General features: G+C 54.8%; 111 protein-coding genes, 7 tRNA genes and 1 other RNA gene (2 of these 119 only partly in view). 38 read left to right on the forward strand and 81 right to left on the reverse strand.

Features of this window, described 5'->3' with window-relative positions; translation table 11 throughout:
- The 14 genes from nuoN to lrhA all read right to left on the reverse strand — a co-directional run.
- Nucleotides 1–990 carry the 5' portion of an NADH-quinone oxidoreductase subunit NuoN gene (gene nuoN, locus OOJ60_RS09250; protein ID WP_042290665.1) on the reverse strand. Its footprint begins 468 nt before the window's first position, so the window shows 990 of its 1458 coding nt (coding positions 1–990); the start codon lies at nt 988–990; its stop codon lies off the left edge, out of view.
- Nucleotides 991–996: 6 nt separating this feature from the next.
- Nucleotides 997–2526: an NADH-quinone oxidoreductase subunit M gene (gene nuoM / locus OOJ60_RS09255; RefSeq protein ID WP_042290666.1), complete on the reverse strand. Its 1530-nt coding sequence runs from the start codon at nt 2524–2526 to the stop codon at nt 997–999.
- A gap of 291 nt (nt 2527–2817) precedes the next feature.
- On the reverse strand, nt 2818–4659 hold the full coding sequence (gene nuoL / locus OOJ60_RS09260; protein WP_205612456.1) for an NADH-quinone oxidoreductase subunit L: 1842 nt from the start codon (nt 4657–4659) through the stop codon (nt 2818–2820).
- Nucleotides 4656–4958 (reverse strand): NADH-quinone oxidoreductase subunit NuoK, encoded by a 303-nt coding sequence (gene nuoK / locus OOJ60_RS09265; RefSeq protein WP_000612644.1) that lies wholly within the window; start codon nt 4956–4958, stop codon nt 4656–4658. Before nuoK ends, nuoL begins: the two co-directional genes overlap by 4 nt.
- Nucleotides 4955–5509 carry an NADH-quinone oxidoreductase subunit J gene (gene nuoJ / locus OOJ60_RS09270; protein WP_042290671.1) on the reverse strand — a complete coding sequence of 185 codons (555 nt, stop codon included), beginning with the start codon at nt 5507–5509 and terminating at the stop codon, nt 4955–4957. The genes nuoK and nuoJ overlap by 4 nt, the downstream gene beginning before the upstream one ends.
- Nucleotides 5510–5520: 11 nt before the next feature.
- On the reverse strand, nt 5521–6063 hold the full coding sequence (gene nuoI, locus OOJ60_RS09275; protein WP_042290673.1) for an NADH-quinone oxidoreductase subunit NuoI: 543 nt from the start codon (nt 6061–6063) through the stop codon (nt 5521–5523).
- Nucleotides 6064–6077: 14 nt separating this feature from the next.
- Nucleotides 6078–7055, reverse strand: coding sequence for an NADH-quinone oxidoreductase subunit NuoH (gene nuoH / locus OOJ60_RS09280; RefSeq protein WP_042290675.1), 978 nt, complete (start codon nt 7053–7055; stop codon nt 6078–6080).
- Nucleotides 7052–9778: an NADH-quinone oxidoreductase subunit NuoG gene (nuoG, locus tag OOJ60_RS09285; protein WP_205612457.1), complete on the reverse strand. Its 2727-nt coding sequence runs from the start codon at nt 9776–9778 to the stop codon at nt 7052–7054. Before nuoG ends, nuoH begins: the two co-directional genes overlap by 4 nt.
- 29 nt (nt 9779–9807) lie before the next feature.
- Nucleotides 9808–11145, reverse strand: coding sequence for an NADH-quinone oxidoreductase subunit NuoF (nuoF, locus tag OOJ60_RS09290; RefSeq protein WP_042290680.1), 1338 nt, complete (start codon nt 11143–11145; stop codon nt 9808–9810).
- Nucleotides 11142–11642 carry an NADH-quinone oxidoreductase subunit NuoE gene (gene nuoE / locus OOJ60_RS09295; protein ID WP_012131493.1) on the reverse strand — a complete coding sequence of 167 codons (501 nt, stop codon included), beginning with the start codon at nt 11640–11642 and terminating at the stop codon, nt 11142–11144. Before nuoE ends, nuoF begins: the two co-directional genes overlap by 4 nt.
- A 2-nt stretch (nt 11643–11644) precedes the next feature.
- Complete coding sequence (nuoC, locus tag OOJ60_RS09300) at nt 11645–13447, reverse strand: NADH-quinone oxidoreductase subunit C/D (RefSeq protein ID WP_082636826.1); 1803 nt, start codon at nt 13445–13447, stop codon at nt 11645–11647.
- Nucleotides 13448–13573: 126 nt separating this feature from the next.
- A complete protein-coding gene (nuoB, locus tag OOJ60_RS09305) occupies nt 13574–14236 on the reverse strand; it encodes an NADH-quinone oxidoreductase subunit NuoB (protein ID WP_003028075.1) in 663 nt (220 codons plus the stop codon).
- A 15-nt stretch (nt 14237–14251) separates the two neighbouring features.
- On the reverse strand, nt 14252–14695 hold the full coding sequence (gene nuoA / locus OOJ60_RS09310) for an NADH-quinone oxidoreductase subunit NuoA (RefSeq protein WP_042317806.1): 444 nt from the start codon (nt 14693–14695) through the stop codon (nt 14252–14254).
- Nucleotides 14696–15322: 627 nt separating this feature from the next.
- On the reverse strand, nt 15323–16261 hold the full coding sequence (gene lrhA / locus OOJ60_RS09315; RefSeq protein WP_042290686.1) for a transcriptional regulator LrhA: 939 nt from the start codon (nt 16259–16261) through the stop codon (nt 15323–15325).
- Nucleotides 16262–17188: 927 nt separating this feature from the next.
- Between lrhA and alaA the strand changes: the two genes are divergently transcribed.
- A complete protein-coding gene (gene alaA, locus OOJ60_RS09320; protein WP_042290688.1) occupies nt 17189–18406 on the forward strand; it encodes an alanine transaminase AlaA in 1218 nt (405 codons plus the stop codon).
- Nucleotides 18407–18507: 101 nt separating this feature from the next.
- The gene (yfbR, locus tag OOJ60_RS09325; protein WP_205612458.1) at nt 18508–19107 is read left to right on the forward strand and encodes a 5'-deoxynucleotidase; all 600 of its coding nucleotides are present in this window, start codon (nt 18508–18510) and stop codon (nt 19105–19107) included.
- Nucleotides 19108–19160: 53 nt separating this feature from the next.
- On the opposite strand, the gene OOJ60_RS09330 is transcribed toward yfbR, so the two are convergent.
- The 4 genes from OOJ60_RS09330 to yfbV form a co-directional block, all read right to left on the reverse strand.
- Complete coding sequence (locus tag OOJ60_RS09330; RefSeq protein ID WP_205612459.1) at nt 19161–20993, reverse strand: SLC13 family permease; 1833 nt, start codon at nt 20991–20993, stop codon at nt 19161–19163.
- A gap of 76 nt (nt 20994–21069) precedes the next feature.
- Nucleotides 21070–21729 carry a sugar phosphatase gene (locus tag OOJ60_RS09335; protein ID WP_042290696.1) on the reverse strand — a complete coding sequence of 220 codons (660 nt, stop codon included), beginning with the start codon at nt 21727–21729 and terminating at the stop codon, nt 21070–21072.
- 10 nt (nt 21730–21739) lie between these two features.
- Nucleotides 21740–22234, reverse strand: a complete 495-nt coding sequence (locus OOJ60_RS09340; protein WP_042290698.1) for a YfbU family protein — start codon at nt 22232–22234, stop codon at nt 21740–21742.
- Nucleotides 22235–22326: 92 nt separating this feature from the next.
- On the reverse strand, nt 22327–22782 hold the full coding sequence (yfbV, locus tag OOJ60_RS09345) for a terminus macrodomain insulation protein YfbV (RefSeq protein WP_042290699.1): 456 nt from the start codon (nt 22780–22782) through the stop codon (nt 22327–22329).
- A gap of 339 nt (nt 22783–23121) precedes the next feature.
- On the opposite strand from yfbV, the gene ackA reads away from it, so the two are divergent.
- The 3 genes from ackA to yfcC all read left to right on the forward strand — a co-directional run bounded on the left by ackA (nt 23122) and on the right by yfcC (nt 28274).
- Complete coding sequence (ackA, locus tag OOJ60_RS09350) at nt 23122–24324, forward strand: acetate kinase (protein ID WP_042290701.1); 1203 nt, start codon at nt 23122–23124, stop codon at nt 24322–24324.
- A 78-nt stretch (nt 24325–24402) separates the two neighbouring features.
- A complete protein-coding gene (gene pta / locus OOJ60_RS09355; protein WP_042290703.1) occupies nt 24403–26544 on the forward strand; it encodes a phosphate acetyltransferase in 2142 nt (713 codons plus the stop codon).
- A gap of 203 nt (nt 26545–26747) precedes the next feature.
- On the forward strand, nt 26748–28274 hold the full coding sequence (yfcC, locus tag OOJ60_RS09360) for a putative basic amino acid antiporter YfcC (RefSeq protein WP_060570106.1): 1527 nt from the start codon (nt 26748–26750) through the stop codon (nt 28272–28274).
- A gap of 49 nt (nt 28275–28323) precedes the next feature.
- Here the strand turns inward: yfcC and OOJ60_RS09365 are convergent, their stop codons facing one another.
- The 5 genes from OOJ60_RS09365 to OOJ60_RS09385 form a co-directional block, all read right to left on the reverse strand.
- The gene (locus tag OOJ60_RS09365) at nt 28324–29277 is read right to left on the reverse strand and encodes a transketolase family protein (protein WP_205612460.1); all 954 of its coding nucleotides are present in this window, start codon (nt 29275–29277) and stop codon (nt 28324–28326) included.
- Nucleotides 29270–30100: a transketolase gene (locus tag OOJ60_RS09370; RefSeq protein ID WP_060570104.1), complete on the reverse strand. Its 831-nt coding sequence runs from the start codon at nt 30098–30100 to the stop codon at nt 29270–29272. Before OOJ60_RS09370 ends, OOJ60_RS09365 begins: the two co-directional genes overlap by 8 nt.
- Entirely contained in the window at nt 30097–31488 is a 1392-nt protein-coding gene (locus tag OOJ60_RS09375; RefSeq protein ID WP_042290708.1) for a PTS ascorbate transporter subunit IIC, read from the reverse strand. Before OOJ60_RS09375 ends, OOJ60_RS09370 begins: the two co-directional genes overlap by 4 nt.
- 68 nt (nt 31489–31556) lie before the next feature.
- Nucleotides 31557–31829: a PTS sugar transporter subunit IIB gene (locus tag OOJ60_RS09380; protein WP_042290710.1), complete on the reverse strand. Its 273-nt coding sequence runs from the start codon at nt 31827–31829 to the stop codon at nt 31557–31559.
- A gap of 80 nt (nt 31830–31909) precedes the next feature.
- Nucleotides 31910–32353 (reverse strand): PTS sugar transporter subunit IIA, encoded by a 444-nt coding sequence (locus tag OOJ60_RS09385; protein ID WP_042290711.1) that lies wholly within the window; start codon nt 32351–32353, stop codon nt 31910–31912.
- 249 nt (nt 32354–32602) lie between these two features.
- Here OOJ60_RS09385 and OOJ60_RS09390 point away from each other — a divergent pair, with 249 nt between their 5' ends.
- Entirely contained in the window at nt 32603–33622 is a 1020-nt protein-coding gene (locus OOJ60_RS09390; protein ID WP_181822824.1) for a LacI family DNA-binding transcriptional regulator, read from the forward strand.
- 4 nt (nt 33623–33626) lie between these two features.
- Here OOJ60_RS09390 and yfcD read toward each other — a convergent pair whose 3' ends face one another.
- Genes yfcD through yfcF form a run of 3 tightly spaced genes read right to left on the reverse strand, consistent with a single transcriptional unit; the run spans nt 33627 to nt 35514 of the window.
- Entirely contained in the window at nt 33627–34205 is a 579-nt protein-coding gene (gene yfcD, locus OOJ60_RS09395; protein ID WP_042290714.1) for an NUDIX hydrolase YfcD, read from the reverse strand.
- A 56-nt stretch (nt 34206–34261) separates the two neighbouring features.
- A complete protein-coding gene (yfcE, locus tag OOJ60_RS09400) occupies nt 34262–34813 on the reverse strand; it encodes a phosphodiesterase (RefSeq protein WP_042290716.1) in 552 nt (183 codons plus the stop codon).
- 56 nt (nt 34814–34869) lie between these two features.
- Nucleotides 34870–35514, reverse strand: coding sequence for a glutathione transferase (yfcF, locus tag OOJ60_RS09405; protein WP_205612461.1), 645 nt, complete (start codon nt 35512–35514; stop codon nt 34870–34872).
- 140 nt (nt 35515–35654) lie between these two features.
- Here yfcF and yfcG point away from each other — a divergent pair, with 140 nt between their 5' ends.
- The 4 genes from yfcG to OOJ60_RS09425 all read left to right on the forward strand — a co-directional run bounded on the left by yfcG (nt 35655) and on the right by OOJ60_RS09425 (nt 38206).
- Entirely contained in the window at nt 35655–36302 is a 648-nt protein-coding gene (gene yfcG, locus OOJ60_RS09410) for a GSH-dependent disulfide bond oxidoreductase (RefSeq protein WP_181822823.1), read from the forward strand.
- A gap of 53 nt (nt 36303–36355) precedes the next feature.
- Nucleotides 36356–36718: a dihydroneopterin triphosphate 2'-epimerase gene (gene folX / locus OOJ60_RS09415; RefSeq protein WP_042290722.1), complete on the forward strand. Its 363-nt coding sequence runs from the start codon at nt 36356–36358 to the stop codon at nt 36716–36718.
- 20 nt (nt 36719–36738) lie between these two features.
- Nucleotides 36739–37632, forward strand: coding sequence for a TIGR01777 family oxidoreductase (locus tag OOJ60_RS09420; RefSeq protein WP_181822822.1), 894 nt, complete (start codon nt 36739–36741; stop codon nt 37630–37632).
- Nucleotides 37633–37702: 70 nt separating this feature from the next.
- Complete coding sequence (locus OOJ60_RS09425) at nt 37703–38206, forward strand: GNAT family N-acetyltransferase (protein WP_205612462.1); 504 nt, start codon at nt 37703–37705, stop codon at nt 38204–38206.
- A 59-nt stretch (nt 38207–38265) separates the two neighbouring features.
- Here the strand turns inward: OOJ60_RS09425 and hisP are convergent, their stop codons facing one another.
- From hisP to pdxB, 15 genes are all read right to left on the reverse strand, one after another.
- Nucleotides 38266–39039: a histidine ABC transporter ATP-binding protein HisP gene (gene hisP / locus OOJ60_RS09430; protein WP_042290727.1), complete on the reverse strand. Its 774-nt coding sequence runs from the start codon at nt 39037–39039 to the stop codon at nt 38266–38268.
- A gap of 13 nt (nt 39040–39052) precedes the next feature.
- Nucleotides 39053–39760, reverse strand: a complete 708-nt coding sequence (hisM, locus tag OOJ60_RS09435) for a histidine ABC transporter permease HisM (RefSeq protein ID WP_042290728.1) — start codon at nt 39758–39760, stop codon at nt 39053–39055.
- Nucleotides 39757–40443, reverse strand: a complete 687-nt coding sequence (locus OOJ60_RS09440) for a histidine ABC transporter permease HisQ (RefSeq protein ID WP_060570100.1) — start codon at nt 40441–40443, stop codon at nt 39757–39759. The genes hisM and OOJ60_RS09440 overlap by 4 nt, the downstream gene beginning before the upstream one ends.
- A gap of 184 nt (nt 40444–40627) precedes the next feature.
- Nucleotides 40628–41410: a histidine ABC transporter substrate-binding protein HisJ gene (hisJ, locus tag OOJ60_RS09445; RefSeq protein ID WP_042290731.1), complete on the reverse strand. Its 783-nt coding sequence runs from the start codon at nt 41408–41410 to the stop codon at nt 40628–40630.
- Between the two features lie 246 nt (nt 41411–41656).
- Nucleotides 41657–42439 (reverse strand): lysine/arginine/ornithine ABC transporter substrate-binding protein ArgT, encoded by a 783-nt coding sequence (gene argT / locus OOJ60_RS09450; protein WP_205612463.1) that lies wholly within the window; start codon nt 42437–42439, stop codon nt 41657–41659.
- A gap of 287 nt (nt 42440–42726) precedes the next feature.
- Nucleotides 42727–43296 carry a flavin prenyltransferase UbiX gene (ubiX, locus tag OOJ60_RS09455; RefSeq protein ID WP_205612464.1) on the reverse strand — a complete coding sequence of 190 codons (570 nt, stop codon included), beginning with the start codon at nt 43294–43296 and terminating at the stop codon, nt 42727–42729.
- A gap of 94 nt (nt 43297–43390) precedes the next feature.
- On the reverse strand, nt 43391–44908 hold the full coding sequence (purF, locus tag OOJ60_RS09460; RefSeq protein ID WP_042290735.1) for an amidophosphoribosyltransferase: 1518 nt from the start codon (nt 44906–44908) through the stop codon (nt 43391–43393).
- A gap of 37 nt (nt 44909–44945) precedes the next feature.
- A complete protein-coding gene (cvpA, locus tag OOJ60_RS09465) occupies nt 44946–45434 on the reverse strand; it encodes a colicin V production protein (protein WP_042290946.1) in 489 nt (162 codons plus the stop codon).
- Between the two features lie 220 nt (nt 45435–45654).
- Nucleotides 45655–46329, reverse strand: a complete 675-nt coding sequence (gene dedD / locus OOJ60_RS09470; protein ID WP_181822818.1) for a cell division protein DedD — start codon at nt 46327–46329, stop codon at nt 45655–45657.
- Entirely contained in the window at nt 46319–47587 is a 1269-nt protein-coding gene (gene folC, locus OOJ60_RS09475; protein ID WP_205612465.1) for a bifunctional tetrahydrofolate synthase/dihydrofolate synthase, read from the reverse strand. The genes dedD and folC overlap by 11 nt, the downstream gene beginning before the upstream one ends.
- Before the next feature lie 192 nt (nt 47588–47779).
- Complete coding sequence (gene accD, locus OOJ60_RS09480; RefSeq protein ID WP_042290740.1) at nt 47780–48694, reverse strand: acetyl-CoA carboxylase, carboxyltransferase subunit beta; 915 nt, start codon at nt 48692–48694, stop codon at nt 47780–47782.
- A gap of 149 nt (nt 48695–48843) precedes the next feature.
- Nucleotides 48844–49503, reverse strand: coding sequence for a DedA family protein (locus OOJ60_RS09485; RefSeq protein ID WP_042290742.1), 660 nt, complete (start codon nt 49501–49503; stop codon nt 48844–48846).
- A 23-nt stretch (nt 49504–49526) separates the two neighbouring features.
- The gene (gene truA, locus OOJ60_RS09490) at nt 49527–50339 is read right to left on the reverse strand and encodes a tRNA pseudouridine(38-40) synthase TruA (protein ID WP_205612466.1); all 813 of its coding nucleotides are present in this window, start codon (nt 50337–50339) and stop codon (nt 49527–49529) included.
- Complete coding sequence (locus tag OOJ60_RS09495) at nt 50339–51352, reverse strand: aspartate-semialdehyde dehydrogenase (RefSeq protein WP_042290745.1); 1014 nt, start codon at nt 51350–51352, stop codon at nt 50339–50341. The genes truA and OOJ60_RS09495 overlap by 1 nt, the downstream gene beginning before the upstream one ends.
- Before the next feature lie 61 nt (nt 51353–51413).
- The gene (pdxB, locus tag OOJ60_RS09500; protein WP_205612467.1) at nt 51414–52550 is read right to left on the reverse strand and encodes a 4-phosphoerythronate dehydrogenase PdxB; all 1137 of its coding nucleotides are present in this window, start codon (nt 52548–52550) and stop codon (nt 51414–51416) included.
- Between the two features lie 103 nt (nt 52551–52653).
- Between pdxB and flk the strand changes: the two genes are divergently transcribed.
- On the forward strand, nt 52654–53655 hold the full coding sequence (flk, locus tag OOJ60_RS09505; RefSeq protein WP_205612531.1) for a flagella biosynthesis regulator Flk: 1002 nt from the start codon (nt 52654–52656) through the stop codon (nt 53653–53655).
- Here the strand turns inward: flk and OOJ60_RS09510 are convergent.
- Both OOJ60_RS09510 and fabB read right to left on the reverse strand, forming a co-directional pair.
- A complete protein-coding gene (locus tag OOJ60_RS09510) occupies nt 53652–54830 on the reverse strand; it encodes an MFS transporter (RefSeq protein ID WP_205612468.1) in 1179 nt (392 codons plus the stop codon). The two genes, flk and OOJ60_RS09510, sit on opposite strands and share 4 nt — an antisense overlap.
- A gap of 103 nt (nt 54831–54933) precedes the next feature.
- Nucleotides 54934–56151, reverse strand: a complete 1218-nt coding sequence (gene fabB / locus OOJ60_RS09515; protein ID WP_060570095.1) for a beta-ketoacyl-ACP synthase I — start codon at nt 56149–56151, stop codon at nt 54934–54936.
- 158 nt (nt 56152–56309) lie between these two features.
- On the opposite strand from fabB, the gene mnmC reads away from it, so the two are divergent.
- Complete coding sequence (gene mnmC, locus OOJ60_RS09520; protein WP_205612469.1) at nt 56310–58310, forward strand: bifunctional tRNA (5-methylaminomethyl-2-thiouridine)(34)-methyltransferase MnmD/FAD-dependent 5-carboxymethylaminomethyl-2-thiouridine(34) oxidoreductase MnmC; 2001 nt, start codon at nt 56310–56312, stop codon at nt 58308–58310.
- Nucleotides 58311–58352: 42 nt separating this feature from the next.
- Here mnmC and OOJ60_RS09525 read toward each other — a convergent pair whose 3' ends face one another.
- Genes OOJ60_RS09525 through prmB form a run of 6 tightly spaced genes read right to left on the reverse strand, consistent with a single transcriptional unit; the run spans nt 58353 to nt 62893 of the window.
- Nucleotides 58353–58631 (reverse strand): YfcL family protein, encoded by a 279-nt coding sequence (locus OOJ60_RS09525; RefSeq protein ID WP_042290754.1) that lies wholly within the window; start codon nt 58629–58631, stop codon nt 58353–58355.
- 32 nt (nt 58632–58663) lie between these two features.
- Entirely contained in the window at nt 58664–59212 is a 549-nt protein-coding gene (locus OOJ60_RS09530; protein ID WP_205612470.1) for an elongation factor P hydroxylase, read from the reverse strand.
- On the reverse strand, nt 59212–60021 hold the full coding sequence (locus OOJ60_RS09535) for a sulfite exporter TauE/SafE family protein (RefSeq protein ID WP_205612471.1): 810 nt from the start codon (nt 60019–60021) through the stop codon (nt 59212–59214). The genes OOJ60_RS09530 and OOJ60_RS09535 overlap by 1 nt, the downstream gene beginning before the upstream one ends.
- Complete coding sequence (gene mepA, locus OOJ60_RS09540; protein WP_205612472.1) at nt 60021–60845, reverse strand: penicillin-insensitive murein endopeptidase; 825 nt, start codon at nt 60843–60845, stop codon at nt 60021–60023. Before mepA ends, OOJ60_RS09535 begins: the two co-directional genes overlap by 1 nt.
- Before the next feature lie 3 nt (nt 60846–60848).
- Nucleotides 60849–61934 carry a chorismate synthase gene (gene aroC / locus OOJ60_RS09545; protein ID WP_205612473.1) on the reverse strand — a complete coding sequence of 362 codons (1086 nt, stop codon included), beginning with the start codon at nt 61932–61934 and terminating at the stop codon, nt 60849–60851.
- 26 nt (nt 61935–61960) lie between these two features.
- A complete protein-coding gene (gene prmB, locus OOJ60_RS09550) occupies nt 61961–62893 on the reverse strand; it encodes a 50S ribosomal protein L3 N(5)-glutamine methyltransferase (RefSeq protein ID WP_042290764.1) in 933 nt (310 codons plus the stop codon).
- Between the two features lie 165 nt (nt 62894–63058).
- Between prmB and smrB the strand changes: the two genes are divergently transcribed.
- Complete coding sequence (smrB, locus tag OOJ60_RS09555; protein WP_042290766.1) at nt 63059–63610, forward strand: endonuclease SmrB; 552 nt, start codon at nt 63059–63061, stop codon at nt 63608–63610.
- A gap of 101 nt (nt 63611–63711) precedes the next feature.
- On the opposite strand, the gene sixA is transcribed toward smrB, so the two are convergent.
- The 4 genes from sixA to OOJ60_RS09575 all read right to left on the reverse strand — a co-directional run bounded on the left by sixA (nt 63712) and on the right by OOJ60_RS09575 (nt 68323).
- Nucleotides 63712–64197 carry a phosphohistidine phosphatase SixA gene (gene sixA, locus OOJ60_RS09560; RefSeq protein WP_042290767.1) on the reverse strand — a complete coding sequence of 162 codons (486 nt, stop codon included), beginning with the start codon at nt 64195–64197 and terminating at the stop codon, nt 63712–63714.
- A gap of 194 nt (nt 64198–64391) precedes the next feature.
- Nucleotides 64392–66551, reverse strand: a complete 2160-nt coding sequence (gene fadJ, locus OOJ60_RS09565; protein ID WP_205612474.1) for a fatty acid oxidation complex subunit alpha FadJ — start codon at nt 66549–66551, stop codon at nt 64392–64394.
- Nucleotides 66551–67861 (reverse strand): acetyl-CoA C-acyltransferase FadI, encoded by a 1311-nt coding sequence (gene fadI / locus OOJ60_RS09570; RefSeq protein WP_060570090.1) that lies wholly within the window; start codon nt 67859–67861, stop codon nt 66551–66553. Before fadI ends, fadJ begins: the two co-directional genes overlap by 1 nt.
- 177 nt (nt 67862–68038) lie before the next feature.
- Nucleotides 68039–68323 carry a YfcZ/YiiS family protein gene (locus OOJ60_RS09575; protein WP_024132813.1) on the reverse strand — a complete coding sequence of 95 codons (285 nt, stop codon included), beginning with the start codon at nt 68321–68323 and terminating at the stop codon, nt 68039–68041.
- 371 nt (nt 68324–68694) lie between these two features.
- On the opposite strand from OOJ60_RS09575, the gene fadL reads away from it, so the two are divergent.
- Nucleotides 68695–70026 carry a long-chain fatty acid transporter FadL gene (gene fadL, locus OOJ60_RS09580; protein ID WP_042290772.1) on the forward strand — a complete coding sequence of 444 codons (1332 nt, stop codon included), beginning with the start codon at nt 68695–68697 and terminating at the stop codon, nt 70024–70026.
- Between the two features lie 126 nt (nt 70027–70152).
- Here the strand turns inward: fadL and mlaA are convergent, their stop codons facing one another.
- The gene (gene mlaA / locus OOJ60_RS09585; protein ID WP_042290774.1) at nt 70153–70908 is read right to left on the reverse strand and encodes a phospholipid-binding lipoprotein MlaA; all 756 of its coding nucleotides are present in this window, start codon (nt 70906–70908) and stop codon (nt 70153–70155) included.
- Nucleotides 70909–71197: 289 nt separating this feature from the next.
- Between mlaA and OOJ60_RS09590 the strand changes: the two genes are divergently transcribed.
- Together OOJ60_RS09590 and OOJ60_RS09595 are read left to right on the forward strand one after the other, a co-directional pair.
- Nucleotides 71198–72139, forward strand: a complete 942-nt coding sequence (locus OOJ60_RS09590) for a formate/nitrite transporter family protein (RefSeq protein WP_042290775.1) — start codon at nt 71198–71200, stop codon at nt 72137–72139.
- A gap of 75 nt (nt 72140–72214) precedes the next feature.
- A tRNA-Arg gene (locus tag OOJ60_RS09595) sits at nt 72215–72286 on the forward strand.
- Nucleotides 72287–72474: 188 nt separating this feature from the next.
- Here the strand turns inward: OOJ60_RS09595 and OOJ60_RS09600 are convergent.
- The 4 genes from OOJ60_RS09600 to OOJ60_RS09615 all read right to left on the reverse strand — a co-directional run bounded on the left by OOJ60_RS09600 (nt 72475) and on the right by OOJ60_RS09615 (nt 75440).
- On the reverse strand, nt 72475–73197 hold the full coding sequence (locus OOJ60_RS09600; RefSeq protein ID WP_200034686.1) for an amino acid ABC transporter ATP-binding protein: 723 nt from the start codon (nt 73195–73197) through the stop codon (nt 72475–72477).
- Nucleotides 73184–73948 (reverse strand): amino acid ABC transporter permease, encoded by a 765-nt coding sequence (locus OOJ60_RS09605; protein ID WP_042290784.1) that lies wholly within the window; start codon nt 73946–73948, stop codon nt 73184–73186. The genes OOJ60_RS09600 and OOJ60_RS09605 overlap by 14 nt, the downstream gene beginning before the upstream one ends.
- A 66-nt stretch (nt 73949–74014) precedes the next feature.
- The gene (locus OOJ60_RS09610) at nt 74015–74782 is read right to left on the reverse strand and encodes a basic amino acid ABC transporter substrate-binding protein (RefSeq protein WP_042290786.1); all 768 of its coding nucleotides are present in this window, start codon (nt 74780–74782) and stop codon (nt 74015–74017) included.
- A gap of 415 nt (nt 74783–75197) precedes the next feature.
- Entirely contained in the window at nt 75198–75440 is a 243-nt protein-coding gene (locus OOJ60_RS09615) for a YfdY family protein (RefSeq protein WP_060570087.1), read from the reverse strand.
- Nucleotides 75441–75861: 421 nt separating this feature from the next.
- Here OOJ60_RS09615 and lpxP point away from each other — a divergent pair, with 421 nt between their 5' ends.
- Both lpxP and ypdK read left to right on the forward strand, forming a co-directional pair.
- The gene (gene lpxP, locus OOJ60_RS09620; RefSeq protein ID WP_042290789.1) at nt 75862–76782 is read left to right on the forward strand and encodes a kdo(2)-lipid IV(A) palmitoleoyltransferase; all 921 of its coding nucleotides are present in this window, start codon (nt 75862–75864) and stop codon (nt 76780–76782) included.
- 367 nt (nt 76783–77149) lie between these two features.
- Nucleotides 77150–77221, forward strand: a complete 72-nt coding sequence (gene ypdK, locus OOJ60_RS09625; RefSeq protein WP_010723117.1) for a membrane protein YpdK — start codon at nt 77150–77152, stop codon at nt 77219–77221.
- Nucleotides 77222–77377: 156 nt separating this feature from the next.
- Here ypdK and alaC read toward each other — a convergent pair whose 3' ends face one another.
- Entirely contained in the window at nt 77378–78616 is a 1239-nt protein-coding gene (gene alaC, locus OOJ60_RS09630) for an alanine transaminase (RefSeq protein WP_042290790.1), read from the reverse strand.
- A gap of 386 nt (nt 78617–79002) precedes the next feature.
- Here alaC and ypdA point away from each other — a divergent pair, with 386 nt between their 5' ends.
- Nucleotides 79003–80697 carry a two-component system sensor histidine kinase YpdA gene (ypdA, locus tag OOJ60_RS09635; protein WP_120714890.1) on the forward strand — a complete coding sequence of 565 codons (1695 nt, stop codon included), beginning with the start codon at nt 79003–79005 and terminating at the stop codon, nt 80695–80697.
- A gap of 14 nt (nt 80698–80711) precedes the next feature.
- Nucleotides 80712–81446, forward strand: coding sequence for a LytR/AlgR family response regulator transcription factor (locus OOJ60_RS09640; protein ID WP_042290791.1), 735 nt, complete (start codon nt 80712–80714; stop codon nt 81444–81446).
- 42 nt (nt 81447–81488) lie between these two features.
- On the opposite strand, the gene OOJ60_RS09645 is transcribed toward OOJ60_RS09640, so the two are convergent.
- The 7 genes from OOJ60_RS09645 to glk all read right to left on the reverse strand — a co-directional run bounded on the left by OOJ60_RS09645 (nt 81489) and on the right by glk (nt 86263).
- Entirely contained in the window at nt 81489–81971 is a 483-nt protein-coding gene (locus OOJ60_RS09645) for a cold-shock protein (protein ID WP_042290793.1), read from the reverse strand.
- Nucleotides 81972–82047: 76 nt separating this feature from the next.
- Nucleotides 82048–82587, reverse strand: a complete 540-nt coding sequence (locus tag OOJ60_RS09650) for a DUF2058 domain-containing protein (protein WP_205612475.1) — start codon at nt 82585–82587, stop codon at nt 82048–82050.
- A 163-nt stretch (nt 82588–82750) separates the two neighbouring features.
- A complete protein-coding gene (gene arsC, locus OOJ60_RS09655) occupies nt 82751–83176 on the reverse strand; it encodes a glutaredoxin-dependent arsenate reductase (RefSeq protein WP_181822806.1) in 426 nt (141 codons plus the stop codon).
- A 12-nt stretch (nt 83177–83188) separates the two neighbouring features.
- Entirely contained in the window at nt 83189–84478 is a 1290-nt protein-coding gene (locus OOJ60_RS09660; RefSeq protein WP_205612532.1) for an arsenic transporter, read from the reverse strand.
- 41 nt (nt 84479–84519) lie between these two features.
- Nucleotides 84520–84840 carry a metalloregulator ArsR/SmtB family transcription factor gene (locus tag OOJ60_RS09665; protein WP_205612476.1) on the reverse strand — a complete coding sequence of 107 codons (321 nt, stop codon included), beginning with the start codon at nt 84838–84840 and terminating at the stop codon, nt 84520–84522.
- Between the two features lie 113 nt (nt 84841–84953).
- On the reverse strand, nt 84954–85229 hold the full coding sequence (locus tag OOJ60_RS09670; protein ID WP_205612477.1) for a hypothetical protein: 276 nt from the start codon (nt 85227–85229) through the stop codon (nt 84954–84956).
- A gap of 68 nt (nt 85230–85297) precedes the next feature.
- Complete coding sequence (gene glk / locus OOJ60_RS09675; protein WP_205612478.1) at nt 85298–86263, reverse strand: glucokinase; 966 nt, start codon at nt 86261–86263, stop codon at nt 85298–85300.
- A gap of 204 nt (nt 86264–86467) precedes the next feature.
- On the opposite strand from glk, the gene OOJ60_RS09680 reads away from it, so the two are divergent.
- On the forward strand, nt 86468–87703 hold the full coding sequence (locus OOJ60_RS09680) for an ion channel protein (protein ID WP_200034707.1): 1236 nt from the start codon (nt 86468–86470) through the stop codon (nt 87701–87703).
- On the opposite strand, the gene OOJ60_RS09685 is transcribed toward OOJ60_RS09680, so the two are convergent.
- Nucleotides 87704–89359, reverse strand: coding sequence for an alpha-keto acid decarboxylase family protein (locus tag OOJ60_RS09685; protein ID WP_205612479.1), 1656 nt, complete (start codon nt 89357–89359; stop codon nt 87704–87706).
- Between the two features lie 182 nt (nt 89360–89541).
- Here OOJ60_RS09685 and mgrA point away from each other — a divergent pair, with 182 nt between their 5' ends.
- Nucleotides 89542–90540 carry an L-glyceraldehyde 3-phosphate reductase gene (gene mgrA, locus OOJ60_RS09690; RefSeq protein WP_200034709.1) on the forward strand — a complete coding sequence of 333 codons (999 nt, stop codon included), beginning with the start codon at nt 89542–89544 and terminating at the stop codon, nt 90538–90540.
- A 127-nt stretch (nt 90541–90667) separates the two neighbouring features.
- Nucleotides 90668–91000 carry a DUF2502 domain-containing protein YpeC gene (ypeC, locus tag OOJ60_RS09695; RefSeq protein WP_042290806.1) on the forward strand — a complete coding sequence of 111 codons (333 nt, stop codon included), beginning with the start codon at nt 90668–90670 and terminating at the stop codon, nt 90998–91000.
- A 46-nt stretch (nt 91001–91046) separates the two neighbouring features.
- On the opposite strand, the gene OOJ60_RS09700 is transcribed toward ypeC, so the two are convergent.
- Both OOJ60_RS09700 and OOJ60_RS24840 read right to left on the reverse strand, forming a co-directional pair.
- Complete coding sequence (locus OOJ60_RS09700) at nt 91047–92285, reverse strand: Nramp family divalent metal transporter (protein ID WP_060570077.1); 1239 nt, start codon at nt 92283–92285, stop codon at nt 91047–91049.
- Complete coding sequence (locus OOJ60_RS24840; protein WP_442781074.1) at nt 92266–92430, reverse strand: hypothetical protein; 165 nt, start codon at nt 92428–92430, stop codon at nt 92266–92268. The genes OOJ60_RS09700 and OOJ60_RS24840 overlap by 20 nt, the downstream gene beginning before the upstream one ends.
- Before the next feature lie 198 nt (nt 92431–92628).
- On the opposite strand from OOJ60_RS24840, the gene nupC reads away from it, so the two are divergent.
- Nucleotides 92629–93831 (forward strand): nucleoside permease NupC, encoded by a 1203-nt coding sequence (gene nupC, locus OOJ60_RS09705; RefSeq protein WP_042290810.1) that lies wholly within the window; start codon nt 92629–92631, stop codon nt 93829–93831.
- A gap of 45 nt (nt 93832–93876) precedes the next feature.
- Here nupC and OOJ60_RS09710 read toward each other — a convergent pair whose 3' ends face one another.
- The 3 genes from OOJ60_RS09710 to OOJ60_RS09720 all read right to left on the reverse strand — a co-directional run bounded on the left by OOJ60_RS09710 (nt 93877) and on the right by OOJ60_RS09720 (nt 96463).
- A complete protein-coding gene (locus tag OOJ60_RS09710) occupies nt 93877–96075 on the reverse strand; it encodes a bifunctional diguanylate cyclase/phosphodiesterase (protein WP_199956622.1) in 2199 nt (732 codons plus the stop codon).
- A 197-nt stretch (nt 96076–96272) separates the two neighbouring features.
- Nucleotides 96273–96348, reverse strand: a tRNA-Ala gene (locus OOJ60_RS09715).
- A 39-nt stretch (nt 96349–96387) separates the two neighbouring features.
- A tRNA-Ala gene (locus OOJ60_RS09720) sits at nt 96388–96463 on the reverse strand.
- A 221-nt stretch (nt 96464–96684) separates the two neighbouring features.
- Here OOJ60_RS09720 and OOJ60_RS09725 point away from each other — a divergent pair.
- Nucleotides 96685–97047, forward strand: coding sequence for a YfeC-like transcriptional regulator (locus OOJ60_RS09725; protein WP_060570075.1), 363 nt, complete (start codon nt 96685–96687; stop codon nt 97045–97047).
- A 2-nt stretch (nt 97048–97049) separates the two neighbouring features.
- Entirely contained in the window at nt 97050–97448 is a 399-nt protein-coding gene (locus tag OOJ60_RS09730) for a MerR family transcriptional regulator (protein WP_060570074.1), read from the forward strand.
- 66 nt (nt 97449–97514) lie between these two features.
- Here the strand turns inward: OOJ60_RS09730 and gltX are convergent, their stop codons facing one another.
- Nucleotides 97515–98930 carry a glutamate--tRNA ligase gene (gene gltX, locus OOJ60_RS09735; RefSeq protein WP_205612480.1) on the reverse strand — a complete coding sequence of 472 codons (1416 nt, stop codon included), beginning with the start codon at nt 98928–98930 and terminating at the stop codon, nt 97515–97517.
- A 257-nt stretch (nt 98931–99187) separates the two neighbouring features.
- Here gltX and OOJ60_RS09740 point away from each other — a divergent pair.
- From OOJ60_RS09740 to OOJ60_RS09760, 5 genes are all read left to right on the forward strand, one after another.
- A tRNA-Val gene (locus tag OOJ60_RS09740) sits at nt 99188–99263 on the forward strand.
- A gap of 45 nt (nt 99264–99308) precedes the next feature.
- Nucleotides 99309–99384: transfer RNA gene (locus OOJ60_RS09745), tRNA-Val, on the forward strand.
- A 41-nt stretch (nt 99385–99425) separates the two neighbouring features.
- Nucleotides 99426–99501: transfer RNA gene (locus OOJ60_RS09750), tRNA-Val, on the forward strand.
- A 4-nt stretch (nt 99502–99505) separates the two neighbouring features.
- Nucleotides 99506–99581 (forward strand) — tRNA-Lys (locus OOJ60_RS09755).
- Nucleotides 99582–99614: 33 nt separating this feature from the next.
- Nucleotides 99615–99738: non-coding RNA, RtT sRNA (locus OOJ60_RS09760), on the forward strand.
- A 117-nt stretch (nt 99739–99855) separates the two neighbouring features.
- Here OOJ60_RS09760 and OOJ60_RS09765 read toward each other — a convergent pair.
- The 3 genes from OOJ60_RS09765 to xapA form a co-directional block, all read right to left on the reverse strand.
- Nucleotides 99856–100740, reverse strand: coding sequence for a LysR family transcriptional regulator (locus OOJ60_RS09765; RefSeq protein WP_205612481.1), 885 nt, complete (start codon nt 100738–100740; stop codon nt 99856–99858).
- A gap of 96 nt (nt 100741–100836) precedes the next feature.
- A complete protein-coding gene (locus OOJ60_RS09770) occupies nt 100837–102093 on the reverse strand; it encodes a nucleoside permease (protein ID WP_205612482.1) in 1257 nt (418 codons plus the stop codon).
- 60 nt (nt 102094–102153) lie between these two features.
- Nucleotides 102154–102987 carry a xanthosine phosphorylase gene (xapA, locus tag OOJ60_RS09775; RefSeq protein WP_205612483.1) on the reverse strand — a complete coding sequence of 278 codons (834 nt, stop codon included), beginning with the start codon at nt 102985–102987 and terminating at the stop codon, nt 102154–102156.
- A 271-nt stretch (nt 102988–103258) separates the two neighbouring features.
- Between xapA and OOJ60_RS09780 the strand changes: the two genes are divergently transcribed.
- Both OOJ60_RS09780 and OOJ60_RS09785 read left to right on the forward strand, forming a co-directional pair.
- Nucleotides 103259–104032: a nucleoside-specific channel-forming Tsx family protein gene (locus OOJ60_RS09780; RefSeq protein ID WP_407057101.1), complete on the forward strand. Its 774-nt coding sequence runs from the start codon at nt 103259–103261 to the stop codon at nt 104030–104032.
- 385 nt (nt 104033–104417) lie between these two features.
- A complete protein-coding gene (locus tag OOJ60_RS09785; RefSeq protein ID WP_042290823.1) occupies nt 104418–105416 on the forward strand; it encodes a bile acid:sodium symporter family protein in 999 nt (332 codons plus the stop codon).
- Here the strand turns inward: OOJ60_RS09785 and OOJ60_RS09790 are convergent.
- The 3 genes from OOJ60_RS09790 to zipA form a co-directional block, all read right to left on the reverse strand.
- On the reverse strand, nt 105413–105631 hold the full coding sequence (locus OOJ60_RS09790) for a DUF3820 family protein (RefSeq protein WP_060570586.1): 219 nt from the start codon (nt 105629–105631) through the stop codon (nt 105413–105415). The two genes, OOJ60_RS09785 and OOJ60_RS09790, sit on opposite strands and share 4 nt — an antisense overlap.
- 1 nt (nt 105632) lies before the next feature.
- Nucleotides 105633–107648 carry an NAD-dependent DNA ligase LigA gene (ligA, locus tag OOJ60_RS09795; RefSeq protein ID WP_181822793.1) on the reverse strand — a complete coding sequence of 672 codons (2016 nt, stop codon included), beginning with the start codon at nt 107646–107648 and terminating at the stop codon, nt 105633–105635.
- A 72-nt stretch (nt 107649–107720) separates the two neighbouring features.
- Nucleotides 107721–108743 carry a cell division protein ZipA gene (gene zipA / locus OOJ60_RS09800; protein WP_060570580.1) on the reverse strand — a complete coding sequence of 341 codons (1023 nt, stop codon included), beginning with the start codon at nt 108741–108743 and terminating at the stop codon, nt 107721–107723.
- A 230-nt stretch (nt 108744–108973) separates the two neighbouring features.
- Here zipA and cysZ point away from each other — a divergent pair, with 230 nt between their 5' ends.
- The 5 genes from cysZ to crr all read left to right on the forward strand — a co-directional run bounded on the left by cysZ (nt 108974) and on the right by crr (nt 113834).
- Complete coding sequence (cysZ, locus tag OOJ60_RS09805; protein ID WP_205612485.1) at nt 108974–109735, forward strand: sulfate transporter CysZ; 762 nt, start codon at nt 108974–108976, stop codon at nt 109733–109735.
- Nucleotides 109736–109898: 163 nt separating this feature from the next.
- On the forward strand, nt 109899–110870 hold the full coding sequence (cysK, locus tag OOJ60_RS09810) for a cysteine synthase A (protein ID WP_042290830.1): 972 nt from the start codon (nt 109899–109901) through the stop codon (nt 110868–110870).
- Between the two features lie 382 nt (nt 110871–111252).
- A complete protein-coding gene (gene ptsH / locus OOJ60_RS09815) occupies nt 111253–111510 on the forward strand; it encodes a phosphocarrier protein Hpr (RefSeq protein ID WP_000487600.1) in 258 nt (85 codons plus the stop codon).
- A 46-nt stretch (nt 111511–111556) separates the two neighbouring features.
- On the forward strand, nt 111557–113284 hold the full coding sequence (gene ptsI / locus OOJ60_RS09820) for a phosphoenolpyruvate-protein phosphotransferase PtsI (RefSeq protein ID WP_042290832.1): 1728 nt from the start codon (nt 111557–111559) through the stop codon (nt 113282–113284).
- A 40-nt stretch (nt 113285–113324) separates the two neighbouring features.
- On the forward strand, nt 113325–113834 hold the full coding sequence (crr, locus tag OOJ60_RS09825) for a PTS glucose transporter subunit IIA (RefSeq protein WP_042290834.1): 510 nt from the start codon (nt 113325–113327) through the stop codon (nt 113832–113834).
- A 61-nt stretch (nt 113835–113895) separates the two neighbouring features.
- On the opposite strand, the gene OOJ60_RS09830 is transcribed toward crr, so the two are convergent.
- Both OOJ60_RS09830 and pdxK read right to left on the reverse strand, forming a co-directional pair.
- Nucleotides 113896–114138: a cytoplasmic protein gene (locus OOJ60_RS09830; RefSeq protein ID WP_205612486.1), complete on the reverse strand. Its 243-nt coding sequence runs from the start codon at nt 114136–114138 to the stop codon at nt 113896–113898.
- A protein-coding gene (gene pdxK, locus OOJ60_RS09835; protein WP_205612487.1) for a pyridoxine/pyridoxal/pyridoxamine kinase crosses the window boundary here: on the reverse strand, nt 114135–114247 show its end. 754 nt of this gene lie beyond the right edge of the window; only the last 113 of its 867 coding nucleotides appear in the window; its start codon lies off the right edge, out of view; it ends in the stop codon at nt 114135–114137. The genes OOJ60_RS09830 and pdxK overlap by 4 nt, the downstream gene beginning before the upstream one ends.

Genomic DNA, 114247 nt, shown 5'->3' on the forward strand with positions numbered 1-114247 from the left:
CAGGTAGACGCCTACCGCTTCCATCGACATCTCGCCGCTCTGCAGGGCAATCAGCGCCACCAGCAGATAGCCGAGGTGAGAGATGGAGGAGTAACCGAGCAGACGCTTAATGTTGGTCTGGCTCAGCGCCATCAGGTTACCGAAGATGATAGAGGCAAAGGCGATAATGCCCAGCACCACGCGTACCGCTTCGCTGTCGCCTACTGGCGCATAGAGGAACAAACGCATCACCACACCGAAGATAGCGATTTTGCTCGCCGTCGCCAGGAAGGTCGATACCGGCGCAGGCGCGCCCTGATAGACGTCAGGCGTCCACAGGTGGAACGGCACCAGAGACAATTTAAAGCCGAGGCCGACAATCATCATCCCGAAGCCCGCCAGCAACAGCGGTTCGCTCAGCATACCGTCGCCGAGGCTCTTGCCGAGGGCCACGAACGACAGGTTGCCGGACTGTGCGTACACCAGCGCCATACCAAACAGCAGGAAGGAAGACGCGGCGGCGGACAGGATAGTGTATTTGATACTGGCTTCCAGCGAGCGCTTCTGGCGGAAGGCATAGCCTACCAGACCAAACAGCGGCAGGGAGATCAGTTCGATACCGAGGAACAGCGCGGCCAGATGGTTAGCGTTCGCCAGCAGGATCCCGCCCAGAGCGGCAATCAGCACCAGCAGGTAGAACTCTTCCCGGTTGTCGTCATAGCCTTCCAGCCACGGGTAGGCAAACGTACAGGTCGCCAGGCTCGCCAGCAGAACCAGCCCGGTGTAGAGCATGGCGAAACCGTCAACCCGCATCAGCGGCGTGACGTCCATGGCGCCCGCCTGGCCAACAAACCAGAGCGAAACCAGCGCAGCGTTAAGCCCAATGACCGACAGCGTGGCATTGAGAAAGTGATTGCGTCGCCACGCAATGGAGAGCATCACAACCACCACCGTCAAGCCGACGATCAGCAGCGGTAGCAGCGCAATCAGGTGTTGTGGAGTTATTGTCATGGCGATTTACGGCCTTGTAGTAGAAACGGAATTAACAAACCACTGCTGGATGTTGCTCATCGCGGAATGCGACGTATCCAGAATCGGCTGCGGATAGAAGCCAAGCAGTACCAGAAGCACGACCAGCAACAGGATGATAAACAGCTCGCGCAGCGACATCCCTGCCAGTTCCTGATTCGCAATCTGGCTTTTGGCTTTACCGAAGTAAGCACGATGCAGCATCGCCAGCGAGTAAACAGAGGCAAACACCAGACCAAAGGTGGAGATGACGGTGATCACCGGAACAACCTGGTAGCTGCCGAACAGGATCATAAATTCACCGACGAAGTTACCGGTGCCAGGCATACCGAGCGTTGCCACTGCGAAGAACATCGACAGCGCAGGCAGCCACTTCATTTTGCCCCACAGGCCGCCCATCATACGCATATCACGCGTATGCAGACGTTCGTACAACTGGCCGCAAAGGATAAACAGACCCGCCGCGGACAGACCGTGCGCGATCATCTGGATCACCGCCCCCTGGTACGCCAGCTGGCTGCCGGTGTAGATAGCAATCAGCACGAAGCCCATATGGGAGACGGAGGTGTAGGCAATCAGACGCTTGATGTCGTACTGGGTAAACGCCATCCACGCACCGTAGAAGATGCCGATCACACCCAGCCACATGGCAATCGGCGCGAACTCCGCAGAGGCGTTCGGAAACAGCGGCAGAGAGAAACGCAGCAGACCGTAGGCCGCGGTTTTCAGCAGAATCCCCGCAAGGTCAACGGAACCGGCGGTCGGCGCCTGAGAGTGCGCATCCGGCAGCCAGCCGTGCAGCGGAACCACCGGCATTTTCACCGCGAAGGCGATGAAGAAGCCCAGCATCAGCAAGTATTCGACGCCGTGGGACATCGGGGTATTCAGCAACGCTTCATAGTTGAAGGTCCAGACGCCGGTTGCATTGTAATGCACGAACACCAGCGCCAGGATCGCAATCAGCATCACCAGACCGCTCGCCTGGGTGTAAATGAAGAATTTGGTTGCCGCCGTGATACGCGTTTTACCGTCGGACGCCTTATGGCCCCACAGCGCGATCAGGAAGTACATCGGCACCAGCATCATTTCCCAGAAGAAGAAGAACAGGAACATGTCGATGGCGAGGAACACGCCGATCACACCGCCCAGGATCCACATCAGGTTCAGGTGGAAGAAGCCCTGGTATTTTTCGATTTCTCGCCAGGAGCAAAGTACCGCCAGAACGCCGAGCAGGCCGGTCAGCACCACCATCAGCAGCGACAGACCGTCGATAGCCAGATGAATAGAGATGCCAAAGCGCGGGATCCACGGCAGGACAAATTCAGACTGCCACTGCGGAATGCCAGCGGATTGCGTCAGTGAATAGCCGCCCTGCAACCACAGCTGCAGGCCAAGCGCAAGCGTCAGTCCCATGGTGATCAGCGCGATCCAGCGCGGCACCTTCACGCCAAAGCGTTCGGTCTGCCAGCACAGAAACCCACCAATGAAGGGAATAAGTATTAGCCAGGGTAATAACATGGCAGTATTTGTTCCTTGTTTAAGTCCGGTTCAGGCTATCTTGCTCGTCATAGCGACCCCGGCTGTGCTCGCAATCCTCACGTACTTAAGTACGCTTCGGTTGCTGTGCGCAGGCGGTGTCCACTCTGACTTCGCCGATAACGCCTGTCCTGTCGGACCTGATTTTCAACGAATTTCAACAAATTCACGTTTGAGTGCGGTTTGTTGTGTCGGGTGGCGCTTTGCTTACCCGACCTACGGTCTTGTAGGCCCGGTAAGCGCAGCGCCACCGGGCAAAACCGCGATCTCAAATCAACGTAAAACCATCAACAACGCCAGCACCACAACCGCACCGATGCTCATGGATGCCACATACCAGCGCAGATAGCCGTTCTCGCTGAACAGCAGGCCTTTACCTGCAAAGCGGGAAAGGATTGCCGGTACGTTCATCAGCGCATTCAGCGGATCGCGCTTCAGCAGCCAGGCCACGCCAAGGAACGGCTTCACGAACACTTTGTCGTACAGCCAGTCAAAGCCCCAGGCGTTGTACCACCAGGTGCCCAGCAGACGGCCCGGCGCACTGTTGGCGATGGACGTCACCAGCGTGCGTTTGCCCAGCCACAGCCATGCGGCAATCAGGATGCCCGCGATCGCCACGACACCAGAGGTAATTTCCAGCGTCATTACGCGGCCATGTTCAAGTTCGGTAGTCTGCGGCAGAACCCCCTGCAGCGGGGGCACAATCAGCGCGCCGACAAAGGTGGACAGCACCATCAGGACAATCAGCGGCAGATGGTGGGTGATCCCCTTCCCTGCGTGTGCGTGAATTTGTTCTTTACCGTGGAATACGATGAAAATCATTCGGAAGGTATACAGAGAGGTCATGAATGCACCGACCAGACCTGCCACCATCAGATTGATATGACCGTTCGCCATCGCGCCAGCAAGAATCTCATCCTTACTGAAGAAGCCTGCGGTCACCAGCGGCAGCGCCGACAGCGCCGCGCCGCCCACCAGGAAGCAGAGATACACCAGCGGAATGGACTTACGCAGGCCGCCCATCTTGAAGATGTTCTGTTCATGATGGCAGGCCAGGATAACGGAGCCAGACGCCAGGAACAGCAGCGCTTTAAAGAAGGCATGCGCCATCAGGTGGAAAATCGCCGCATCCCACGCCTGCACGCCGAGCGCCAGGAACATGTAGCCAATCTGACTCATGGTGGAGTATGCCAGCACACGTTTGATGTCGGTTTGCACCAGCGCGGCGAAACCGGCCATCACCAGCGTGATTGCGCCCACAATCCCAACCAGATGCAGGATTTCCGGGGTCATCAGGAACAGGCCGTGCGTACGTGCGATCAGATAGACGCCGGCGGTGACCATGGTCGCGGCGTGGATCAGCGCGGAGACAGGCGTCGGACCAGCCATCGCGTCGGCAAGCCAGGTCTGCAACGGCAGCTGTGCGGATTTCCCTACCGCTCCCCCCAGCAACATCAGCGTCGCCCAGGTCAGCATGTTGTTGCCCGCGTCGAAATGCGCTGGCGCCAGTTCAACCATTTCGCGGAAGTTCAGGGTACCCAGCTCGTTGTAGAGGATGAACAGCGCGAAGGCGAGGAATACGTCACCCACGCGGGTCACGACGAACGCTTTCATCGCCGCGGCGCCATTCTTCGGATCGCTGTAATAGAAGCCGATCAGTAAGTAAGAGCACAGGCCCACGCCTTCCCAGCCGAGGTACATCAACAACAGGTTATCGGACAGCACCAGAACAACCATGCTGGCGATAAACAGGTTGGTGTAGGCGAAGAAGCGAGAGTAACCCTCTTCGCCGCGCATGTACCAGGAAGCGAACATGTGGATCAGGAAACCCACGCCGGTAACCACGGAAAGCATGGTCAGCGACAGGCCGTCCAGCACCAGGTTGAAGCCGATATTGAAATCACCGACCGACATCCACGTCCACAGCGGCTGGCTGTACGCCTGCTTGCCGTTCGCGAAGAAGTCCATACCGACAAATGCGGTCACCAGCGCCGCCAGACCGATGGAGCCAACGCCCACGGTCGCGGAGAGATTTTCCGACCAGCGTCCGCGAGAGAACGCCAGCAGTACAAAGCCAATCAATGGCAGAATAATGGTTAAGGCAAGCATGTTCATCCACGCATCTCACTTACTGAATCGATGTTCAGGTTCTGGCGACGGCGATGAAGTTGCAGCAGCAGCGCAAGGCCGATGCTCGCTTCAGCCGCCGCAAGGCTGATGGCGAGAATGTACATCACCTGACCATCGGTCTGGCCCCAGTAGCTTCCGGCGACCACAAAAGCCAGCGCGGAAGCGTTGATCATGATCTCCAGCCCAATCAGCATAAACAGCAGATTGCGGCGGATAACCAGACCGGTTAAGCCCAGAACAAATAAGATTGCCGCGAGGATCAGTCCGTGTTGTAAGGGGATCATGCGTGCTCCTCCGTTTTTCTTTTCGCGCTGTCGTCCTTACGGTTGCTCAGCACTTCCCCGGCGCGTTCTTCACGCCCCACGTGGAAAGCGACAACCAGACCGGCCAGCAGCAGCATAGACGCCAGCTCCACCGCCAGAACGTAAGGTCCGAACAGGGTGATACCGACGGCTTTCGCGCTAATCGGCTCACCGTCAATGCCCTGGTCGTTAACGCCAAGAATGGCGTAGACAATCACCACCAGCATGATGGCCGACAGAACCGCCGGGCCAATCCACACCTGCGGCTTCAGCCATTGGCGTTCCTGTTCAATTTCAGACCCGCCCAGGTTGAGCATCATCACCACGAACACGAACAGCACCATGATGGCGCCCGCGTAGACGATGATTTCCAGCGCACCGGCGAAGTAAGCGCCCAGCGAGAAGAACACCCCGGAAATCGCCAGCAGCGAAATAATCAGGTACAGCAGCGCATGCACCGGATTGGTGTGGGTGATCACTCGCAAGGTTGCGAGAATGGCTATCAGGCCACAGATATAAAAAGCGAACTCCATTGCCCCTCTCCTTACGGTAACAGGCTCTTGACGTCGATAGGCTTAGCTTCGTTTTCCGCTTCGCCCTTATCTTTGCCGTCGATTGCCATACCTGCCATCCGGTAGAAGTTATATTCCGGATATTTACCCGGACCGGAGATCAGCAGATCCTCTTTCTCGAAAACCAGATCCTGGCGCTTATACTCACCCAGTTCAAAGTCCGGGGTAAGCTGGATCGCCGTTGTCGGACAGGCTTCCTCGCACAGACCGCAGAAGATGCAGCGTGAGAAGTTGATGCGGAAAAACTCCGGATACCAGCGACCGTCTTTGGTCTCCGCTTTTTGCAGAGAAATACAGCCTACCGGGCACGCTACCGCACACAGGTTACAGGCAACGCAGCGCTCTTCGCCGTCCGGGTCGCGCGTCAGGACGATACGACCACGAAAACGGGGCGGCAGGTAGACCGGCTCTTCCGGATACATCTTTGTTTCGCGTTTTGCGAACGCATGCAGGCCGATCATCCAGATACTGCGTACCTGGGTGCCGAAACCTACTAACAACTCTTTTAAGGTCATGGTCTTAGTGCCCCTTATTGCGCCTGCCAGAGAATGACAGCCGCCGTTACCAGCAAGTTGATGAGCGTCAGCGGCAGGCAGATTTTCCAGCCGAAGGACATTACCTGGTCATAACGCGGACGCGGTAACGACGCACGAATCAAAATGAACATCATCATGAAGAACGCGGTTTTCAGCGCGAACCAGATGAATGGCGGTAAGAACGGGCCTTGCCAGCCGCCGAAGAACAGGGTAACCATCAGCGCGGAAATGGTGACGATACCGATGTACTCCCCCACAAAGAACAGACCGAATTTCATACCGGAATATTCAATGTGGTAACCGTCGGCCAGTTCCTGTTCGGCTTCCGGCTGGTCAAACGGGTGACGGTGACACACTGCCACGCCCGCGATAGCGAAGGTGACAAAACCAAAGAACTGCGGGATAACGTTCCAGATGTCAGCCTGGTTGTTCACAATGTCGGTCATGTTGAACGATCCGGCCTGCGCCACCACGCCCATCAGGGACAGTCCGAGGAACACTTCATAGCTCAGCGTTTGCGCAGAGGCGCGCATCGCGCCGAGCAGCGAGTATTTGTTATTGCTCGACCAACCGGCGAACAACACCGCATACACCGCCAGACCCGCCATCATCAGGAAAAACAGGATGCCGATGTTCAGGTCCGCAACCACCCAACCCGGGCTAACCGGCACAATCGCAAAGGCCAGCAGCAGCGAGGTAAAGGCGATCATTGGCGCCAGCGTAAAGATGACGCGATCCGAGAATTTCGGGATCCAGTCCTCTTTAAAGAACATCTTGATCATGTCCGCCACCAGCTGGAGCGAACCGCCCCAGCCGACGCGGTTTGGTCCATAACGGTTCTGGAACAGACCCAGCAGGCGACGTTCGCCAAAGCTCATGAAGGCCCCGCAGGTCACCACGACCAGCAGGATCACCACCGCTTTGAGGATCGTCAGCAGGATATCGATCAGATCCGGTGTAATCCAACTCATTGTTGTGCCTCCTGCAGATCCTCAAGATGCGCACCGGCCAGCACTGGCGCAATGCCTGGCATACCCATCGGCAGACCGACCTGCCCTGCCGTTAACCCTTCCGCGATTTCAACCGGCAGCGTTACCGTATTGCCATCGTAGCTAAAGGAGACGCGGGTACCGGCATTGACGCCCAGCTTCGCGGCATCGGCCGGGTTGAGCTTGATGTACGGCTGCGGCATCCGGCTCTGGAACACCGGCGCACGCTGGGACAGCTCGTCGCTACCAAACAGATGGTAGTACGGCGCGATACGCCACTGACCGTCCTGCGGCTGGAAGCTCGCCGGAACGGTGGTGAAATAATCCAGCCCCCCTTCGGACGCTTCAATCAAACGCACGCCCGGATCGCCGTGACGCAGTTTACCGCCCACTTCATCCTGGAACTTGTTCCACGCCTGTGGCGAGTTCCAGCCTGGCGCCCAGGCAAACGGAATCTGTGAACGCGGCGCCGACGGCTGGTTGTTCCCTTCCATTGAGAAGGCGAACATGGTGTCTTTGTCCTGCGGCTGACGTGGCTCATGCACGCTGATATTGGCGCGCATCGCGGTACGGCCGCTATAGCGGTGCGGTTCACGGGCCAGTTTCTGACCGCGAATGCGGAAAGAAGCATCCGGCGCGGCGTCTTTAATACCGGCCAGCTCTGGCATCGCGGCCACGACGGCGTCAATGACGTGGTCAAGCTGCGTCCAGTCGACCTGGCGGTTCTGCACGGTGCTGTGCAGCGAGTGCAGCCAGCGCCAGCTTTCCAGCATCACGGCGTTGCTGTCATAGTACGCCGGGTCATAAACCTGGAAGAAACGCTGTGCGCGGCCTTCGTTGTTAATGACCGTACCGTCGCTTTCAGCAAAGCTGGCGGCGGAAAGGACCAGATGGGCGTTTTCCATGATCGCGGTGCGTTGATGGTCAACCACCAGCACCAGCGGCGCTTTTGCCAGCGCAGCGTTAACGCGGGTGGCGGAAGCATGACGATGCAGATCGTTTTCCAGCACCACGACAGCGTCAGCACGCCCGGTTTCCAGCTCGGTCAGCGCGTCGTCAAGCGAACCCCCGCCCATAATGCCGAGACCCATACTGTTTACGGAACGGGCAATCATGGTGATACCGACATCCGCGCCGCGACCTTTCAGCGCTTTCGCGACGTTAGCCGCCGCCTGGATCACGTCACTGCTCCCGGCGTTGGTGCCAGAGATAATCAGTGGTTTTTTCGCGCCAGCCAGAGCCTGAACAATCACGTCGATTTTGCTTTTCAGGTCGCTGCTCAGACCGTCCACCGCAGGCGCGGCGGCGTCGAGCGCATGGGCGATGGCAAAGCCCAAACGCGCCTGGTCTTCTACCGGCGCGCGGTAGGTCCATGCGGCAATATCGTCCAGACGAGTGTTGTCGACGTTGGTGACGAACAGCGGATGTTTAGCGCGCTGGCCAATGTTAAGGATTGCCGCAATCTGCCAGTCAGCCACTTTCTGCGCCGCCGCCATTTCGCGCGCTTTCCCTTTCACCGCCTGACGAACCGCCAGCGCAACGCGCGCGCCGGTCTGGGTGATGTCTTCACCGAGCACCAGCACGGCGTCGTAAGATTCGATATCGCGCAGCGCAGGGGTATGAACGCCGCTTTCACGCAGCACTTGTAGCGCCAGTTGCAGACGTTCTTGTTCCGACTGCGCGATTCCGGTGTAGAAGTTTTCCGCACCAACCAACTCACGCAGCGCAAAGTTGCTTTCCACGCTGGCGCGCGGAGACCCGATCCCAATGACTTTCTTCGACTGACGTAGAATATCCGCCGCGCCCTGCATGGCCTGTTCGGCATTGAGGGTAATCAGATCGTTTCCACGACGCTGTACCGGCTGACGCGGACGATCTTTCAGATTGACGTAGCCATAGCCGAAACGACCGCGGTCGCAGAGGAAATAGTGGTTCACGGTACCGTTGTAACGGTTTTCGATACGGCGGAGTTCGCCGTAGCGTTCACCCGGGCTGGTGTTACAACCAATAGAGCACTGCTGGCAGATGCTCGGGGCAAACTGCATATCCCATTTACGGTTATAACGCTCGGAGTGCGTTTTATCGGTAAAGACGCCGGTCGGACAGATTTCCACCAGGTTACCGGAGAACTCGCTTTCCAGTACGCCATCTTCCGGGCGACCAAAGTAGACGTTGTCGTGCGCGCCATACACGCCCAGATCCGTACCGTCCGCATAGTCTTTGTAGTAACGAACACAGCGATAGCAGGCGATGCAGCGGTTCATTTCGTGAGAGATGAACGGCCCCAGATCCTGGTTACGGTGCGTACGTTTAGTGAAACGGTAACGACGGAAGCTGTGGCCGGTCATCACGGTCATATCCTGAAGGTGGCAGTTCCCCCCTTCCTCACAGACCGGACAGTCGTGCGGGTGGTTGGTCATTAACCACTCCACCACGCTTTCGCGGAACTGTTTCGCTTCTTCGTCGTCAATAGAAATAAAGGTGCCGTCGGAGGCCGGTGTCATACAGGACATGACCAGGCGACCACGCGTGTCTTCCGCGTTCTGGTATTGCTTCACCGCACACTGGCGGCAAGCACCGACGCTTCCCAGCGCCGGGTGCCAGCAAAAGTACGGAATATCAAGGCCGAGAGACAGACACGCTTCAAGCAGGTTGTCCGCTCCGTTCACCTCATATTCTTTGCCGTCTACATGAATCGTAGCCATTAGCATGCTTCCAAATTAAAAAATTTAACTCACCAGCGCTCTTTCAGCAGGTTCGGCTGAATACCACCAATTCCGTGGGTATTGCTGAACGGCTGCTTGATGCCAGCTTCGAATTCTTCGCGGAAATATTTAATTGCGCTCTGCAGCGGTTCCACCGCGCCCGGTGCGTGTGCACAGAAGGTTTTACCCGGGCCCAGGAACCGACACAGTTGCTCAAGCGTCTCGATATCCCCCGGCTGGCCTTCGCCACGCTCCAGTGCGCGCAGAATTTTTACGCTCCACGGTAACCCATCGCGACACGGCGTACACCAGCCGCAGGACTCACGGGCAAAGAACTCTTCCAGGTTGCGCACCAGCGACACCATGCCAATTTCATGGTCCACCGCCATCGCCAGCGCCGTCCCCAGACGGCTGCCTGCTTTACCGATACTTTCGAACTCCATCGGCAGGTCGAGATGCGCTTCGGTCAGGAAGTCAGTTCCCGCGCCGCCAGGCTGCCAGGCTTTGAATTTCAGGCCATCGCGCATACCGCCCGCATAATCCTCAAGGATCTCACGCGCGGTAGTGCCAAACGGCAGTTCCCACAGGCCTGGATTTTTCACGCGACCGGAAAAGCCCATCAGCTTGGTGCCAGCGTCTTTGCTCTTCGAAATGTTCTGATACCACTCAACGCCGTTAGCGAGAATCGCCGGGACGTTACACAGCGTTTCAACGTTGTTCACGCAGGTCGGCTTGCCCCAGACGCCAGAGGTCGCCGGGAATGGCGGCTTGGAACGCGGGTTCGCGCGGCGGCCTTCGAGGGAGTTAATCAGCGCGGTCTCTTCACCGCAGATGTAGCGCCCTGCCCCGGTGTGCACAAACAGTTCGAAGTCAAAACCGGTGCCCATGATATTTTTGCCGAGCAGACCGGCTTCGGTTGCTTCGGCAATGGCGCGACGCAGGTGAACCGCCGCTTCAATATATTCACCGCGCAGGAAGATGTAGCCACGGTACGCTTTCAGCGCAAACGCGGAGATCAGCATGCCTTCCACCAACAGGTGCGGCAGTTGTTCCATCAGCAGACGGTCTTTATAGGTGCCCGGCTCCATTTCGTCAGCGTTACACAGCAGGTAACGGATGTTCATGGATTCGTCTTTCGGCATCAGGCTCCATTTCAGGCCGGTAGAAAAGCCTGCGCCGCCGCGCCCCTTCAGGCCAGCGTCTTTCACCTGGTTGACGATCTCGTCCGGAGACAGACCGGTCAGCGCCTTACGCGCGCCTTCGTAACCGTTTTTGCTACGGTATTCGTCCAGCCAAACCGGCTGTTTATCATCACGCAGACGCCAGGTCAGCGGATGCGTTTCGGGAGTACGGATAATGTTTTTCATTTATACCGCTCCAGCAGTTCTGGAATCGCTTCCGGGGTCAGATGGCTGTGAGTGTCCTCATCAATCATCATGTTCGGCCCTTTATCGCAGTTCCCCAGGCAACAGGTCGGCAGCAGGGTGAAGCGACCATCGAACGTGGTTTGCCCCGGCTTGATGTTGAGTTTTTTCTCCAGCGCCGCCTGGATCCCCTGGTAACCGGTAATGTGGCATACCACGCTGTCGCAATAGCGGATCACGTGTCGGCCAACCGGCTGGCGGAAGATCTGGCTGTAAAACGTCGCCACGCCTTCGACATCGCTCGCCGGGATCCCCAGTACGTCGGCGATCGCGTAGATCGCGCCGTCCGGCACCCAGCCACGCTGTTTCTGGACGATTTTCAGCGCTTCAATGGACGCCGCACGCGGGTCTTCGTAGTGGTGCTTTTCGTGCTCAATCGCCTCACGCTCTGCCGCACTCAGCTCAAAAGCCTCGGTTTGTGGTTGTTGATTCTCGTGCATAATTAGCGGTCCACATCTGACATAACAAAATCGATACTACCCAGATGGACGATCAGGTCGGACACCAGGCTGCCGCGTACCGCCACCGGGATCTGCTGCAGGTGCGCATAGCTCGGGGTACGGATACGGGTACGATAGCTCATGGTGCTGCCATCGCTGGTCAGGTAATAACTGTTAATACCTTTGGTCGCTTCGATCATCTGGAAAGATTCATTCGCTGGCATGACCGGCCCCCAGGACACCTGCAGGAAGTGGGTGATCAGGGTTTCGATATGCTGCAGCGTGCGCTCTTTCGGCGGCGGCGTTGTCAGCGGATGATCCGCTTTGAACGGGCCTTCCGGCATGTTATTGAGACACTGCTCAAGGATACGCAGGCTCTGGCGCAACTCTTCCACTTTCAGCATTACGCGGGTATAACAGTCGGAGACCCCGCCGCCCACCGGCACTTCAAAGTCGAAGTTTTCATAGCCAGAGTACGGACGCGCTTTACGCACATCGAAATCGATACCGGTGGCGCGCAGGGCAGCGCCCGTACAGCCCCAGTCCAGCGCCTCTTTCGCCCCATAGGCGGCAACGCCCTGGGAACGGCCTTTCAGAATGGTGTTACGCAGCGCGGCTTTTTCGTACGAGGCCAGGCGCTTCGGCATCCAGTCAAGGAATTCACGCAGCAGTTTTTCCCACCCGCGCGGCAGATCGTGCGCAACGCCGCCGATGCGGAACCACGCCGGATGCATGCGGTAACCGGTGATCGCTTCAACCACGTCATAGATTTTCTGACGATCGGTAAAGGCAAAGAAGACCGGCGTCATTGCGCCGACGTCCTGAATAAACGTCGAGATATACAGCAGATGGCTGTTAATGCGGAACAGCTCTGAGAGCATCACACGGATCACATTGACGCGATCCGGCACGGTGATGCCCGCCAGTTTTTCTACCGCCAGCACGTAAGGCATTTCGTTGACGCAGCCGCCGAGGTATTCGATACGGTCGGTATACGGAATGTAGCTGTGCCAGGACTGGCGTTCGCCCATTTTTTCAGCGCCACGGTGGTGGTAGCCGATGTCCGGCACGCAGTCGACGATCTCTTCACCGTCGAGTTGCAGAACGATACGGAAAGCACCGTGAGAAGACGGGTGGTTTGGACCGAGGTTGAGGAACATGAAGTCCTCGTTTTCGGTACCACGCTGCATGCCCCAGTCTTCCGGTTTGAAGGTCAGCGCTTCCATCTCCAGATCCTGTTTCGCTTTGGTCAGCTCAAACGGATCGAATTCGGTGGCGCGCGCCGGGTAATCTTTACGCAGCGGGTGCCCTTGCCAGGTCGGCGGCATCAGCAGACGTGTCAGGTGTGGGTGACCGTCAAACTCAATACCAAACATGTCCCAGGTTTCACGCTCGTACCAGTTCGCGTTCGGGAACACTTTGGTAAATGTCGGCACGTGCAGGTCGTTTTCAGACAAGGCCACCTTGAGCATGATGTCGCGGTTGCGTTCAATGGAAATCAGGTGGTAGAAAACGGAAAAATCCGCGGCGGGTAACCCTTCGCGGTGCGTGCGCAGACGTTCGTCCATGCCGTGTAAGTCAAACAGCATGACGTAAGGTTTCGGCAGTTTCTTTAAGAAATCGCCCACTTCCAGTAATTGTTCACGCTTGATCCAAACAACGGGTACCCCGGTGCGAGTCGCCTGAACGGTAAAGGCATCCGGCCCAAAACGGTTGCGCAGTTCGCCAATGACCGGGTCATCAAGGTGGTCCCGGGTCTGCCATACGGCGTCTTGCGCGGTTAAGTCGGTCATATTGTTCACCATTGCAAATGGTCCGTGGTGACTGTCGACAGAGCTTCGCGCGATTTATCCACTCATCTTTCAGACCTGAACGATTTTGTGTCTATCTAATAATTAGCGAAGTCATACGCTGCTGCCGACAGGCGCAAATTAAATCTCGTCTGGTGTACGCAGATTGGTTACTGCAATGCGTTCGCCGCGCTTACGCTCGCGCTCTGACTGCATGTTGGCGCGATAAACGCCCTGATCGCCCACCACCCAGGAGAGCGGACGGCGCTCTTTGCCGATCGAATCCTGTAACAGCATTAACGCCTGCATGTACGCTTCCGGACGAGGCGGGCAACCCGGGATGTAAACATCCACAGGGATAAATTTGTCGACCCCCTGCACAACCGAATAAATATCGTACATACCGCCGGAGTTAGCGCATGCGCCCATGGAGATCACCCATTTCGGCTCCAGCATCTGGTCATAAAGGCGCTGAATCACCGGCGCCATTTTGGTAAAGCAGGTGCCTGCCACTACCATCAGGTCAGCCTGACGCGGCGACGCACGCAATACTTCCGCGCCAAAACGCGCCACGTCATGCACGGCGGTAAACGAGGTCACCATTTCAACGTAGCAGCAGGAAAGGCCGAAGTTGTACGGCCAAATAGAGTTTTTACGCCCCCAGTTAACCATGTCATGCAGTTTGCCCATGAACACGTTTTTGTTGACTTCTTGCTCCAGGGGGTCGGTTACGATCTCCTGTTTTTGCAGGGGGTAACGGTCATTCTCACCGTTAGGATCTATGCGGGTGAGCGTATAATCCATCTTAATGCCTCGCGGTTAGCGTTGACGATTAGCGATACTGTTCGTTTCCGGGTTCATACGCTCGCGGCGTGAACGCGCGGGCGTCCAGTCCAGCGCGCCAATACGCACCAGATAAACCAGACCTGCCAGTAACACAAAAATAAAAATTGCGGCTTCCACAAAGCCAACCCAGCCGCTTTCGCGAATAGAAGTTGACCATGCGAACAGATACAGCGCTTCAACGTCGAAGATAACGAAGAACATGGCCACCAGATAAAACTTGGCGGACAGGCGTAAGCGGGCGGTGCCGACCGAGTCGATACCTGATTCAAACGGGGTGTTTTTTGACCTCGCGCGTGCGCGACCGCCTAAAAACCAACCGCCGATGAGCATCAGGCAGCACAGGCCAATGGCAACAATAAGAAAGATAGCGAATGCCCAGTGATGAGCGATGACTTCAGTGGATGTTGACATACTCATTGCTTACTCATCAAAAGTAGCGCCAAATTCTCTGCTCTTATCGGCAGATGAACGCCACATCGATTCATGGGGAGGAATAAAAAAAACCTTACAATCACTGTAGAAAATCGTTTTACACAGCCAATTGATGGGGTTTTTTACTCCTTTCTATAACCTTTTGTCAACTTTAACAAAAGTTTCCTCACATTAATTTACATGACCACAACAACCTTAACATTTAATGCGTTTTAGCGCCGTGTCGATCGACTCACTGCCTAAAATCGCGGTTGTTGAATCGTGTCCGTAGTGAGGTAAAGGAAAAAAGCGCGCCTATTTTGACAGGAATTAGGGCAAATGCCTTCCCCTAAAAGGGAGTATTTTCTTGATCTGTGACACGCTTTTGTTAATTCACCATAAAAAACAGCAACAATTTCTCGCTTTTTTTAACATGCAAAAACAGCGGTTCGGTTTTAGCGTGTTTTTTGCGCAATGGTTAAGCGTGATTTCTACTCGCTGATTTTTGAGGAATTTTGCCCTTTTTCTCCTGCCCGTTAACGATATTAGTACAAAAAAAGAACCACTGGATGTTTTTTCATCTTCAGTGGCTCTTTTTTACAAACACAATTTTTAACCGATGAACGCAAAGCGTTACTCGAAGTCCCCTTCGACCAGCACCGAGTCATCTCCCCCTTCCGGGGTAATCGAACTGTATTGCCAGGGATTTTGCCAGGAATCCATCGCCTGGAAGATAACCTGCGCCAGCTCATTCTGACTGGCCGGATCGCGACAGAGCAGATACTCGGTGTCGGGCAGCGGCGGTAAACCGTCCACGGCGCCAAGCACACGCAGATCCGGGCTCATCATTTCAACCGGACGCGCCGTTACGCCAAGACCGGCCTTCACCGCCGCGCGAACCGCCGGCAGCGTAGAGGCCACATAAGCCAGACGCCAGGGAATGTTCGCGGCGTTCAGGGTCTTTAACACCACGTCGCGAAAAGGGCTGGGATCGTCCAGTAGCACCAGCGGTACCGGTTCGCCTTTTTGCAACACATATTCCGCCGCGCAATACCAGTGGGTAGGTGAAGTGCGTAACGTCAGAAAGTCCACAGAAGTGGGACGATTGGTGGTCACGATCAGATCGACTTCCTGCGATTGCAGCATGTCGACGACATAGGCATTACGCTTCACCCTGACATCCAGCGCTAATTTCGGATAAACCGAACTAATGCGATTCAGAAGAAAAGGCAGAATGGTGTCGGCAGATTCATCAGAGGCGCCGATTGTTAATACCCCCTGAAGATTGCTGAACATCAAAGATGAGCACGCCTCATCGTTGAAACGTAAGATTTTCCGGGCATAACCCAGAAGCTGAATGCCGTGTTCCGTCAACAGTTTGTTACGACCGTGACGAGCGAAAAGTTCTTTCCCTACGAGTTGCTCAAGACGCTGCATCTGCTGGCTCACCGCCGACTGCGTACGACACACCGCAGCAGCTGCTGCTGCAAAAGTGTTCAGATCGGCAACAGCAACAAATGTTCTCAGCAGATCGAGGTCGAGGTTAATTATCGGACGATTTGCGTTTATCATAATTTTTCACTTACTGGCGGCTCATTTTGAGCTCGTTAATGCTGTGCATACAAAAACAAGCAATTCCGTTTGTAATGCGCTTCCTTAGCAGGATATCCCGATGTAACAGGGTGAAAGTAAATATGTATATCATGTGACGGGTGAAATGCTACTCCCTTTCTTCAGTAATAATACCTGACGCAATTTCTCAGGATATTTCATCAAGAACGGCCTCACCTATTAAGTGAACGCGGATTTCTACCCGAGCTGATGCCAAAATGGTAAGAACAAGAAAAGAGCCGAGCATACATCAACGAGAAATAAGCATATATGGCAGTAAGTTAGCCACATTTATCCGTCCTGAATATTAGCAAATAATGCGGACCGCACGTCATTCGTCCCTTGTATCTTAACCTAAAACCACTTTATTTATAAGCCTTAATGCGAATAATCTGATGCAAAGATTTGTTAGGTTCGGCAAACTACCTCATTAATAATAACGCGTTACGTAAAGCCTTTTTAAATATTAAATAATAATTAATATGAATTGGAGGCAATCATAAACCTTGCTTAACATTAGTTTTACAGCTAACGGTATCACCCGCTGGCCATAAACACGCTTCAGGATTAATCGTTCACTATTTACGAATTATGCAAATAACAGAGACGCAACGTTTTTCCTCTTCACGCCGTCGCGTTATTTTTCAAACAACAGAATCACCTCCATCACAGCCAAAAATTTAGCTTATAAAACCAAATACTAATAAAAATTCAGAATATAAAGCCACAAAAAACAGGTAATTCCAGTCATTGACAGCAGATTCTCACTTCACAATTTTGCAAAATCTTCTTCTGCAAAGCCTTCAAAACGCACCGCTGGGGGAGTACATTGTTTCAAGCTGACTTCCACGGCAGGGAGTGGCGATAACAGCTTAAAGGTCAAGATTCATGTCCCCCATAGAAAAATCCAGCAAATTAGATAATGTCTGTTACGACATCCGCGGTCCGGTTCTGAAAGAAGCGAAACGTCTTGAAGAAGAAGGCAATAAGGTTCTTAAACTGAACATTGGCAACCCCGCCCCTTTTGGTTTTGACGCGCCCGATGAAATTCTGGTCGACGTGATCCGCAATTTGCCTACCGCACAGGGCTATTCCGACTCGAAAGGCCTTTACTCCGCGCGTAAAGCCATCATGCAGCATTATCAGGCGCGCGGGATGCGTGACGTTACTGTTGAAGATATCTACATCGGTAACGGCGTCTCTGAATTGATTGTTCAGGCGATGCAGGCGCTGCTGAATAGCGGGGATGAAATGCTGGTGCCCGCGCCGGATTATCCGCTGTGGACGGCGGCGGTCGCGCTCTCCGGCGGTAACGCCGTGCATTATCTTTGTGATGAATCTTCTGACTGGTTCCCGGATCTTGACGACATCCGCGCGAAAATCACCCCGCGCACCCGAGGCATCGTCATCATTAACCCAAACAACCCCACCGGCGCTGTCTATTCGAAAGCGTTGTTGATGGAGATCGTCGAGATCGCCCGCCAGAACAACCTGATCATTTTTGCCGATGAGATCTACGACAAAATTCTCTATGACGATGCAGAGCATCACTCCATTGCCGCCATGGCGCCGGATCTGCTGACTGTCACCTTTAACGGCCTGTCCAAAACCTACCGCGTTGCCGGTTTCCGTCAGGGCTGGATGGTGCTCAACGGGCCGAAAAAGCACGCTAAAGGGTACATTGAAGGACTGGAAATGCTGGCCTCGATGCGTCTTTGCGCCAACGTTCCGGCCCAGCACGCCATTCAAACCGCGCTGGGCGGTTATCAGAGCATCAGCGAATTTATCATGCCCGGTGGTCGTCTTTATGAGCAGCGCAACCGCGCATGGGAACTGATCAACGACATCCCAGGCGTCTCCTGCGTGAAGCCGCGCGGCGCGCTGTACATGTTCCCGAAAATCGACGCAAAACGTTTCAATATTCATGACGACCAAAAAATGGTGCTCGATTTCCTGCTGCAGGAAAAAGTGCTCCTGGTGCAGGGGACCGCATTTAACTGGCCGTGGCCGGATCACGTGCGTATTGTCACCCTGCCGCGCATCGATGATATCGAAATGTCGCTAAATAAATTTGCCCGCTTCCTGTCAGGTTATCACCAGCTGTAATCTGCCCCGGGTCGGATGCAATGCCTCGTTGAAGAGTATTTGCATCCGCCCCCTTTCTCTGCACACAATGACGTTCAGGTTGTTAACTCGAAAAGGTCGCTATGAAGCAGAGTCATTTTTTTGCCCACCTCTCCCGCCTCAAACTTATTAACCGCTGGCCTTTGATGCGCAATGTGCGTACGGAAAACGTCTCTGAGCACAGTCTACAGGTCGCGATGGTGGCGCATGCGCTGGCGGCAATCAAAAATCGCAAATTTGCCGGTCAGGTGAATGCCGAACGTATTGCGCTGCTGGCGATGTACCATGATGCGTCAGAGGTACTCACTGGCGATCTGCCGACGCCGGTTAAATATTTCAACTCGCAGATTGCGCAGGAATATAAAGCCATTGAAAAAATTGCCCAGCAGAAACTGGTGGATATGGTGCCCGACGAATTGCGGGATATCTTCGCGCAGCTGATTGACGAACACGCTTACAGCGATGAAGAAAAATCGATAGTTAAGCAGGCCGACGCCCTTTGCGCCTACCTGAAATGTCTGGAAGAACTGTCGGCGGGAAATAATGAGTTTCTGCTGGCGAAAACGCGGCTGGAAAAAACGCTTGCGTCCCGTCGCAGCCCGGAAATGGATTATTTTATGGCGGTCTTCGTGCCGAGTTTCCATTTGTCGCTGGATGAGATCAGTCAGGATTCACCGTTGTAAGGTTTGCCGGATGGCGCGGTTATTGACCGCCATCCGGCATGACGGGCTTGCGGTTAAAACGGGAACAGCATGGGGATCATCACCACGCACACCGCCATAACGATAACGGTAAACGGTACGCCAAGCTTCACGAAATCGCTGAAGCTATAGTTCCCCGGTCCTAACACCAGCGTGTTGACCGGCGAAGAGACCGGCGTCATAAATGCCGCGGATGCCGCCATCGCCACCACCATCGCAAACGGATAGGGTGATACGCCCATTGATTTCGCCGCTGCCAGCGCGATAGGCGCCATCAGCACCGCGGTTGCCGTATTCGAGATAAACAGGCCAATGGTGGCGCACAGTACAAACAAGCAGCCCAACATCATATACGGCCCGTAGCCGCCGCCCACGTCCATCAATCCTTTCACCACCAGATCGACGCCGCCGGTTTTCTGCAGCGCCAGCGCGAAAGGCATCATGCCGACAATCAGGATAATGCTTGGCCAGTGTATCGCTTTATAGGCGCTTTCGGCGTCAATACAGCGAAATTTGCCCATCAGCAGACAGGCGATAATCGCCGCGATGGGGTTCGGGATTTCATCGGTCAGCATCAGTGCGACCATCAGCACCAGACAGAAAATAGCGTGCGGCGCCTGGCTGTGCGCGGGCGATGCTTCGCTCACCTCTTCCGGCAGGTTCAGCGCCACAAAGTCTCGTCCCTGCTTTGCCAGCATCCCGATCAGTTTCCAGTTACCGACCACCAGAATAATGTCGCCCATCAGCAGCGGTTCGTCGACCAGCGATCCTTCGATTGCCACGCCGTCACGCTTCAGGCCAACCACGTTCAGCCCATAGCGGGTTCGAAAGCCGATCTCTCGTACCGACTTGCCGATCAGCTCCGATTCTGGAATCAGCGAGATCTCCGCCATGCCAACATCCAGCGCCTGATCGGAGAAATATTCGCCGCGCAGCACCATCGGCTCCAGAAGTTGTTCACTACAGAACTCCCGCAGATCGACATCGGCGGCGGACATATCAATTAACAAAACGTCACGCGCACGAAATTCAGATACCCCATTGACGTTGACGATCACCCGGCGAAAACGCCGCCAACGCTCGACGCCAATCACGTTAGCGCCGTAGCGTTCGCGCAGTTTGAGATCGTCAAGGCGCTGACCAATCATCGGCGACCCGGGGCGGATCGCCAGCCGGCGCGCTCGCCCGGTCAGACGGTACTCTTTGATCAGATCGCGGAAGGTGCGGCGTTTCCAGCCATCACGCTGCTGCGCCTGTGGATCGCCTTTCAGCATGAAGCGCATCAGCAGCATATAGAAAATACCCAGCATCAGGACCACCAGCCCGATGGGGGTGACGCTGAAAAAACTGAATCCGCTAAACCCTTCACGCAGAAGTTCGCTGTTCACCACCAGGTTTGGCGGCGTCGCCACCAGCGTCATCATGCCGCTGATAAGCCCGGCAAAACTGAGCGGCATCATCAGGCGCGACGGCGAGGTTTGCATACGCATGGAGACGCTTAACACCACCGGGATAAAAATGGCAACCACTCCGGTGGAACTCATAAAGGCGCCCAGCCCGGCCACGGTCAGCATCAATAACACCAGCATTTTGATTTCGCTGCTGCCAGCCATTTTAACCAGCCAGGTGCCCATAACAGTGGCGACGCCGGTACGCACCAGCCCATCGCCGATAATAAACAGCGCGGCAATCAACACCACGTTCGGATCGCTAAAGCCAGAAAAGGCTTCGCTGAGGGTCAGCGTTCCACTCAGAACAAACGCCACGATGACCAGCAAAGCAACCGCGTCCATACGCACTCTGCCCGTCGCAAATAACACTACGGCAATAGCCAGTAATGAAAGAACCCAAATCAATTCACCGTTCACAACCTATCCTTGTCAGATGAGAAGATGGCATGATTCTGCCATAAAAAAGCCCCGACAAGCCGGGGCGAAATCATGATCAGGTATTGCTGAGTACAACCACATTACCCTTCGGCTGTTTCGTCACCGAAAGCTGCTCGAGGCTGGTCAGCGCAAAATCAACGTCCGCCAGACGTGGGGTGTCTGCCGGAGCATTAACGGCGATAACATGGCAGCCAGCCGCTAAGCCCGATAACACGCCCGCAGGCGCGTCTTCCACCACCGCACATTCATGGGGCGCCAGGCCCAACAGCTGCGCGCCCAGCAGATAGGCGTCCGGTTCCGGCTTGCCGCGTTTGACACGCTCGGCGGTCACAAAAACCTCCGGTGCGGGGAGCCCTGCCACCTGATGGCGGGCGCGGGCAACGGGCATAGAGCCAGAGGTGACAATCGCCCACGGGATCCCGGATTTATTCAGATGGTTGAGCAAGGCAATCGCCCCCGGCAGCGCAGTAATGCCGGCCGTTTCCGTGGCTTCAATTTGCTCCAGACGCGTAAACTCAGCGGCGATTTCCGCTTCAGGCTTACCTGCCATAAAATGACGCAGCGAGGTAATCGCCTGCTTGCCATGAATAAAACCGAGCACCTCATCGTGCGCCAGGCCAAAACGATCGGCCCAGTTACACCATGCTCGCTCGACGGCGGGGAGTGAATCGACCAGCGTTCCATCCAGATCAAACAGAAAGCCTTTACACTGCACGTGCACCTCCTCAGGCGTTGATAATTTGGTTAATTTCGTTGGCGCTCAGGTGGTATTGACGCGGGCAGGCGTGCCATGCGCTCAACATGCGCTGGTACTTCTCCCACATGGGGGTTTGCGCGTTGAAGCCGTGTGTGCCGGCGTCAAAATGGGTATAGCGTCCTTCAACATTGACCATAAAACGAACATAGCCGAGGTAACGCGCCTCTGTGGCGGCGTCGAAGCCGAGGAAGGTCACGCGACGTTCGTCGATGCTTTGCGCATCTTTCAGGTTAGCCCAGGAAACATGCAGCGCGTGGTACATCTCCATGATGTCGATCACCGTGCGGCAGGTCTCTTCTTTAAGCTCGCCAAACTCGCGATCCAGTTCGCGCATTTGCAGGCCATAGCCGCGTTCAATAATGGTTTGCAGGCGACGATAACGCTCGGCGTTGGTCGGGTCGAGCATGGTCATCATTTTGTACTGGTTAGACAAAATAAGACGTTGAGCGTTGGTCATTTCCATTTGGGACTCCTGTATCACTCTACTGCGGTGAAAAAAGTGAAAAAAAAGAAGGCATCAATATGCCTTCTTTTATATGCGTAATCCGGGGTCAATTACAAATCATCAAGGAAAGTTTTATCCAGTTGTTTGAAGGCGCGCTTAAGCGTGTCAGCCAGCGCCTGGTAGTCCGGCTTGCCTTCAACCGGGGCCAGCGCCTGTCCGGCTTCCTGTAATTTGCCCCTGACTTCGTAAAACCAGTTCAAAATTGTGGGCGGTAGCGGCGTAACGGAACGTTTACCCAGCCACCACAGCCCCTGCATGGGTAAACTGAGCGCGAACAGCGCGGTGGCGACGGCCGGTCCCAATTGACCGCCGAGGGCGATTTGCCAGCACAGGGTAAAGACGGCAATCGGCGGCATAAAGCGGATGGCGTAGCGGGTCATCCGAATAACGCGATTCTCCACAAAGACGGGCGCAAGGCGCTTTTCCATCGGCCACGTCTTCGAGTAGTGCTGCCCCCGGCGAAAAAGGCTGAAAAAATTTACGGAGCGGTGATCCGGCGTCGACATGGCTTACCTCAACTTCACATATAAAAATTCAAAAAATTGTGCAAAACAACAACTATGAGGGACAACGTTCAAAACATTTTGTCATTGCTACCCACTATCAGGTATCCTGTAGCGGCCTGTCATTGGCCTGTAGTCCAAAAGTATTGAGTCGTCAAATTGACATATAGTATGCCATTGGCTGAAAAATACGCAAAATGGCATAGACTCATAGGTATTTCTTCCATCATGCCAAAAAAGACAACTGCGCATGATGTTAATCATAAATGTCAGCGTCACACTGCGCTACGCTCTATGGCTCCCTGACGTTTTTTTAGCCACGTATCAATAATAGGTACTTCCATGTCGAGTAAGTTAGTACTGGTTCTGAACTGCGGTAGCTCCTCACTGAAATTTGCAATCATCGATGCAGTTAATGGTGAAGAATACCTTTCTGGTTTAGCCGAATGTTTCCATCTTCCAGAAGCCCGTATCAAATGGAAAATGGACGGCAGTAAACAAGAAGCGGCTTTAGGCGCAGGCGCCGCTCACAGTGAAGCGCTGAACTTTATCGTTAATACTATTCTGGCACAAAAACCAGAACTGTCTGCGCAGTTGACTGCAATCGGTCACCGTATCGTACACGGCGGCGAGAAGTACACCAGCTCCGTCGTTATTGATGACTCCGTGATTCAGGGTATCAAAGATTCCGCCTCTTTTGCACCGCTGCATAACCCGGCCCACCTGATCGGTATCGCCGAAGCACTGAAATCCTTCCCGCAGCTGAAAGACAAGAACGTCGCCGTGTTTGACACCGCGTTCCACCAAACGATGCCGGAAGAATCTTACCTGTATGCCCTGCCGTACAGCCTGTACAAAGAACACGGCGTTCGTCGTTATGGCGCACACGGCACCAGCCACTTCTTCGTGACTCAGGAAGCGGCAAAAATGCTGAACAAGCCGGTTGAAGAACTGAACATCATCACCTGCCACCTGGGCAACGGCGGTTCCGTTTCCGCTATCCGTAACGGCAAGTGCGTTGATACCTCTATGGGTCTGACTCCGCTGGAAGGTCTGGTGATGGGTACCCGTTCCGGCGATATCGATCCGGCGATTATCTTCCACCTGCACGACACCCTGGGCATGAGCGTTGACCAGATCAACAAGATGCTGACCAAAGAGTCCGGCCTGCTGGGTCTGACCGAAGTGACCAGCGATTGCCGTTATGTCGAAGACAACTACGCGACCAAAGAAGACGCCAAGCGCGCGATGGACGTTTACTGCCACCGCCTGGCGAAATACATCGGCTCCTACACCGCGCTGATGGAAGGTCGTCTGGACGCTGTCGTGTTCACCGGGGGCATTGGTGAAAACGCCGCGATGGTTCGCGAACTGTCTCTGGGCAAACTGGGCGTGCTGGGCTTTGAAGTCGATCACGAACGTAACCTGGCCGCACGCTTCGGTAAATCTGGCTTCATCAACAAAGAAGGCACCCGTCCTGCAGTGGTGATCCCAACCAACGAAGAACTGGTTATCGCGCAAGACGCGAGCCGTCTGACTGCCTGATACCACACCGCCAGCCACCATGCTGGCGGTGCTGTTTTGTCACCCGCCGATGTCGGCGGTAACGAAAGAGGATAAATCGTGTCCCGAATTATTATGCTGATCCCTACCGGAACCAGCGTCGGCCTGACCAGCGTCAGCCTCGGCGTCATCCGTGCTATGGAACGCAAAGGCGTTCGTCTGAGCGTCTTTAAGCCCATCGCTCAGCCGCGTGCTGGCGGCGATGCGCCAGACCAGACCACCACTATCGTTCGCGCGAACTCCAATCTGCCAGCGGCTGAACCGTTGAAGATGAGCCACGTTGAATCTCTGCTTTCCAGCAATCAGAAAGATGTGCTGATGGAAGAGATCATCGCGAACTACCACGCGAACACCAAAGACGCGGAAGTCGTGCTGGTTGAAGGTCTGGTTCCGACCCGTAAACACCAGTTCGCGCAGTCTCTGAACTACGAAATCGCAAAAACGCTGAACGCGGAAATCGTTTTCGTCATGTCTCAGGGTACCGACACCCCGGAACAGCTGAACGAGCGTATCGAACTGACGCGCAGCAGCTTCGGCGGCGCTAAAAACACCAACATCACGGGCGTTATCGTTAATAAACTGAACGCGCCGGTGGATGAACAGGGCCGTACCCGTCCGGACCTGTCCGAGATTTTTGACGACTCTTCCAAAGCGCAGGTGATCAAAGTTGATCCGGCTAAACTGCAAGAATCCAGCCCGCTGCCGGTTCTGGGCGCGGTGCCGTGGAGCTTTGATCTGATCGCCACCCGTGCGATCGACATGGCCCGTCACCTGAACGCGACAATCGTTAACGAAGGCGATATCAACACCCGTCGCGTGAAATCTGTGACCTTCTGCGCGCGCAGCATTCCGCACATGCTGGAGCACTTCCGCGCCGGTTCTCTGCTGGTCACATCCGCAGACCGTCCTGACGTGCTGGTTGCCGCCTGCCTTGCCGCGATGAACGGCGTGGAAATCGGCGCCCTGCTGCTGACCGGCGGCTACGAAATGGACGCGCGCATTTCTAAACTGTGCGAGCGCGCATTTGCGACCGGCCTGCCGGTATTCATGGTGAACACCAACACCTGGCAGACCTCCCTGAGCCTGCAGAGCTTCAACCTGGAAGTGCCGGTTGACGATCACGAGCGCATCGAGAAAGTTCAGGAGTACGTGGCTAACTACATCAACGCTGACTGGATTGACTCTCTGACCGCGACTTCCGAGCGTAGCCGCCGTCTGTCTCCGCCGGCGTTCCGCTATCAGCTGACCGAACTGGCGCGTAAAGCCGGTAAGCGTGTGGTCCTGCCGGAAGGCGACGAGCCGCGTACCGTGAAAGCGGCGGCGATCTGCGCTGAACGCGGTATCGCAACCTGCGTACTGTTAGGTAACCCGGATGAAATCAACCGCGTTGCCGCTTCTCAGGGCGTTGAGCTGGGTGCCGGCATTGAAATCGTTGACCCGGAAGTGGTTCGCGAAAGCTATGTCGCTCGTCTGGTCGAACTGCGTAAGAGCAAAGGCATGACCGAAACCGTTGCCCGCGAACAGCTGGAAGACAACGTGGTGCTCGGTACGCTGATGCTGGAGCAGGATGAAGTTGACGGTCTGGTGTCCGGTGCGGTTCACACCACCGCGAACACTATCCGTCCGCCTCTGCAGCTGATCAAAACCGCACCGGGTAGCTCCCTGGTTTCTTCCGTGTTCTTTATGCTGCTGCCGGAACAGGTATATGTTTACGGCGACTGCGCAATCAACCCGGATCCGACCGCTGAGCAACTGGCTGAGATCGCCATTCAGTCCGCTGAATCGGCAATTGCTTTCGGTATCGAACCGCGCGTGGCGATGCTCTCCTACTCTACCGGTACCTCTGGTGCAGGTAGCGACGTAGAGAAAGTCCGTGAAGCGACCCGCATTGCGCAGGAAAAACGTCCTGACCTGATGATCGACGGTCCGCTGCAGTACGACGCGGCGGTAATGGCTGACGTGGCGAAATCCAAAGCGCCGAACTCCCCGGTTGCCGGTCGCGCTACCGTGTTTATCTTCCCGGATCTGAACACGGGTAACACCACCTACAAAGCGGTACAGCGTTCTGCCGACCTGATCTCCATCGGGCCGATGCTGCAGGGTATGCGCAAGCCGGTGAACGACCTGTCTCGTGGCGCGCTGGTAGACGATATCGTCTACACTATCGCACTGACCGCGATTCAGTCTTCCCAGCAGGGCTAATCGTTTTCCCCCTCTCGCCACTTAAGCGAGTAAGGGGGTTAATACCGTCCGGATGTGCAAGCATCCGGATTTTTTTTGCCTAAAAATCCCCCACTGTGCGGTAGCAAATTCTGAAACCGGCATAAAAAACGCGCTTACAAATTGCATTTATATTCATCAAAATGCATACTTATTCCATTAAAACGCTACATGGAAGGTATGCTATGTCCTCGGTTTCATCCTCTCACCCCACGCAACGCAGAAAATTCGCTATGCCCGATACGCTGGTGATCATTTTTTTCGTGGCGATTTTTACCAGCCTCCTGACATGGCTGATCCCTGCCGGGCAATTTGACACACAGAAAATTCACTATCAGGTGGAAGGCGTTGAGAAAAGCCGCCAGGTTGTTGATCCTGCGTCGTTTCGCATCGTGACCGACGCGTCAGGTGAAGCGCAGTATAACCGGGTGCAGTTCTTCTCGACCGGCGACGCCGGAGCGGGACTCATGAACTTTCCCTTTGAAGGGCTCACGGCTGGCGATAAATACGGTTCCGCCATTGGTATTATCATGTTTATGCTGGTGATTGGCGGCGCTTTTGGCATCGTCATGCGCACAGGCACCATCGATAACGGTATCCTCGCGCTAATTAACCGGACCAAAGGCAATGAAATCCTGTTCATACCGGTGCTGTTTATGCTCTTTTCTCTCGGTGGCGCAGTGTTCGGTATGGGAGAAGAGGCGGTCGCCTTCGCTATTATCATCGCCCCGCTGATGGTTTGCTTAGGGTATGACAGTATTACCACGGTACTGGTGACCTATGTCGCAACCCAGGTCGGCTTCGCCACATCATGGATGAACCCGTTCAGCGTGGTCATTGCGCAGGGGATTGCCGGTGTTCCCGTACTTTCCGGCTCGGGGCTGCGCATTATCATCTGGCTGCTGGCGACACTGCTGGCGATGGCCTTCACGCTGCTTTACGCGTCACGGATCCGTAAATCGCCGGAGCGCTCTGCCTGCTGGCAGTCTGACCGTTTTTTCCGCGAACAGCAGCAGCAGATTACACAGCGCAAGCTGGGCGCGGGAGACTGGCTGGTATTAGCGATCCTAACCGCCGCTATCGGCTGGGTGATATGGGGCGTTATCGTCCACGCCTGGTTTATTCCTGAAATCGCCAGTCAGTTCTTCACGATGGGCATCGTTATCGGCCTGATCGGCGTGGTGTTTCGTCTCAACGGCATGACGCTAAACGATATGGCGAACGCCTTCACCGAAGGGGCGAAAATCATGATTGCCCCCGCGCTGCTGGTCGGCTTCGCCAAAGGCATTATGCTGTTGCTGGGTAACGGCGACGCCAGCACGCCGAGCGTGTTGAATACTCTCCTCAACGCCATCGCTGGCGGCATTGGCGAGCTGCACACCGCGGTCGCCGCCTGGTTTATGCTGCTGTTCCAGACGCTGTTCAACTTCTTCGTCACCTCGGGTTCAGGCCAGGCGGCGCTGACCATGCCGCTGATGGCCCCGCTCAGCGATCTGGTCGGCGTTAATCGCCAGGTGGCCGTGCTGGCGTTTCAGTTAGGCGACGGGTTCAGCAATATTATTTATCCTACCTCGGCATCGTTAATGGCGACGCTCGGCGTTTGCCGGGTCGATTTCCGCAGTTGGATTAAGCCCGCGCTGGCCCTGGCTGGTCTGCTGTTTGCCTTCTCCAGCGTGCTGGTGGTTGGCGCGCAGATCATGGGCTACCAGTAACGAAACATGCCGGATGGCGCTGTCGTCATCCGGCATCAACCTCACGCCATCACAGCAGTGATTTTGCGGCTTCGACAATCGCGGCGGCAGTCAGCCCGTATTCCTCCTGCAAAAAATCCTGCGTGCCAACCTGGCCGTAACGTTCTTTTACGCCGACCCGACGCATGGGCACCGGACAGGTTTCCACCAGCACTTCCGCCACCGCCGACCCCAGTCCGTTGTGAATACTGTGGTTCTCGCAGGTCACGATGCGTCCCGTTTTCTCGGCGTAGTTTTTCACCAGCATCCGATCGATAGGTTTCAGGGTGAACATGTCGATCACCGCGGCGCTGACCCCGTTTCTCTCCAGCTGCCGCGCCGCCTCCAGCGCTTCGGCCACCATGATTCCGTTAGCAATCAGGGTGATATCATTACCTTCCCGCAGCACGTTGCCTTTACCGATGGTAAACGTCGAGCCGGGCGCGTAGATACTCGGCGCCTGTTTACGAATGGTGCGGACCCAGTAGAATCCCTCAAGCTCGATAAGCTGGCGCAGGATATCCTCAAACATCACCGCATCCGTCACCTCCAGCACAATGGCGTGCGCCAGTCCACGCACGATCCCCATATCTTCAAACGACATGTGCGTACCGCCGTTATGACAGGCGGTGACGCCCGCATCCGAGGCGATCACTTTGACGTTATTTCGCTGGTAGTCCAGCGACATAAACAGCTGATCGAAACAGCGGCGGCTGGCAAACGCAGTGAAGGTATGCACGAACGGCTTGCGCCCGGTTAACGCCAATCCCGCGGCGGCGCCAATCACGTTGGCTTCCATAATGCCGCAGTTAATCACATGCTGCGGGTAATCACGGGCGACACCGTCCATCGCCATTGAACTCATCAGGTCTGCTTCCAGCGCGATGATCGGGCTGCCGTCTTTTATCTGCCGGGCCACGAATCCGGCGTACACCTTGCGCATCTCCACGCGATCTTTTTGTCCTGCGGGCGCGAGATTAATCATGCGTGACCTCCAGTTGGCGAATGGCGTTATTCAGGGTTTGCTTCATGTCCTCTGTCAGGCGCAGGTGATGAGAATTGCTCAACTGTTCAAGACATGGCACCCCTTGCCCTTTAATGCTGTCAAGAATGATTACCCGTGGGCGGGCCTGCGCCTCGGGAACAGGCTGGACGGCAGCCAGTAGCGCCGGTATATCATCGCCCTTCACCGTGATGGTATCGAAGCCAAACGCGCGGAATTTTGCATCAAGGCTGAACGGGCGAATAATTTCATCTAACTCGCCGTCCAGTTGCTGCTTATTCCAGTCAACAAACACCGTCAGGTTGTTGAGGCAATGATGAGCAATAAACTGAAACGCTTCCCAGCACTGTCCTTCGTTCAGCTCACCGTCGCCGACAATACAGAAGACCCGGTTCGGACGCTGCGCCAACTTATGCGAGAGCGCCATTCCGGCGGCGATGGAGATCCCCTGTCCCAGCGATCCCGTGGTCGCGTCCACGCCACGGGTTTTCAGCCGATCCGGATGACTGGGCAGCCGGGTGCCGTTCTGATTGAGCGTGTTCAACTCGTCGATCGGGAAATAGCCTTTGATCGCCAGCGTGCTGTAAAGCGCCGGTCCCGCGTGCCCTTTCGAGAGAACAAAGTTATCGCGTTCCGGCCAGTCCGGATCGGCCGGATCGATTTTCATTACCGCGCCGTACAGTACCGCGAGGGTTTCCACCACCGACATACTGCCGCCATAGTGGCCGAAGCCCAGATGGGTGAGTGATTTCAGGGTAGCAACGCGAATATCCCGCGCCAACTGCGTCACTTCTTTTACATTCATGGTTTGGCTCCGTTATTTTCCGCTGAGTGACCTGTCGCCGTCTTGTTCTTTGCGAACAGATTCCAGAGGACCAGTACAACAAACAGCCCGACCACCAGCCCGGTGATCGCCAGAGGCGACAGGTAGCGGGCCAGGTTACCGAGCACAATGCCAATCGCGCCAAAGTCGGCATCCGAGAAGGTGGTGTTGGCAAAGCCGATAGCGCCGAGTACCGGCAAGAGCAGCACCGGGAGGAAGGTAATCAACAGACCGTTGGCGAACGCGCCGAGCATAGCGCCACGACGGCCGCCGGTGGCATTACCGAACACCCCCGCCGTCGCTCCCGTGAAGAAGTGCGGCACGACGCCTGGCAATATCAGCACCAGCTTCATTTGCCCGAGCAGAAACAGCCCCACCAGCCCACCGAGGAAGCTAAACAAAAAGCCGATCAGCACAGCGTTGGGGGCATAGGGATACACCACCGGGCAATCCAGCGCCGGACGCGCGTTGGGCACCAGTTTTTCAGAGAAGCCGGTAAACGCCGGAACAATTTCCGCAAGGATGAGGCGAACCCCTTGCAGGATAATGAACACCCCGGCGGCAAAAGTAATCGCCATGATGATGGCGTAGACCAGATAGTTCTGCCCGCCGCTGAAGGTGCTTTCCACATACTCCCGACCGGCGCTAACCGCCATGATCAGATAGATGATCATCATGGTCAGCGAAATGGAGATCGAACTGTCGCGCAGGAAGCTTAAATTCTTCGGCAGATTCATTTCTTCGGTCGAACGGGAGCCTTTACCGCACACGCTGCCGATCCAGCCTGACAGCACATACCCCAGGGTACCGAAGTGACCAAAGGCAATGTCGTCGCTACCCGTGATGCGTTTCATGTAGCGTTGCGCCAATGCCGGGAAGAAGGCCATCACCAACCCGAGGATCAGCGAGCCGGTAAAGACCAGCCCCGCCCCCTCAAAACCGGCGACGGTCAGGATCACGCCGATCATACAGGCCATGTAAAAGGTGTGGTGCCCGGTTAAAAATATGTATTTCAGCCGCGTAAAGCGCGCGACAATAATATTCGCCACCATTCCGAACGCCATAATCAGTGCGGTAGCGGCACCGTATTTTTCCAGCGCAATTGAGACAATCGCTTCATTATTCGGAATAATCCCCTGGATAGTAAAAGCGTGTTCAAACATACCGCCTAACGGATTTAATGAGCCGACCAGAACGGTAGCCCCGCCGCCAAGAACAATAAACCCCAGGATTGTTTTAATGGTTCCCTTTACGACATCCGAAAAGGCTTTCTTTTGCGCCACCAGGCCAATAAGCGCAATTAAGCCGACCAGTACCGAAGGCACTTTAAGAATATCAACAACAAAATTCAGCGTTTCAAGGATAAACATAGCCACCTCGATGCATATTTGCGGTCACGCTGTGGTGAGACAGCGCGAAGGATTGGGTGCAGAAAGAATTATTGTTTATCGAACCATGCCCGTAGCTGTGTTTCGAGTTCATTGATATCGATAATGTTATTGATTACCACCAGTTGCGCCTCGGGCACGCTGGCGCTGGCGGCAATATCTTTCGCCATCACAAAGAGATCGGCGGCGCCCGGCGTCGCCGAGGAGAGATCGGAATGTTCCACCTCAGCGTCAATATTGAGTTTTTTGAGCACCTTTTTAATATTCATTTCGACCATAAAACTGCTGCCCAGGCCGGAGCCACAAATAGCCATAATTTTCATTGTTATTACCTTTTTTAAGTAGAGTTTGTTCGCATCACGCGCAGGCGTAATGTTTCATCAATACAGGGGCATGCGTAAAATTAATAACGTGAAATTATTTTTTTAATCTCCTCCAGGGTGGCTGCCTGATGTAATTTCGCCAGATCGTCATCGTTTGAAAATAATTCAGCCAGGGCCGAAATCATTTCGATATGGCTGTGTTTATCCGCTGCGGCTAATAAAATAATAATATCAACCGGATCATTTTCTCCTGCGCCAAACGACACGCCGTCCGTCAGCTTCAGTAGCGATAAGCCGATAGCCTTTGCGCCTTCCTCCGGGCGGGCATGCGGCATCGCCAGCCCGGGCGCCAGCACATAATACGGCCCCAGCTTCTGATGTTGTGCGACGATAGCGCTAACATAATCAGGCGTAATGACGCCCGCCTGCAGCAGCGGCCCGGCGCAAATCCCAAGCGCTTCCCGCCAGTCGCTCACCTGCTCGCGCAGTTGAATCGTGTTATCCGTTAACCAGGTTTCAAGCACGATCGTCCCTCTCTCTTGGCTTAACATGAGCAAACTTTATTCAACCCCAACCACCTTATCTGCGATCGCAATCACAAAGATAGCGCTATCAAACGCTATCGTTCAGATATGTGATAGCGCTATCAAAAACAGATTGCTGTGTGAAATCAGAGCAAACAAGGACAATTAAGGCGTATACTGCGCTAAACGTGACGCAAAGAACGATCATAAAAAAGCGTCTCAACTGGTTGTAATTGCGCAGGAATTTGTATGTCTCTAACCCGAAAACGGCGTAGTACCGGTAAAGTGACCATCGCCGATGTCGCACAGCTTGCGGGTGTCGGCACCATGACCGTCTCGCGTGCCTTGCGCACGCCGGAGCAGGTTTCCGATAAACTGCGGGAGAAAATCGACGCGGCTGTCCACGAGCTGGGATATATGCCGAATCTCGCCGCCAGCGCGCTGGCGTCAGCATCGTCACGTACCATTGCGATGGTGGTGCCAAATCTTGCCGAAGCAGGATGTTCAGAAATGTTTGCCGGATTGCAGCATGTTCTGCAACCCGCCGGATACCAGATCATGCTGGCGGAATCCCGTCACCGTCTTGAGCAGGAAGAAAAACTGCTGGAAACGCTGCTGGCTTCCAATATCGCCGCGGCGATATTGCTCAGCGTCGAGCACAGCGACACCGTCCGACACTGGCTAAAGAACGCGTCGATTCCGGTCATGGAGATTGGCGCGATCCGTACCGATCCCATTGATATGAATATCGGGATTGATAACGTGGCCGCCATGTTTGAGCTGACGGAGATGCTGATTCAACGTGGCTACCAGAACATTGGCCTGCTGTGTGCGAATCAGGAACAGTGGATCTTTCAACAGCATTTGCAGGGCTGGTATAAAGCGATGCTGCGCCATCATATGTCGCCCAACCGGGTGATTAACGCCGCCCTGCCGCCCAATTTTTCCACCGGGGCTTCGCAACTGCCGGAGTTTATCCTGGCGTGGCCGGAACTGGATGCGCTGGTCTGCGTGTCGGATGAACTGGCCTGCGGCGTCCTGTATGAATGCCAGCGCCGACGGATTAAAGTCCCTGACGACCTGGCGGTTGTGGGGTTTGGCGACAGCGACGTCAGCCGGGTCTGTCAGCCGCCGCTGACCACGATGGCGGTTCCGCACCGCAAAATCGGCCTTGAGGCCGGACGGGCCTTACTGGAAAGAATTCAGGATGGAAACTGGCGCGATCAACAGCCGATCGCCTCCAGTTTATGTCTGCGGGACAGTTGCTGAGGCGTTATTCCGCCTCTTCCTGTTTTTCTTGCTGTTCTTCTTGTTGCCGCTCACCTTTTGCAGACTCGTTTTTGGCGTTGCGGGTCATCCACAGCGCCAGCGCTTTTAGCGAGTCCGGGGTGAATTCGTCACAGCGGGCGGTAATTTCCTCCGGCGTCAGCCAGCATACTTCGCTGACCTCTTCCTCTTGCAAGGCGAAGGGGCCATGCGACACGCAGCTAAACAGCGCGCCCCAGACGCGGCAATGCTCATCTTCAAAGTAGAACTGACCGTGTTCAGCGAACGGAACGCCCGCAATGCCCAGTTCCTCCTCCGCTTCGCGGCGGGCAGAGTCTAACAGTTGTTCGTCTGCCTGAACGACGCCACCGGCCGTGGCGTCTAACATGCCAGGTAAAAAGTCCTTTGTCTCGGTACGACGCTGCACCAGAATTTTGCCCATCCCATCGTGTACCACGATATAGGTTGCACGATGACGCAGGCACTGCGCTCGCATCTGTTCCCGGCTGGATTGTGCGATGACTTCGTTGTCTTCATTCACAATATCCACCCATTCCGTACTTGCCAAACGACGCTGTTCCACCATCAGGAAACCTTCTTTTTCTTAGCACTCTGCGGCGCATTTACATATGTGGGGGTAAATTACGAATTAATCGCCACCTGCGCAATGATACTTTGATCATTGAGTGCGATTACGCTCAATACATTATCGTCCAGCATTCCGTAGCTAGCCGGATGGCCGCCCTTCGGTATGCTCACGGAGCCAGGATTGAAATGGTATATATCGCCCCGCTTTTCTGCCACCGGCAGATGAGTATGTCCGTACACCAGCACATCGTTGGACTGCAGCGCTGGCAGATTTTCCGCTCCAAAAAGATGACCGTGGGTCAAAAAGAGCCGCTGGTTTTCCAGTAACGCCTGCTGCCACGGCGCGGTGAGCGGAAAGTGGAGCAACATCTGATCCACTTCGCTGTCGCAGTTGCCGCGCACGGCGATAATCCGCGACGCATATTCGTTCAACCGCCCGGCGACCTCAGCAGGCGCGTAGCCTTCAGGTAAGGCGTTACGCGGCCCATGATTCAGTATATCACCCAGTATCACCAGCCATTGCGCGCCGCTGCGAGCAAACAGCGCCAGCACGCGCTCAGTGGCCGGTAAGGAACCGTGAATATCGGATGCAAACATCAGTTTCATCACGTCCTCCGCATCATAAAAAAACCGCACTATGATACTGGATTGTAGACCCTTTTTCAGCCCGTACGCTTAGCGGAAAGCGCAATATAACGCTGAACAGAAGCGCGCTGCCATTGAAACGCGGCATATTCCGCCAGCGGCGTCGGCACGTCGTCACCGTTAAGCGCCAGACGGTTGATCATCAGCGCCAGATCGGTGTCCGCCAGACACCATTCGCCGAACAGGTTCGGCGTCCCGTCAGCCAGCAAATGGCTCGCCGTGGCAAACAGCTTTTCCACGCTGGCTTTCCCGGCGTCGCTTAATGGCCCTTTCTTGACGCCGCCGAACACCACATCCGTCGGGCGCTCCTCGCGGACAGGCATCAGGTCGCTCCGGAGCCACGCCTGAATCTGCCGCGCCCGGGCGCGTTTCTCAAGATCGAGAGGATAGATGCGCTCCCATGTCGGCGGCGCAAAGCGATCTTCCAGATACTCCGCAATAGCTGACGACTCGCTAAGTTCGAACCCGTCAATCTCCAGCAGCGGTACCCGACGCGTCTGGGCGTAACCCTGCCAGCCAGGCGCGAGATGTTCACCGCGCTCCAAATCCACCGTTTTCAGGGTAAAAGGAAGCCCCTTTTCCTGGAGCGCGACGTAAGCAGACAGCACGTAAGGGGAGAAAAAATTGGCGTCTGACCAGAGGGTAATCACAGGTTTACTCATAGCTTCCTCGATGTTGATGGTTTTTTTTCTTTCAACATAAAGCGTCTTTCGTTCGCTGTCACCTGATGAAATCTCACACAACACGCCAGGCTTTCTATACTTGTGGTTGTCTCGTAGATAAAACGCTTGCTGGAGCTGAAATGATCGATCTCTATTACGCCCCTACGCCCAATGGACACAAGATTACGCTCTTTCTTGAAGAAGCCGAAATGGACTACCGACTGATCAAAGTCGATATCAGTAAGGGCAACCAGTTTCGTCCCGATTTCCTGGCGATATCGCCCAATAACAAAATTCCCGCGATTGTCGATCGCGCCCCTGCGGACGGCGGCGCGCCGCTTAGTCTTTTTGAGTCTGGCGAAATTTTGCTTTACCTGGCGGAAAAAAGCGGCATGTTACTGAGCGGCGAGCTGCGCGAGCGTCATATTACGCTGCAGTGGCTGTTCTGGCAGGTTGGCGGGCTTGGGCCAATGCTGGGGCAAAATCATCATTTCAATCATTTCGCGCCGCAGGCCATCCCGTATGCTATCGAGCGTTACCAGGTGGAAACTCAGCGGCTGTATAACGTGCTCAATAAACGTCTGGAAGCTTCTCCGTGGCTGGGCGGCGAGCATTACAGCATCGCGGATATTGCCTGCTGGCCGTGGGTCAATGCCCATCAGCGTCAACGCATCGATCTGGAAATGTACCCGGCGGTAAACAACTGGTTCCAGCGTATCCGCTCGCGTCCGGCCACCGAACGTGCGCTGATGCAGGCGCAACTTAATCCTGAGACGTTGAAAGGATAACGCGCGGCGGTTCTCGTGTATGATGCGAAGGTTCATATATGGAGAACTCTGCAATGTCTCAACCTGACGCTATTATTCGTATAAAAAACCTTCGCTTACGCACCTTTATCGGTATCAAAGAAGAAGAGATCACTAACCGCCAGGATATTGTGATCAACGTTGCGATTCATTATCCGGCAGAAAAAGCGCGGGTCAGCGAAGATATTAACGATGCGTTGAATTACCGTACCATCACGAAAAGCATTCTTCAGCACGTCGAAAACAACCGTTTTTCGTTGCTGGAAAAATTAACGCAGGATGTGCTCGACATCGCACGCGAACACCACTGGGTCACTTATGCTGAAGTGGAAATCGATAAGCTTCACGCGTTACGTTATGCCGATTCGGTATCTATGACCTTAAGCTGGCGGCGTTAGTCGCCTTTACGGGAGGCTGCATGAACATACTGGTTACCGGAGGAACAGGTCTTATCGGCGGACACCTTATCCCGCGTCTGTTGGCGCTCGGGCATCAGGTGACGGTTCTCACTCGCAGCCCCGAAAAAGCCCGGGATCGGCTCGACAGTCGGGTGGCGCTCTGGACCACCCTGGACGATAAAAAGCAGCTTGATGATGTCGACGCGGTGATCAATCTTGCGGGTGAGCCGATTGCCGACAAGCGCTGGTCGAGCGCACAAAAGGAGCGTCTTTGCCAGAGTCGCTGGCGCATCACGCAGAAACTGGCGGATCTGATTAATGCCAGCGAAACGCCGCCCTCGGTACTGATTTCCGGCTCCGCTACCGGCTATTACGGTGATTTGGGTGAAGTGGTGGTGACCGAGGAAGAGCCGCCGCATAATGAATTCACGCATAAGCTGTGCGCGCGCTGGGAACAAATCGCCTGCACCGCCCAAAGCGATCGCACCCGCGTTTGCCTGCTGCGTACCGGCGTCGTGCTGGCGCCCAAAGGCGGTATTCTCGGTAAAATGGTTCCGCCGTTCCGGCTGGGGCTGGGAGGACCGATTGGTAATGGCCGCCAGTATTTACCGTGGATCCACGTTGATGACATGGTGAACGGCATCCTTTGGCTGCTGGATAACGATCTGCGCGGCCCCTTCAATATGGTTTCGCCCTATCCCGTGCGTAACGAGCAGTTCGCCCATGCGCTTGGACATGCGCTACAGCGCCCTGCTTTCGTTCGCGTCCCGGCGACGGCGATTCGCCTGCTGATGGGCGAGTCCTCGGTGCTGGTATTGGGTGGCCAGCGCGCGCTGCCGAAGCGTCTGGAAGCCGCAGGCTTCGCCTTTCGCTGGTATGACCTCGAAGAAGCGCTGGAAGATGTGATTCGCTAACCCTCCGGCCTGTGCATGCTCGCCGTTCCGGTGGTAAGGTAATCAGGATGACTTCCGGAATGGCGATTTTATGGCTTTACTGACGACCCCGCGACTGACGCTCTCCCCTTTTCAGGCGACCGACTGGCCTTTCTTTCTCGCCCTGCGAGAGAACCCGGATATTATGCGGTATATGGGCGAACGCTGCCCGGAACGCGATATCCGTTTACTGTTCGCGCGTCGTCTGGTTTCGAAACATATGTTCGTTATTCGCCAGCATCATGACGCAACCCCGCTAGGGGACGTCGGTCTGCAAATCAGCCATCAGTTTCCCCAGGAAGCGGATATCGGCTATTGCCTGCTCCCTGATGTGCAGGGGCGCGGCTTTGCCAGCGAAGCCGTTCGCGCCGTGTGCGAGTATGGCTTTCGCGATGCAGGGCTACAGGCGATCAACGCCTGGGTGCTGGCTAAAAACCGGGGGTCCGTAAGATTGCTGGAAAAGCTCGGATTCGCGCGCACGCAGGTGCTGGAAAAAGCATTCACGATCAATGGCATTCGCTATGACGACTGGGGTTACCGGCTGGAAAGCGCCTGAAGGCGCGGCGCTGATCCAACCTGTAAGAAACGCGATTTGCCACCCGGCGAAACCGGTGACTATTTCAACGAACCTTTAAGAAACTGCTGCAATCGCGGGCTTTGCGGATTGCCAAACAGTTGCTCTGGCTCCCCTTCTTCTTCAATCTTCCCCTGATGCAGGAAAATCACGTGGCTTGACACATGGCGAGCAAAACCCATTTCGTGGGTCACCACTACCATGGTTTTGCCCTCTTCCGCCAGTTGCTGCATGATGCGCAACACTTCACCCACCAGTTCAGGATCCAGCGCAGAGGTCGGCTCATCAAACAACAGCACCTCCGGTTCCATCGCCAGCGCGCGGGCAATCGACACGCGCTGCTGCTGGCCGCCGGAAAGATGCACCGGATATTTTCCCTGGGCACGCTCATCAATGCCCACTTTCGCCAGATACTTGATCGCCCGTTCGCGGGCTTCCTGCTTGCTCAGGCCCAGTACCTGAACCGGCGCTTCCATGACGTTTTCCAGCACCGTCATGTGGCTCCACAGGTTAAAGTGCTGAAACACCATCGTCAGACGCGTGCGCAACAGGCGGAGCTGGGTTTTATCCGCCACCTTCAGTTGACCGTCTTTGTCGCGTACCAGCGTGATATTTTGGCCGCTGACCACAATCGATCCTTCGCTCGGCTTCTCAAGGAAGTTAATGCAGCGCAGAAAGGTACTTTTCCCCGAACCCGATGAGCCGATAATACTTATCACATCCCCGGCGTTGGCCTGCAGCGATACCCCTTTCAGCACTTCATGTTCGCCGTAGCGTTTGTGCAAATCGATAACGTTTAATTTATTCTCAGACATCGTGTTACTCGAATTATTTAGAGGAAACATGCTGCAACCAGCGCCTTTCCGCCCTGCGGAACAGACTGATCAGGACATACGAAATGATTAAATACAGCACGGCGGCAAGCCCGAAAGCGGTAAAGGGCTGATAGGTCGCTGAATTGATATCGCGAGCGATTTTAAGCAGATCCGGCACCGTCGCGGTAAAAGCCAGGGCCGTGGAATGCAGCATTAATATAACCTCGTTGCTGTACGCCGGAAGCGCAATACGCAGCGCCGAAGGCAAAATAATGCAGCGGTACATTTTAAACGAAGAAAAGCCATAGGCCCGCGCGGCCTCGATTTCACCATGCGGCACCGAGCGAATGGCGCCAGCAAAAATCTCGGTAGTATAGGCGCAGGTGTTAAGGGTTAACGCCAGAACGGTACAGTTCAGGCCGCTACGAAAGAAGGCGTTGAGGAAATCGGTGCCTTTGACGATTTCCAGGGTATACATCCCCGAATAGAACACCAGGAGTTGCACATACAGCGGCGTCCCGCGAAAGATATAGGTAAATAACCAGATGGGGAACTGGATAAACTTATTGCTGGACACGCGGCCAATCGCAAGGATCACCGCCAGGATGCCCCCCATCACCACTGATGAGATCAGCAGCCACAGGGTAATCGCCACGCCGGTAAAGCGATAGCCGTCAGTCCAGAGCAGGGATTTCCAGTACTCCTGAATAATGTCGATCACAGGTCAGCCCTCTTTACACCCACGGAGTAACGGCGCTCGAGGAACAGCAGCACACCATTAGACACAGTTGTAAATACCAGATAAATCAGCCCGCACACCACTGCGAAATAAAAGGGCTCCCAGGTGCTCTTACCGGCCAGTTGCGTGGCTTTTACCACATCCTCCAGACCGAGCAGCGAGACCAGCGCCGTGGCTTTCAGGATAACCTGCCAGTTGTTGCCAATGCCGGGCAGCGCATAGCGCATCATTGCTGGAAACATTATGCGGCGAAACGTCTGCGATGACGTAAAACCAAAGGCGGTCGCCGCTTCGATATGACCTCTCGGCACCGCCATGAACGCACCGCGGAAGGTTTCCGTGAAATAGGCGCCGTAAATAAAGCCGAGAGTAATAATACCGGCAACCATTGGATCAATATCGATTTGGCCGACCCCCAGCGCGTCGGTGACCGTATTCAGCGCAATCTGCAGACCGTAGAAGATCAGCAGCATCAGCACCAGATCCGGCACACCGCGAATCAGGGTGGTATACCCTTCGAAAATAAGCCCCGTCACCCGGTTTTGCGAGAGTTTAGCCCCCGCCCCGACGAGGCCGATCAGCACCGCCAGCACGACGGAACTGAGCGCCAGTTCCAGCGTGACGATCGCGCCCTGTAAAATAACACCTGAAAAGCCGTACAACATGCTGCCTGTCCTGTCGTGAGTGGTGAGTAAGCGCCTCTTTTGACGTCACGTCCTTCGTATGCCGGATGGCGGCACTGACCTTATCTGGCCTAAGACAACTGTCTGCAGGCCGGATAAACGTTGCGCCATCAGGTTGAAAAAAGGATCATCACGCCGTTTCGGGCTTTATCTGCACCGGCGGGAATTAACCGCCATAAACATCAAAATCAAAGTACTTTTTCGCCAGCTTTTCGTAAGTCCCGTCAGCGCGCATATCGGCAAACGCTTTATTAAGGGCTTCACGCAGTTCGTTGTCTTCTTTACGCAGACCCATTCCGGTCCCGACGCCGAACAGTTTCTCGTCTTTCACAGACGGGCCGCCGAATTTGTAATCTTTGCCAACGGGTTGCTTCAGAAAGCCTTCGCTTGCCGCGACTTCGTCCTGGAATGCCGCATCGATACGTCCCGCAGTCAGGTCAGAGTAGATGTTGTCCTGCCCCTGGTAAGAGACAATCTCAATGCCCTTCGGCGCCCAATGCTCGTTACCAAACGTCTCCTGAGTGGTGCCCTGAAGTACGCCGACGCGCTTGCCTTTCAGCGACTCGACGGTCGGCTGAATATCGGAATCTTTGGCCACCACCAGACGCGAATCAGCGGCATACAGTTTGTCAGTGAAAGCGATCTCCTGCTGGCGCTTTTCCGTGATGGAAAGCGAAGACATGATGGCATCGATTTTCTTCGCTTTTAACGACGGGATCAGCGCGTCCAGCGGGTTCTCAACGAAGGTGCATTGTGTATTGATACGTTTGCACAGCTCTTTCGCCAGATCGATATCAAAACCCACCAGTTCACCCTGCGCGTTTTTCGATTCAAAGGGGGCGTAAGTAGGATCGGTACCAATGCGAATTTTTTGCGGAATGGCGGCAAAAGCTGCGGTAGCGCTGGAGAAGGCCAGCACCAGGGAAAGAGATAACACCAGTTTTTTCATAGCTATCCTCAACAGACTGTCTTTATAGGGGATCTTTACAGGACCAGGTGCGGTTATCGTGCCATTAATCGGGTCGGCAAGGCAAAGCATTCTACCCAAATAGCCGGTTTATTTTGCATGAAAAGCGCTTAAGTATGCATATTTCCGCCAGCCGATCCAACCACTGCACTGTTATGGTGCATTTCTGCCTGACTGCACCGCGAAAGGTTACCCAAACGGTGCAGCCAGATCCCCTCACTGGCGCGATCAGTCGCCGTAGACGTTAAAGTCGAAGTACTTTTTCGCCATCTTGTCGTAAGTACCGTCCTTACGCAGATCGCCCAGCGCCTTGTCAAAGGCCGCTTTCAGCTCAGCGTCGTCCTTACGTAAACCGACGCCCGTCCCGTCGCCAAAGTACTTCTTGTCTTTCACGGAAGGACCGGCAAACGCATAGTCTTTACCGGCAGGTTGTTTCAGGAATCCTTCGCTGGCGGCCACTTCATCCTGCAGAGCAGCATCAAGGCGGCCCGCCGTCAGATCGGAGTAAATCAGATCCTGGTTGGCGTACGCCACCACATCTACACCTTTACTGCGCCAGTTATCATTGGCATACGCTTCCTGGGTGGACCCCTGCAGAACGCCGACGTGTTTGCCTTTCAGCGCATCCAGCGTCGGTTGGAGCGGCGAACCTTTCGCCGCAATCAGTCGTGAGTCAGCCGCGTAGAGTTTGTCAGAGAAGGCGATTTCCTGCTGACGCTTATCGGTGATGGAAAGCGAAGAGATGATGGCATCGATTTTCTTCGCCTTGAGCGACGGGATCAGCGCGTCGAAATCGCTGGCGACCCAGGTACATTTGACCTGCATACGCTTGCACATCTCATTGCCCAGATCGATATCAAAGCCGACAAAATCGCCTTTGGCGTCTTTCGAAGAGAATGGCGCGTAGGTGGTGTCCGTACCGATACGAACCGTTTCCGGTAACGCGGCATAGCTGGATGCGCCAACAGAAAGACCTATCAGTAATGACAGAGCGAGAACTGACTTCTTCATACATAACCCTCAAGTGGAATGACTTTATTATGTTTTGCGTTGTGTTGTGTGTTGCAGGCTTTTTCATGCAGGTCTTATGCCATTTTCGCGTCGATGAGGATATTCGACGTTAAATATGTTAATAAAACGTTGCAATATTGTCCTGATGTTGAAGATAGCAGGTCTGGCGGATGAACCGCAGCGTTTCGGTGGCTTTTAGCGAATTAAATGTCGAGGATATGATCGCGGTTACAAAATTGCCCTATAACAGGGCAACGGTTGCCAGAAGGCGCGCTAAGCAGGCAGCGCTATGCACCCTGCCAGCGGGCAAAGAGATCCTGCGGTAGCGCAATGTCAAACTGATCAAGAACGCGGTTAACGGTTTGATTTATCACATCATCCAGCGACTGCGGACGATGATAAAACGCCGGAACCGGCGGCATAATCACCGCGCCAATTTCCGCCGCCTGGGTCATTAATCGAAGATGCCCCAGATGCAGCGGTGTTTCCCGCACACAGAGCACCAGCGGACGGCGCTCTTTCAGCACCACGTCGGCGGCGCGGGTGAGCAGACCGTCGGTATAGCTGTGCACAATGCCGGACAGCGTTTTAATCGAGCATGGCAGGATGACCATTCCCGCGGTCTGAAAAGAGCCAGAGGAGACGCTGGCGGCAATGTCACGCGCGTCGTGGGTGACATCAGCAAGCGCCTGCACGTCGCGCAGCGATAAGTCTGTTTCCAGCGACAACGTCTGTCGGGCGGCCTGACTCATAATCAGGTGCGTTTCAACATCCGGCACATCGCGCAAAACCTGCAACATGCGCACGCCGTAAATGGCGCCGCTGGCGCCGCTAATTCCTACGATGAGTCGTTTCATGATATATCGCCCTGTCTGACTTCTGGGCTGACTTTGCAGGATTTCAGGGGGAGTTGCAAGCAGGGTGCGGAAACCGCACCCTGGGAGGAAGAGATTACCCTTCGTTGTGCATTTCGAGATTTTCCACTTCGTTCTGCCGCTGCACCGCTTTGGCGTCGTCATTGCGCAGGGAATCGAGAAAATCAAGATACTGCTGGTCAACGTCTTTCGTCACATACACGCCGTTAAAGACCGAGCATTCAAACTGTTGGATATCCGGGTTCTCGGCGCGTACGGCTTCGATCAGATCGTTCAGATCCTGGAAGATTAGGCCGTCTGCGCCGATAATCTGGCGGATCTCATCCACTTCACGCCCGTGGGCGATCAGTTCGTTAGCGGTAGGCATGTCAATGCCGTACACGTTCGGGAAACGAATTTCCGGCGCGGCTGACGCCAGATAGACCTTTTTCGCCCCGGCTTCACGCGCCATCTCAATGATCTGCTCAGAGGTGGTGCCGCGCACGATAGAGTCATCGACCAGCAGAACGTTTTTATCCCGGAACTCCGCGCGATTAGCGTTCAGCTTGCGGCGCACCGATTTACGGCGCAGCTGCTGACCCGGCATGATAAAGGTACGTCCCACGTAGCGGTTTTTCACAAACCCCTGGCGGTACGGCTTACCCAGAATACGGGCAATTTCCAGCGCGATATCGCAGGACGTTTCCGGGATCGGGATCACCACGTCGATATCCAGGTCTTCCCACTCACGGGCAATTTTTTCACCAAGCCTGGTCCCCATATTAACGCGGGCGCTGTAGACGGAAATTTTGTCAATGAAGGAGTCCGGACGCGCGAAGTAGACGTACTCAAACAGACACGGGTTGCTGACCGGGTTTTCCGCACACTGGCGGGTAAACAGCTGGCCTTTTTCCGTGATGTACACCGCCTCACCGGGCGCGACGTCACGGAGGAATTCGAAGCCCAGCGTATCAAGCGCCACGCTTTCTGAGGCCACCATGTACTCGGTACGGCCATCGCCAATATCGCGTTTGCCCAGCACCAGCGGACGGATCCCGTTCGGATCGCGAAAGGCGATCATCCCGTGGCCGATAATCATCGCCACGCAGGCATACGCCCCGCGAATCTGGCGGTTAGTCGCGGCGATAGCGGCAAAAATGTTATCGGCTTCCAGCGGATAGTGACGAAAGTTATCCAGCTCGCTGGCAAAGATATTCAGCAGGATCTCTGAATCGGAGGTGGTATTGATGTGGCGACGCTTTTCTTCGAACAGCTTTTTACGCAGCTCGTGGGCGTTGGTCAGATTGCCATTGTGGGCAAGCGTGATGCCATACGGTGAGTTGACGTAGAATGGCTGAGCCTCTGAGGCGCTGGAGCTGCCAGCCGTTGGGTAGCGCACATGACCGATACCCATGTTGCCCTGCATACGCTGCATGTGACGCGCTTCGAACACATCGCTCACCAGGCCGTTCGCTTTACGCAAGCGGAAGCAGTTGTTCGCATCAATGGTGATGATGCCTGCGGCATCCTGGCCACGATGCTGGAGCACCGTTAAGGCGTCATAAATCGACTGGTTGACCGGCATAACACCGGCGATACCGACAATACCGCACATACGTCTTTTTCCTCGTTAACCACATCTCAGAACCCAGTCAGGTTCTGGGCAAGAAACTTGACGAGCTTTGCAGATAGTCAAAAAACCATCTGATGATGAAACTGAACTCCGGGATAAGCCGTGACTGACTCCAGTCCTCACTTTTCGACAAACCGGTAAAGGTATCGAGAAAGAACAGAATGGCGGCAACAATCAGTACACCACGCAGAGCCCCAAAACAGATCCCCAGCACCCGGTCAGTACCGGACAACCCGGTTTTTTCGACCAGTTGCCCGATAACAAAGTTGACGACCGCGCCGACAATGAGCGTCGCGATAAACAGCACCGCGATGGCAATCCCGTTTCGAACCAGTTCGTCTTCAAAGCCCGAAAACCAGACAGACAGATAAGTGTAGTAATGGCTGGCGACAAAGAAAGCACAACCCCATGTCACCAACGATAACGCTTCACGTACAAAGCCACGGATCAGGCTAACCAGACAGGAAAAACCAATCACCGCGATAATGGCGTAATCAATCCAGACCATAAGTGTCCCACGATTTAACGCCCTGCCGTCCTGTTCGGGGCGCATTCTAACAGAAAAAGAAAACGTTTGCGTAGGGATTTCCTTCCCGCGCGTAAATAAAAATGGCGCTGAAAAAATATTCAACGCCATCATACTTTTTGGCCGTTTTTGGCCTTGCCGGATGGCGTCGTTAACGCCTTATCCGGCCTGAAAAACCGCGTCGCGCCTGGCGATAGGGGGCTTAGTTCGGACTGTATCCCATCACCACTCCGCTTAACCCGGAGAGCTGTTTCAGTTCACCAAGCGCGCTTTTCAGCTTGTCGCGAGACGCGTCCGGCCCGACCAGGATGCGGGTGATTTTTCCCTGCACTGGCGTCGACGGCACAGTATATACCCGGTAACCCGCGCCGCGAAGTTTACCCACAATCTCATTGACCTTGTCGGCGTTTTTCAACGCCCCTAACTGAACAACATAGGCTTTCCCGGTCGGTGCCGGTTTTTCTTCTGCCGCGGGCTTAGGCGCAGGCGCTGTCGGCTCTACCACCGGCTGTGGTTTCGGCTGCGGCTTCGGTTTTTCAACCGGTTTTGGTTTTGGCTTTTCAACCGGCGCTGGCGCCGGATCAATCGCCGGATTGTTGGTCGACGCATAGCGCGAAGGGTCCAGCGACGGTGCCGCCGCATCGCCTGCGCGCACTTCTTCCGCAGCGCCTTCCGGCGGCTGGGTCGGCAAAGCCTGCGTGGCGGCGGGCATCATATCAGGCTCATCGCGATCGCCCGGTTTCGGCACCAGCGGGATAGCGGCAAACTCATCCTGATAATGCTTTTTTTGCCCGTCGAGCAGGCCTGGAAGCACAATCACGCCCAGTGCGACCAGCACAATTGTGCCAACTAAACGATTCTGAAATTTACTCGCCACCGATTCTCCCCGCGTCCATCACTTCCATGACATGTGCCACCGTGTGGAATGATCCACATACCAGTACGGTATCTTCTGGTTTCGCCTCCGCCAGCGCCGCCTGCCATGCCTGCGCGACACTGTCATAGACAGTGCCCTGGCCCAGATGTTCCAGCAGTTGTTCCGCCGTCGCGCCGCGCGGCCCTTCCAGCGGAGCACAATACCAGTCGTCGACCACGCTTTTCAACCAGGCTAACGTTCCCGCAATATCCTTATCATGTAGCATACCGATAACCGCCAGCACGCGCCCTTGTTTCGGTAACCCTTTCAGTCGCCCGGTCAGGTATTCCGCCGCATGGGGATTATGCGCGACATCAAGAATGACCCGTGGGGACTCGCTCACAATCTGAAAACGTCCGGGTAGAATCGCCCCGGCAATACCGTCGCGGATCGCCTGCTCGCCGATCGTAAGCCCGCTTGCGCGCAGCGCCGCCAGCGCCGTCGCCGCGTTTGGCTGCGGCACCTGCGGCAACGGCAAACCGGTTAACGTACCGTTGGCGTCGGTAAAACGCCAGCTGTCGCCCGACACCGCATAATGCCAGTCTACGCCGCGTCGCTGGAGCAAAGCCCCTTTTTCCTGCGCGACGTCGGCGATGGTATACGGCATTTCCGGTTCGCCAACAATTGCCGGTTTTTCAGCGCGGAAGATCCCGGCTTTTTCCCGGCCAATGCTTTCGCGATCCGGTCCCAGCCAGTCGGTGTGGTCAAGCGCGATACTGGTGATCACCGCGACGTCAGCATCCACCATATTGGTGGCGTCCAGCCGACCGCCTAACCCCACCTCCAGAATAATGACATCAAGATTCGCCTGCTTAAACAGCCACAGCGCGGATAGCGTACCGTACTCAAAATAGGTCAGGGAAATCTCACCGCGCGCAGCTTCAATTTCCGCAAAAGAGGCGGTATGGGCCGATTCCGGCAGTTCTTTACCCGCAATGCGCACGCGCTCGGTGTAACGGACCAGATGCGGCGAACTGTAAACGCCCACGCTGTAGCCTGCCGCCGTCAATACGGACTCCAGCGTGCGGCAGGTTGTGCCTTTGCCGTTCGTTCCGGCGACGGTAAAGACAAATGGCGCGGGCTTTAACACGTCCAGTTTCGCTGCCACCTGACTTACGCGCTCAAGACCCATATCAATCGTTTTGGCGTGGAGATTTTCCAGATAAGAAAGCCACGAGGCCAGGGGCGACGCGGCTTGGGGAATGCGTTTGTTATCCATGATGCCCGTAAATTGGTTACATTGAGAAAAGCAAAAGGCAGCGCCAACTGGCCCTGCCCTTTTGTACTCGTCGTTTTTCAAGCTGCAGGCTTGTTGGCTGCTCTCGTTCACTCGAATCACTTGCCTGTGCAAGCTCATCGGGATGAACGCTCTTGCCGCCTACCTGCAACTCGAAATCCATAAAGTAAATTATCAGGCCTCGGGTTCCTGATCCGGTACCGGAGGTACCACCACGCCTTCACGTGGAGCATCCGGATTCGGCGCGGGTAAGTTCATTAGCTTCGCCAGAATGCTGGCCAGTTTCAGGCGCATTTCCGGACGGCGGACAATCATATCGATAGCGCCTTTTTCGATCAGAAACTCACTGCGCTGGAATCCCGGCGGCAATTTCTCACGGACGGTTTGCTCGATCACGCGCGGACCGGCGAAGCCAATCAACGCTTTCGGTTCAGCGATATTAAGATCGCCCAGCATCGCGAAGCTTGCGGATACGCCACCCATTGTCGGGTCAGTAAGCACCGAAATGTACGGCAGACCGCGTTCCTGCATTTTCGCCAGCGCAGCGGAAGTTTTCGCCATCTGCATCAACGACATCAGCGCTTCCTGCATACGCGCGCCGCCGGACGCGGAGAAGCAGATCAGCGGGCAGTTATCTTCCAGCGCCTGCTCAACGGCGCGGACGAAACGCGCACCGACAACAGATCCCATGGAACCGCCCATAAAGGCAAACTCAAACGCCGCCGCGACAACCGGCATGCCGTGAAGCGTACCTTTCATGACCACCAGCGCGTCTTTTTCGCCGGTTTCCTTCTGCGCAGAAGCCAGACGATCTTTATACTTCTTGGAGTCACGGAACTTCAGCACGTCTTTCGGCTCAAGTTCGCTACCCAGCTCCACAAGAGAACCTTCATCTAACAGGCTATGCAGGCGATTGCGCGCCGACATGCGCATGTGATGGTCACACTTCGGACAGACCTCAAGATTACGTTCCAGCTCAGCGCGATATAAAACCTGACCGCAGCTATCACATTTGGTCCACACCCCTTCAGGAATGCTTGCCTTGCGGGTTGGAGTAATGTTGCTTTTAATTCGTTCAATCCAGCTCATTGGTGACCTTTCTGCCTGAACCCTGGTTAGCTTTGTTATAAGGGGCGCATGATGCCATTTTTGCCCCCAACAGACCATGAATGTTGCACATTAAAACATAACAGCCCGTAACTTTGGATAAAAAAGTGGTCGAACCGCTGTGTTAGTTTCTATTTTGTTACACGCGACGCAGCACGTTTATGACGAATAATTTCGTAAACGCCGGGCAATATGGACACCACGATAATGCCGACGATCAACAGCTTCAGGTTATCCTGGATCATCGGGAGAGTGCCGAAGAAGTAGCCCGCGTAGGTAAACAGCAATACCCACAACAGCGCGCCAATCACGTTGTAAGCGGCAAAATGACGATAAGACATATGCCCCATTCCCGCCACGAACGGCGCGAACGTTCTGACGATCGGCACAAAGCGGGCGAGAATGATGGTTTTGCCGCCATGCTTCTCGTAAAACTGGTGGGTTTTGTCGAGGTAACTGCGGCGGAAAATTTTCGAGTCCGGGTTGCTGAAAAGCTTATCGCCGAACAGTCGGCCAATGGTGTAGTTAACCGCGTCGCCAACAATTGCGGCAATCAGCATTAATACCACCATCATATGGACGTTGAGATCGTTATTGGGCAGCGACGCCAGCGCCCCGGCAACGAACAGCAGGGAATCTCCCGGCAGGAACGGCGTGACGACCAGACCCGTTTCACAAAACAAAATCAGGAACAAAATGGCGTATACCCAGATGCCATATTCGGCAACCAGCTCTGCCAGATGCACATCGATGTGCAGGATGAAATCAATAAGAAAGTAAATCAGGTCCATAATTATGCCTTTTACGACGCGAATTAGTCCGCCAGGAACAGCGGGCCCATAGGCGGTTTCGGAAGATCAAACCGGTCCGGATAATCCACCGCGACCAGATACAGCCCTTCCGCTTTCGCCGTTGCCGCTGCAAGCGTTCTGTCCTTTGCCGCTAACAGCTCTGCTATCCAGCTCTCCGGCTGGTTGTTGGCGCCCACTTCCATCAGGCTGCCGACAATATTCCTGACCATATGATGTACAAAGGCATTGGCTTTGATATCGACCACCACATATGCGCCGTAACGCGACACGCTAATATGCATCACGTTACGCCACGGCGTGCGCGACTGGCACTGAACGGCGCGAAACGAGGTAAAATCGTTCTCGCCAATCAGACATTGCGCCGCGCGGTGCATCCGCTCGGCATCCAGCGGCTCATAGTAATGCGTGACGCCTTTGGCTAAAACCGCCGGACGCAGCCGATGATTGTAGATGATGTAACGATAACGACGAGCCGTGGCGCTAAAGCGGGCATGAAAATCGTCCGGTACAGCTTTCACCCAACGCACGGCAATGTCACTAGGTAAATTCGCATTTACGCCTAACGTCCACGCCGCGTCTTTTCGCTGTGCGGTCGTTTCGAAATGGACGACCTGCCCGGTGCCGTGAACGCCCGCATCGGTACGCCCGGCGCAGAAGACGGTAATCGGCTCATTGGCAACCTGGGAGAGTGCTTTTTCCAGCTTTTCCTGCACGCTGCGCACTTCGTTCTGACGCTGCCAGCCATAATATTTGCTGCCGTCATACTCAATGCCCAGCGCAATTTTATACACCGGCGGCTGTAGCAGGTCGGACATCAGTAGAGATACTCCTGCACCAGCTTCTCGGCAATTTTTACCGCCATCAGGGCGCCGCCAAAGCGAACGTTATCGGCCACCGACCAGAACTGTACTTGCTCCGGCATACCGTAGTCGTTACGCACACAGCCTACGGAAAGCTGCGCGTTGCCAGACGCATCGCCGACCTGAGTGGGGAAATCCGTCTCGTCGGACAGCATGATATCCTCGCCCTGGGCGAAGGCGTCACGGGCCTCTTCTGCCGCCAGCGGACGCAGAGCTTCAAACGCGACCATCTGCGCGTGGCCGTAAAACACCGGCGACCGCACGCAGCTTACGGAGATCATCAGCCCGTCATCCTGCATAATTTTGCGCACTTCATCGACGATACAGCGCTCTTCGCGCACGCTGCCTTCCCTGTCCGGCAACAGCGGTAACATGTTGAAGGCCAACTGGCGACCAAAGAAATCGTCCTCATCGATCGGGATCCCGTTCAGCAGCTTCGCGCTCTGCCCGGCGAGAGCATCGACCGCCTTTTTGCCCTGTGCGGAGGCCGAAAGCAGGCTGGTCACACTGATGCGGGACAAACCGCCCTGGTCGATCAGCGGCTTCAGCGACGCCAGCAGTTGGCTGGTCAGGCTGTTCGGGACGGCGATAACGTTACGATTACGGTAGTCCGCCAGCACGAACGGGTTCACTTCCGGCACCACCAGCGGCACGTCCGGCTCAAGAGCGAACAGACCGCTGGAGTCAATCACCAGGCATCCTGCGTTGGTGGCGTCGTCCACCCACGCCGCCGTAGCCTCTACGCCCGCGACAAAAAACGCCAGCTGCGCCTGCGTCCAGTCGAACTCTGCCGCGTCCTGCACCGTTACCGTTTTTCCGGCAAAACGCAGATGTTCACCCGCGCTTTCTGGCCGCGCCAGCGCATAGATCTCACCGACCGGGAACTGGCGTTCTGCCAGAGTTTCAAGCAACGCTTCGCCAACGGCGCCCGTCGCGCCGAGAACGGCAATATTCCAGCCTTCAGACATGGTGGTTTACTCCAGAAATAGCAAAGCTCCCCGCTGCAGGCAGGGAGCGACAAAAAGAATGTTAGCGAGCCGGATGATGAACGGCGTTAAACCCGAGCTGATGCAATAGCGCGGCGGCGCTGGCGTCGTCGCACATCACATACAGTGACGACCATTCGCGGCGCTCAAGGTAAGTCTTGCGCAGTTTATCGAATTCACCCGGTATCCCGGCGACGTGACGCAGCGGCGCATCGTCGCGGCGCACATCATACACCAAATGCGCCAGTCTTTTCAGCGTTGGCTGATCTAACGGGCCGTGGAGCGTGATACGGCCAAATTCCGGGGCGGGCAGCAGCGTATCAAGCGCGACATGCTGGGCGCGCCCGATAAACGCGCTGAACGCTTCAAAGACCTGGGTGGTTCCGCGCGCTTTGCCTTCCAGCGTATAGCCCGCAATATGCGGCGTACCGATATCCACTTTACTGAGCAGTTCTACGTTCAGGTCCGGCTCCCCTTCCCACACGTCCAGCACTACGCTCAACTGCTGTCCCGCGTTCAGGCGCGCCAGCAGCGCCGCGTTATCCACAACCGCGCCACGACAGGCGTTGATCAGGATCGTCCCTGGCTTCAGACGGGCGATCAGCGACTCATCCGCCAGATGCAAAGTCTTGTACGGACCGTCTTTAAACAGCGGCGTATGGAAGGTCAGGATATCCGCCTCCCGCACCAGCTCGTCAAGCGAGCGGAAATCGCCTTCGTCGCCCCGATCCGCCCGCGGCGGATCGCACAGCAGCGTACGCACGCCGAACGCTTCCAGCCGCGCCTGTAAACGGCGGCCAACGTTACCGACCCCCACAATACCTACGGTACGATCGCGCAGGGCAAAGCCGTCGCGTTCGGCCAGCATCAGCAGCGCGGAAAAGACGTACTCGACGACCGCAATCGCGTTACAGCCAGGCGCCGCCGAAAAACCAATACCGGCCTGCGCAAGCCAGCGGTCATCCACGTGATCGGTTCCCGCCGTTGCCGTGCCGACAAATTTCACCGGTTTCCCCGCCAGCAGCGCTTCATTCACTTTGGTGACCGAACGCACCATGAGGGCGTCCGCATCGTCCAGTTCAGCAACCGGGATTGGGCGGCCTGGAACCGCTTTTACCTCGCCCAGTCGGCTAAACAATTCGCGGGCATAAGGCATATTTTCATCAACGAGAATTTTCACGTCTTTCGTACCTGTTTGAGAACGAGTGTTAACCGGGCAAGTGTGCCATAATCTGGCCGCAAGGCATACTTTGCTAAGATTGATGGTTTAAGGATACGTGATGATGCAACCCATTTCCGGTACTCCCGCGCGCCCTCCGGGTGAAGGGCAACCCGCTTCTTCCGCTGCGGGCGAACAACCGCTCTCTACTCAACAGCGGACGGTACTGGAGCGACTGATAACCCGCCTGATTTCACTGACGCAACAGCAAAGTGCGGAAGTGTGGGCCGGAATGAAACACGATCTTGGCGTGAAAAGCGACACACCGTTGTTGTCCCGCCATTTCCCCGCCGCAGAGCACAATCTCAGCCAGAGACTGAGCGTCGCCCAGCAAAATCATGCCAACCGACAGGTGCTGTCGCAGCTAACAGAATTATTGAGCCAGGGGAATAACCGTCAGGCGGTGAGCGATTTTATTCGCCAGCAATATGGACAAACGGCGCTCAGCCAGCTCACGCCGGATCAGCTAAAGAATGTACTGACGCTGCTCCAGCAGGGACAATTGTCTATTCCGCAACCACAACAGCGCCCGGCAACCGATCGCCCGCTGTTGCCTGCGGAACACAACACCCTGAACCAGTTGGTCACCAAACTGGCCGCCGCGACGGGAGAGTCCGGTAAGCTTATCTGGCAATCCATGCTGGAACTGTCGGGCGTGAAAAGCGGCGAGTTGATCCCGGCGAAGCATTTTACCCATCTGGCGACCTGGCTTCAGGCGCGGCAAACGCTCAGTCTGCAACACGCCCCGACCCTGCAATCGCTGCAGGCGGCGTTGAAGCAACCACTGGAGCCGGCAGAACAGGCATCGCTGAAAGAGTATGCCCAGCACACCTGGCAGATCCAGCCGCAGACGGTGTTGACCACCGCCCAGGTTCAGGATCTGCTGAATCAGATTTTCCTGCGCCGCGTTGAGCGCGACAAAGCGCTCAGCGATCCGCTTCATATTCAGCCAATCTACAACCCGTTTACCCCGGTGATCGAAACCTTCAAAGCGGCCGCCGCCCGTCCCGGACTGCTGTTTCTCGCCCTGATGGTTGCGCTGCTGATTTTCTGGCTGGTGGTTTAACCCCGGCGAAACGACAGGATCGTCACCAGAATCCCTACCACGGCGGAAATCGCCCCCGCAAGGAAAACTGACGGATAGCCACAGGATGTGGCCAACACGCCCGCCAGCGGGCCCGTGATAGCGTAGGAGATATCCTGAAACGCGGCGTATCCCCCCAGCGCCGTCCCGCGTACCTGTGCCGGGACACGCTTGACCACCTCAACGCCCAGCGCGGGGAAAATAAGCGAGCAGCCCGCCCCGGTTAACGCCGCGCCAAGCAGAGCAATCCACGCCGTTGGCGCCAGCCATAGCAGCACCAGACCCACGGTCTCGACCAATAAAGAAGCGATAGCGACTTTAACACCGCCAAAGCGATCCGGCATCCAGCCAAACAGCACGCGTATGAGGACAAACGCACCGCCGAACGCGGTGAGGGTAAAACCCGCCATTGCCCAGCCGTGGCTGGCGAAATAGAGCGAAATAAAGGTGCCGATAACCGCAAAACCCACCCCCTGCAACGCAAGGCCGAGACCGGGTTTCCAGATAAGCCCGACCACGCTCCACAGAGAAGGTCGTTCTCCCGTCTGCGCGGGCACTTTACGTACCGTGCCGTTAAATGCCCATGCCAGCAGCGGCAGCGCCATGGTGGTTCCTGCCAGCGCGGCAAACCCAAAGTGACTGTGGATGAGTAAACCCAGCGGCGCCCCTGCCGCCAGCGCGCCGTAAATCGCCATCCCATTCCAGGACATCACTTTACCGGAACGCGTTGGCCCCACCAGACCCAGCCCCCAGGTCAGCGTACCGGTAAGCAACTGGCTTTCTCCAAAGCCGAGGATCAGGCGACCTGCGATCAGCAGCGCAAATTTCACCGGCGCAGAGACGGGCAACAGCGCCGCCAGCAGCCATGCCCCGCCCGCCAGCGCGCAGGCGAACATGCCCTGCAACGCCGAGCGCTTGGCGCCGTACTGATCGGCGAGCCGTCCGGCATAGCCGCGCGTTAACACGGTGGCGAGAAACTGGATCCCGACGGCGATCCCCACCATCGTATTGCCATAGCCCAGTTCATGGTGGACAAAAAGTGGAATCACGGGCAGCGGCAATCCAACCGTCATGTAGGTCAGGAACACCGCAAAGGCGATACGGAACAGTGAGAAATTGGCAGAAGATGTGGATTCTTTTTCAGCTACGACAGCCATGCATGACTCCAGGCAGCAGAACAAAAAAGGGAGCCTGAAAGCTCCCCTTTGAAATCATCAGGTTCTGCCGGATAGCGGCGATACGCCTTATCCGGCCTGTCACTTACGCTTTCAGCTTGCGCATAACCAGCGTGGCGTTGGTGCCGCCGAAACCAAAGCTGTTGGACATGACGGTGGTCAGTTCGCGCTCGGTGGTTTCTGTCACGATGTTCAGTCCGGCAGCCTGCTCGTCCATCTCTTCAATGTTAATGCTCGGCGCGATAAAACCGTGTTCCAGCATCAGCAGAGAATAAATCGCTTCCTGCACGCCAGCGGCGCCCAGAGAGTGACCGGTCATGGCTTTCGTCGCAGAAATAGCCGGGCTGTTATCGCCAAACACTTCACGAATGGCGCCCAGTTCTTTCACATCACCAACCGGCGTAGAGGTGCCGTGGGAGTTCAGGTAGTCGATAGGGGTGTCCACGCCGTGCATCGCCATCTGCATGCAGCGAACCGCGCCTTCACCGGACGGCGCGACCATGTCTGCGCCATCGGAGGTTGCGCCGTAGCCGACGATCTCCGCATAAATGCGTGCGCCACGGGCCAGCGCGTGCTCCAGTTCTTCAACCACAACCATCCCGCCGCCGCCAGCGATAACGAAACCGTCACGGTGCGCATCATAAGTCCGGGACGCCTTAGCGGGTTGATCGTTGTACTTAGTGGACAGCGCGCCCATCGCGTCGAACTCACAGGCCATTTCCCAGCCCAGCTCTTCGCCGCCGCCGGCAAACACGATGTCCTGTTTGCCCAGTTGGATCTGCTCTACCGCATTCCCAATGCAGTGCGCGGAGGTCGCACAGGCGGAGCTGATCGAATAGTTTACGCCGTGAATTTTAAACGGCGTCGCGAGGCAAGCGGAAACCGCAGAGCCCATCGCTTTGGTGACGACGTACGGACCCACCGCTTTCAGGCCGCGCGGGCTACGCATAGCGTCCGCACCGAATACCTGCGCTTTGGAGGAGCCGCCGGAACCGGCAATCAGACCCACGCGCGGGTTGTTCTGATACACCTCATCGCTCAGGCCCGCGTCAGCGATAGCCTGCTGCATGGAAAGAAAGGCATAAATAGAGGCATCGTTCATGAAACGAACCACTTTACGGTCGATCAAACCGGTTGTATCCAGCTTGACGTTACCCCATACGTGGCTACGCATTCCCGCATCTTTAAACTCTTCGGAGAAGGTGATCCCTGAACGTCCTTCACGCAGAGATGCCAGGACTTCCTGCTGGTTATTACCGATGCTGGAAACGATGCCCAAGCCAGTAATCACTGCACGTTTCATTCAATACCTCTGTAAGTCGCACTATAGTAAGTTTCGACTGGCACAATAGCGTACACTTGTACGCCGAACAAGTCCGATCAGCCATTTTGTCCGGAAATTTGCGCCGCCTGGCACACATCGCTAAGATCGTGGCACTGCCCGTCAGACGAGTAACTTACGTGAAACAAAATGCCATACAACCCGCCAACCTCGAATTCAACGCTGAGGGTACACCTGTTTCCCGAGATTTCGACGATGTGTACTTTTCTAATGATAATGGCCTTGAAGAGACACGTTACGTCTTTCTCGGCGGCAACCGGATCCCTGAGCGTTTTCCGGAACATTCCGACCCGCTTTTTGTGGTCGCAGAGAGCGGCTTCGGCACTGGCCTGAACTTTCTGACGCTCTGGCAGGCGTTTGCCGCGTTTCGCGCCACGCACCCTGAGGCTACGCTACAAAGATTACATTTTATCAGTTTTGAAAAATTTCCCCTGCACCACGACGATCTGGTCGCCGCGCACCAGCGCTGGCCTGAGCTGGCGGCGCTTGCAAAGCAACTCCACGCCCAGTGGCCGTTGCCGCTGGCGGGCTGTCATCGCCTGCTGCTGGCTGAAGGACGCGTCACGCTCGATCTGTGGTTTGGAGATATTAACGAACTTACCGACCAACTGGATGACAGTCTGCATCAGAAAGTGGATGCCTGGTTTCTCGACGGCTTCGCGCCCGCCAAAAACCCGGACATGTGGACCCCAGGACTGTTTAACGCTATGGCGCGACTGGCGCGCCCCGGCGGTACGCTGGCAACCTTTACCTCCGCGGGATTTGTGCGCCGGGGTTTACAGGAAGCCGGTTTTACCATGCAGAAATACAAAGGTTTTGGCCGCAAGCGTGAAATGCTGCGCGGGGCGATGCTTCAAAGGATTACGCCTGTCGCCAGAGCGCCGTGGTTTGCCCGCCTGGGCAGCCTTAAGCGTGAAACGGCTATTGTTGGCGGCGGTATCGCCAGCGCCCTGCTGTCCCTGGCGCTGCTGCGTCGCGGCTGGCGGGTCACGCTCTATTGCGCGGACGAAAAACCTGCCCAGGGCGCATCGGGAAACCGTCAGGGTGCGCTTTATCCCCTGCTCAGCAAGCACGATGCGGCGATAAATCTCTTTTTCCTCGCCGCCTTTACCTTTGCACGCCGTCAGTACGATGCTCTCCCGGTTGTTTTCGATCATGACTGGTGCGGCGTCACGCAGGCCGGCTGGGACGAAAAAAGCCAGCAGAAGATCGCGCAACTGTTGTCGCTGGAACTCCCCGACGCGCTGGCGCAGGCGGTAAAAAGTGGACACATGGAAGCATTAACCGGCGTTGATATCGACTGCGCTGGCATTTCCTATCCGCTGGGCGGCTGGCTGTGTCCGGCGCAATTGACTGCCGCAGTGCTGGCGCTGGCTGAACAACAGGGGCTACGTTGCCATTACCGTCATTCGGTCGACGCGCTAAGCGCGACGGCGCACGGCTGGTCCCTGCGCTTTGCCGACGGCACGCAGGCTGAACATGACGTCGTGGTGCTGGCGAACGGCCATGCGATTAACCACTTCACACAGACACAGCCGTTACCCGTTTACCCGGTCGGCGGTCAGGTCAGTCATATTCCCGCCACGCCTGCCCTTTCCGCGCTTCGCCAGGTGCTGTGCTATGACGGTTATCTTACCCCGGTAAATCCGGCTAACCAGCACCATTGTATTGGCGCCAGCTATCATCGCGGCAGTGACGCAACGGAATATCGTGAGGACGATCAGCAGCAGAACCGGCAGCGGTTAATTGACTGCTTCCCGACGGCGAAATGGGCGCAAGAGGTGGATATCAGCGGGAAAGAGGCGCGCTGCGGCGTGCGCTGCGCTACTCGCGACCATTTACCGATGGTCGGCAATGTACCGGATTACGCCGCCACGCTAACGCAGTACGCCAGTCTGGCCAGGGATCCTTCTTCAGCGGCAAACGCGCCCGTACATGAGGATCTCTTTATGCTCGGCGCGCTGGGATCACGCGGCTTGTGCTCCGCGCCTCTGTGTGCGGAAATCCTGGCGTCGCAAATGAGCAATGAACCCCTTCCGCTGGATGCGGGTACGCTGGCGGCGCTCAATCCGAATCGTTTATGGGTCAGGAAATTACGGAAAGGGAAAACGGTGAAATAATGGAATGATGCCGGATGGCGACGCCATCCGGCAAAGGCGCGATTATTGGCTGGTCGCCTTCTGGAACAACGCATCCCACATCTCTTTGACTAACGCCTGATCGCGTGGTGACAGTTCACCCGCACCGATCGCTTTCTCGAGACTGCTGGTGACGTTGGCGTAAACGGCGTCCGCGGAATGGTCATCACGCCCTTCCAGCTCCGCCACGGCTAACGTCAGGTGGCCACGCAAATACCCACTGGCAAACAGCTCATCGTCGCTGGCGTGTTCAACCATGTCGTCGATTAATGCCAGAATGCGTGCTTCAAACTCCGCGATCATCTTCTTTCCTCATTGTAAACGTGGCGCTGGCTTTAGTTTAGCGCTTCCGGCCACGGGAACTGTTCCGCCTTAAGGTCGGGCGTGTGATAATAATCTTGTAACGCTTTGATAAAGCGAGCCGGCCGTTCAGGAATGCCCTTTTCCAGATACTCCATCACCTGCGCATGAACCCGACGCTGAAACACCACGCGGTCCGGTTCGACGTTGCCTTCCAGGTTGTCGCAACTGACGTTGAACGGATACCCCGCCGCCACGCAAAACAACCAGTCAAACGCTTGCGGTTTCACTTCCACATCTTCGAACTTGCTTTGGGTCGCCGCGTCCCGTCCGTCCGGGCAGTACCAGTAACCAAAATCAACCTGTTCACGGCGCGCTTTCCCGGCAATACACCAGTGCGAAATCTCATGCAGGGCGCTGGCGTAAAAACCGTGAGCAAAGACGATCCGGTGATACGGCACCTCTGCATCAGCAGGAAGATAGATCGGTTCGTCATCGCCTTTAATCAGACGGGTATTAAAATCGTCAGCAAAGCAGTCGTTGAACAGGGTAATTAACTGTTCATAGTGGTGTGTACTGTTCATTAATTCATCCCCAGCCAGTGGAGAATCTCCTGTCCATGGTTATCATAAAGTAGTTTGGCACTCATCACCGCCGAGACGATGACGATCATAGGCCGAATCAGCTTTTGTCCCTTGCTCAGTACCAGGCGTGAGCCCATGCGCGCGCCGAGAAACTGCCCAATCAACATAACGAACCCGGTTGCCCAGATCACTTTTCCGCCAATCATAAACAGCAGCAGGCCGCCGATGTTCGACGTGGCGTTCAGCACTTTGGCGTGGGCGGTGGATTTGGCGAGGTTGTAGCCGCAAAGCGTGACAAACGCCAGCGCGTAAAACGACCCGGCGGCAGGGCCAAAGAAGCCGTCGTAAAACCCGACGCCCCCCCCCGCGACCAGCGCAAACGGCAAGCCGTACAGGCGACGCTGGCGATCATCTTCACCCAGCTTTGGCATCAGCAAAAAATAGAGACCGATGCAGATCACCAGCACCGGGAGGATCTGACGAAGCACGTCTGCCTGCACGTGCTGCACCAGCAGCGCGCCGCTCATCGAGCCAATAAAGGTCATCGCGATATTCAGTTTCTGATCGGCAAGATCCACCACCTTACGGCGAATAAAGTAGATAGAGGCGGAAATTGAGCCGCCGCAGGCCTGCAATTTATTGGTGGCCAGCGCCTGAGCGGGAGACATGCCTGCCGCCATCAGCGCGGGGATGGTCAGCAGTCCGCCGCCCCCCGCCAGTGAATCGATAAAACCAGCCAGCATCGCAACAAAAAACAGCACAACCAACAGCAGCGGGGAGACCATAAACAGGTCGGCGAAATTATCCATTAGAGTACATGCTCATCCAGTAGCGCCTGGCAGGAAGGCGGCAACGGTGGCGGTGTCTTCTTCTCAGGCTTTGTTGTTCCAGGTTTTGGGGGTTCAAACCAGCTTTGCAGTTCAGCGCCACAACCGTCGCCTGGCGGAGGCAAAGGTTGATCTTCGCACTCCAGGCTGTCAGCAGGGCACCGTAATCGTACATGCATATGCGCGCGATGCTGGAACCAGGGTCGCACTTTACGCAACCAGTCGCGATCGTTTCCTGCGTCCAGGCAAAGCTGTTGTTTGATCGCCGGATTCACGAAAATGCGGGTGACGTCATTATCTTCCGCCGCGAGCTTAATCAGGCTAAAGATTTCCGGCGTCCACAGTGAAGGCACAACGTGCTTTCCGTCGCGGGCCACCAAATCCAGCGCCTGCGGTCGCAGCAACTGCGCCTGAGTCCAGCGTGTCTTTGGTAATTGCAGGAAAATGTCCACATCCAGACCGCTCTGATGGCTGGCGTGGCCGCCGTTAAACCGGCCGCCGGCCGGCATGCCCATATCGCCAATCAGCACCGTTCCCAACCCCAGGTTATTCACCCGGGTGCTCAGACGCTGAATGAACAGCACCAGATCGGGGTGACCAAAATAACGGCGTTGGTCGGTACGCATGACCTGATAGTGTTCCGACTGGACGGGAAGCGTATCGGCGCCAACGATACAGCCGTTCGAAAAGCTGCCGATCGACTGCGCGCTGCCCGCTATGGGTTGGGTTATTTTCTGCCACGGCGTCGCCGCCTGGCTGACGCTGCCGGCAAGCAGTGCCAGCAGCGCAATCGCGGTTTTTTTCATCTCTTACCAGCGTGGAATATCTGTTTTGACATCCGCATTTTGCGCCCGCTGGCGCAGCAAGTGGTCCATGAGCACGATCGCCAGCATCGCCTCAGCGATCGGCACCGCGCGGATCCCGACACACGGATCGTGACGGCCTTTGGTGATCATCTCGACTTCTTCGCCAAAGCGATTAATGGTACGACCCGGAACGGTAATACTGGAGGTTGGCTTCAGCGCCATGTGGGCAATAATTTGCTGCCCACTGCTGATCCCACCCAAAATGCCGCCCGCATGGTTGCTCTGGAAGCCCTGCGTCGTTATTTCGTCACGGTTTTGGCTTCCGCGCAGCGCCACCACGTCAAAACCGTCGCCAATCTCAACGCCTTTCACGGCATTAATGCTCATCAGCGCATGGGCGATATCGGCGTCAAGACGATCAAATACCGGCTCGCCGAGACCGGCGGGAACGCCGCTGGCTACCACCGTTACCTTAGCGCCGATAGAATCACCCTCTTTTTTCAGCGCCCGCATCAGTTCGTCAAGGGCGTCGATTTTGTCCGGATCCGGGCAGAAAAAAGGGTTCTGTTCCACCTGCTCCCAGTCTTTGATCGCCAGCGGAATATCGCCCATCTGGGTCAGGCAGCCCTGGATGCGGATGCCGTATTTTGCCGCAAGGTATTTCTTGGCAATCGCGCCCGCCGCCACGCGCATCGCGGTCTCGCGTGCGGACGAACGCCCGCCGCCGCGGTAATCGCGCAGGCCATATTTCTGCTCGTAGGTGTAGTCGGCGTGTCCCGGACGAAACACGTCCTTGATGGCGCTGTAATCCTGCGAACGCTGATCGGTATTTTCGATCAGCAAACCGATGCTGGTGCCGGTGGTGACGCCTTCAAATACGCCAGACAAAATTTTCACCTGATCCGGCTCACGGCGCTGGGTCGTGTAGCGAGACGTGCCAGGACGCCGCCTGTCGAGATCGTGCTGCAGGTCAGCTTCGGTCAGAGGAATGCCCGGCGGCACCCCGTCAACAATGCAGCCCAGCGCCAGCCCGTGCGATTCGCCAAAGGTGGTTACCCGAAAGAGTTGTCCAATTGTATTTCCTGCCATTGCGATTCCGTTGTCGTCGTTGTGATTTAGTCTTTATAGAGGCTGAAATGCTCGCGAGCGGCCAGTAACTCGGCTTTGGTCAGCATAAAGACGCCATCGCCGCCGTTGTCGAATTCCAGCCAGGTAAACGGCACATCAGGATAGTGTTCCATCAGATGTACCATGCTGTTCCCGACTTCACAAATCAGAATACCGTTATCTGACAGGTAGTCCGGCGCGTTGCCCAGAATACGGCGGGTCAGTTTCAGGCCATCTGTCCCTGACGCCAGCCCCAGTTCAGGCTCGTGACGATACTCATTCGGCAGATCGGACATATCCTCCGCGTCCACATACGGCGGGTTAGTCACGATCAGATCGTACTGGACTTTTGGCAGGTCGCGGAACAGGTCCGAACGAATGGGGGTGACATGGTGCAGCAGGCCGTGCTCTTCAATATTGTGCTCAGTGACGGCCAGCGCGTCGGCGGAGATATCCACCGCGTCGACTTCCGCTTCCGGAAACGCGTAGGCGCAGGCAATAGCAATGCAACCGCTGCCGGTACACATGTCGAGAATATGCTGCGGCTGTTGGCGAATCAGCCCTTCAAAACGGTTGTTGATCAGCTCGCCAATCGGCGAGCGCGGCACCAGCACGCGTTCATCGACGTAAAACTCATGGCCGCAGAACCAGGCTTTATTCGTCAGATAGGCCACCGGAATACGCTCGTTCACCCGGCGGATCACCCGCTCAACAATGCGGTGGCGTTCGCTGGACGTCAGACGCGCGGTGCGCATGTCTTCGGGAATATCCAGTGGAAGATAAAGTGACGGCAGCACCAGTTGAACGGCTTCATCCCACGGGTTGTCGGTGCCGTGACCGTACCAGATATTCGCCGCGCTAAAACGGCTGACCGCCCAACGCAACATGTCCTGAATGGTATGCAGATCACTTACTGCTTCATCAACGAAAATTTTATCCACCTGTTCCTCCAGGGCATGTACGCAATAATTTCGGCGGCTAGTTTGCCACGAAGCCAGCGATAAATCAGCATTCACACAGGGGACAGGCGCGAAAATTGCGTTTTACGCATTCGCATCGCCGGTGAGTCGGGTAAACTAACGGAAAATGAAAAATGAGACAGCAGAATGAAAAAGAAAACATCGCTCAGCGAGGAGGACCAGGCGCTGTTCCGGCAACTGATGACCGGCACCCGGCAGATTAAGCAGGACACGATTGTCCATCGCCCGCAACGTAAAAAAATCAGCGACGTTCCCGTTAAGCGGCTTCTGTCGGAACAGGCGGACGCCAGCCACTATTTTTCGGACGAATTTCAGCCGCTGCTGAATACCGAAGGCCCGGTAAAATACGTACGTTCCGACGTCAGCCACTTCGAGCTGAAGAAAATGCGGCGCGGAGATTATTCACCGGAACTGTTTCTCGATCTTCACGGCCTGACGCAGCTGCAGGCGAAGCAGGAACTCGGCGCGCTGATTGCCGCCTGTCGCCGGGAGCACGTTTTTTGCGCCTGCGTCATGCACGGTCACGGTAAGCATGTACTGAAACAACAGACGCCGCTGTGGCTGGCGCAGCACCCACACGTGATGGCTTTTCATCAGGCCCCAAAAGAGTACGGCGGCGACGCCGCGTTGCTGGTGCTGATAGAGGTGGAAGAGTGGCAACCGCCCGAACTGCCATGATGTAAGGTTGCCGGTGGTTGGCGCAAGCGCTATATCTGGCCTACGAAACAGTCAGCACCGCCGTAGGCCGGATACGCGAAGCGCCATCAGGCAGCGGATGTTTACATCGCTTTTGCCATTTTGAGGTTGCACGGGCTCATCTGCCAGTTGAACACCCCTTTGCCGCTTTCGTCCAGCGTGACGCTGGCGATCGCTGATGTGGTAAACATAGGCGGCGTTTCTCCCGGGCACAATTCAGACACCAGGTAGCCGACTAACGGCAGGTGGGAGATCACCAGAACGCCGGAGACGCCTTCATTGGCCAGCGCCTGAAGATACGCGCTGACGAGACCGACATCGCCGCAGGGCGTCAACTCCGGCAGAACGTCAACGTTACCCGGCAGGTTCATGCACTCCCCTACCTCGTCCAACGTTTGCTCGGCTCGCAGGAACGGGCTCACCAGAACACGTTCGATATCCACTTTTTGACCTTTCAGCCAGTTCGCCATAAGGCGCGATTCGTCACAACCACAGACGGTTAAGGGACGAACCGAATCACTGGCGGCGTCGAGGGCCGCGTCGCCGTGACGCATGATAAAAACTTGCATATTGCACCGCTTTTGTTAACCAGAATCACCCGCATTCTTGCTGAAACCGTCTGAACGGTCGCCGAAATGCGGTGGCCGGCATTGTGCCTTATCCGTTCACCGAATGAAACGCTGTTTTTTACCTCAACGCTGTAAGTATAGTCAATCTGTGTTTACAATTTAACCAACTCACGGCCATTCGTTGCGGATTCACCCTACATTTGACCTTTAAAATTCAGGCCAGTTGCATCTGCTTTCCAGAAACTTTCACCCCGCTCCGCCATCTGCAATAACGCATCGCACGGCGTAAACCGTGGACCGTACTGCGAAGTCAGGCGTTGCAATACCGCAACCACTTCACCCGCGCCGAGAGAATCCATATAACGGAACGGACCACCGAGAAACGGCGGAAATCCAATGCCGAATACCGCGCCAATATCACCGTCGCGAGCGCTGCGGATCACCTGTTCATCGAAGCAACGCGCGGCCTCATTGAGCATCAGCATCACGCACCGTTCAGCCATTTGCCGGGCGGAAAGCCTGCTCTGCCCCTGAACGCCAATAAGCGTATAAATCGCAGGGTCGACCTGTTTTTTGCTTTTACGCCCTTTTGCACCATAAAGATAGAAACCGCGACCATTTTTTCTGCCTTTGCGATCGTCGTTCAAAATTGAGGAAACAACATTTGCAGGGGCGCTAAAACGCTCGCCATAAGCGGCTTCCAGAACAGGGATAATTTTCGTGCCGGTATCGATTCCCACTTCATCCAGCAGTTGAACAGGCCCCACCGGAAAACCAAATTTCACCAACGCGCTGTCGATAGCGTCGACCCGCTCACCCTCAGTCAGCATGCGTATGGCTTCGTTGATATAGGGGGCGAGAATACGGTTTACATAGAATCCGGCCTTGTCGCGCACCACGATAGGTGTTTTACCCTGTTTCTTCGCCAGCTTAACGGTGGTGGCGATGGTCTGCTCAGAGGTGGCGGCATGGGGAATGACCTCGACCAGGGGCATTTTTTCAACCGGGCTGAAAAAATGCAGACCAATCACCTGCCCCGGCCTGGCGGCATGGGCGGCGATGTCGCTAATCGGTAAAGATGAGGTGTTAGAGGCGAAAATGGTATGGGATGCGCAGTTTTGCTCAACTTCCGCCACCATCTGCTGTTTTAGCGCCAGATCTTCAAAGACAGCTTCTATAACCAGATCACGATGGGAAAATCCGCGATAGTCGGTGGCACCTGAAATCAACGCCAGCTGTTTATCCCGTTCGCTGGCTTTGATATGGCGACGACGTACCTTCGTTTCAAGCTGATCCCAACTGTACTTCAGCGCATGATTGATGCCGTGAACATTAATGTCTTTAATGCGAACCGGTAAGCCGCCTTTACAGGCCGTCACGTAGGCAATTCCCCCACCCATCAGCCCGCCCCCCAGCACGCCAACGCTGTTAAGCGGCCCCGGCGGGGCATCGCTACCGGGATCTTTTTTCACCTCGGTACTGGCAAAGAAGATATTGCGTAACGCCTGCGATTGCGGCGTCATCGCCAGCTCGCCAAAAGCGCGGGCTTCCGCGTCGTAACCACTGCTGCTGCCCTGCGCCAGGCCAGTTTCGATCACCTGAAGAATACGTTCTGTCGCCGGGTAGTTACCGCGTGTTTTCTGTTCGGTTTTTTTACTGACCATACGGAACAACAGTGCGCGCCCCAGCGGCCCCGCCAGAACGCGTTCGCGCACCGGCAGCGTTCGCGACGTTGACCGATCCTGTTTAGCCCGTTCAACCGCAGCCTCGAGCAGAATCGACAACGGAACCACATCGTCCACCAGCCCCATCTTTAACGCCTGCTTCGCACGCAGTTGTTTGCCGGTGAGGATCATCTCCAGCGCCGTACTGACTCCGACCAGCCGCGGCAAACGCTGTGTGCCGCCGGAACCCGGCAGCAGCCCCAGTTGTACTTCCGGCAGGCCCAATACCGTTTTGCTGTCATCGGTACAGATTCGCTCATGACAGGCCAGCGCCAGTTCCAGTCCGCCGCCCAGACAGGCGCCGTGAATAGCGGCGATGACGGGCACCGGAAGACCGTTGATTTCCGCCATCAGTTGTTGTCCCTGACGCGCCAGCGCCTCCGCTTCCTGCGCGCTTGCGCAGTTGCCAATCATGTTGATATCCGCGCCAGCAATAAAATTATCCGCTTTCGCGGAAATAAAAACGACGCCGCGCAGTTCCCTGTTTTCGCGAAGCTGTTTCAGGATCGCGCGTACCTGACTCGCAAACTCCGCTTTCAGGGTGTTCATCTTTTCACCGGGTACATCTATGGAGATAACCGCCACATTGTCCGGACGCAGATTAAGCGTAAAAGCCGATGTCATTTCCATTATTCTGCCTCCAGAACCATCGCCGCACCCAGACCGCCTGCCGCACAGGCAGTGACTAAACCGAAGCCGCCTCCCCGACGGCGCAATTCGTGCAGAGTCTGGGTGATCATCCGGGCGCCGGTGGCGGCAAACGGGTGCCCGTAAGCAATCGAACCACCGAGTACGTTGAACTTGCTGTCATCCACCTCACCGGTGGCATGGGCGCGTCCCAACACCTCGCGGGCAAAACGCTCACTGCCCAGCAGTTGCAGATTCGCCAGCGTCTGAGCGGCAAAGGCTTCGTGCATATCAATCAGCGTCAGATCGCTCAGGCTTAAGCCCGCCCGATCCAGCGCCAGCGGCGTTGACCAGGCCGGTCCCAGCAGCATGTCCTGCCAGACATCGATAGCGGTAAAGGCGTAGCTGCGTAAATAGCCGAGCGGAATCAGCCCCAGCTCTTTCGCGCGGGATTCGGTCATCAGGATCACCGCTGCCGCCCCGTCTGTCAGGGGCGTACTGTTGGCGGCGGTCACCGTGCCATGTTTACGGTCAAAGGCCGGACGCAGTCTGGCGTAATCCGCCAGCGTCGAGTTGCCGCGAATATTGTTATCTTCAGACAGCGGCGCCTTGAACGGCGGCGTCCAGGCGGTCATCACTTCATCGGCTAACTTTCCTTCCGCCCACGCCTGCGCCGCGCGCTGATGTGAACGGTGGGCCAGCGCATCCTGCTGCTCACGGGTGATTCCGTAGGTTTTCGCCATCTGTTCCGCCGTATCTCCCATCCGCAGGCCAGTCGAATATTCGGCGACGGCGGGCGGCACGGGCATCAGATCGCGTAAGCGCAGGCGGGAAAAAAGTTTCAGACGTTGCCCCATCGTCCTGGCTTTATTCACATCCACGAGGACTCGCGCCAGTTTTTTACTGACGCCAATGGGCAATACCGACGAGGAATCCGCGCCACCGGCAATCCCCGCGCGGATCGTACCCGCCATCAGGCTTTCCGCTACGTTAGCGACCGCCTGAAAGCTGGTCGCGCAGGCGCGGCTTACGCTGTAAGCGTCGGTATGCACACTCATACCGGTGCCGAGGACAATTTCACGGGCGATATTTGGCGCTTCCGGCATCTGGACAACCTGACCAAAGACCAGTTGCTCTATGACGTCTACGGGGATCTCACTGCGGGCCAGCAGTTCGCCCACCACCATTTTGCCAAGATCGACAGCGGGAATACCATGAAAGGCGGTAGCCTGGCGGGCAAAAGGGGTACGTAACCCGCTCACAATGGCAATGCGATCGCCCTGGCGGGTGACCAGCGGTATAGCCTGACTCATAACACTCCCCTGTAAAAATAAAATAAGTGGTCTGACCTGATCATAGTCTTAACCAATTTTTTACATTTAGCCAAGCAGGGGCGGATGAAAGTGAGAGCTGTGACACAGTGAATAATGACGGGATGAAACGAAAAAGCCCCGACAAAAGGTTGTCGGGGCAGATAAATAATGAAGGGATTAACGCAGACCGAGCTGGAAGATCAGGGTTTCGGCTTCGCAGGCAAAGACAAAATCGATGTCCAGGCGCACGCCGTCAGATTCTTCAGTGAAAGTCGGAGTAATTTGGCAAGGCTCGGACTCCACGTTCCGCGCTTTTTCGGTCAGCGCCGCCAGCGTTTCTTCCGCTTCTGCGCGGTTAGCGAACACACGGCTGTATGACGCGGTGCAATCGGAGTTGTCCATGATGGTACCAACGTCCATACAGCAGCAAACCGGGGTTTCATCAGCACTGCATTTACTCATTGTAGATTTCCTCTGTATTCGCACCCAGGGTGCCAGATAAACGATAGCGATATTTTACGCCTCCGACTTTCGCCTCTCCAGTCGTTAATGGTGGGAAATGCGAGAAGTGACCGAAATCACACTTAAAAATGATCTAAAACAAATTCAACCCAAAAGGCTATGTGCGCTCCCCGGCAAAATTGCCAGCTGGATCGCGTTTCTGAGATCACAATTGAAAAAACTTATAAACATACTTGCAACATATCAGCTGGTCAGACCTATACTCACGCCACTGGTCTGATTTCTATGTCGTACCGCAGACCCTACACTTCGCGCTCCTGTTACAGCATGTAACATAGTTTGTATAAAAATAAATCATTGAGGTTATGGTCATGAGCCAGAAAACCCTGTTTACAAAGTCTGCTCTCGCAGTTGCAGTGGCACTTATATCTACCCAGGCCTGGTCTGCAGGCTTTCAGCTAAACGAATTTTCTTCCTCTGGCCTTGGCCGGGCCTATTCAGGTGAAGGCGCTATCGCGGACGACGTGGGTAACGTTAGCCGTAACCCGGCGCTGATCACCATGTTCGACCGCCCAACCTTCTCGGGCGGCGCAATCTTTGTTGATCCGGACGTGGATATCTCCGGTCGCTCGCGCATTGGTAATGATGCCAGCCAGGATAACATTGCGCCGACGGCGTGGGTGCCAAACCTGCACTTTGTGGCCCCGATTAACGATCAGTTTGGTTGGGGGGCATCTGTCACCTCTAACTACGGCCTGGCGACGGAGTTTAATAACAACTACGCCGCGGGCTCCATGGGCGGAAAAACCGATCTGGAAACGCTCAACCTGAACCTGAGCGGCGCCTATCGTCTGAACAATCATTTCAGCTTCGGCCTCGGTTTTAACGCCGTTTATGCCAAAGCTAAGCTCGAGCGTTATGCCGGCGACCTGCCGCAGCAAATCGTGGCAGGCTCCGGCGGACGTATTCCTCCGGCACTGGCGGCGCAATACCCGGCGGATACCCAGATTGCGCGCCTGAAGGGCGACGAATGGGGCTTCGGCTGGAACGCCGGGATCCTTTATGAAGTCGATAAAGACAACCGTTACGGTTTTACCTACCGTTCAGAAGTCAAAGTTGACTTCGACGGCGATTACCGCAGCAGCCTGCCATCGACTGACCGTATTCCGCCGCAACTGCGTCCGGTCTTTGCCAGCCTGCCTGCTGGAACTAACGGCGGGACGATCGACGGTTCACTTAACCTGAACCTGCCGGAAATGTGGGAAATTTCAGGTTACAACCGCGTCGCGCCACAGTGGGCGGTTCACTACAGCATGGCTTATACCAGCTGGAGTCAGTTCGAAGAGCTGAAGGCGAAAGGCAGCAACGGTCAGACGCTGTTTTATAAAGAAGAGGGCTTTAAAGACTCTTATCGCATCGCGCTGGGTACAACCTATTACTATGACGATACCTGGACGTTCCGTACCGGTATCGCCTTTGATGACAGCCCGGTTCCGGCCAACCGTCGTTCCATTTCTATTCCGGATCAGGACCGCTTCTGGCTGAGCGCTGGCGCTACCTACGCCTTCAATAAAGATGCCTCAGTGGATGTTGGCGTGTCTTACATGCACGGCCAGAAAGTGAAGTTTGAAGAAGGCCCGTACTCTTTCGAATCTGAAGGGAAAGCCTGGCTGTACGGTATGAACCTGAACTACGCATTCTGATCATGGTCAGATGAAAAAAAGGGGGCGCCTTCTGGCGTCCCCTTTTTTATGCATCCAAAAAATCATCGTACCCGCTAACGGCGCGAACGCCAGGCCCGGCCAGACGCTTCGCGGTCCGGTATTCATTTATTCTGAGTCGATCTCTTTTAAATCGTCCTGGATCGCCTGCGCGTTCGGGTTTTCTTGCGGCTTGAGCTTCCCGCCGTTGGCAATGAAGTCGTGACGCTGGAAATAAGCCTCACGCACCAAGATGTACGGATCGGAAGACTGACGCAACAGGCCGTCGGAGTCCAGCAACTGAGCACGCGTTTCAATCCCTTCGAGGGTCCACTTACCGATCGACATCGGCCAGGTCAGCCATGAAAGGACTGGATATAGCGTATCGGCCATATCGCCGCCATCCTCACGCAGCGTCCAACTGCCATAGAACGGTAACTGGACGTAAGGGCCATAGCCTACACCGTAATGTCCTAAGGTGCTGCCGAAGCGATGCGGCTCAACGCGCTGCAGTTTCGGGTTCGCCATACCGGCGACGTCAATAAAGCCGCCCATGCCGAGAAGGGTGTTCAGGAAGAAACGGGTGAAATGCACCATCCCCTGATACGGATCGCCCTGCAGAAAATAGTTCACCATGACCGCAGGTTCTTCGAGGTTGCCGGTGAAGTTGCTTAAACCATTACGGGCTGGCTGTGGGACATAATCACGCCAGGCGACAGCCACCGGTCGAACGACATACGGATCCAACACGTTAAAGTTGAAATTGTACATGGTGCGGTTAAACCCTTCTAACGGATCTGAACGCCCCTGTTGTTCTGTACCGGAACTCGCACACCCCACCAGCAGTGTGGTTCCCAGCGCAAGCGCCGACAGGCGAAGCTTCATAAATGTCTCCCTGTTAATTATGGCTATCGCGGATTGCCATCCATGACGGAACGCTAACGTATCCGCCTGTTAAGGTGTGAGCGATTGTAACAGCACGTCAAACGATGTCTATATCACCGCGCCTGTTGAATTGATCATAGCCTGGCTATGCACTCGCGTAGCGCTTCTATTCTAGCCGGAAGCAGAAAAACAAACGTTACCATTTTTGCGATTTCAGAGTTTCTCCCCCAGGTATCCAGCGAAAAGCCGCTACGCTTTATCTGACAGGCGCGCATCCAGGAGGCGAATTATGGATAATCTCGAAGACGATAAGATCGACAAGCATAGCGATGAACTGGAAGTAGAAAGCGAGGAAAAACAGAGCGGGAAAAAGATAGAAGTGGATGAGGACCGACTCCCCTCACGGGCAATGGCCATTCACGAACATATCCGCCAGGATGGAGAGAAAGAGCTGGAGCGTGACGCGATGGCGCTGCTGTGGTCCGCTATCGCTGCCGGACTGTCGATGGGCGCCTCGCTGCTGGCAAAAGGCATCTTCCACGTGCAGCTTGAGGGCGTGCCGGGCAGTTTTTTACTTGAGAATCTCGGTTATACCTTTGGTTTTATCATTGTCATTATGGCTCGCCAGCAGCTGTTTACGGAAAACACCGTGACGGCGGTTCTGCCCGTCATGCAAAATCCCACTGCGGGCAACTTTGGCCTGCTGATGCGTCTGTGGGGCGTGGTGCTGCTGGGTAACGTGCTCGGTACCGGCATTGCCGCCTGGGCGTTTGAGTATATGCCCATTTTTGATGAAGAAACCCGTGACGCGTTTGTCAAAATCGGCATGGACGTGATGAAAAACACGCCGACCGAAATGTTTGCCAACGCGATCATTTCCGGTTGGTTAATCGCGACCATGGTGTGGATGTTTCCGGCAGCCGGCGCGGCGAAAATTGTGGTCATCATCCTGATGACGTGGCTGATTGCCCTGGGCGATACCACCCATATCGTCGTGGGATCGGTGGAGATCCTTTACCTCGTCTTTAACGGCACCCTGCACTGGAGCGACTTCTTATGGCCGTTTGCCCTGCCAACACTGGCGGGTAATATCTGCGGCGGTACCTTTATTTTCGCCCTGATGAGCCACGCGCAGATCCGTAACGACATGAGCAACAAGCGTAAAGAAGAAGCGCGACTTCACGCCGAGCGGTTCAAAAAACAGCAGAAAGAGCAGGAAAAACAATCCTGAATGGCGATGGTTTGAGCAGTCAGGCGGCACCGTACTTACTCCGGCGAACAAAAACCGCTATACTCGTGCCGCTTCGTCCCCTTAGTTAAATGGATATAACGAGCCCCTCCTAAGGGCTAGTTGCAGGTTCGATTCCTGCAGGGGACACTTTCTCATTCACTTCCCCCTTCCCTGTTTATGCCCTAATAGTTCTCTCAGCGGCTTGCCGATTCATGGTATGACGGAAATGCGTGCGGGCGTAGCATGGGCAGAAAATCACTGTCCCTGACTCAGCCCGCACGTTGAGTGGTGCGACGACGCAGAAGGCGTTGATGCCGTTCCGCAGGTTTCCGGCCTTACAGCACTTTACTCAGAAATTCGGCGGTGCGGGGATTAGCCGGCGAAGTAAAGAGCGTCTCCGGCGAGCCTTCTTCCTGAATAACGCCGTGGTCGATGAAAATCACCCGATCCGCGACCTCCCGGGCGAAGCCCATTTCATGGGTCACGATGACCATCGTCATCCCTTCATCGGCCAGTTTTTTCATGACCTCCAGCACATCACCGACCAGTTCCGGGTCCAGCGCCGAGGTTGGCTCATCAAAAAGCATAATTGACGGGTTCATCGCCAGCGCGCGGGCAATCGCGACGCGCTGCTGCTGTCCACCGGATAAACGGGACGGCCAGGCATCGCGTTTATCACTCAGTCCGACTTTTTCGAGCAACATTTCAGCCCGGCCGATCGCCTCTTTACGCGACAGCCCCTGAAGCATTTCTGGCGCCATGATCAGGTTTTCCAGCACCGTCATATGCGGAAACAGGTTAAAACGCTGGAACACCATTCCGACGCTTTCACGCATTTTGTTGAGATCGGTTTTACGATCGTGTACCGCAAAGCCGTTCACTACCACTTCGCCTTCCGTCACCGATTCCAGCGCGTTCATGCAGCGCAGAAATGTACTTTTGCCTGACCCTGAAGGCCCAATGATGCACACCACCTCTTGCGGCTGAATGTCACAATCAATGCCGCGCAGCACAGGGTTGTCGCCAAAGTGTTTATGTAAATTTTTAATGTGGATCACTTTTACCGAACCTCTTTTCCAGACGATTAACCAGTTGCGCGAGCAGGAAGGTGAGCACCCAATACACCAGCGAAATGGTCAGATAGGGTTCCCAGTAAGTGGCGTAGGCGCCCGAGACCGTACGCGCCGCATACGCCAGATCGGCAAGCCCGATGGCCGACGCCAGAGAGGAGTCTTTGACAATCGCGATAGCGTTATTGCCCAGTGGCGGAAGAATACGGCGAAAGGCCTGTGGAAGAATCACTTTGCGCATGGTTTTCCACCATGGCATTCCGAGCGCGCGTGAGGCTTCCATTTGTCCAGGGTCAATCGACTGGATCCCCGCACGAAAGATTTCAGAAACGTAAGCGCCTGCGTTCAGCGTAATGGCGACGATACAGGATAAAAACGCGCCATAGCCCGACCGCAGTTCGCGGGCAACGTCCGCGCTCATGATTCCGCTGGTCACCAGTATCCCGTCACGCGGGTTAATGAACAGGGGAACCAGCGCAAAATGGACCACCATGATCTGTACAAACAGGGGCGTGCCGCGAAACGCGCTGACGTAAAAGCGCACCGGAAACTGAACCAGATAGCGCAATGCATACTTCCAGAAGCCATGTTCGGCCTTCGCCATTCGGCCAAGGCCCAGCGTCAGACCCCAGAGCGTGCCGAGAAAGACGCAAATGATTGTGCATTTAATTGTCATCCACGCGCCTTCCATAAAGAGCGGCGCATACTCCTGGATGATTTCCCAACGAAATCCCGTCATGGTATTCCCCTGCAAAAAGGCTGACACTCACTGCGTGTCAGCCTAAAAAGAAAGAAAAAGAAAATGTTACTCAGCGGGAAGCGTCGGCACTTCGCTGTCGAACCAGGTTTTGTAGATTTTATCGTAGGTGCCGTCAGCGATAATCTTCTTCAGCCCGGCATTGATTTTTTGTTGCAGCTCGGTATTACCTTTGGCAACCGCAATGCCAAAATACTGACGTTCGAATTTTGCATCGGGTACCAGCTTGAACTGTTTTTCCGGGTGTTGCTTGATGTAATACTTCACCACGCCAACATCGCCCACCGCCGCGCTTACGCCATCTTCAAACAGCTCCTGTAGCATCAACGGGGTGTTATCAAAGCGTTTAATCGCCGTGCTGTTTTTACCCAGTACACCGGATACCACGATGTCGCCAGTGCTGGAGTTCACCACCCCGACCTTTTCCTCTTTTAGCGATGCCAGAGAGGTCACAGTGGAATCAGCAGGAACAACTATCGACTGCTCAGCCGGGAAGTAAGGATGGGAAAAATCGACCATCTGCTTGCGCTTATCGGTGATGGTAATGCCTGAAATGATAATGTCGCGATCCCCGGAATTTAGCGTGGCGAAAATGCCTTCCCACGGCGTGTTGACCAGTTTGACCTCAAAATTTTCCGCTTTGGCGATGGCTTTAATGATGTCGATATCAAAGCCTTCCAGTTGTTTCTGGCTGTTTTCAAACTCAAACGGGCGATACGTTCCGCCAGCACCCACGACGTATGTCTCTTGCGCCGCCATCGCTGCGCCCGTCAGGGCGATCATCAAACAGCCTGCTTTCATCCACTTACTGAACATCTGACGCTCCTTCATTGTTTTTATGCACATTTATTGCATAAAAATACACACACAACGGTTCTGATGCAAACACTATCTGGGCAGGCTGTTTTTCAATGGAGAATGAGGATAAAGGGAGACTAAAAAAGACGGAAAACGGCGCGCCGGTATGTGTGGATGACGATAATGAAGAATTTTCCGAGTACTGCTTAAGGTTAATTTAAGCCAACCTGCGACTGGCCTAAAGATTATTATTAGGATAATTGTCATTAAAAAAGCAGATTCTGAAAAAGATAGCCACGGCTATGTTCCATTTACGCGATCAATCTGAAAATGGCATTCGCACTCTCAGATTATTATGCGCATGAATGCGAATGCCGGTGAAATAAAAATAACAATGCCGCATACAAATGAAAGTACATTACCTTCAGATTAATTAACGTTTTCCGTAGCCCACCATAAAACGAATCATCAGGCCGCAGGCGGGAGAAAGGAAAAGAAACAATCCCGTGACCATTTCGTCACCAACGGTCAACCACATCGTCAGATAGTAAATGATAGCGGCGAGCACAACCATCCCGATGAAGGCGCAGACGGCGGAACCCCAGCCTAAAACCTGGCCGACATAGCCGCTAACGCCCAGTATACTTACCGCCAGAAACGCCCAGAAAAAGATCATCGCCGTGCCTCCTTTTGCGTGTAGCCGTAGCGTAAGCCATTACTCTCCTTACACTTTCCATCTTATGCCAAAGCGATCGCCTCGGCAAATATTGCAACTTTTATTTAACAACCGTACGTTATGCGAATATTCCGTATTGTTCTTTTTTAACATCCTTAAAAACAACCAATTATAAACAGCGTAATTATTTTATCCTCACCATAAAAATATTTACGCTTCTTGATTAATTATTTGTAGCTGACGTTGATCGGGTGATGGTACATTATGTGTCCAGCATTCATGCCCCTCGTGGTTTTATCCTGAAGCAGTTTTACACTCTTTACGGGAACCATTGTCGTACATGATGGACTAAGAATTGAGTGTACCGCGTTGGACTCCACATCTTCTGCGATACAACATTTATTATCGGCAGAAGGTCTCTATGTTCCCAACATGCAAATTTTCCCGCGCGTTTTTGCATCCGCGCTACTGGCTCACCTGGTTTGGTCTGGGTGTTCTCTGGTTACTGGTGCAATTGCCTTACCCTGTCCTGCGCGCGCTTGGTACCCGTACCGGTACGCTCGCCCGTCCGTTTCTGAAACGCCGCGAATCCATTGCGCGTAAAAATCTTGAGCTTTGCTTTCCGTCTTATACCGCCGAACAGCGGGAAACGATGATCGTTGAAAATTTCCGCTCGCTCGGTATGGCGCTGCTGGAAACCGGCATGGCCTGGTTCTGGCCCGACCGGCGCGTGCGTAAATGGTTTGACGTTGAAGGCCTGGATAACCTGAAACGCGCCCAGATGCAGAACCGCGGCGTTATGGTTGTGGGCGTGCACTTTATGTCGCTGGAGCTGGGAGGACGCGTCATGGGTCTTTGCCAGCCGATGATGGCGACCTACCGTCCGCATAACAATCCGCTGATGGAGTGGGTGCAAACCCGGGGCCGTATGCGTTCCAACAAAGCGATGATTGGCAGAAACAACCTTCGCGGTATTGTCGGCGCGCTGAAAAAAGGCGAAGCCGTGTGGTTTGCGCCGGATCAGGATTACGGCCCGAAAGGCAGTTCCTTCGCACCTTTCTTCGCCGTGAAGAATGTCGCTACCACGAATGGTACCTATGTGCTGTCACGACTGTCGGGGGCGGCAATGCTCACCGTCACGATGGTGAGAAAGGCCGACAACCACGGTTATCGTCTGTATATCACCCCACAAATGGAAGGCTATCCGACGGATGAAAGCCAGGCGGCAGCCTACATGAACAAAATCATCGAAAAAGAGATCATGCGCGCGCCGGAGCAGTATCTCTGGATCCACCGCCGCTTCAAAACCCGTCCGTTAGGTGAAGCATCCCTCTACGTTTAAAAAGGCCGCAAGGCCTTTTTTATTGCTGCAACCAGAATAACCTTGATTTTATTCCGGTTTTATTGCGTCTCTTCTGCCCTGATATTGGCGTCGCTGAAGTGCAATTTATTACCGGCGGAAATTAAACTGTCGCCGAATCACGACACCTGTAAGTTACTAAAAGTAAATAAGAAAATGCCACTTGTCTCACTCCATTTTTAGGCGTACATTAGCGCCGTCTGGAGCAAAGAAGCACAGAATTCTGAGGCGGTGCCAGAGGTCAGTTCGGGAACATTCCGAGTTTCCGTGTTGCGGGTACCGGCTCTCTATAATCAAATGAGATGAAAATTCATTCAGGCGTATCAGTCACGACGCGGAGAGATGAAACGTGAAATATTTCTTTATGGGCATTTCTTTTATGGTCATCGTTTGGGCCGGTACGTTTGCCCTGATGATCTAAAGACAGCAATGCAGCAAAAAAACAGGAGCCGCCAGGCTCCTGTTTGCTTTTGTCGGCGTTATGTCATTGCTCTAAGAGTTTACGGCTGAAGGCCTGATAAACGCAGCGCCATCAGGCAAGATGTCCACCCGCACGGTACACCGCTAAAACGGTGGTTTAGCTGGCGGATTCAGAAACGGACTTTGCCGCAGCAGGCAACAGCCCGTCCGCGCGGAACATTGCTTTGATACCTCTGATAGCCTGACGAATACGATCGCGGTTCTCAATGAGCGCAAAGCGCACGTGCGTATCGCCATAGTCACCGAAACCGATGCCCGGCGACACGCAGACCTTTGCGTCATTCAGCAGTTTTTTGGCGAACTCCAGCGACCCCATTGCCGCATACTGTTCCGGGATTTTTGCCCACACATACATAGACGCCCTGGGCATATCGACCATCCACCCGGCTTCATGCAGCCCTTTCACCAGAACGTCGCGGCGGCGCTTGTACTGCTCAGCAATGTCTCGCACGCACTGCTGGTCACCTTCCAGCGCCGCAATCGCCGCTACCTGCAGCGGCGTAAAAGTGCCGTAATCATGGTAACTTTTAATTCTCGCCAGCGCGCTGACCAGCGTTTTGTTGCCGACCATAAAACCAATGCGCCAGCCCGCCATGTTGTAGCTTTTCGACAAGGTGAAAAACTCCACCGCCACGTCGCGCGCACCGGGCACCTGCATGATCGACGGCGCTTTCCAGCCGTCATAAACGATGTCGGCATAGGCCAGATCGTGAACCACCAGCACGTCATAGCGCTTCGCCAGCGCCACGACCCTCTCAAAAAATTCCAGTTCCACGCACTGGGCGGTTGGGTTCGATGGAAAACCGAGAATCATCATCTTCGGCTTCGGATAACTTTCGCGGATCGCACGCTCAAGCTCGTTGAAGAAATCGACGCCTTCCACCAACGGCACCGATCGCACCTGGGCACCGGCTATCACCGCGCCGTAAATATGGATGGGATAACTGGGGTTGGGTACCAGCACGGTATCGCCATGATCGAGCGTAGCCAGCATCAGGTGCGCCAGCCCCTCTTTCGAACCGATGGTAACAATAGCCTCAGATTCCGGATCAATATCGACCGCATACCGTTCCTGATACCAGCGGGAGATCGCCCGGCGCAGGCGCGGTATACCGCGAGAGGTGGAATAACCGTGCGTATCCGGGCGCTGAGCTACGGTGCACAATTTTTCGACAATGTGAGGCGGCGTCGCGCCGTCCGGGTTTCCCATACTGAAATCGATAATGTCTTCGCCGCGCCGACGCGCAGCCATCTTCAGTTCAGCTGTGATGTTAAACACATAGGGAGGGAGACGATCGATACGCGTAAAGCGACGTTCAGGGCGAGAGTCAGCCATAATTTCCTCAGATTAACGTTAGCGCCCGGACCGTCCGAGCGACGCTGCCACGATGGTGGCACGCTTAGAAAATAGCCTGAATAATTTCTCTCTGTCGAGAGGGAAAGGAAAATATTTTTTCACCCACAAAAAGGGGAAGTACTATTTTAAACGGGGAAACTTCGTAGTTTTACTGGTTTCGAAGGTTACTTTTTAATAACATTTTGTCCTTAAACTAATAACCAATCTGCCCACTGTTTTTGCAAGGGCCCTGTCATTAAACCGCTTTATTAACTATCCCCTTTTGAAAACAGGGTTTTTCCTCATTAGAAAGGTTGATGAGTACGCTGGTGATCAGCGCCACGGTTACCTATCATAGTGTTTTCCCCTTTTGGCCAGAGTCCTCCGTGCACGAAATATTTACTATGCTGCTGGCGGTGTTTGATCGGGCAGCGCTGATGCTTTTCTGCTTGTTCTTTCTTATCCGCATCCGACTGTTTCGCGAACTGCTGCATAAGTCGGCCCATACGCCCAAAGAGCTACTCGCCGTCACCGCGATTTTTTCGCTGTTCGCCCTGTTCAGCACCTGGTCAGGCGTTCCGGTAGAAGGTTCGCTGGTGAACGTGCGGATCATCGCCGTGATGTCCGGCGGGATTCTGTTTGGTCCCTGGGTAGGCATCATCACCGGCGTGATTGCCGGCACCCACCGCTATCTGATCGATATCGGCGGCGTCACCGCCGTCCCCTGCTTTATCACCAGCATACTGGCAGGCTGCATCGCAGGCTGGATCAACCAGCGGGTCCCTAAAGCGCAGCACTGGCGCGTGGGGATATTAGGCGGCATGCTGTGCGAAACGCTGACCATGATTCTGGTGATCGTCTGGGCGCCGACGACCGCTCTGGGGCTGGATATCGTTTCCAAGATCGGCATTCCCATGATCCTCGGCAGCGTCTGCATTGGCTTTATTGTGCTGCTGGTGCGAAGCGTTGAAGGGGAAAAAGAGGCCAGCGCGGCGCGCCAGGCCAAACTGGCGCTGGACATCGCTAACAAAACCCTGCCCCTGTTTCGCCACGTGAACAGCGAATCGCTACGTCAGATCTGCGAAATCATTCGCCATGATATTCATGCCGACGCCGTGGCGATCACCAACACTCAGCATGTACTGGCCTATGTAGGCGTCGGTGAAACAAACTACCGCGATCGCGACGACATGATTAGCCCCACCACCCGGCAGGCGATCAATTACGGAAAAATCATTATTAAAAACAATGATGAAGCGCACCGTACGCCGGAAATTCATTCGATGCTGGTGATTCCGCTTTGGGAAAAAGGTGTGGTGACCGGTACGCTGAAGATTTACTACTGCCATGCGCACCAGATCACTTCATCCCTGCAGGAGATGGCGGTGGGACTGTCGCAGATCATTTCGACCCAACTGGAAGTGTCGCGCACTGAACAACTGCGGGAAATGGCAAATAAGGCAGAGCTTCGCGCGCTACAAAGTAAAATTAATCCTCATTTTCTGTTTAATGCGCTGAACGCGATATCGTCGTCGATCCGACTGAATCCGGACACCGCCCGTCAGTTGATTTTTAACCTGTCGCGATACCTGCGCTATAACATCGAATTAAAAGACGACGAACAGATCGACATTAAGAAAGAGCTGTATCAGATAAAAGATTATATCGCCATTGAGCAGGCCCGCTTTGGCGATAAGTTGACGGTGATATATGACATCGACGAAGAGGTTAACTGCGCGATTCCCAGCCTGCTGATTCAGCCGCTGGTGGAAAACGCTATTGTCCACGGTATTCAGCCCTGTAAAGGGAAAGGCGTGGTGACCATCAGCGTGGCGGAATGCGGCAATCGGGTGCGCATCGCGGTGCGCGATACCGGTCACGGCATCGACCCGAAAGTGATCGCGCGCGTCGAATCCAATGAAATGCCTGGCAATAAAATCGGCCTGCTTAACGTCCATCATCGCGTTAAGCTGTTATACGGGGAGGGTCTGCATATACGGCGTCTGGAACCGGGCACCGAGATTGCCTTTTATGTTCCCAATCAGCGGACTGCCGCCTCACCGGCCACGTTATTGCTTTAATCTGGAGGAATACAGTGAAGGTCATCATTGTTGAAGATGAATTCCTTGCCCAGCAGGAACTGAGCTGGCTGATTAAAGAGCATAGCCAGATGGATATTGTCGGCACGTTTGACGACGGGCTGGACGTGTTGAAGTTTTTACAGCATAACCGCGTTGACGCCATTTTTCTGGATATCAACATCCCGTCCCTCGACGGCGTGCTGCTGGCGCAGAATATCAGTCAGTTCGCGCATAAGCCCTTTATTGTGTTCATCACTGCGTGGAAAGAGCATGCGGTGGAAGCGTTTGAACTGGAAGCATTTGACTATATTCTCAAGCCGTATCAGGAGTCCCGCATTGTTGGAATGCTGCAAAAACTGGAAGCAGCCTGGCACCTGCAGCAGTCCGGCGCGGCAACGGCGGGCGCGGTTATACGGGAAAATGACACCATCAATCTGGTTAAAGACGAGCGGATCATCGTCACGCCGATCAACGATATTTATTACGCCGAAGCGCATGAAAAAATGACGTTTGTCTATACGCGGCGTGATTCATACGTTATGCCTGTCAACCTCACGGAGTTCTGCAATAAGCTGCCGCCTGCCCATTTCTTCCGCTGCCATCGTTCGTTCTGCGTTAACCTGAACAAAATTCGCGAGATCGAACCCTGGTTCAACAATACCTATATATTGCGGCTAAAAGATCTGGAATTTGAGGTGCCGGTGAGCCGGAGTAAGGTGAAAGAGTTCAGGCAACTTATGCATCTGTGAAGGGGTAACCGGGCGCATCGCGCCCGTTTGCACGCCGCAATGTTAGATTTTGAGCAACTTCACCGTGGCGTCCACGTCAATCTCATCTTCGGAAAAGATCAACGTCGTTCCCTGAAAGGTGGTGATCGCCAGCTTTTTCACGGTCCGCATCTCGCCCGGCTTCACGGCAGATTTTGGACGGATATTGCTCATCAGAACACCGACCGACAACACCGCATTTTCTTTATCGATGGGGGCATCGACAGGCACTTCTTCGCTGAAGACCACAAACGATTTGATCGAGGTAAGCTTAAGCCGCTCGCCCGCAATGTAAATATATTTGCTGTCCGGAATGACCTTCACCGCATACGCCGACAGCCCTTTGTTGTTGGTGGTGGGTTCGAAGGTGACCTGAGCATCTTTCTTAATCAGCTCCGGATTGGCGACCTTAATCACATGAAAGTAGCGATTATCGCCATTTTCATCTTTGATAAATCCGAAGCCTTTATCTTTAAACCACGTTGTGATTGTTCCGTTCATCGCCATTACCGCCTGTTGTTCATACCGGATTATTTTAACGCGCGCAGTGTAAAGCCTAAAGGCCGGGATGAATAGCCGTTCATCACCACATCAAATCATCAGGCACTTTGAAATCAGCATACGGATCGTCTTCTTCAGCTTCTTCCGCACTCAACGCGCTGTTCAGGACAATACAGCTCGCATCACGCTGGGCAATCTTATCGGCAACGCTCGCCGGAATAATCGCGTATTCATTTTCGCCGTTGCTGTCGTTGACCAAACGGGCAATGGCCAGACGACCATTGATCAGCTGCGTCTGAGTGAGCTTATCAACGTCGATTTTCTTGATCAGATTATTGTCGGTGAAGTTAAAACCAATATTACCTTTGGCCACGGTGATCCTGTTCATTTCGATGAGCTGCTTCACCTGCGCTTTCAGTTCCTTCGCCAGAACGGTCTGTTTCTGCTGCTCGCTGAGTTGCTTGTCACGCTCAAGCTGGGCTTTTTTATTTTCTTCCACCGCTTCTCTGGCTTCCCGCGCCTGAACACGTGATTTCTTCGCCGTTCTCTGGACTTTAGCCATCTTTTTACTGCTGACCAGTCCCGCTTTGAGCATTTGCTCCTGTAAGGTAAGTTTTGTCATCTTGCCGTCTGAATCTGTTAGGGAGTTTTTGTGATTATACCTGCAAGCTGACGTAGCGCAGACCGATTTTTCGGGATGACGATAATCAGCACGAGGAACGCCGCTGACATTGCCGCTTAAAACGGGTTGTTTGTTCCCCTGGATAACGTCACGCGGCGGCAGATTACTTCAGCCGTTTCCCTGTCTCGTCAATCACCTTTTCTCCATCTTCTTTGGTAAATGCGCCTTTCTGACCGTCAGGAAGAATATCCAGCACACGTTCCGAAGGCCGGCACAAGCGGGTGCCAAGGGGCGTGACCACGATCGGTCGATTAATCAGGATCGGATACTGAAGCATAAAATCGATCAACTGCTCGTCGGTAAAGCGGTCTTCTTCAAGACCCAACAGGGCATACGGTTCAACGTTCTGACGCAATAACTCACGCGCCGTTATCCCCATATCGGCAATGAGCTTACTCAGTTCATTGCGGGTGGGCGGGGTATCAAGATAATAAATAATTGTCGGTTCGTGACCGCTGTTACGGATCATCTCCAGCGTGTTCCGGGAAGTGCCGCAGGCCGGGTTGTGATAAAGGGTAATGTTGCTCATTTCAGTATTTCATTAAAAAGTGACAGAGAGCCGCCAGGCCAGCGCGGCGAGCGTCACAAACAGCACAGGCAGGGTCATGACGATCCCCGTGCGGAAGTAATAGCCCCAGGTGATGGTCATATTCTTTTGAGCCAGCACATGCAGCCACAGCAGAGTCGCCAGGCTGCCAATAGGCGTGATTTTCGGCCCTAAATCGCAGCCGATCGCATTGGCATAAATCATCGCTTCTTTGACGATGCCATTCGCGGCGCTCCCGTCAATCGACAGCGCGCCAATCAGCACGCTCGGCATATTATTCATGACCGACGAAAGAAACGCCGTCAGGAAGCCGGTCCCAAAGGTTGCGGCGAGGATCCCTTTGTCCGCCAGCAGATTCAACACGCCAGACAGATACAGCGTCAGTCCCGCATTGCGCAGTCCGTAAACCACCAAATACATGCCCAGCGAGAAAATCACGATCTGCCAGGGAGCGCCGCGCAGGACGTTGCCAGTATTAATCACACGGCCTCTTTTCGCCACCGCAAACAGCACTGCCGCGCCCACTGCCGCTATCGCACTGACGGGGATCCCCAACGGTTCCAGAACAAAGAAACCGACAAGCAGGGACAGAAGAACCATCCAGCCTGCTCTGAAGGTCGCCGGATCTTTAATCGCACTGGCGGGAGCGTTGAGTCGGGAGATCTCATACGTTGCCGGAATATCCCGGCGAAAGAAAAGGTGCAACATCACCAGCGTCGAGGCAATCGCGGCCAAATCCACGGGGATCATAACCGAGGCGTACTGCGTAAAGCCCAGACTGAAGAAATCTGCAGAAACGATATTCACCAGGTTAGAAACAATCAGCGGCAGACTGGCGGTATCCGCGATGAACCCCGCCGCCATGACAAAGGCCAGCGTGGCGCCTTTGCTGAAGCCCAGCGCAAGCAGCATCGCAATAACGATCGGCGTCAGGATCAGCGCGGCGCCGTCGTTGGCAAACAGCGCGGCAACGCTGGCGCCGAGCAAAACTATCCAGGTGAACAGCAAGCGCCCACGTCCCTTCCCCCATCGGGCGACGTGTAGCGCGGCCCATTCAAAGAAACCGGACTCATCGAGTAACAAACTGATAATGATCACGGCGATAAAAGCGGCGGTCGCGTTCCAGACGATATTCCAGACTACGGGGATATCATCAAAATGAATGACGCCCGTGCCCAGCGCCAGAACTGCCCCGATCGTCGCGCTCCAGCCGATACTGAGCCCCCTGGGTTGCCAGATAACCAGTACCAGCGTAAGTAAAAAAAGACTCCCTGCCAACAGCATTTCAGGCTCCAACATATGTTTATACGTATATGATATTTGATTTAACAGGAGGTGCGGGCAGACTTCGCCAACCCGTCACGCACGTCGTCGCGCAGACACTGCCAGGAGATCGCGATCGTCTCGGCCGCCCACGCCGGCATATGTGGTGACAGACGATAGTGGATCCATTTACCTTCACGACGGTCAAGGACAAGCCCGGCCTCGCGCAGAATCGCTATATGCCGCGAGATCTTAGGCTGTGAGGCGGCGGTAGCCGCGCAGATTTCGCAAACGCACATCTCCCCAGATTCCCGAAGTAGCATGACAATGGCGAGTCGGGTTTCGTCCGAGAGAATTTTGAAAAGTTGAACAGGTTGCCGCATTTCTCGCTCCATAAGCCTTTCCAGACACATATGGTAAATCATATTTGTGCGCATTGAAATGACGGGGCTGTCACAGCACTCAGTTAAGGCGCGTCAGGGGGGAGAAGATATGGTTACGACAAGGCCTTCGAAAACGGTGTCTCTAATGCGCAACATACCCTGTCGGACGTAAAACCGATTAGCGCGGTCATTGTCCTCAGGCCCTTCCAGCCATCAATAATTTTTTTGGCGGCCACGGGCAAGTTCGATGATTTTTCAAACCAACGCTGACCATAATGCGTATGGGTCTCGCGGCTATCCAGAGAGAGTTTGTTGAGAAGAATGTCCTGGCTATCTGTGGCAGGAAGCGTGTTTTCCCACGTCAGCTTCATATAGCCAATCGACAACATTCAGGTCATGTTGACAAAGAAAAGGGGTATCCGGCGCCGGACAGCGCAAGCGGCCGTCCGGCATCCAACTAAAGAATTTGCCCTAACGTCTGGCGCAGATGCGCGCCTGCGCCAAGCAGACCGGGATTATCATGAACAATCAAATAAACCGGAATATCCTGCACATAAGCCTTAAAACGTCCTTTATCTTCAAAAGCGCCGCGGAAGCCGGAGGCTTTGAAAAATTCAAGGAAACGCGGCACGATGCCGCCAGCGATGTACACGCCGCCAAAGGTACCAAGGTTCAACGCCAGGTTGCCGCCAAAGCGCCCCATGATCACGCAGAAAAGCGACAGCGCGCGACGGCTGTCGATACAGCTGTCCGCCAGCGCCCGCCCGGTGATGTCTTTTGGCTGTAGATTTTCCGGCAGACGGCCATCTGCTTTGACAATCGCCCGGTACAGATTCACCAGACCCGGTCCGGAAAGTACGCGTTCGGCGGAAACGTGACCGATTTCGGCGCGCAGCACTTCCAGGATGATCCCCTCTTCTTCACTGTTAGGGGCGAAATCCACATGCCCCCCTTCACCCGGCAGGCTGATCCAGCGCTTGTCGACGTGTACCAGATGCGACACGCCCAGCCCGGTTCCGGCGCCATACACCGCAATAGGCTTACCTTCAACCGGCTCCGCCCCGCCAAACTGGATCACATCCTCTTTCTTCAGCATCGGGATCGCCATCGACACCGCGGTGAAATCATTGATGATTTCGAGATGGCTGAAGCCGAGGTTCTTTTTCATTTCCGCAATAGAAAATGCCCAGGTATGGTTGGTCATAGCGACCCAGTCGCCGGTGATCGGACAGGCGATCGCGATACACCCATCTTCCACGCTCGCCTGATGTTCGTCGAGGTAAACCCGGACAACGGCTTCGAGGCTGGGATAATCGAGGCCGGAATACGTTTTGGCCTGCGAGATTTCACCGCTGTCGACGTTACACAGAGCAAGGCGCGCGTTGGTGCCGCCCACATCGCCCACTAAAGCATACTTTGTCATTCTTCTACTGCTCCGCTAAAGTCAAAATAAGTCTTTGCCACACTGTAAATTCACAGGGGCATAACAACAACGCCAGAAAGGCAAGTCCCCTGAAAATATCGATCCCGGTCACACAATAACTTTATCGTTTCAGCACCATTTGCCGCGTCGCTGAAAGGCAACTGCGGCAAACTGAGCGCGAGATTCGGCATTAAGGAAAAAACCATGCTCCATCCGCGAGCCAGAACCATGCTGTTATTGTCGCTTCCCGCGTTAATTCTTGGGATAGCGTCAAGTTTAGTCCTTATTGTAGTAATGAAATTTGCTTCAGTATTGCAGCTTGTCCTGTGGCAGCGCCTGCCGGGCAGTTTCGGACTTGTCCCGGATTCCCCAGCCTGGATAATGCTCATCCTGACGCTGACCGGCGTACTGGTGGGACTGGTGATCCGCTACAGCCCGGGTCACGCCGGACCCGATCCGGCGACCGAGCCGTTGATCAGCGCCCCGGTCGCGCCTGGCGCGCTGCCAGGCCTGATTGTGGCGCTGGTGCTGGGGCTGGCAGGCGGGGTTAGCCTCGGGCCGGAACATCCCATCATGGCCGTGAATATTGCGCTGGCGGTAGCGTTGGGCAGTCGTTTAATGCCGCGGGTAAACTCACTCGACTGGACGATACTGGCTTCCGCAGGCACGATTGGCGCGTTGTTTGGCACCCCTGTCGCTGCCGCGCTGATCTTTTCGCAAACGCTGAACAGTTCTGACGATGTTCCGCTCTGGGATCGTCTTTTCGCCCCGCTGATGGCCGCAGCGGCAGGGTCTTTGACCACCAGTCTGTTCTTCCATCCTCATTTTTCGCTGCCCATTGCCCATTACACGCAAATGCGGCTGGTGGATATTTTCAGCGGCGCGGTGGTCGCGGCGATCGCCATAGCCGCAGGGATGGTGGCGGTATGGTGCCTGCCGCGTCTGCATTTTTTGCTACATCGGCTAAAAAACCCGGTGCTTATTCTTGGCGTCGGCGGATTCATGCTCGGCGTACTGGGGGTGATTGGCGGTCCCCTGTCGCTGTTTAAAGGCCTGGATGAAATGCAACAGATGGCGTTCAGTCAGACCCTTAGCGCTACGGACTTTTTCCTGCTGGCGGTGATCAAACTCGCGGCGCTGGTAGTGGCGGCCGCCTGCGGGTTTCGCGGCGGGCGAATCTTCCCGGCTGTCTTTGTCGGCGTCGCATTAGGATTGATGCTGCACGCGCATGTCGACGCGGTACCGGCGGCGATTACCGTCTCCTGCGCGATTCTCGGCATGGTGCTGGTTGTTACCCGCGACGCCTGGCTCAGTTTATTTATGGCCGCCGTGGTGGTGCCCGACGCCAATCTGCTGCCGCTGTTGTGTATCGTTATGCTGCCGGCATGGCTGCTGCTGGCCGGCAAGCCGATGATGCTTGCTCACCGACGGGAAAAATAATCATCCGCTGTTGCGTGACTCCAGCGCCCGGGTCACCGCGCGCAGCAGCGCCGGTACGTCGGCTTTTGGCAGTATCACTTCAACCAACGACAGCCGCTGTGGCTGCGACAGGCGCGCCAGCACCTCTTTCAGTTGGATAGCCTGACTGACCTGCCAGCACGCCGCGCCTTCCTTCAGGCTGAAAGCGCGGGGTATCTGGGTCCAGTTCCACGGCGCAATGTCGTTATAACGCTGTGTTTCACCGTGGATCGCCCGTTCAACGGTATATCCGTCGTTGTTAAGCAGCAGAATGACAGGCGACAATGCTTCCCGCAACATCGATCCTATTTCCTGAATCGTCAGTTGTGCCGCGCCATCGCCGGTTATCAGTATCACCCGCCGCCCGGGCGCCGCCAACTGCGCGCCAAAGGTCGCCGGGAGCGCATAACCAATCGATCCCCACAGCGGTTGCACCAGCAGTGCCGCGCCGGTCGGCAGTGACAGACTGGCTGCGCCAAAGGCCGCCGTTCCTTGATCCGCCACAAGGATATCCCCTGGCTGGAGGGCCTGCTGCACGGTATGCCAGAAGTTTTCCTGGGTCAGCGATCCTTTTTCGACCCTCGCTGATTCGCCCGCGGGCTTCACGGGTAGCGGCGCAAACGACAGCTCCAGGCACAGCTCTCGCAGGGTGGTCACGGCCTGTTCCATCGATAAACCGCTGAACCAGGTCTGGCCGACCCGGGCGCCCTGCGGCTGAATGTCTATCGTGCGCTGCGCCGCAAACTGTTGGGTAAATCCGGCAGTAAGCGTGTCGACAAAACGCGTCCCCACGCAAATGGTGGTATCCGCGCCTTCGATGATCTCACGAACATATTCGCTGCTGGCTCCTGCGCTGTAGGTGCCAACAAAACCCGGCTGCTGTTCGTCAAACAGCCCTTTGCCCATGAGCAAGGTCGCGTGAGGCATGGGCGTCTCGGCCATCCAGCGTTGCAGGATTGGCTGTAAATCGAATCGCCAGGCAAGAAAGTCAGCCAGCAACGCCACACGACTGCTGTTCATCAGCATCTTGCGAGCCTGATAGCGGAACGCGGTGACCACGCTCTCCTGCGATTCTGGCAACGTCAAAGAGAGCGCTCTGGTCGGCGGGAACGCCGGGCGCTTCGCCACGTCTGCGGGTAACATCAGGTAGCCAGGACGACGAGAGGTCAGCATAATTTGCATTACGCGATCAATTTCATAGCAGGCGTTGTGTTCATCCAGCACCGCGCTGGCGGCAGAGATAGCCTGACTCATACGGTAAAAGTGCTGAAAATCCCCATCCCCCAGCGTGTGGTGCATCAGTTCTCCCCGGCGCTGCGCCCCGCTACAGGGAGCGCCGACGATGTGCAATACGGGCACGTATTCAGCATAGCTGCCTGCCAGACCGTTAATCGCGCTCAGTTCCCCAACGCCAAAGGTAGTGAGCAGCGCCCCAGCCCGCGCCACGCGGGCATAACCGTCGGCGGCGTAAGCGGCATTCAGTTCATTCGCACACCCCACCCAGCGGACAGCCGGGTGGTCAATGACATGATCAAGGAACTGCAAATTGTAATCGCCCGGTACGCCAAACAGATGTTCAATCCCACAGCCTGCCAGTCGATCAAGCAGGTAATCCGCAACGCTATAGGGATTTTGCATGACAGCTTTCCTTTTGAAGGTCATCACATGTTGAGTATTGAATAACCGTGTGGCCTGTCCAGAAAGTATCCGCGATGGGAGTGGAAAGCAGCCTTTACAGGCGGCGCGGCGCAGAATGTGTTTGAAAAAGAGGCAGTGTAAACGTATACACTGTAAAGCTGAACTCACCGCGAGGAAACACAATGGTTTACCAGCCTGATGAAAATCGTTATCAGAATATGACGTTCCACCGCTGCGGTCAGAGCGGCCTGAAGCTGCCTGCCATATCGCTCGGACTGTGGCATAACTTCGGTGATACCACCCAGGTGGAGAACAGTCGGGCGCTGCTACAACGGGCGTTTGACCTCGGCATCACGCATTTCGACCTTGCCAATAACTACGGTCCTCCGCCGGGGTCGGCTGAGCGTAACTTTGGCCGCATTCTGCAGGAAGATTTTCTTCCCTGGCGCGATGAGCTGATCGTCTCCACCAAAGCGGGCTACACCATGTGGGACGGCCCGTATGGCGACTGGGGTTCCCGCAAATACCTGATTGCCAGCCTCGATCAAAGCCTGAAACGCATGGGGCTGGAGTACGTGGACATTTTCTACCACCATCGTCCGGATCCCGACACGCCGCTGCTGGAAACCATGAAAGCGCTGGACCATGTGGTGCGTCAGGGCAAAGCGCTGTACGTAGGGCTATCGAACTACCCTGCCGACCGCGCCCGTGAAGCCATCGATATCCTCAATGATTTAGGCACACCGTGTCTGATTCATCAGCCTAAATACTCCCTCTTTGAGCGCTGGGTTGAAGACGGATTACTCGCGCTATTGCAGGAAAAAGGGGTGGGTAGTATCGCCTTTTCACCGCTCGCAGGTGGACAACTCACCGATCGTTACCTTAATGGTATTCCAGCCGACTCCCGCGCGGCGAGCGGAAGCCGTTTCCTCAGACCGGAACAATTGACAGAGGCAAAGCTGGAAAAAGTGCGTCAGTTAAACGCGCTGGCGGAAAAGCGTGGACAAAAGCTGTCGCAAATGGCGCTCGCGTGGGTGCTGCGTAACGATAACGTCACTTCGGTGCTGATTGGCGCCAGTAAGCCCGCGCAGATCGAAGATGCCGTTGGAATGCTGGCGAACCGGGCGTTCACCCCGCAGGAGTGCGCCGCGATCGACAGCATACTGAAGGGCGAAGATTAACGACGCCTTTAGCATTTCGTGCTCTCCTTCATCATTTAAGAGTTAAGGCGATAAAACGCAACTTTACTACCTCGTAAAATTGCGTTAACAGGCCGATTACGGCTTCGATCGTGAAGGAGAAAAAAGTATGTTCAGGTCACTGATTCTCGCGGCAGCCTTGCTGGCTTTTGCACCGCTGGCCGCAAACGCGGGAGAAATCACCCTGTTGCCATCGATAAAATTACACATTGGCGATCGCGACGACTATGGCAGATACTGGGACGGTGGCTACTGGCGCGACCGTGATTACTGGCATCGTCACTATGAATGGCGTGGCGACCGCTGGTGGCGACATGATAACGGCAAACACCGCGGCTGGGATAAACGCAAAGCTTACGAGCGCGGATACCGTGAAGGCTGGCGCGACCGTGACGACCATCGCGGACGTGGACGCGGCCACGGTCACAGACACCACGATTAAGCCGTTCAATACCTCACTAAGCCGGGTGGTTCACCCGGCTTATTCTTTACCGTCCCAGCGCCGTTCCCACCAGCAGCCAGATATTCAACACCACAACCAGCACGACAATCATCCAGCCTATTAATTTCACTCTGCGGGTATTCACCAGCTCACCCATCAGCGCGCCATCACTGGTAAAGATCAGCAACGGCACCAGCGCCAGCGCGATACCAAAGCTCAACAGCACCTGGCTCATCACCAGTATCCGCGTCGGATCCAACCCCAGTAAAATGACAATAAATGACGGCATCATGGTGATGACACGGCGAACCCATAAAGGAATATGGAAACGCACAAAACCCTGCATGACCACCTGTCCGGCCAGCGTTCCCACAACCGTTGATGACAGCCCTGCAGCGACCAGACTCAGTCCGAAAACTGTTGCCGCCGCATGACTGAGCAAAGGTTCAAGGGTCAGATAGGCCTGATCGAGGTCGGCTACCCCGGTATGACCACTGAAGTGAAACGCCGCAGCCGCGGTCGCCATCATCGCCAGGTTGACGAATCCGGCAATCGTCATCGCAATCGCGACATCCCATTTCGTTGCAGCATAGCGCTGCTGGCGCGTTCCACCGTGTAAATGCTGGGTAAGAGACGAGTGTAGATAAATGACGTGCGGCATTATCGTTGCGCCCAACACCCCGGCGGCCAGAAAAACCGCCTCGCCGTTCGGCAAGCTGGGAATGATCATCCCTTTACTTAATTGCGTAAGGCCTGGCCGGGAAAAAATCAGTTCGACAATATACGCCACTGCCACAAACAGCAGCAGGCCGCCGATCACTTTTTCCAGCGGCTTTTGCCCCCGACGCTGCAGCATCAGGATCAGAAACGTGGCAATACCGGTTAGCACCGCCCCTTGCAGAAGCGAGACGCCAAGGATCAGTTTGAAGCCAATCGCCGCGCCGATGAACTCCGCGAGATCGGTCGCCATCGCAATAATTTCCGCTTGCACCCAATAAAACCACACCACCGGACGGGGATAATGGTCGCGAATCTGTTCGGCCAGATTCTTGCCGGTCGCGATGCCCAGCTTCGCTGACAACACCTGAATCAGCATTGCCATCAGGTTTGCCCAAACCACTACCCACAGCAACGTATAGCCAAAGCTGGCGCCCGCCTGAATGTTAGTGGCAAAGTTGCCCGGATCGATATATCCGATAGCTGCGATGAACGCAGGTCCCATTAATGCGAGCCTTAACTTGCGCGCTGCCCTTCCACTGCTACGCTCAACGCGATCGTCTGTCATCTTGTGCCCCGGAAATATAGCCTTTGCTATGTATAATGCTACGCCTAATGAGAATGGTTATCAAATGCAACGGCGACAGGTGATAATGATTTCTCAGATAGGCTGGAACGATAAGGTCTGCGGATACGGAAAATGCCCGCGGCATGTTTAACAATCGTTATAAGATTAGCACAAGGACGTAACTATTCACTTCGGTACTAGCCATAACAGAAGTGTATGCGTGATCACTATTTTTGAATCTCGTCACAGGTCCTGATTATAGTGTGTGTTAGATCTCGTTTTCTTTGTATCTGTTACATAGAATGTGCACGGAAATTAAACCTGCCTCATATTTGGAGCAAATATGGACCGCGTCCTTCATTTTGTCCTGGCGCTAGCCGTTGTTGCGATCCTCGCATTGCTGGTAAGCAGTGACCGTAAAAAAATTCGCATTCGTTATGTTATTCAGTTGCTTGTTATCGAAGTTTTACTGGCGTGGTTCTTCCTGAACTCCAACGTCGGGCTGGGCTTCGTGAAAGGCTTTTCCGAAATGTTCGAAAAACTGCTCGGATTCGCCAATGAAGGTACCAACTTCGTCTTTGGCAGCATGAACGATCAGGGTCTGGCTTTCTTCTTCCTGAAGGTGCTCTGCCCAATCGTCTTTATCTCCGCTTTGATTGGTATTCTTCAGCACATCCGCGTTCTGCCGGTGATCATCCGCGCGATCGGCTTCCTGTTATCCAAAGTCAACGGCATGGGTAAACTGGAATCCTTCAACGCGGTAAGTTCGCTGATCCTCGGCCAGTCTGAGAACTTTATCGCCTATAAAGATATTCTCGGCAAAATGTCCCGCAACCGTATGTACACCATGGCGGCGACAGCGATGTCGACCGTTTCCATGTCTATCGTTGGCGCGTACATGACCATGCTGGAGCCGAAGTATGTGGTGGCTGCGCTGGTGCTCAACATGTTCAGTACCTTTATCGTTCTGTCGCTGATCAACCCGTACCGCGTTGATGCCAGCGAAGAGAATATCCAGATGTCTAACCTGCACGAAGGCCAGAGCTTCTTCGAAATGCTGGGTGAGTACATCCTGGCTGGCTTTAAAGTCGCGATTATCGTTGCGGCCATGCTGATCGGCTTTATCGCCCTGATCGCCGCGCTGAACGCCCTGTTCGCTACCGTGACCGGCTGGTTCGGCTACAGCATCTCCTTCCAGGGCATCCTGGGCTATATCTTCTACCCGGTTGCGTGGGTGATGGGGGTGCCGTCCAACGAAGCGCTGCAGGTGGGCAGTATTATGGCGACCAAACTGGTTTCCAACGAATTCGTCGCAATGATGGATCTGCAGAAAATCGCCTCTACGCTCTCTCCGCGCGCGGAAGGGATCCTGTCGGTGTTCCTGGTGTCCTTCGCTAACTTCTCATCCATCGGGATTATTGCCGGCGCCATCAAAGGTCTGAACGAGGAACAAGGTAACGTTGTTTCCCGCTTTGGTCTGAAACTGGTCTACGGTTCTACGCTGGTGAGCGTGCTCTCTGCGTCTATCGCCGCGCTGGTTCTGTAAGGCAACAGCGTAATGTAAAAGCCGGAGACGCTTTCTCCGGCTTTTTTACGTCTGCGACGCGTCAAGCGGCAGAGGCCGCCCAATCAAATAGCCCTGCAAATAGTTCACGCCCATACTTAACAGCAGATCCCGCTGCGCTGACGTTTCAACGTATTCGGCGACCACGCTCAAGGATTTTGCTTTCGCCAGATCGGTTATCGACTTCACAATCATGGCATCCAGCGAATCGTTCAGGATGTCCTTCACAAACACGCCATCAATTTTAATGATGTCAGCCTGCAGGCGCTTCAGGCGCTCATAGTTGGCGTATCCGGTACCGAAATCATCGATAGCGATTCTGAAGCCAAACTTATGCAATTGTTCAATATTTTGCATACTGACCTCCGAGTTAGAGAACGCTTGTTCTTCGGTAATCTCGATAATCACGGTTTGCGGCGCGATGCCGTAGCGATTAAACAGGCGAATAATCCGCGGGGCGGTCTCTTTTTGCAGCAGCGTTAGCGGCATTAAATTAACCGAGAAGCGTGGCCCTGGTTCACTGGAAGGATGCGCTGAAAGCCACGTCAGCAAGGCTTCAACCACCAGCAGATCAAAGCGTGCGCTGAGGTTAAACTGAGCGATCAGCGGAATAAACTGATCCGGCGTCATAACCCCGTCATCGCTTTTCAGCCGCGCCAGAATTTCATCATAGCCTTTGCCTTCACAGTCGCGGATCGGCTGCGCGTAAAGCAGCAGATCGCCGTCATCCAGCGCTTTACGAATTTTATTGAGCAACAGTACGCGTTCGGTCGTCTGTCCAGTAGCGACTTCAAGGCTGTTGGTGAGCGCCATCACCCGGTGATGCGCACAGGACTGCTCAGCCAGCCAGCTTAGTTGCCCAAGCAAAGGCTGTAAGGTCTCCGCCTTTCCGTCCCAGCCACCCCAGGAAGCGCCGTACCCCATATCCAGCCCGGTATTGTTCCAGATAATTTTGCGGCTGTTGAGCAGGTCGAGCATATGCTGCAAACGCGCATCCATTTCGGGGCCGTTCAGCACCAGTAATAACTCGCTGCCAGGCAACTGGAAGATCTTTTCGTTATCCAGCAGCAGAGGTTCGAGGGTGCGGTATACCGTCCGTTTACAGTGTACGCGCATCAGCATGCCATAGTGCCGGCTCAAAAATTCCAGGTTATCCAGCCGCAGGCAGCACACGCTCTGCCCCGCCTCGTTTTGCAGAAATTGCTCCAGCGCGCGCAAATTCGGCAGGCGGGTTAGCGGGTCGGTCAGCGCCTGCTGGTGCCAGCGGCGATTGAGCCAACTGCTGCGCTGATAAATGCGCGTCATATACAGCAAACAGATACTGAACGAGATCAGCGCGGAAAGAATAAACGCCAGCGAATACTCCGAGCCGACGCCCTGCAGGAAATTTCGGTTATAGGTCAGCAGACACAGCGTCGACACCGCCCAACTGAGGTTCAACAGCGGGTAGCTGAGTTTGCCGACGCCGATGGTAAAGACAATGAAAAAGACCGGCACCATATACCCCGCGATGTAATCATTGTCGAAGGGAGCGCACATGATCGCCAGCAGCGCAGCCAGGACTGCCAGCCAGCATAGCGTGAACGCGCGCTGTTTTTTCTCAAGGGCCGGGGCGATGTCTCTGCGCCAGAAGATTCGCGCATAGCGGGGGTTCACTATCATCCGCATCGGATAATAGAAAAGCATCGTAAAAATCAGCGCGGCAGAGATCAGGCTCAGGATGTCGACAATGGTAAATATCGCCACTGCGGTGCCAAAAAAGGTGGAAACAGCGACCGGAAAGTCGAGGTAATAACCCGCCAGATACATACTCAGCTTCATCCCTATCGGGGCGACAAAACCTAGCCATATTACCCGACGCCAGATATTCCGGTTTGGTAAACCATGTCGCCAGCGCGAGCCCAGCCGCCAACGCACCAGCGCGCACACGCCCAGAACAGACAGCATCTGGCAAAAGAGCAGCACCAGACTTTGGGTAAACGGCAGGTGCAAATTCCATTCGTTGGTGATTAACATGCCGAGCACAATCGGCGCCACGCCGCGTCTGCCAAAAATAAGCAGAATGGCCAGCATCACACACAGCGGTAACCAGGAGAGATAAATATAGCTGGCGTCAACGATAGCAAGAGGAGAAATAAGGCGTGAAAACTGAATGGCAGCAATGGAGAGCGTTATCGCAAGCGCGAATATTCTTATATTATTTATCAGGTTATGCTTAACTGGCATGGATTGACTGCTCTCACGAAACGCACGATTAATCACATAAATGATAAGTTTATTCACACCGCGAAGCAAACCTATGGCGACCAGAAAACGAGGCAACCTTGTGTCAAACAGGCTCTGTCTCATCAGAAACTGTATTACAAAACAGGAAGAATTGCTGAGATAAAAAAACCCCCGCTTCGCAGCGAGGGTTCAGAATGTGGTGGAGCTAAGCGGGATCGAACCGCTGACCTCTTGCATGCCATGCAAGCGCTCTCCCAGCTGAGCTATAGCCCCACGATCTCTTTACGTACCAAAATTGTTGGGTGCAATTTTTGGTGGAGCTAAGCGGGATCGAACCGCTGACCTCTTGCATGCCATGCAAGCGCTCTCCCAGCTGAGCTATAGCCCCGTCACGTAAAGCTTGTCGAGTTGACGGGCGGCATCATATGAATTCCCTTCGCACGTGTCAACGGCAAATTAAAGCCCCCGACGCTAATCGCTGAAAAAGCAAACAAATGAAGAACATTGCGTATCAACTCGCATTCAGTAGTTAAACGCGTCACGGTTTCTACTAAAATGGTGCTATAAAATGAACCACTAATTAACCACACGACTATTCAGGGAATTGTTATGTTCAAGGAGCGGATGACGCCGGAAGAACTCGCCAATCTGACCGGTTACAGCCGACAGACCATCAATAAATGGGTGCGTAAAGAGGGATGGGTGACATCGCCGAAACCGGGCGTTCAGGGCGGTAAAGCGCGTCTGGTGCACGTAAACGAACAGGTTCGTGAATATATCCGCAGCGCAGAGCGTTCGGCGGAGGGGTTATCGGACGCATTGTCGTCCCCTGGCGATGCGTCGCTTGAAGCTTTGCTGATCAAGCTGGCGAAAGAAATGACGCCTGCGGAACAGAAAAAAATCACTTCCTTGCTACTTCGGGAAGGGATTACTGGTTTGTTACAACGCTTAGGGATCCGCGACAGCAAATAATTATGAAAAGATTACGCAGCAAGATGACCACCGAAGAGCTGGCGGACTGCCTCGGGGTCGCCAGACAAACCGTCAATCGTTGGATCCGTGAGCAAAAATGGGAAACGGAAAAATTTCCTGGCGTGAAAGGCGGTCGGGCAAGACTGGTACACATCGACAGCCGCGTGCGGGAATTCATTCTGAACATCCCTGCGTTTCGCAATCATTACGCATTTTATCAGGCCGAAGAACCGCTGGCCGATTACCATCCCGGCGCACGCAGTCATGCCTTTCGGCAGATCGTTGATGCCGTAGAGAATATGTCAGAAACGGAACAGGAAAAGCTGGCGTTATTTCTTTCGCGCGAAGGTATTCGTTGTTTTCTCGCCCGTCTGGGCATTGAGGAATCGGAAGCGCAATAAGCGCAACGTCAGCAGATAACAGGCCGGGAGGCATAACCGCCCTCTCCGGCCTGGTTCCATAACGGATTACTGTTGTGCTTCACGCTCAGCAATAAACGCCAGCGCTTTATTGATACGCTCGATGCTACGGGTTTTACCGATCGCGTGTACCGTAACGTCTAAGCCAGGAGACTGACCCGCGCCGGTGACGGCGACGCGCAACGGCATCCCCACTTTGCCCATCCCGACTTCCAGCTCATCGGCAGTAGCCTGAATCGCATGATGCACGTTCTCAGCCGTCCAGTCGCTGATTGCCGCCAGTTTGTCACGCACCACTTCCAGCGGTTGACGCGCAACCGGACGCAGGTGTTTCTTCGCGGCATCGGCGTCGAACTCAGCGAAATCCTCATAGAAATAACGGCAGCTTTGAGCCATCTCTTTCAGCGTTTTGCAGCGTTCGCCCAGCAGTTTCACCAGTTCAGCCAACTGCGGGCCGTTACGGGTATCGATATTTTCTTGTTCGATATGCCACTGAAGGTGCGTAGCCACATATTCCGGTGCCAGCGTATTGATATAGTGGTGGTTCAGCCACTGCAATTTCTCAGTATTAAACGCGCTGGCGGATTTGCTGACCGCCCCCAGGGAGAACAGTTTGATCATCTCTTCACGGGTGAAGATTTCCTGATCGCCACTGGACCAACCGAGACGTACCAGATAGTTCAGCAATGCTTCCGGCAAGTAGCCGTCGTCACGATACTGCATGACGCTTACCGCGCCATGACGCTTGGACAGTTTTTTTCCGTCGTCGCCGTTGATCATGGAAACGTGCGCATACACCGGCACCGGCGCGTTCAGCGCTTTCAAAATGTTGATCTGGCGCGGCGTGTTATTGATATGGTCTTCACCACGAATAACATGCGTGATTTCCATATCCCAGTCGTCCACAACGACACAGAAGTTATAAGTCGGAGACCCGTCGGTACGACGGATAATCAGATCGTCCAGTTCAAGGTTGCTGAACTCGATTGGTCCACGGATCTGATCGTCGAAAATGACAGAGCCGTCCTGCGGGTTTGCGAAACGCACGACGCACGGCTCATCGTCAGCATGGTGCTCGTGACCGTGGCGGCAACGACCGTCATAACGCGGCTTCTCGCCTTTTGCCATCTGCTCTTCACGCAGCGCGTCCAGACGCTCTTTCGAGCAATAGCATTTATAGGCGGTGCCCGCTTCCAGCATCTCATCAATCACGGCGTTATAACGATCAAAACGTTTAGTCTGGAAATACGGGCCTTCATCCCATTCCAGGCTTAGCCAGTTCATGCCATCCATAATGGCTTCGATAGCTTCCGGGGTAGAACGTTCGAGATCGGTGTCTTCAATACGCAGCACAAACTCACCGCCGTGGTGACGTGCAAAAAGCCAGGAATAGAGAGCAGTACGCGCACCACCGACGTGCAGATAGCCTGTCGGGCTTGGCGCGAAGCGAGTTTTGATTTTCATGAAATGGCCTTACGTTGATAAAGATGCCGACAGCCGGCAAATCCGGGAAAAATTGACGTTCGGTATTCTATCACTCCCACCTGATTCCTCAATGTTGTTACGGCCCGAACCGTGGGCTTTGCGATTTTCGTATAGAAATCATACCTGATGGATCGATTTGCGATCGTTTTGCTTAAATTTACGACGAACGAACAATTTCTTTAGAAAATGCGTTGACTCATTTTCAACTCTCCCTATAATGCGACTCCACACAGCGGGGGTGATTAGCTCAGCTGGGAGAGCACCTCCCTTACAAGGAGGGGGTCGGCGGTTCGATCCCGTCATCACCCACCAACTACTTTATGTAGTCTCCGCCGTGTAGATAAGAAATTGAGAAGTGGGTGATTAGCTCAGCTGGGAGAGCACCTCCCTTACAAGGAGGGGGTCGGCGGTTCGATCCCGTCATCACCCACCACTTTCTCGCCAGCTAAATTTCTTATTGTGAAGTACCGAAGTGGGTGATTAGCTCAGCTGGGAGAGCACCTCCCTTACAAGGAGGGGGTCGGCGGTTCGATCCCGTCATCACCCACCACTTCGGGTCGTTAGCTCAGTTGGTAGAGCAGTTGACTTTTAATCAATTGGTCGCAGGTTCGAATCCTGCACGACCCACCAATGTAAAAAGGCGCCCTAAAGGCGCCTTTTTGCTATATGCAAAATTAATGATTCGAACCTGCCGCAGGTTCGGGTCGAACGTAGTGAGACAACGGAGCCGCTTGCGGCGACGGCCCGAAGGGCGAGGCGAAGCCGAGTCATCCTGCACGACCCACCAATGTAAAAAGGCGCCCTAAAGGCGCCTTTTTGCTATATGCAGAATTTAATAACTGGAAAGGCCACGGCGCCGTTTTGTAGGCTGGATAAGAGCATGCCATCATCCGGTAAAATGCCGCTACGCCGTTAACGACTCAATCATCCGCTCCAGTGCGGGCGTTGTTTGCTGCTTCTCATAAACCACATACAGGTCCGCCGGTATCCGCTCTTCCAGAGGTCGAAACGCCACCCCTGGCCAGTTCATCTGCGCGTATCCATCCGCCATCAGCGTGATCCCCATCCCCATGCTTATCATCGCCAACACCGTCTGCGGCTCCACCACTTCACGGATGATCATCGGGGAGAAACCCGCCTGCTGGCATACGCGCTGGAGAAATGCCCAATCGGAATGTACCGACGGAAGGGTGACGAAGTATTCATTCCGCAACGCGGCGAGGGGGATTGACTCACGAGCGGCCAACGTATGATCCTCAGGGACGGCGACCAGAAATGAAGACTCATGCAGACGCAGGCTGGTAAATCCGGAGGGAGGCTCGATCGCCATTCGCCAGATCCCGGCGTCCAGTTCCCGACGTTCTAACAGCGCCATTTGCATACCCGGTGATTTTTCGCGAAAGAGTACTTCTACGTTGGGGTTTTCTTTTAGAAAACTGCGCATCGCCGGACGCATCCTCCCCCACATTGCGGTCCCGACCACGCCAAGTTCGATTCGCCCCGCCTCACCCCGCCCGATCTGTTCAACTCGCGCCATTGCCTGATTGGCACTCGCCAGCAGCCGCCGGGACTCCTCCATCAGGATTTTACCCGCATGCGTTAGCGCCACGCTGCGCGAATGACGCACAAACAGCAACGTCCCCAGCTGCTGCTCGAGCTCTTTGATATGAATACTCAACGGAGGCTGCGACATGTTCAGACGCGCTGCCGCCCGGCCAAAATGCAGTTCTTCCGCAACCGCAAGAAAATACCGCAGTAGCTTGAGATCGATGCGATGCGCGCGTTCCATGATAAGTGCATTCCAGTTTAGAGGGAGACGTCGCAACGTTACCACATTGCCGCTCATAAGATAAAACGGCGGGTAGATGACCCGCCGCGAGAGCGATTAATGTGCCAGCGACCTGGTCATTAACTTTTCTGGCTCATGCTTATACTTAAAGAACAGCGCGAAGATCACCGCCAGCACCAGAGCGTACGCCGCAAAGACTAACCAGATAGTTTGCCAGTCCTTCACGCCGTCAACCGAAAAATAATCTACCGCCAGGCCGCTCAGTATCGAGCCAACCCAGGCGCCGACGCCATTGACCATGGTCATAAACAGCCCCTGGGCGCTGGCGCGAATTCGCGCGTCCACTTCCTGCTCCACAAAAACAGAACCTGATATGTTAAAGAAGTCGAAGGCGCAGCCGTAGACAATCATCGACATCAGCAGCATGACAAAGCCAAACGGCGTTGGGTCGCCAAAAGCAAAGAAGCCAAAGCGCAGCGTCCATGCCAGCATGCTCATCAGCATGACCGTTTTAATACCAAATCGCTTCAGGAAGAACGGGATCGTCAGAATAAAGCCCACTTCCGCCATCTGGGAAACCGAAAGCAATATTGAGGGATATTTCACCACAAAACTGTCGGCAAATTCCGGGTTGCGGGCAAAGTCATGCAGGAACGGGTTACCGAATACGTTGGTAATTTGCAGCACTGCACCCAGCATCATCGCGAAGAGAAAGAAGATCGCCATACGCGGTTTTTTGAATAGCACAAAAGCATCCAGCCCCAGCTTACTGACTAAAGATGCGGTCGCTTTCTTCTCCGCAATCGGGATCTTCGGCAGCGTAAAAGCATACATCGTTAGCAGCAGCGATGCGCCAGAAGCGATATACAACTGCGCGCTGCTAAGTTCCAGCCCCATCAGACTGACGGCCCACATCGCGACGATAAAACCAATCGTGCCGAAAACGCGAACAGGCGGGAATGCCGTCGCCGGATCCTGCCCCGCCTGCGCCAGGCAGGAATAAGAAATGCTGTTAGAGAGCGCAATTGTCGGCATGTAGGCCATCGCATTGACCAGCATTACCCAGAACATGGTGTCCGAATCAGTGACGGTCGTTGCGTACAGCAACACGCCAGCGCAAACCAGATGACACAGCATGTACGCACGTTCTGCGCGTAGCCATTTGTCCGCGATGATCCCCATAATCCCCGGCATAATAATCGCCGCCAGCCCTTTTGAGCTGTAGATCATGCCCACGTTGGCTCCGGTAAAATGTAAGGTGTTAATCATGTAAGAGCCCAGAGTCACCAACCAGCTTCCCCAGATAAAATATTGCAAAAAAGACATGATTTTTAAGCGTGTCGCAATACGCATTCTTTTCCTTCCTTGCCGTAGAGTACGACCCCGTAAGCCGGGGTCTTATTGTTATGTGCTTCAGGCCAGTTTGCGCAGGAAACCGCAAATGAGGTTGATAAAATTTTGCCGGGAAAGTTCTGCTGCCGCGAGCGTTTGCGCATGGGAGAGCGTCACATCACCCAACCCTTCCGCCAGGTTAGTTATTGCAGAAACGGCAACCACCTTCAGTCCACAATGGCGGGCGGTAATCACCTCAGGTATCACCGACATCCCCACCACATCACCGCCAATCATTTGCATCATGCGAATCTCTGCGGCTGTTTCAAAGTTCGGTCCAGGATAAGAAACAAATACCCCTTCATTGAGGGTAAAACCCTCTTCCGCCGCCACCGTCTGAAGAACCGAGCGATAATCGGCGTCATAAGCATTGGCCAGCGAGAAGAAACGCTCGCCAAAACGTTCGTCATTCAGCCCCACCATCGGCGTACCCGGCATGGTATTAATATGGTCGCTGAGCGCCACCAGGCTTCCTGGTCCTACTTCCGGGCGCAGCGATCCGGCAGCGTTAGTACAGAACAATAACTCGCAGCCCAGCAGCCTGAGGGTACGGATTGCGTCCGTCATAATGGTCATCCCCCGTCCTTCATAGAAGTGCCCGCGCCCTTTCATACAGGCAACCGGCACACCTGCCAGAGAGCCGAGAACCAGTTCACCGGCATGACCATGAACCGTGCTTACCGGGAACCCCGGCAGCTTCTCGTACGAAATCGCCACGGCGTCCTCGATCTTTTCAGCAAGCGCGCCTAAACCAGAACCGAGAATAAAAGCCACGCGCGGCGTAAAGCCAGGTGAGTAACCGCGAATGATATCAACGCAATACCACGGATTCTGTGACAGGTCGGAATGAGTCATGGGATGTCCTTAAAATCTACATATCGAATGAATTGTGTTCAGCACCCTCTTTTTATAGCGAGAGAGCATTGCAACTTTCCAATACACTTTCTCATGACGATCGATATGGAAATGATATCGATCGCCATAGGGAAATTAAGATCGCCTCGCTATCGATTAGTAATAATTATGTATTGGATTTCTCACCCATCACTTAAATACCATACCTGTTGCTGACAAGAGCAAAATAATAAAACAATTATTCGAAAACAATCTATTTCCGGATACTGGAATATACCCTATGAATAAAAATATTATTATCTTAAGTTTTACCGCCGCGTTAACGTTACCGCAATCTGCCCACGCGGAGTTTACAGGTGGATTTGCCGATATCGGTCTTCACTACCTGGACTGGACGTCTGATACCACACACCGAACCAGCAGCAAATCCCACAAAGACGACTTTGGTTATCTGGAACTTGAAGGTAGCGCTAATTATAGCTGGGGTGAAATATATGCTTTCTTCGACTGGGAAAATTTTTATCGCTCACGGAATGAAAAACCGGGGAGTGAACAGCGCTATACGTTTAAAAACACCAATCGTATTTATCTTGGCGATACTGGATTAAATCTTTATTTGCATGCATACGGGACCTACGGTTCCCCCAATCATATTCATTTCCATGATGACATGTTTTTGTATGGTCTGGGATATAACTTTACCGGCACGGGTTATTGGTTAAAGCCATTTATTGCAAAACGCTATACCGACCAGACATATTATAGCGGTGACAATGGTTACGTAATGGGATGGGTTGCCGGATACAGTTTTACTCTCGGAAGCGAGAAATTCACCCTCACCAACTGGAACGAATACGAGTTTGATCGCGACCCCGCCTATGCCGCCGGAAACGGAGGCAAAGATGGCATGAATGGCGCCGTGGCGGTATGGTGGAACGTAACCCCGCACCTGACGGCAGGCATTCAGTACCGCTACGCTGATAATAAGCTGGGAGAGTCGTTCCTTCAGGATGGGGTTATCTACTCGGCGAAATTTAACTTCTGACTGCAGGGCTGCCAAAGGCTGGCATTGCTGAAGTTTTGCGCTCCTGTGTCGATATCTTGATGGTCCGTCATTTCGGAACAGGTGCGCGCTACGATGACCCGTAATGTATCCATCCCTTCCTTGCAAAACTGCGGCGGCGGGGCAAAAGCCGCCGCTGGCAACCAGCAGACAAACGTATATATCTGATTGAACGCCCACACAGGCACAACGCACCTTTCACCCGGCCGGGAAAAATACTATGCCCTTACTCGCTAGCGCTTCTTTCCTGGGCATCAGCGACATGCGGTGTATACTCTATCGATTCCATTAAGATGCAGACGCAGTACGCCTTTGTTATTTCTGTAGTCGATACACATAATGTCAGTACTGAATCCCTGGAGTCGTTATGACGCTTTTTCGTATTCTTGATCCGTTTACGCTGACACTGATCGCCGTTGTTTTGCTGGCGTCGTTTTTTCCCGCAGAAGGGGCTTTTGTCCCTGTCGTCGAAGGCGTGACGACCGCCGCCATTGCGCTGTTGTTCTTTATGCATGGCGCGAAGCTCTCGCGCGAAGCCATTATTGCGGGCGGAAGCCACTGGCGCTTACACCTGTGGGTAATGTGCAGCACCTTTATCCTGTTCCCTGTGCTCGGCGTACTGTTTGCCTGGTGGGCGCCCGTCAACGTCGATCCGATGCTCTACACCGGTTTCCTGTATCTCTGCATTCTGCCTGCCACCGTCCAGTCGGCTATCGCCTTTACTTCGCTGGCCGGCGGCAACGTGGCGGCGGCGGTCTGCTCCGCATCGGCGTCAAGCCTGTTGGGGATTTTCCTTTCGCCACTGCTGGTCGGTCTGGTGATGAACATGCACGGCGCGGAAGGCAGTCTGGAGCAGGTCGGTAAAATCATGCTGCAACTGCTGCTGCCCTTTGTCCTTGGTCATCTTTCCCGACCATGGATCGGTAAATGGGTGGCGAAAAATAAGAAATGGATTGCGAAAACCGACCAGACATCCATCCTGCTGGTCGTTTACTCTGCCTTCAGCGAAGCGGTGGTTAACGGTATCTGGCACAAGGTAGGCTGGGGGTCGCTGCTGTTTATCGTCGTTGTCAGTATTGTGCTATTAACTATCGTGATTGCGGTAAACGTTTTTGTCGCCCGCAAATGCGGCTTCAATAAAGCGGATGAAATCACCATCGTATTCTGCGGCTCAAAAAAGAGCCTCGCCAACGGTATCCCCATGGCCAACATTCTGTTTCCAACGTCGGTGATCGGCATGATGGTATTACCGCTGATGATCTTCCACCAGATTCAGCTGATGGTCTGTGCGGTAATGGCACGCCGCTACAAGCAGCAGACCGAAAAAATGCAGGCGCAGCAGGAGAGCCGCGCCGCGAAAGTTTAAAGCGGGCGTTTCAGGGGCTGAACCAACTGCGTCAGCCCCTCGGTTTTAATGAGCAGCGCAATTTGCATCAGTTCGCCCAGTTTACCCGGCGGAAATTCATCCTTGCGGGCAAACCACAGTAAATACTCCTCCGGCACATCAATCAGCCGACGCCCTTTATATTTCCCGAACGGCATCACCGTGTTGGCGATCTCAATGAGCTGCTCTTTTTCCATTTCAGGCACCCAGCAGGCGGAGCATTTCCGCTTCGTCAATGACGTCGATGCCCAGCTCCTGGGCTTTCGCCAGCTTCGATCCTGCCGCTTCACCGGCAATCACCAGATCGGTTTTTTTCGACACACTGCCCGCCACTTTCGCCCCAAGAGCCACCAGACGCGCTTTGGCGTCATCACGGGACATCTGGCTCAGGCTGCCGGTCAGAACCACCGTTTTACCGGCGAAGGGGCTGTCGATTTCTGCGGGATTGATTGCAACCGGCGCGGGCCAGCGCACGCCTTCCGCCAGTAGTTGGCCAATAACCTCGCGGTTGCTTTCTTCCGCAAAGAAATTAAACACATGGGTCGCCACCACAATTCCCACGTCAGGCACTTTCTGCAACTCATCTATCGACGCCGCTTCTAAAGCGTCAAGCGTACCGAAGTACGCGGCTAATCCCGCGGCGGTCGCTTCACCGACTTCGCGAATACCCAGCGCATAGAGAAAACGCGCGAACGTTGTCTCCTTCGCCTTTTCCAGCGCGTCCACCACGTTTTGCGCCGACTTCGGCCCCATGCGGTCCAGCCCGGTCAGTTTTCCTGCCGTCAGCCGGAACAGATCCGCAGGCGTATGCACATACTCTTTCTCAACCAACTGGTCGATAATTTTGTCGCCCATTCCGTCAACGTCCATCGCCCGACGGGAAACGAAATGTTTCAGCGACTCTTTCCGCTGCGCGCCGCAGATTAAGCCGCCGGTACAGCGGGCAACGGCTTCGCCTTCCACGCGCTCGACGTCAGAACCGCAAACCGGGCACTGGGCCGGAAATTCAACCGGACGCGTATCATCCGGACGGTCGGAGAGCACCACATTGACGACCTGCGGGATCACGTCGCCCGCCCGGCGAATAACCACTTTGTCGCCAATCCGCAGCCCAAGACGGGCGATTTCATCGGCATTGTGCAGCGTGGCGTTACTGACCAACACGCCAGCCACCTGTACGGGCTCCAGCCGCGCGACAGGCGTGATGGCGCCCGTACGCCCCACCTGAAATTCCACGTCGCGGACAAAGGTCATCTGTTCCTGGGCCGGGAATTTAAACGCCACTGCCCAGCGCGGCGCGCGGGCAACGTAGCCAAGCTGTTCCTGCAGCGCCAGTGAGTTCACTTTGATCACCACGCCGTCAATATCGAAGCCCAGCGTTGGGCGATCTTCTTCCACCTGACGGTAGAACGCCAGAACCGCTTCCGGAGAGTCGCACAGCGTAACGCGATTACTCACCGGCAATCCCCACGCCTTAAACTGCATCAGTCGGCCCAGGTGGGTATCGGGCAATTCGCCCCCTTCCAGGATACCAACGCCGTAACAGAAGAAAGTCAGCGGTCGCTTCGCTGTAATACGTGGGTCAAGCTGGCGTAGCGAACCCGCGGCCGCATTACGCGGGTTAGCGAAGACTTTACTCCCGGTACGACGCGCCTCTTCGTTGATTTTTTCAAAACCGGCCTGGGGCAGAAAGACTTCTCCGCGCACTTCCAGACGCTCAGGAATGTTATCGCCATGCAGACGTAGCGGGATGGCGCGGATGGTGCGCACGTTGGTGGTAATGTCTTCCCCGGTGGTTCCGTCGCCACGGGTTGCGGCCCTGACCAATATGCCGTTTTCATACAGAATGCTGACCGCCAGACCATCGAGCTTTAGCTCGCAGCACCAGGTCAGTTTATCGGTGCTTTTTAAGCGATCCTGAACGCGTTTGTTAAACGCCAGGAAGCTCTCTTCGTCAAACACGTTGTCCAGCGACAGCATCGGTACTTCATGACGAATCTGGCTGAACGAGGCCAACGGCGCCGCCCCAACCCGCTGAGTAGGCGAGTCCGGGGTGATCAATTCCGGGTGCCGGGCTTCCAGCTCGCGCAGCTCGCGCATCAGACGATCGTACTCCGCGTCGGGCACTTCCGGCGCATCCATCACATGGTAAAGATACTCATGATGGCGAAGCGTGGTTCGCAGTTCTGTCAGTTGTTGTTCGATTGATTCCATATCGCACCATCAATGATAAAAAACCCCCGACAGGCGGGGGTTCAGAAAAGTATGTGTCGTGCCTTTAGTGTATCAGGCGTTAGCGTCTTTCACTTCGCGGATGCGGTCCTGATACTCACGCAGTTTTTGCGGCGTCATCATCCGGCGCTGGTCATCCAGCACTACGCCACCCACTTCATCAGCGATATGCTGCGCAGACTGAAGCATCAGCTTAAAGTTTTGCAGTTCGTCGCCATAAGACGGCACCTGCATGAAAATGGTCACGCCTGGCGTGGTGAAGTCGGTCATTTCCGGGTCAAACGTCCCCGGATTAACCATATTCGCCAGGCTGAACAACGCCGGACCACTGCCGTCGGGACTCAGGTGGCGGTGGAAGATATTCATGTCGCCGAATTTGAAGCCCGCTTGCTGGATACTGTTGAGCAGGACGTCGCCATTCAGTTCGCTACCGTGATGAGCGGCAACGTTCATGATGATTACCGCTTCTTTACGCTGCGGTTTTTCTGGCGCAGGGGCCGGCGTTTCTTCTACCACCGGTTCTGGTTGCGGCTCTGCTACTGGCTCAGCCGGCTGGAATGCTTGCGAGGCCGCCTGCGGCGCTGGCGAAGCGGGCTGCTGAACAGGCTGTACCTGAGGCGCGGCAGTTTGCTGCGCCTCAGGCGCAGGTTGTTGCGGCGCGGCCTGCGGCTGAATGGGTTGCTGCGGGGCAGGCTGCGGCTGAACCGGCTGTACCGGACGCGGAGCGTGCTGCGGCGGCACCGTCGCGTCAGGCGGCGGCGCGACCGGCTGACGCGGCTGCGCAGACGCATAAGGCGGCTGGTACTGGTGTTGCGGCGACTGGCGAGGGGCTTCATGCTCCTGCGGGCTGCCGGGGGCATGATTCACGCGGTGAACACGAACTTCACCCACGCCTTCGTCAGCGTCGATATCGTCGTCAAACGGCTCATCGTCGCGTTTTGATTTCATGCGTTTCAGTGGACGATCGCGGAACATAGAAGATCGTTCTTTACGGCTGGTCCAGAAACCATGTACCAGTAAAGCGATTATGGCGATCGCGCCAACAATGATTAATATCAGACGCAAATCCTGCATCATTATATTCTCTGTTGTTCTAACACCTTGCCACCACGGCAAACATTTACTCACTAAGAGTATTTGCCGATTACGTCAAGTGCAAGTGTACTCTTAGCTTTCCCGGCATAAAGATGAAGGAAATCGTGCTTTTTGCTGTTTTTTCGAACATTTCCGAACTGTCCTGAGCGCAATTACCCGGTAAGATACCCGGGTTCACTTAGGACTAATACTAAAAGGAGTCTGTCCTGACTATGGTGTCATCATCCGTCACCGCACCACGCAGCGGTGTGTACTACTTCGCTCAGGGGTGGAAGCTGGTCTCGCAACCCGGGATCCGCCGTTTTGTTATTTTGCCCCTGCTGGTCAATATCGTGCTGATGGGCAGCGCCTTCTGGTGGCTGTTTACCCAACTGGATGCCTGGATCCCGTCGTTAATGCGGCATGTCCCGGACTGGCTGCAGTGGCTGAGTTATCTGCTCTGGCCGATCGCCGTGATCTCGGTGGTGTTGGTCTTTGGCTATTTCTTTTCGACGGTCGCCAACTGGATTGCCGCACCGTTTAACGGTCTGTTGGCGGAACAGCTGGAAGCGCGTCTGACCGGGGCCACGCCGCCAGATACTGGCGTGCTGGGCATCATGAAAGATCTGCCGCGCATCATGAAACGCGAATGGCAAAAATTCGCCTGGTATTTACCGCGCGCCATCATCCTGCTGATCCTCTATTTCATTCCCGGTATTGGTCAAACTGTCGCCCCGGTGCTCTGGTTCTTGTTCAGTGCCTGGATGCTGGCGATCCAGTATTGCGATTATCCTTTCGATAACCATAAAGTGCCGTTTAAAGAGATGCGTTCTGCCCTGCGCGCGCGCAAGGTCACCAATATGCAGTTTGGCGCGCTCACCAGCCTGTTTACCCTTATCCCGGTGCTGAATCTTTTTATCATGCCGATTGCAGTGTGCGGCGCAACGGCGATGTGGGTCGATTGCTATCGCGCGAAGCATGCCTTGTGGAAATAATGTAAAGATGAGACGCCAGCCGCTGGTATATGCCGTTTCTTATTCCATACTGATCGTCATTATTTCCTCATAGCATATAGATATGCGAAATCCTTACTTCCCCCTATCCGTCTGACGGGTATGCTGGGAAGGTATCCCAATTTCATACAGTTAAGGACAGGCCATGAGTAAGATTTTTGAAGATAACTCGCTGACTATCGGTCATACGCCGCTGGTTCGACTGAACCGCATCGGTAACGGACGCATTCTGGCGAAGGTGGAGTCACGTAACCCGAGCTTCAGCGTGAAGTGCCGTATCGGTGCCAATATGATTTGGGATGCCGAAAAACGCGGCGTACTGAAACCGGGCGTGGAACTGGTTGAGCCGACCAGCGGCAACACCGGTATCGCACTGGCTTACGTCGCTGCCGCGCGCGGCTATAAGCTGACGCTAACCATGCCGGAAACGATGAGTATCGAGCGCCGCAAGCTGCTGAAAGCGCTGGGTGCGAATCTGGTGCTGACCGAAGGCGCGAAAGGCATGAAGGGCGCGATTCAGAAAGCGGAAGAGATTGTCGCCAGCGATCCGGCGAAATACCTGCTGCTTCAGCAGTTCAGCAACCCGGCTAACCCGGAGATACATGAGAAAACCACCGGCCCGGAAATCTGGGAAGATACCGATGGTCAGGTGGATGTGTTTATCTCTGGCGTGGGTACAGGCGGTACGCTGACTGGCGTATCCCGCTACATCAAAGGCACAAAGGGTAAAGCAGACCTCATCACGGTCGCCGTCGAACCGACTGATTCTCCGGTTATCGCGCAGGCCCTGGCTGGCGAAGAGCTGAAGCCAGGCCCGCACAAAATTCAGGGCATCGGCGCGGGCTTTATTCCAGGCAACCTTGATCTCAAACTGATTGATAAAGTCATTGGCATCACCAATGAAGAGGCGATTTCTACCGCACGCCGTCTGATGGAAGAAGAAGGAATTCTGGCGGGTATCTCCTCCGGCGCAGCCGTCGCTGCCGCGCTTAAATTGCAGGAAGATGAAACCTTTACCAATAAGAATATTGTGGTTATCCTACCGTCCTCGGGTGAGCGTTATCTGAGCACCGCATTGTTTGCCGATCTCTTTACTGAGAAAGAACTGCAACAGTGATGCCAGCTTGTTAAAAACGCGTAAAAAAGCACCTTTTCAGGTGCTTTTTTGTGGCCTGCTTCAAACTTTCACCCCACCTGGCATTGATTCACCCCGTTGGGTCTGGTATTTAACCTGACTAATTATTTTGAAGCGCGAAATTAATCGTTACAGGAAAACTCCCTGCTGAATCGATTTTATGATTTGGTTCAATTCTTGATTTCGCGGCATAATGTTTAATGACGAGCGAAACGTCAGCGGCCAGAAGTTGCCTGCAACGGATTGCGTATAACACCTGGTGTGTCGCCTCCGTTTACGTCGGCACTAACAATACAGGCTAAAGTCGAACCGCCAGGCTAGACTTTAGTTCCACAACACTAAACCTATAAGTTGGGGAAATACAATGTTCCAGCAAGAAGTTACCATTACCGCTCCGAACGGTCTGCATACCCGCCCTGCTGCTCAGTTTGTTAAAGAAGCGAAAGGCTTCACGTCTGAGATTACTGTGACTTCCAACGGCAAAAGCGCAAGCGCAAAAAGCCTGTTCAAACTGCAAACTCTGGGTCTGACTCAGGGCACCGTTGTCACCATTTCTGCGGAAGGTGAAGACGAGCAGAAAGCGGTTGAACATCTGGTCAAGCTGATGGCGGAACTGGAATAAGATTTTCCGGGTTCTTTTAAAAATCAGTCACAAGTAAGGTAGGGTTATGATTTCAGGCATTTTAGCATCCCCGGGTATCGCTTTCGGCAAGGCACTTTTGCTGAAAGAAGACGAAATCGTCATTGACCGGAAAAAAGTTTCTGCCGACAAGGTTGATCAGGAAGTTGAACGTTTTCTGAGCGGTCGTGCCAAGGCATCTGCGCAATTAGAAGCGATCAAAACCAAAGCTGGTGAAACGTTCGGTGAAGAAAAAGAAGCCATCTTCGAAGGGCATATCATGCTGCTCGAAGATGAGGAGCTGGAGCAGGAAATCATAGCCCTGATTAAAGATAAGCACATGACGGCTGACGCAGCTGCGCATGAAGTTATCGAAGGTCAGGCCACTGCCCTGGAAGAACTGGATGATGAATACCTGAAAGAACGTGCGGCTGATGTGCGTGATATCGGTAAGCGCCTGCTGCGCAACATCCTGGGTTTGGCGATCATCGACCTGAGCGCAATCAAAGACGAGGTTATCCTGGTTGCCGCTGACCTGACCCCGTCCGAAACCGCACAGCTGAACCTGCAAAAAGTGCTGGGTTTCATCACCGACGCGGGCGGCCGTACCTCCCACACCTCAATCATGGCGCGTTCTCTTGAACTGCCTGCTATCGTGGGTACCGGCAGCGTTACCTCTCAGGTTAAAAACGACGACTATCTGATTCTGGATGCCGTAAACAACCAGGTTTACGTCAACCCGACTAACGAAGAAATTGAAAAACTGCGCGCCGTGCAGGAACAGGTTGCCACCGAGAAAGCGGAACTGGCGAAACTGAAAGATCTGCCGGCAATCACCCTGGATGGCCATCAGGTTGAAGTGTGCGCAAACATCGGTACCGTACGTGACGTCGAAGGCGCAGAGCGTAACGGCGCCGAAGGCGTTGGCCTGTATCGTACTGAATTCCTGTTTATGGACCGCGACGCGCTACCGACTGAAGAAGAACAGTTTGCGGCGTACAAAGCTGTTGCTGAAGCCTGCGGCTCTCAGGCAGTTATCGTGCGTACTATGGACATCGGCGGCGACAAAGAGCTGCCGTACATGAATTTCCCGAAAGAAGAGAACCCGTTCCTGGGCTGGCGCGCTGTGCGTATCGCCATGGATCGCAAAGAGATCCTGCGTGACCAGGTTCGCGCTATCCTGCGCGCGTCCGCTTTCGGTAAACTGCGCATTATGTTCCCGATGATCATCTCTGTTGAAGAAGTGCGCGCACTGAAGAAAGAGATCGAAATCTACAAACAGGAACTGCGTGACGAAGGTAAAGCATTTGACGAAGCAATCGAGATTGGCGTGATGGTGGAAACACCGGCTGCGGCGACGATTGCGCGTCATTTAGCCAAAGAAGTTGATTTCTTTAGTATCGGCACCAATGATTTAACGCAGTACACGCTGGCAGTTGACCGTGGTAATGATATGATTTCACATCTTTACCAGCCAATGTCACCGTCCGTGCTGAACTTGATCAAGCAAGTTATTGATGCTTCTCATGCAGAAGGTAAATGGACTGGCATGTGTGGTGAGCTTGCAGGCGACGAACGTGCTACACTTCTGTTGCTGGGGATGGGTCTGGACGAATTCTCTATGAGCGCCATTTCTATCCCGCGCATTAAGAAGATTATCCGTAACACGAACTTCGAAGATGCGAAGGTGTTAGCAGAGCAGGCTCTTGCTCAACCGACAACAGACGAGTTAATGACGCTGGTTAACAAGTTCATTGAAGAAAAAACAATCTGCTAATCCACGAGATGCGGCCCAATTTACTGCTTAGGAGAAGATCATGGGTTTGTTTGATAAACTGAAATCTCTGGTTTCTGATGATAAGAAAGACACCGGAACTATTGAGATTGTTGCTCCGCTCTCTGGCGAGATCGTCAACATCGAAGACGTGCCGGATGTAGTTTTTGCGGAAAAAATCGTTGGTGATGGTATCGCCATCAAACCAACCGGTAACAAAATGGTCGCGCCTGTTGACGGTACCATCGGCAAAATCTTTGAAACCAACCATGCGTTCTCTATCGAATCCGATAGCGGTATCGAGCTGTTCGTTCACTTCGGTATCGACACCGTTGAGCTGAAAGGCGAAGGCTTCAAGCGTATCGCGGAAGAAGGTCAGCGCGTGAAAGTGGGTGACCCGGTCATCGAATTCGATCTGCCGCTGCTGGAAGAAAAAGCCAAGTCCACTCTGACGCCGGTCGTTATCTCCAACATGGACGAGATCAAAGAACTGACCAAACTGTCCGGTAGCGTGACCGTGGGTGAAACTCCGGTTATCCGCATCAAGAAGTAATTCTTGCCGCAGTGAAAAATAGCGCCTTCCGGCGCTATTTTTTTATCCGCCAATTTCACCTTTACAGCAGCGTGGCGGTGACCGGACGATAGCACTTCTCGCGCATCAGGATTTTCATGCCGTCCGGTCCACTTTCCAGCATCCGTTTTTCGGCGTCTGCGACCAACAATTCGCACTGATACCCTCCCGCAACGCCAAACATGGCGCGCGCCACGCAAATATCCGCCAGCGCATCCGATCCACTGGTGTCGAAATGACCGACCACCCGCCCTTGTTGACGAACCACTAAGCGATAACTTTTCATTGCGCCTCCCCTGTCGGCGGCAGTATTAATTCGTCGCAGCCGCATTGTTGGGTCCACATCATGACGTCCAGCACCCTTTCTGCCGCCAGTTGCGTGGCTCGGGTTAACG

The organism is Citrobacter sp. R4 (assembly GCF_026719175.1).
Lineage (GTDB): Bacteria > Pseudomonadota > Gammaproteobacteria > Enterobacterales > Enterobacteriaceae > Citrobacter_A > Citrobacter_A sedlakii.

Excerpts from the sequence above, each read along its gene's own strand:
- nuoM (WP_042290666.1), bottom strand. The coding sequence starts at position 2,526 with ATGTTATTACCCTGGCTAATACTTATTCCCTTCATTGGTGGGTTTCTG.
- nuoL (WP_205612456.1), bottom strand. The coding sequence starts at position 4,659 with ATGAACATGCTTGCCTTAACCATTATTCTGCCATTGATTGGCTTTGTA.
- nuoK (WP_000612644.1), bottom strand. The coding sequence starts at position 4,958 with ATGATCCCCTTACAACACGGACTGATCCTCGCGGCAATCTTATTTGTT.
- nuoJ (WP_042290671.1), bottom strand. The coding sequence starts at position 5,509 with ATGGAGTTCGCTTTTTATATCTGTGGCCTGATAGCCATTCTCGCAACC.
- nuoI (WP_042290673.1), bottom strand. The coding sequence starts at position 6,063 with ATGACCTTAAAAGAGTTGTTAGTAGGTTTCGGCACCCAGGTACGCAGT.
- nuoH (WP_042290675.1), bottom strand. The coding sequence starts at position 7,055 with ATGAGTTGGATTACACCGGATCTGATCGATATCCTGCTGACGATCCTC.
- nuoG (WP_205612457.1), bottom strand. The coding sequence starts at position 9,778 with ATGGCTACGATTCATGTAGACGGCAAAGAATATGAGGTGAACGGAGCG.
- nuoF (WP_042290680.1), bottom strand. The coding sequence starts at position 11,145 with ATGAAAAACATTATCCGTACTCCCGAAACGCATCCGCTGACCTGGCGT.
- nuoE (WP_012131493.1), bottom strand. The coding sequence starts at position 11,642 with ATGCACGAGAATCAACAACCACAAACCGAGGCTTTTGAGCTGAGTGCG.
- nuoC (WP_082636826.1), bottom strand. The coding sequence starts at position 13,447 with ATGGTGAACAATATGACCGACTTAACCGCGCAAGACGCCGTATGGCAG.
- nuoB (WP_003028075.1), bottom strand. The coding sequence starts at position 14,236 with ATGGATTATACGCTCACCCGCATAGATCCTAACGGTGAGAATGACCGT.
- nuoA (WP_042317806.1), bottom strand. The coding sequence starts at position 14,695 with ATGAGTATGTCAACATCCACTGAAGTCATCGCTCATCACTGGGCATTC.
- lrhA (WP_042290686.1), bottom strand. The coding sequence starts at position 16,261 with ATGATAAACGCAAATCGTCCGATAATTAACCTCGACCTCGATCTGCTG.
- alaA (WP_042290688.1), top strand. The coding sequence starts at position 17,189 with ATGTCCCCCATAGAAAAATCCAGCAAATTAGATAATGTCTGTTACGAC.
- yfbR (WP_205612458.1), top strand. The coding sequence starts at position 18,508 with ATGAAGCAGAGTCATTTTTTTGCCCACCTCTCCCGCCTCAAACTTATT.
- OOJ60_RS09340 (WP_042290698.1), bottom strand. The coding sequence starts at position 22,234 with ATGGAAATGACCAACGCTCAACGTCTTATTTTGTCTAACCAGTACAAA.
- yfbV (WP_042290699.1), bottom strand. The coding sequence starts at position 22,782 with ATGTCGACGCCGGATCACCGCTCCGTAAATTTTTTCAGCCTTTTTCGC.
- ackA (WP_042290701.1), top strand. The coding sequence starts at position 23,122 with ATGTCGAGTAAGTTAGTACTGGTTCTGAACTGCGGTAGCTCCTCACTG.
- yfcC (WP_060570106.1), top strand. The coding sequence starts at position 26,748 with ATGTCCTCGGTTTCATCCTCTCACCCCACGCAACGCAGAAAATTCGCT.
- OOJ60_RS09365 (WP_205612460.1), bottom strand. The coding sequence starts at position 29,277 with ATGATTAATCTCGCGCCCGCAGGACAAAAAGATCGCGTGGAGATGCGC.
- OOJ60_RS09370 (WP_060570104.1), bottom strand. The coding sequence starts at position 30,100 with ATGAATGTAAAAGAAGTGACGCAGTTGGCGCGGGATATTCGCGTTGCT.
- OOJ60_RS09375 (WP_042290708.1), bottom strand. The coding sequence starts at position 31,488 with ATGTTTATCCTTGAAACGCTGAATTTTGTTGTTGATATTCTTAAAGTG.
- OOJ60_RS09380 (WP_042290710.1), bottom strand. The coding sequence starts at position 31,829 with ATGAAAATTATGGCTATTTGTGGCTCCGGCCTGGGCAGCAGTTTTATG.
- OOJ60_RS09390 (WP_181822824.1), top strand. The coding sequence starts at position 32,603 with ATGTCTCTAACCCGAAAACGGCGTAGTACCGGTAAAGTGACCATCGCC.
- yfcD (WP_042290714.1), bottom strand. The coding sequence starts at position 34,205 with ATGGTGGAACAGCGTCGTTTGGCAAGTACGGAATGGGTGGATATTGTG.
- yfcE (WP_042290716.1), bottom strand. The coding sequence starts at position 34,813 with ATGAAACTGATGTTTGCATCCGATATTCACGGTTCCTTACCGGCCACT.
- yfcF (WP_205612461.1), bottom strand. The coding sequence starts at position 35,514 with ATGAGTAAACCTGTGATTACCCTCTGGTCAGACGCCAATTTTTTCTCC.
- yfcG (WP_181822823.1), top strand. The coding sequence starts at position 35,655 with ATGATCGATCTCTATTACGCCCCTACGCCCAATGGACACAAGATTACG.
- folX (WP_042290722.1), top strand. The coding sequence starts at position 36,356 with ATGTCTCAACCTGACGCTATTATTCGTATAAAAAACCTTCGCTTACGC.
- OOJ60_RS09420 (WP_181822822.1), top strand. The coding sequence starts at position 36,739 with ATGAACATACTGGTTACCGGAGGAACAGGTCTTATCGGCGGACACCTT.
- OOJ60_RS09425 (WP_205612462.1), top strand. The coding sequence starts at position 37,703 with ATGGCTTTACTGACGACCCCGCGACTGACGCTCTCCCCTTTTCAGGCG.
- hisP (WP_042290727.1), bottom strand. The coding sequence starts at position 39,039 with ATGTCTGAGAATAAATTAAACGTTATCGATTTGCACAAACGCTACGGC.
- OOJ60_RS09440 (WP_060570100.1), bottom strand. The coding sequence starts at position 40,443 with ATGTTGTACGGCTTTTCAGGTGTTATTTTACAGGGCGCGATCGTCACG.
- hisJ (WP_042290731.1), bottom strand. The coding sequence starts at position 41,410 with ATGAAAAAACTGGTGTTATCTCTTTCCCTGGTGCTGGCCTTCTCCAGC.
- argT (WP_205612463.1), bottom strand. The coding sequence starts at position 42,439 with ATGAAGAAGTCAGTTCTCGCTCTGTCATTACTGATAGGTCTTTCTGTT.
- ubiX (WP_205612464.1), bottom strand. The coding sequence starts at position 43,296 with ATGAAACGACTCATCGTAGGAATTAGCGGCGCCAGCGGCGCCATTTAC.
- purF (WP_042290735.1), bottom strand. The coding sequence starts at position 44,908 with ATGTGCGGTATTGTCGGTATCGCCGGTGTTATGCCGGTCAACCAGTCG.
- cvpA (WP_042290946.1), bottom strand. The coding sequence starts at position 45,434 with ATGGTCTGGATTGATTACGCCATTATCGCGGTGATTGGTTTTTCCTGT.
- folC (WP_205612465.1), bottom strand. The coding sequence starts at position 47,587 with ATGGATAACAAACGCATTCCCCAAGCCGCGTCGCCCCTGGCCTCGTGG.
- accD (WP_042290740.1), bottom strand. The coding sequence starts at position 48,694 with ATGAGCTGGATTGAACGAATTAAAAGCAACATTACTCCAACCCGCAAG.
- OOJ60_RS09485 (WP_042290742.1), bottom strand. The coding sequence starts at position 49,503 with ATGGACCTGATTTACTTTCTTATTGATTTCATCCTGCACATCGATGTG.
- truA (WP_205612466.1), bottom strand. The coding sequence starts at position 50,339 with ATGTCCGACCTGCTACAGCCGCCGGTGTATAAAATTGCGCTGGGCATT.
- OOJ60_RS09495 (WP_042290745.1), bottom strand. The coding sequence starts at position 51,352 with ATGTCTGAAGGCTGGAATATTGCCGTTCTCGGCGCGACGGGCGCCGTT.
- flk (WP_205612531.1), top strand. The coding sequence starts at position 52,654 with ATGCAACCCATTTCCGGTACTCCCGCGCGCCCTCCGGGTGAAGGGCAA.
- OOJ60_RS09510 (WP_205612468.1), bottom strand. The coding sequence starts at position 54,830 with ATGGCTGTCGTAGCTGAAAAAGAATCCACATCTTCTGCCAATTTCTCA.
- fabB (WP_060570095.1), bottom strand. The coding sequence starts at position 56,151 with ATGAAACGTGCAGTGATTACTGGCTTGGGCATCGTTTCCAGCATCGGT.
- OOJ60_RS09525 (WP_042290754.1), bottom strand. The coding sequence starts at position 58,631 with ATGATCGCGGAGTTTGAAGCACGCATTCTGGCATTAATCGACGACATG.
- OOJ60_RS09530 (WP_205612470.1), bottom strand. The coding sequence starts at position 59,212 with ATGAACAGTACACACCACTATGAACAGTTAATTACCCTGTTCAACGAC.
- OOJ60_RS09535 (WP_205612471.1), bottom strand. The coding sequence starts at position 60,021 with ATGGATAATTTCGCCGACCTGTTTATGGTCTCCCCGCTGCTGTTGGTT.
- mepA (WP_205612472.1), bottom strand. The coding sequence starts at position 60,845 with ATGAAAAAAACCGCGATTGCGCTGCTGGCACTGCTTGCCGGCAGCGTC.
- aroC (WP_205612473.1), bottom strand. The coding sequence starts at position 61,934 with ATGGCAGGAAATACAATTGGACAACTCTTTCGGGTAACCACCTTTGGC.
- smrB (WP_042290766.1), top strand. The coding sequence starts at position 63,059 with ATGAAAAAGAAAACATCGCTCAGCGAGGAGGACCAGGCGCTGTTCCGG.
- sixA (WP_042290767.1), bottom strand. The coding sequence starts at position 64,197 with ATGCAAGTTTTTATCATGCGTCACGGCGACGCGGCCCTCGACGCCGCC.
- fadJ (WP_205612474.1), bottom strand. The coding sequence starts at position 66,551 with ATGGAAATGACATCGGCTTTTACGCTTAATCTGCGTCCGGACAATGTG.
- fadI (WP_060570090.1), bottom strand. The coding sequence starts at position 67,861 with ATGAGTCAGGCTATACCGCTGGTCACCCGCCAGGGCGATCGCATTGCC.
- OOJ60_RS09575 (WP_024132813.1), bottom strand. The coding sequence starts at position 68,323 with ATGAGTAAATGCAGTGCTGATGAAACCCCGGTTTGCTGCTGTATGGAC.
- fadL (WP_042290772.1), top strand. The coding sequence starts at position 68,695 with ATGAGCCAGAAAACCCTGTTTACAAAGTCTGCTCTCGCAGTTGCAGTG.
- mlaA (WP_042290774.1), bottom strand. The coding sequence starts at position 70,908 with ATGAAGCTTCGCCTGTCGGCGCTTGCGCTGGGAACCACACTGCTGGTG.
- OOJ60_RS09590 (WP_042290775.1), top strand. The coding sequence starts at position 71,198 with ATGGATAATCTCGAAGACGATAAGATCGACAAGCATAGCGATGAACTG.
- OOJ60_RS09605 (WP_042290784.1), bottom strand. The coding sequence starts at position 73,948 with ATGACGGGATTTCGTTGGGAAATCATCCAGGAGTATGCGCCGCTCTTT.
- OOJ60_RS09610 (WP_042290786.1), bottom strand. The coding sequence starts at position 74,782 with ATGTTCAGTAAGTGGATGAAAGCAGGCTGTTTGATGATCGCCCTGACG.
- OOJ60_RS09615 (WP_060570087.1), bottom strand. The coding sequence starts at position 75,440 with ATGATCTTTTTCTGGGCGTTTCTGGCGGTAAGTATACTGGGCGTTAGC.
- lpxP (WP_042290789.1), top strand. The coding sequence starts at position 75,862 with ATGTTCCCAACATGCAAATTTTCCCGCGCGTTTTTGCATCCGCGCTAC.
- alaC (WP_042290790.1), bottom strand. The coding sequence starts at position 78,616 with ATGGCTGACTCTCGCCCTGAACGTCGCTTTACGCGTATCGATCGTCTC.
- OOJ60_RS09645 (WP_042290793.1), bottom strand. The coding sequence starts at position 81,971 with ATGGCGATGAACGGAACAATCACAACGTGGTTTAAAGATAAAGGCTTC.
- OOJ60_RS09650 (WP_205612475.1), bottom strand. The coding sequence starts at position 82,587 with ATGACAAAACTTACCTTACAGGAGCAAATGCTCAAAGCGGGACTGGTC.
- arsC (WP_181822806.1), bottom strand. The coding sequence starts at position 83,176 with ATGAGCAACATTACCCTTTATCACAACCCGGCCTGCGGCACTTCCCGG.
- OOJ60_RS09660 (WP_205612532.1), bottom strand. The coding sequence starts at position 84,478 with ATGCTGTTGGCAGGGAGTCTTTTTTTACTTACGCTGGTACTGGTTATC.
- OOJ60_RS09665 (WP_205612476.1), bottom strand. The coding sequence starts at position 84,840 with ATGCGGCAACCTGTTCAACTTTTCAAAATTCTCTCGGACGAAACCCGA.
- OOJ60_RS09670 (WP_205612477.1), bottom strand. The coding sequence starts at position 85,229 with ATGTTGTCGATTGGCTATATGAAGCTGACGTGGGAAAACACGCTTCCT.
- glk (WP_205612478.1), bottom strand. The coding sequence starts at position 86,263 with ATGACAAAGTATGCTTTAGTGGGCGATGTGGGCGGCACCAACGCGCGC.
- OOJ60_RS09680 (WP_200034707.1), top strand. The coding sequence starts at position 86,468 with ATGCTCCATCCGCGAGCCAGAACCATGCTGTTATTGTCGCTTCCCGCG.
- OOJ60_RS09685 (WP_205612479.1), bottom strand. The coding sequence starts at position 89,359 with ATGCAAAATCCCTATAGCGTTGCGGATTACCTGCTTGATCGACTGGCA.
- mgrA (WP_200034709.1), top strand. The coding sequence starts at position 89,542 with ATGGTTTACCAGCCTGATGAAAATCGTTATCAGAATATGACGTTCCAC.
- ypeC (WP_042290806.1), top strand. The coding sequence starts at position 90,668 with ATGTTCAGGTCACTGATTCTCGCGGCAGCCTTGCTGGCTTTTGCACCG.
- OOJ60_RS09700 (WP_060570077.1), bottom strand. The coding sequence starts at position 92,285 with ATGACAGACGATCGCGTTGAGCGTAGCAGTGGAAGGGCAGCGCGCAAG.
- OOJ60_RS24840 (WP_442781074.1), bottom strand. The coding sequence starts at position 92,430 with ATGCCGCGGGCATTTTCCGTATCCGCAGACCTTATCGTTCCAGCCTAT.
- nupC (WP_042290810.1), top strand. The coding sequence starts at position 92,629 with ATGGACCGCGTCCTTCATTTTGTCCTGGCGCTAGCCGTTGTTGCGATC.
- OOJ60_RS09710 (WP_199956622.1), bottom strand. The coding sequence starts at position 96,075 with ATGCCAGTTAAGCATAACCTGATAAATAATATAAGAATATTCGCGCTT.
- OOJ60_RS09725 (WP_060570075.1), top strand. The coding sequence starts at position 96,685 with ATGTTCAAGGAGCGGATGACGCCGGAAGAACTCGCCAATCTGACCGGT.
- OOJ60_RS09730 (WP_060570074.1), top strand. The coding sequence starts at position 97,050 with ATGAAAAGATTACGCAGCAAGATGACCACCGAAGAGCTGGCGGACTGC.
- gltX (WP_205612480.1), bottom strand. The coding sequence starts at position 98,930 with ATGAAAATCAAAACTCGCTTCGCGCCAAGCCCGACAGGCTATCTGCAC.
- OOJ60_RS09765 (WP_205612481.1), bottom strand. The coding sequence starts at position 100,740 with ATGGAACGCGCGCATCGCATCGATCTCAAGCTACTGCGGTATTTTCTT.
- OOJ60_RS09770 (WP_205612482.1), bottom strand. The coding sequence starts at position 102,093 with ATGCGTATTGCGACACGCTTAAAAATCATGTCTTTTTTGCAATATTTT.
- xapA (WP_205612483.1), bottom strand. The coding sequence starts at position 102,987 with ATGACTCATTCCGACCTGTCACAGAATCCGTGGTATTGCGTTGATATC.
- OOJ60_RS09785 (WP_042290823.1), top strand. The coding sequence starts at position 104,418 with ATGACGCTTTTTCGTATTCTTGATCCGTTTACGCTGACACTGATCGCC.
- OOJ60_RS09790 (WP_060570586.1), bottom strand. The coding sequence starts at position 105,631 with ATGGAAAAAGAGCAGCTCATTGAGATCGCCAACACGGTGATGCCGTTC.
- ligA (WP_181822793.1), bottom strand. The coding sequence starts at position 107,648 with ATGGAATCAATCGAACAACAACTGACAGAACTGCGAACCACGCTTCGC.
- zipA (WP_060570580.1), bottom strand. The coding sequence starts at position 108,743 with ATGATGCAGGATTTGCGTCTGATATTAATCATTGTTGGCGCGATCGCC.
- cysZ (WP_205612485.1), top strand. The coding sequence starts at position 108,974 with ATGGTGTCATCATCCGTCACCGCACCACGCAGCGGTGTGTACTACTTC.
- cysK (WP_042290830.1), top strand. The coding sequence starts at position 109,899 with ATGAGTAAGATTTTTGAAGATAACTCGCTGACTATCGGTCATACGCCG.
- ptsH (WP_000487600.1), top strand. The coding sequence starts at position 111,253 with ATGTTCCAGCAAGAAGTTACCATTACCGCTCCGAACGGTCTGCATACC.
- ptsI (WP_042290832.1), top strand. The coding sequence starts at position 111,557 with ATGATTTCAGGCATTTTAGCATCCCCGGGTATCGCTTTCGGCAAGGCA.
- crr (WP_042290834.1), top strand. The coding sequence starts at position 113,325 with ATGGGTTTGTTTGATAAACTGAAATCTCTGGTTTCTGATGATAAGAAA.
- OOJ60_RS09830 (WP_205612486.1), bottom strand. The coding sequence starts at position 114,138 with ATGAAAAGTTATCGCTTAGTGGTTCGTCAACAAGGGCGGGTGGTCGGT.